Origin of the sequence: Rhizobium sp. 18065 (genome assembly GCF_902706095.1) — a bacterium.
GTDB lineage: Bacteria > Pseudomonadota > Alphaproteobacteria > Rhizobiales > Rhizobiaceae > Allorhizobium.
In genome coordinates this window covers 511,349-618,526 of sequence record NZ_CACSJP010000002.1, presented here as the reverse complement: position 1 = coordinate 618,526, position 107,178 = coordinate 511,349, and the positions used below count along the sequence as shown (strand labels likewise).

The window sequence follows — 107,178 nt, the reverse complement described above, 5'->3', positions numbered from 1 at the left end:
GCAGTTCCGAGCCGGGCTCCATCGCGATGGTGAGGTTCAGGCGTTCCTTTGCGATCTGAACCATTTGTCCGTAATCCTGCGGGCTCGGATAGGCCTCGATCAGGGCAATCACCGCCGATATGTCACGGGTGACGGCGGACGAGAGACGTTCGGTCACCAATTGCCAGTGACGCTCCATGAAGACGAAGGCAACGACCGTCTGGAGGATCAGCATCGGCAGAATGATGATCAGCAGCGAGCGGGCATACAGGCCCGTCGGCAGTCGGTGGCGCAGCCAACGAGCCAGATACCGCAAGCCCGTTGCCGGACTGCGATCCTGATCCCGGCGGATCTGCTCGAAAAGCGTCATCGTCTTCGCTTCCTTGCCGGCACGCGGCCGTTTGCCGTCGGCTGACCGACTAGTCCATGCTCAGGCGATAGCCGATGCCACGAACGGTTTGCAGCCACAAAGGATTGGCCGGATCATCCTCGATCTTGCGGCGCAGGCGATTGATCTGGACGTCGATCGTGCGTTCGCCGACTTCTGCGTCATTGCCGACCAGTTCATGACGGGCGATCGTCTCACCCGCGCGCGTGGCAAAGAGGAACATGATTTCCTGTTCGCGGTCGGTCAGGCGAATGGTTTCGGCACCCTTGCGCAGTTCCTTGCGCAGAACGGAGAAGGTATAGGGGCCGAACATGACCTGCTCGATCTTCGGGGCGTCCGGATTGAGGTTGCGCTTGAGGATGTTGTTGATGCGCAGCACCAGCTCGCGCGGATCGAAGGGTTTGGCCAGATAGTCGTCAGCGCCGGCTTCCAGGCCGGCAATACGCGAATCCGCTTCCGAGCGGGCGGTCAGCAGGATCACCGGGCACTTTTTCGCGTCCGACAGGCTCTGGGTCAGCGACAGGCCGGATTCCCCCGGCATCATTACGTCCAGCACCAGGAGGTCGAAGTTGAGGCCTTCGAGCTTGCGGCGCGCTTCTGCGGCGTCTGCGGCCACGGTCACCCGGAAACCCTTTTCTGTCAGGAAGCGGTGGAGCAGGGCGCGGATACGCGTATCGTCATCGACAACGAGAAGATGCGGCGCATCGTCTGAAAGCAGGATCTTCTTGGCCACGTCAGTCGGCTCCGTCGATATCCGGGTTCACTGCAACTGTCTGTTTCTGCATGCCGTCGAGGAAACGGCGGACCGCCTCGCGCTCGGCGATGGACAGTCCCTGCATGGCATTGGCAATACGCTGCGATTGCGGTTGCGACAACGCAAGCGCCAGTTCGCGGCCAGCGAGCGTCGGATAGAGGCGCCGTTGGCGGCGATCGGCGGGACCGGCCATCTGGCGGATATAGCCGCTGTCGATCAGTTCCTTCAACACGCGGGCAAGGCTCTGCTTGGTGATCTGCAGGATCGCCAGCAGGTCGGCCACCGTCATGCCGGGACGCCGGCTGACGAAGTAGACGACCCGGTGATGGGCCCGGCCGTAGCCGAACTTCGACAGGATCGCATCGGGATCGGAAACGAAATCGCGATAGGCGAAAAACAGCCTTTCGATCGTTTCGAAATCGATTGCCTTGTCGTCGACCACAGGCAATTCGGGAAGATCCTTCTTGGCAGCCTTTACAGCAGACTGTCGTACCACGCTGTCATTCCTTTCCTTCCGGCCTTTCCTGGCAGAGGCGCTGCGCTCCGCAAGGCATTGGCCGGCTTGCTGTCCGGGATCGCCACGGCACAATCGTCCGCTTTGGCTCTCCCGCTCGTTCCTGGCCGTTCGTTCCGGGCCGATCGCTCAATGCGCATTCACGGCACCGGAAACGGCACTGTATGCGATTGGCGGCAAACTAAGCGGAAGTGCGGCAAAACTCCAATGATTTTACACGGATCGCACAGCTTGCGTAATAGGCGGAAACCTCTTGCCGACTTAGCCGTTATGACCCTCGAGAAGGGTCGGACAGGTCCACGTAAGGACATTCGGCTAAGGATGCCAGGAATGAGGAAGGGACGGGCTCTCATGCTCCACAATGAAATCGAGGAAAGCACATCGGCACGGTCTTTGAAGCCGGTTGTGATTGTCGTCGTCGCGGCCAAGTTGATGGTGGCCAGCTTGCTGGTGGCGCAGGCAACGATGTTGCCGGGATCGCCCGTTTCGAGCGCCTACGGGCTTAACCGCTGATTTCCGTCGCCGAACAGTCGTGATATGCGCTTCCTGTCCATAGCGTCAAAGGAAGCAGTCCCGATGGGTCAAGTTCAGGCAGGTATTATCCCGGTTACTCCATTCCAGCAGAATTGCACCATTCTGTTCGACGACGAAACGCGCGAAGGCGTGATTGTCGATCCGGGTGGCGATGTCGATGTCATCATCCAGACGATCGAAGAGAACAAGATCAGCTTGAAGGCGATCTGGCTCACGCACGGCCATCTCGATCATGCCGGTGGTGCAGCCGAACTCAAGGAGCGTCTCGGCCTCAAGATCATCGGTCCGCATAAGGACGATCTGCCGCTGCTGGAGCGGATCGAGACACAGGCAAAGACCTACAACATCACCGGCCTGCGCAATGTGTTGCCTGATCAGTGGCTCGAGGACGGTGACCGGGTTTCCTTCGGCGATCACGAGTTCGAGGTTTATCATTGCCCTGGTCATGCTCCCGGGCATGTAATCTATTTTGACCGGAACCAGAACTTTGCCCATCTTGGCGATGTGCTGTTCAGTGGTTCGATCGGCCGAACCGATCTGCCGGGAGGCGATCATCAGACCTTGCTGAATTCGATCCGCGACAAGGTCTTTCCGCTGGGCGATGATGTCGGTTTTATTTGTGGCCACGGACCGGGCGGGCGCATTGGCGAAGAGCGCCGGAACAATCCATTCCTGCGCGGGCTCTGATCCCAAGGCGCATGCATCAAAAAAAAGCGCCGCGGAAGCGGCGCTTTGCAATTCAGGCTAACTGTCGTTTTGGTCAGCCCGCGGTGCAGAAATGCGACATGCCATCATAACCGACATAGGTGCCGCTGCGCGAATTGAAGCTGCGGTAGCGGTTCGAGCAGTAGTCGTACCATTCCGGCGTCCATGGCTCGACGCCATAGCTGACGCGGCGCTCCTGGTAGACGCTGCGGCGCGGCGGGGGCGGCGGCGGATAATCGTCGACGTAATATTCCGGCTCGTCATAGACCGGTGCCGGCTCGACATAGACGCGCCGCTGCGGCTGGCTGGCGATAGCCGAACCGACGATCACGCCGGTTGCAAGGCCGAGAACACCGAGGGCAACGGCATCATTGTCCCTGTGGTGACGATAGCGATCCCGGGCCTCGGCCTGGCTCGATGCCATGATCGGGGTCAAGGTGACGACCGTCGCGAGAAGGGCGTATTTTGCGATTTTCATCATAAGGTCAGTTCCTCATGCCAAAGCGGCTTTGCTCTTGGATACCGAGCGATGAGGAGACACTAGTCTCGGATGGCTGAACGGAAGCTGAACGAAAAAACCCGGCAAACCTGCCGGGCCGCGAATGCGAAGCAGGGACCGGATGAGATCAGCCGGAGACCTGCAGGTTTACGGCCTTCGGGCCCTTGCCACGGCGATCCGGTTCCGTGTCGAAGCTTACCTTCTGGTTTTCGGTCAGGCCCGAAAGCCCAGATGCCTGCACTGCGGAGATGTGAACGAAGATGTCCGCGCCACCATTGTCCGGCTTGATGAAGCCAAAGCCCTTGTCGGTATTAAAGAATTTTACAGTGCCAGTTTCGGCCATGCGTCAGGTCCTTTTCTCTCTGCCCATATTCGGCGGGGCAGCATTGCAATGTTTTCCCGCGAACGGGTGAGCGACAGGCATTTGTCGATATGTGAGGAAAGGGGCCCTGTTACCGCATACAACCCCGAAACACTGAACTCAGCGGCTCAAGATCATCTGCCCGGGGTTGTTATAGCGTCCCCGGCGCGCATCTGTTTATTAGGTCTTCCCATGCTCGCAAATTTGCCCGAACACGAAAAGAGTGCTTGGTTTATCAGGAATTGGCAAGCAAAAGTTTTCCGAAGGTTAACGGCGATACCCCTTGGATATCAAGGGATATGCCGGTCTCGGGAGGAGGATTTTGGCCGGAATTGGCGTTTCGGCGAAAATTTGCATCGTGTGCGATGGAGATTTGCAGAATTCGAAGTCCGAACACGGTGTTTTTCAGTTGAAATTTTCTGTGTTCGCCTTTTTCGCCTTTAGGATGCATCCGCGCGAGACAGGCGTATCAATTGGCCATCTTCTTCATCCGTGACCAGCAGAATGGAGCCGTCCGGCGCCACCTTGACATCGCGGATGCGGCCATAGTCTCCGGTCAGAAGTCTTTCTTCCGTGCCGATGGAGCCGTCTTCGGCCCGATCGATGCGGGCGAGCAGCTGATATTTCAGGGCGGCAACCAGGAAGTCGCCATTCCATTCGGGGAACATCGCGCCGCGATAGACGGCAATTGCGCCGGGGGCGATCGACGGATCCCAGTAGTGCAGCGGCTGTTCGTAGCCATCGGCGGCTTGGCCGACGCCGATTTCGGCGCCGGAATAATGTTTGCCATAGGAAATCATCGGCCAGCCGTAGTTGCTGCCGGCATTCGGGCTGTTGATCTCGTCGCCGCCACGCGCGCCATGTTCAACCGTGTAGAGCCGGTTGTCGCTCGGATCGATGGTGATGCCTTGCGGATTGCGGTGGCCGACCGACCAGATTTCCGCCGCACCCTTGCCGTTGACGACAAACGGGTTGCCGTCGCCGGGCGTGCCGTCGGGCTTGATGTGGAGAATGGAACCGGCGTGATCGTCCGGATCCTGGGCGCGATCCATCTCGCCACGGTCGCCGATGCCGAAATACAGGCTGCCGTCGGCGGCAATCGCGATGCGCGAGCCGAAATGCTGGCCGGTTCCGGTCAGCTTGTTCATCACGAAGATCTGCTGGACGTTTTCGAGACCGCTTTCATCCTTTGAAAGCCGGGCGGAAAAGACGGCTGTTCCGTGTCCGCCTTCGCCGGCGACGGCGGCGGCGGTGAAATAGAGCGTGCGGGTCTCGGCGAAGTCAGGCGCCAGGGCGATATCGAGCAATCCGCCCTGGCCGGCAACGCGGATTTCCGGCAGGCCCGTCAAGGCCTCGCTGGTCTTGCCGTCGCGGATGATGCGGATACGGCCCGGCTTTTCCGTGACGATGTATGCTCCATCGGGCAGGACTTCTACAGACCAGGGGTTTTCAAGGTTGCCGGCGATTGGCTGAACGTTGATCGCGACGTCACCGGCCTGAATCTTCTCCTGCGCCAGAACGGGCTGTGCTGCCGGAAGCCCTGCCGCAGCAATGATGGCGGCGAGGGAAAGGCGCATTTTCAGGCTGTATGTCGCGGTCATGGATCCTCCACACGGTCTTTGTCTTCCAGGCGCAATGAGTGGATTTCAGGCAATCCGGTCTCTGATGCTATTTGGTGGACTGGCGAGGCCAGACAAGGGCTGTGACAGGTGCCAGGTGCAAAACCGCCGTCTGTTGACCTCATTGTGAACGGCAGCGTTTCCAGCGCGGCAGTGTCAATGTCAGTTCAGGGCCGGTCGACACCAATCCGGGTTTGGATCAGATCCCTGAAGCTGCGGCGCCATAGCCCGTAACCGCCTATTACCATGACTGCGAAACAGAGAAACAGCAGGCCGATCAGAACGCGCCTTTCCTCGCCGATGAGGGAACTGTTTCCCCCGCCGATGCTTCCGGTTTTTTCGCCGTCAGTCTTGTCTGACGGGCTGACCAGCTGGTTACTTACAGAGGGGCTGGCGGAGGGATCGCCGTGTGGTGCCGCCATGACGGCTGCTTGATGTTGCGTGGTCGGGAGCCTCGGCGCGAGTGGTGTTTCGGCGCTTGCCCCGAAGGTCAGAGCCGCCACCAGGCCTGTGACCGCCAATGTTGTGATGCCGGCGGCTTTGATGGCGGGCCGTCGGGACCGTCGAGGGGAGGTTGTGCAGTCGAGCTCAACGGGCTTCTTCGTGCGGGTATTCATGGTGGGCCTTCCACGCTGTTGCCGGGCAGGCGCAGACAACCGGCATTCCGCGACGGCAGCGGGACGGAATTATGGCGGTGCTGGGTTCATGTCGCGGCTTTCACATGACGGGGCGGGCGCCGCACAGGGCGGATTGGCTCGGTGACGCGATAATCGCCCGGCGCACGCGCTTTCCGCTTGAAAGCTAGGACCATTTTCGCCATAGAGCTTGAACCTGAAGCCTTGGCTCCGTCGAGGGTTCCAATTGATCAATCAGCTTCAGGATCTCACACAATGGCATTTCTCGCCGACGCCCTTTCCCGTGTTAAGCCGTCCGCCACCATCGCCGTCTCGCAGAAAGCGCGCGAGCTGAAAGCGAAAGGCCGGGACGTGATCGGCCTTGGCGCCGGCGAGCCGGATTTCGATACGCCAGACAATATCAAGCAGGCTGCCATCGACGCGATCCAGCGCGGCGAGACCAAGTACACGCCGGTTTCGGGCATTCCGGAACTGCGCAAGGCAATTTCCGCCAAGTTCAAGCGCGAGAACGGTCTCGACTACACGGCCGAGCAGACGATCGTCGGTACCGGTGGAAAGCAGATTCTTTTCAACGCGTTCATGGCGACGGTCAATCCGGGTGATGAAGTCGTTATCCCAACGCCTTACTGGGTTTCCTATCCCGAAATGGTGTCGCTTTGCGGCGGGACACCGGTCTTCGTCGCGACCACCCAGGAAAACAATTTCAAGCTGACCGCTGCCGATCTCGAGAAGGCGATCACGCCGAAGACCAAGTGGTTCCTGTTCAATTCGCCGTCGAACCCGTCGGGTGCAGCCTACAGCCACGACGAGTTGAAGGCGCTGACCGACGTTCTGGTCAAGCATCCGCATGTCTGGGTGCTGACCGACGACATGTACGAGCACCTGACCTTCGGCGATTTCAAGTTCGTCACTCCGGTCGAAGTCGAGCCGTCGCTCTATGACCGCACGCTGACGATGAACGGCGTGTCGAAGTCCTATGCGATGACCGGCTGGCGCATCGGCTATGCAGCCGGTCCGCTTGCGCTGATCAAGGCGATGGACATGATCCAGGGCCAGCAGACGTCGGGCGCTTGCTCGATTGCCCAGTGGGCCGCTGTCGAGGCGCTGAACGGTCCGCAGGATTTCATTCCGGCGAACAAGAAGATCTTCGAAGGTCGCCGCGATCTCGTCGTGTCGATGCTGAACCAGGCGACCGGCATCGTATGCCCGAAGCCGGAAGGCGCCTTCTACGTCTACCCGTCCTGCGCTGGCCTGATCGGCAAGACCGCACCGTCGGGCAAGGTTATCGAGACGGACGAGGATTTCGTCACGGAGCTTCTGGAAACGGAAGGCGTGGCTGTGGTTCATGGCTCGGCCTTCGGTCTCGGCCCGAACTTCCGCATCTCCTACGCGACCTCGGAAGAGCTTCTCGAAGAGGCCTGCAACCGCATCCAGCGCTTCTGCGCTTCGTGCAAGTAAGCTGCGCTTCTTGTAAGTAGGCAACACGATCTGAAATGCGAAAAGGCGGGACCTCGCGGTCCCGCCTTTTTTGTTGAGTCGAACCGGGTGTTTAGGCCGTGTTCTTTACCCATGGGCCGAGGAAGGCGCTGTCGCCGAACAGCCGTTCGCGGTCGCGCCACAGGGCGGGCAGGGTGAGGAGTGCCAGTGCGACGGCAGTGATCATCGTCTTGGTCAGTTGCGACAGTTCCGGCGTGCGGCCATCGAGATAGTAGACCAGATAGACGATCAGCACATGCCAGACATAGATCTGCAGCGAGTGGCGTCCGAGCAGTTGCAGGATGTTCAGCGAGAACAGGCTGGTCAGGCCGTTGGCGATCTTGCGAATGGTGCCGTTCTCACTGCGCGGACCGGCAATCAACAGCCAGGCGAGGCCATAGGCCACAGCCGCGAAATTGAGCAGATAGACGGGACCAAAATCGGCGCGGACTTCCATCAGGCCGAATTTTTCCAGCACAACGCCCGGCATCAGACCATGAGCGGTCATGATGCGCAACGGCACGAAGAAGAGGCAGACGGCAAGGGCGGTCCAAGCGAGCGTGGTGCTGCGCGGATTGAAGACCTTCTGCCATTCGATCTGCTTCATCGAGGTCAGGCTGCCGGCAATGATGCCGGCGAAGAAAACGATCTGCCAGCCGAGCAGGTTGAAGCTGACCCGCAGGCCCTCCTTTTCGGGCGCTCCAGCCAGCCACTCGTTGAGCGGATAGGTGAGGGCGCGCTGCAGGCCGAGCTGGGCTGCCATCCAGATCAACAGCGAGCCGATGGCGACACCGAGCCACTGACCGCGCAGGCATAGCCAGATGACGATCGGCGCAAACAGCATGTAGACGATATATTGCGGCAGGATGTCCATGAAGGTCGGCTGGAACAGGAAGGAGATCACCGGCAGGAGGCTGCTCGGGTCGAAGAGCTTGGTCGGACCCAGCCAGTTTTGCCAAATTGCACCGGCGCCGGGCAGGATCAGTTGCAGTGCCAGGACAACCAGCATGATGGCCATGGCGTAGCGATAGAGTTCCAACGCACGCGACCAGATCCGGTCGCGCCCAACGGCATAGCCGTCTTTCATCATCTTGCGGGCATAGACCATGCCGGTCAGAAGACCGGACAGGAAGACGAAGCCCTGCGCATCCTCGACGAAGGCGAGATTGCGATGGTTGATTTCGACGAGCCAAAGGCCGCCTGTGAATACCAGATGGTTGACCAGCATAAAGACGAGGAAATAGCCCCGCATGCCGTCGATCACGTCCAATCTTTTCACGTTCGACTCCCGAGTTGGCCCCCCGGTAACCTGTGGGAGCGATGTGCATCCGCATCGTGTTGACAATGCGGCGGGTGGCCCAAAGCGGGCTGACCATCGCGGGAGGAACGGCAGTTTTGCACAAAGGTTCCGAAGGAATTTCGGTTTTCGTGTGCATTGCACAAAGGCTGGGGGAGCTCAGAGGCCGATGAAGGACAGCATGATGAAGGTCGTGAACAGGATGAAATGCGTCATGCCTTCAATGGCATTGGTCTCGCCGTCGTTGAGGTTGATGGCCGCTGCAATCAGGGTTATCGCCACCATCGTGGTCTGGACAGGGGTCATCGCCATCACGAAGGGTTGACCGGTGTAAAGAGCGATGCCCTCCATCACCGGGACCGTGAGGATGACCGTCGAAAGCGAGGCACCCATGGCAATGTTGACGGTGGCCTGCATGCGGTTGTTGAGGGCGGCGCGAAGAGCGGTGAGGATTTCGGGCGCGGCGGAAATTGCCGCGACGAGAATGGCGGTGAGGGCAACCGGCGCGCCGGTTCCTTCCAGTCCGGCATCTGCCAGAACCGACATGACTTCGGCCAGGCCGCCGATCAGAACGACGCCGAAGAGAATGACGGCAATGGAGACGGCGGTGGATTGTGGATGCGTTTGTGCATGGGATAGCCCGGGGGATGGCGCTTGGGAGGTTCCCTGGGAGGGGATGTCGCCTGCTGCGGACGTGCTTTTGTCGGCAGGCGGCTGCCGGGTCGGATAGCTATAGGAGAAGAAGTAGCTGTGGGTGCCAACCTGCATGCGCAGGAACAGTCCATACAGCGCGATCATCGCAAAGATCGTATAGAGGGAATAATACTGCCATTTGTCGCGCGGAATGAATTCGGGCACGATCATGGAAATTCCCATGGCAGTCAGGATCATCACGCCATAGGTCTTGCCTGAATCGTCGTTGTAGGGTTGCTCGCCGTGCTTGAGTCCGCCGATCAGGGCGGCAAGGCCGAGAATGCCGTTGATGTCGAGCATGACGGCCGAATAGATCGTGTCGCGCACAAGGGTCGGTGAGGCCTCGTTGTTCATCATGATCGCCAGGATGATCACCTCCACCGCGACTGCCGAGAGGGTCAGGATCATCGTGCCATAGGGGTCGCCAACCTTGTGGGCGAGGATTTCGGCGTGATGGGCCACGCGCATCGAGGCGATGACGATCGCGCCGATCAGGAGGGCGGCGCCAATAAGCGATGCTGCCTGGCCTGCCTCGAGGATCGCGTGTTCGACAAGATATGCGAGGACCGCCATGACAATCGGAATGAACAGGGATCGTTCCTGGCGGATCAGCGACATACTTGCATTCCTCATGGTTGTATTGCGGAACGGCGAAAGCATTCAGAGGTTCCCGCTCAAGCGGCTGTGACCGCATGACATTTGCGAAGCATCGTCTTTGATGGAATAATCGTCAAACCGTGAGAGGAGAAGGCCATGGTGAAGATTGTCTACGAGATCGTGCCGCATGATGGCGGCTGGGCCTATCGGCTGGGTACCGTCTATTCCGAATCGTTCGCGACACATGACCAGGCGCTGGAGGCCGTCCGGATCGTGGTGGCCGAGCAGCAGGTCGGCGACGAACCGGTGACGATCAGCTTTCAGGACGAAAGCGGTCGCTGGCTGGAGGAATACAGTGACGGTGGCGATCGCCCTGAAATCGAGGTCGTCGATGCCTATGTCCCCGAGGCACCTTCACAGCTGTGATGCCGATGGCGGCAGTCGTTTCGTGAATCCGATCAACCGGCTAGCGGGCCTTCTTCACGCTTGGGCCGTGTGTTGATGTTTGGAGCAAGAGGCGGTTCTTCACGTTCAGGATCAAGTCTTGACGTTGCTATCGCGAGACGGTGGATGCGAGGCCCTCGACCAGAGCGTCATAGGTCGCGCGGTAACGGGGCGTGGTCTTCAGGCTTTGATGCATGACGACGAAGGTTTCCAGGCCGATGCCCAATGCGCCGGGCAGAATTTCGACCAGATCCGGGTCCCGGGCTGCGATGGCCGTCTGGCACACGCCGATGCCCAGACCCGCGCGGATTGCTGCGAGTTGTACCAGATTGCTGTCGGCACGGACATTGAAGTGGATGTCGGCAATGTCAGGCCGCGCCTTGAGCAGGTCGCGGATATAAGCCAGCTGCTTGTCGAAGCCGATCAAGCGATGCGCAGCGAGTTCAGCGGTGTTCTGTGGCGTGCCATGGCGTTCCAGATAGTTGCGATGGGCATGAAAGCCAAGCGTGACGACACCGATGCGCCGGCTGACCAGTGCAGCTTGGACCGGACGTATCATGCGGATGGCGATATCTGCTTCCTGCTGTAGCAGATCCTCGACGGTATCGGATGCGGAGAGTTCAATGTCCAGATCCGGATGCCTTTCCAGAAGTTCGGACAGAATTCTCGGCAGCGTTTCAACGGTGATCACCTCTGCGGCGCTGATGCGCACTGTGCCACGAACATCAGCCATGTCACCCGAGGCGATGCGCGACAAGGACGATGACATGGCAGCCATTGTCTCGGCATGTCCGCGCATCGACAATGCCTTGTCGGTCGGCAGCAGGCCTTGCGGACCACGCAGGAAGAGCGCTGCGCCAAAGGCGTCCTCCAGCGCCTCGATATGCCGCCCAGCCGTCGGCTGGGTCAGGCCGAGACTGCGCGCGGCAGCCGACAAGGAGCCGGTCTGCAGCACGGCGAGGAAGGTGCGGTAATAGTCCCAACTGACGCGATCGGTTGTCATACATAAAAGTATAGCTGATCCACGAAAATAGACAATTATGAATGTCTGTTGTCGGTGTCATTGTTTGCTCAGTTCATTGAAGGAGCAAACATGACCTATTCCCCTCGTTTTCTAGAGCAACCGCTTGCACTGGTCCTCGGTGCCACTGGCGGCGTTGGCGGCGCGCTGGCTGAAGCCTTGGTGAGGCGGGGCTACCGTGTCCGCGCGATGCATCGGCGGCCGGAGGAACTTGCCAAGACCCATCCGGCCTATGAGTGGGTCAAGGGGGATGCGATGAATGCGGCGGATGTGCTGGTCGCCGCTCAGGGGGCGAGCGTCATCGTGCATGGCGTCAATCCGCCCGGGTACCGGAACTGGGGAGAACTGGTGCTGCCGATGATCGACAATACCATTGCCGCGGCGCGGGCGGTCGGCGCGCGGATATTGATGCCGGGTACGATCTATAATTTCGGTCCGGACAGCTTCCCGCTTTTGCGGGAAGACAGCCGTCAGGCTCCGGTGACCTCCAAGGGCAGGATCCGCGTCGAACTTGAGCGTAGGTTGGAAGCCGCGGCGAGCAAAGGCACGCAGGTCATTCTTGTTCGGGCGGGGGATTTCTTCGGGCCGAATGCGGGCAACAACTGGTTTGCGCAGGGACTGATCAAGCCAGGAAAACCGGTCCGCTTCGTGATCAACCCCGGGCGCCGGGGTGCCGGACATGCCTGGGCCTATCTGCCGGATGTGGCGGAGACCTTCATGCAGTTTCTGGAGCGAGCAGACAGCTTGCCGGCTTTCGCGCGCTACCACATGGATGGTTTCTTCGATGCGGATGGCATGCAGATGGCCGGAACGATCGGTCGTGTCGTCGGGTTGCGCAATATGCGTGTCTGGTCGTTTCCATGGGCTTTGGCCGGTTTGGCGCGGCCTTTCGTGCCCTTGCTCCGCGAGTTGCACGAGATGCGCTATCTTTGGCGCGAGACGATCCGTCTCGACAACACTCGGCTGAGGGCCATTCTGGGCGAAGAACCGCATACGCCGATCGATCTTGCCGTCATGGCGACCCTGACGAGCCTCGGCTGTCTTGGGGAGCCTTCGTCCCCGAGAGATTCGCGCTTCGACCTGCAGGCATCGGAGGCAGGAAGATGACAGCATCGGCAACGGTTGAAACGGGTCATTGGCGCACTGGTTTTGCGGCTTTGGCAATCCTGACCATCGTCGGCATCGGCGGGCAGTTCTATCTGGCTGGCATGGTAGTCTTCGGAGCCGGCGACGGCTGGGGTCTGCATGCCATGATGGGCGGGGTGCTGTCCCTGCCGATCTTGCTGATGCTGGGTCTGGCTTTTCTTGTCCCCGGTCTCGCGAACCTGCGGGGATCGGCGTGCGTGCTGGCGGGGCTCTATCTGGTGCAGGTCACTCTGGCTGCGCTTGGCTCGGGTATACCGTATATAGGCGCTCTGCATCCACTGAACGGCCTGGCGATGGACGGTGTCGCAATCGCTCTGGCAAAGGCAAGCCTCGGGAAGGCATGAAAAGCAGGGAGAAAACACAAAAGCCCCGGCGCGCGCCAGGGCTTCTGTCTTATGAGCTATATCAGGCGAGCGCCGGGTAGGTGGTGTAACCCTGCTCACCGCCGCCGTAGAATGTCGAGCTATCGACCTCGTTGAGCGGTGCTTCTTCCTTCAGGCGACGAACCAGATCGGGGTTTGCGATGAATGGCTTGCCGAAGGCGACGACGTCGGCATAGCCGCTTTCAACGGCTTCGATCGCCGTTTCGCGGTCATAGCCGTTGTTGACCATCCAGGCACCCTTGCCACCCTTTGCGCGGTAGGCTGCCTTGAGGGCTGCCCAGTCGAAGGGCAGGACGTCACGGGGACCTCCGGTCGCGCCTTCGACGACATGGATGAAGGCGAGGTCATGGGCGGCCAGCTTCTCGACCAGGGCCGTGTAGACAGCCGTCGGATCGGGATCGGATACGTCATTGGCCGGTGTGGTCGGCGAAATGCGGATGCCGGTGCGACCGCCGCCGATTTCCTGGGCTACGGCTTCAGCCACTTCCACAGTCAGGCGGATACGGTAGTCAATCGGGCCGCCATAGGCATCCGTGCGCTGGTTGCTGCTGGAGCGCATGAACTGCTCCAGCAGATAGCCGTTGGCAGCGTGGATCTCGACGCCGTCGAAGCCGGCATCGATCGCGGCACGGGCGGCCTTGCGATAGTCTTCGAGCAGGCCGGGAATCTCGTTCAGTTCCAGTGCGCGCGGTTCTGACGTTTCGGCAAAAGCGCCGGTGCCATCGGGGTTGAGGATGTAGGTCTTGGACTTCGCCTGGATCGCAGACGGAGCGACTGGCTTGCCACCATCCGGCTGAAGCGAGGTGTGGGAAATGCGGCCGACATGCCAGATCTGGGTGACGATCTTGCCACCGGCTTCATGCACCGCGCTGGTGACGCGTTTCCAGCCTTCGATGGCTTCCGGCAGATAGAGCCCCGGCACATCCGCGTAACCCTGACCCTGGTGGGTGATGGCCGTGCCTTCGGTGATGATCAGGCCGGCGCCGGCGCGCTGGCGATAGTATTCGACATTGAGATCGTTGGGAACGGCGCCCGGGGAACGGTTACGGGTCAGCGGTGCCATGGCAACGCGGTTCGCTAAGGCGATATCGCCCACGGTGGTCGATTGAAAAAGCTTGGACATGAAACCTCTCGGGAGTTTTCCAATGATGGGGAGGAAGGCGCATTGGAATTTCCCATTTGGGGTGTCAAAGCTTGCTGTTCAAGTCCTGGATAAATTCTGAAATGCTCTGCTCATTGCGCCGGTACAGGACGCGCTGTCCGACTCGTTTCGAGGCAATCAGGCCGGCTCGCTGGAGTGTCGCGAGGTGCGCGGAAACCGCTGATTGCGACAGGCCCGAGCGTTCGAATTGTCCTGCGCTGATGCCTTCCGAGGCTTCCTCTCGTGCGACGCCGAAATATTCGAGCGGATCCTTCAGCCAGATGAGCATTTCCAGTCGCGCCGGATGGGCCAGCGCTTTCATGACGTCTTCCAAAGAGATTTCTCCACCGTGTATGTTACGAAAGTCAAATAGGGGATTATTGACTATCGTCAAGTTTGTAGATTGCCAAAGGCGGGAGGTTGAACGCAAGCGGCAATGCCGCCAGACAGATCACTTAAAATTTTGGCAAAAAAAGAGGGCCACTGGAAAAATCCAGGGCCCTTTAAAGTGTGAAGGTCAAAAACCTCCAGAGGGGAACAGCTGCTGCGGTGGAACTGGGAGGAAAAAGCCACCATATGCATCAGCTGTGTGCGATATGGTGGTTTTTTGTGCAGTGAACAATGCTTTTTTATGCATGTCAGTCATGCGCCACGCGCAGGCCTTAACTTTTCAGCGTGAAAACGGCTGCATTGCTCGCTGATCAGAAGTTCCAGTTGCGCGCCTTGGCGACGATGAAGTCACGGAAAGCCTTGAGTTTTGCCGCGTTCTTGATTTCGTCCGGGTAGCAGAAATAGGTGTCGAAGGACGGAATGTCGGCGGGAATGGCCAACTGGACCAAACCCGGATCGCGGCCGACAATGTAGTCTGGCAGCATGGCGATACCGATGCCGAGAAGGCAGGCGCGCTTGATCGATGTCTGGCTGTTGATCTGAAGATGCGGCATGCGGGCATTGTCCGACGAGCGGCCGGCCGTTTCGAGCCAGTTGACATCGAGCAGGTAATTGGGCGCCGGCTCGCCGAAGGAAATGATCTTGTGGCTGTCCAGGTCCTCGATCGACTGCGGTTCGCCGTAGCGGTTTATATAGGATGGCGCTGCATAGACGTGCATGTGCACGGTGAAGAGCTTGCGCTGGATCAAGTCCGACTGCTGCGGCTGGCGCAGGCGAATGGCGCAGTCGGCATGGCGCATGTTGACGTCCAGTTCCTCGTTGTCGAGGATCAACTGGATCGACATTTCCGGATAGAGCTGCAGGAATTCCTGGACCTTGTCGGTCAGCCATCCCTGACCGAGACCGACGGTGGTGGTCACGCGCAGCTTGCCGCTCGGCTTTTCCGTCGTCTCCGTCAGTTGCATCTTGACGGTCTGCAGCTTGAGCAGAACGTCATGGGCGGTGCGATACAGCAATTCGCCCTGTTCGGTCAGGATGAGGCCACGGGCGTGGCGATGGAACAGCTTGACGCCGATATCCTGCTCCAGCGCCGAGACCTGGCGGCTGATCGCGGACTGCGACAGATGAAGCTTGTCGGCTGCGTGGGTGAATGACCCGGCTTCAGCAGCCGAGTGAAAAATGCGCAGCTTGTCCCAGTCCAGCGGCATGCCGCCCCCTCTCATCGCTTATTCCGCCGCTTGCTGGGCGAGAACAGGGACGGCGGAGAGGAAGCGCTCGGCCTCCAGTGCCGCCATGCAGCCCATGCCGGCGGCCGTGATCGCCTGCCGATAGATGTCGTCGGTCACATCGCCAGCGGCAAACACACCGGGGACATCGGTTGCAGTCGAATCCGGGGCGGTCCACAGATAGCCGTTCGACTTCAGCTTCAGCTTGTCCTTGAACAGTTCGACGGCCGGTGCGTGACCGATCGCGACAAAGACGCCGTCGATAGGCATTTCGGTGATCGCATCGGTCAGCGTGTCGCGCAGCTTGACGCCAGAGACCGATGGCGGCATTGGCGGCTTGGCAGGCGCGCCAGTGATTTCATCGACGGCGGTGTTCCACAGCACGCGGATATTATCCTTGGCGAAGAGCCTTTCCTGCAGGATCTTTTCGGAGCGGAACGAGTCGCGGCGATGCACGACCGTGACCGATTTGCAGATATGCGACAGATAAAGTGCTTCCTCGACGGCCGAATTGCCGCCGCCGACAACGATGACATCCTTGTTGCGGTAGAAGAAGCCGTCGCAGGTCGCGCAGGCGGACACGCCAAAACCCTGGAAATGCTGCTCGCTCTCGATGCCGAGCCATTTTGCCTTGGCACCGGTGCATATGATCAGGCTGTCGGCAGTCCAGACCTGGCCGCTGTCGGTCTTGATGGTGAACGGGCGGTGGCTGGTGTCGACTTCAGTGACCAGGTCGCTGACGATCTCGGTGCCGACATGGATCGCCTGGTTGAGCATCTGCTCCATCAGCCACGGACCCTGGATCGGATCGGCAAAGCCCGGATAGTTCTCCACATCCGTGGTGATCATCAGCTGACCGCCCTGTTCCATGCCGGCAATCAAAACCGGCTTCAGCATTGCACGGGCGGCATAGATCGCAGCGGTATAACCGGCGGGGCCGGAGCCGATGATCAGCACCTTGGTGTGGCGGGCAGACATGATGGATCCTTTCAAAACGACCAATAGAGAGCGGTGTCCGAGACGTGGAGTGCGCTCCCGCTTGTCGCTTCATTTATGAACGCTCCCCATGTTTATTCAAGGGGAGCTTTGCATTAGCAACAGGGCTTTCAGAGGGCGTGTAATATTTGTGCGCATTCCGGACAGATTATTGCGTATTCTGGCGTTTCCGCTAGATAACTGAGGCTGATTTGGGAAAGGCCCCGACTGTGTTGAAAGTGGAACTCGACGCCATCGATCTTCGAATCCTTCGGGAATTGCAGCGCGACGGCCGCATGACCAATGTCGAATTGTCCGAGCGGGTCGGCATCTCCGCGCCGCCATGCCTGCGCCGCGTGCGCAAGCTGGAAGAAGCAGGCGTGATCGAGGGCTATCATGCGATGGTGAGCGCAACCAAGCTCGGGTACGACCTTGTGGCTTTTTGCATGGTCGGCCTGAAGCACCAGTCCGAAGCCAATCTCAAGGCCTTTTCCGCCGCAACCGACGGCTGGCCGATCGTGCGTCAGGCGTGGATGGTCAATGGCGACAGCGACTTCCTGCTCCATTGTGTCGCCGCCAACCTGACCAAATTCCAGGATTTTGTCATCGAGGTTCTGACGGCGAACGAACATGTCGACACGGTTCGTACCATGCTGACGATCCGGCAGGTGAAGAAGCTCGGGCTGGTGGAAGTCTGAGGGGCTGAGGCTCTTTACGGTGGCGATGCGCGTCACGCCAGGATGTGATGGGCTCTAAGCGCCGTACCAGGCCTTGCGCAGCCAGTTGACGTCGCCGATGCGACGGTACCATTTCTGCCCTCCGCCATTCAGCGCCTCGCCCATTTTCGGGTTGCCGGCGAAGACGACGATCCGCGCGTCTTCAGGCAGCGACGGATTGCGCAGGAAGCTTGCGAAGTTCTGCGGCACGCAGTCATTCTTAAAGCTGACGCACCACTGGTGCGGCCAGTAGCGCAGCTTGCCGGCACGAAACATATGGTCGCTGAGGAACTGCTGTTCGTGTTCGTAATCGACTGCGGCCCGCGCCGGATCCGCCAGGTAATCTTCAAGCACGTCGGTGTGGGCACCGAATTCATAGCGGAAGACGGAACTGTTGCCGACCATCGCCAGGAATGCATCGCGCTTGCGGTTGAGCCAGCGGAAGGGCTTTGTGCGGAAAAGGTCGTCATCGCGGATGACCAGGAATTCGCCTGGTGCATCGAACAGGGCATCGAGGCTGCCGACGACGACGAGGTCAAGGTCGAGAAACAGCGTTGTCCCCGACAGGCCGGCAAGGTCCCTGGCGAATACCGACAGTTTTCTCCAGCGTGTGTCGGCTTCTCCATCGCGCATTTTCAAGGCGGGAAGGGGGGCTGTCTCGACGTCAGCATCCAATCCCGTCGTGTCATCGGTAAAACAGACAAACCGATGTGGGCGTTTCAGGTGCAGTTGCACGCCGCGGCATAGATTGTTGACGTATTCGGGGCCGTAAAGCGTGCCCCATTTCATGCAGATGACGTTTACCGGAGAGGCAGCGGGCACCGGAGAGGTGGCGGGAGCGGCGGAGCTGGGCGAATTCATGGGCGTGTCTTGTCGCTCTCAATTAGTGGCGTCTCTGACGGTCCGGCGGCGATTGCCGGCTCAGCCGTGCGCGCGTGAAAGTCTGTCGTAAATGCGCTGCAGGCCCTGCGCTTCGCCTTCGATGGAGAAGGTTGCATGGGCTCTTTCGATTGCGCGCCGACCGGCGGCGTGTCTGCGTTCTTCATCATCCATCAGGAGGCTGGTGGCCTTTGCCATCGCCGTCGTGCTGATGTCTGCCAGCACCAGGCCGGTTTCGGTTTCACCAACCGCGATCAGTTCGCGGAACGCGCCGACATCGGTCGCTATCACCGGGACTCCGGAGGCCATGGCCTCAAGAGGTGTCAGGCCGAATCCTTCCCAGCGCTGCGGCGCGATGAAGAGATCAAGGGCGCGGTACCAGTCGTTGATATTGGTATGTTCGCCGACAAACAGAATACGGTCCTGAAGGCCGGCCGTCCGGACCTTGTCTTTCAGGTCGCGCTCGAAATCCATATGCTTGGTGGTCGCACGGCCAGCGATCACCGCGACCCAGTCCGGCCGGGTTGGCAGAAGTTCGATCATCGAGTCGACGAAAAGGTCGGTGCCTTTCTGATGGCGCACCCGGCCGAAGCAGCCGACATGCTTTTGCTGCGGGCCAAGGCCAAGGGCCTGCTTGACTGCAGCCTTGTCGTCAGCCGGGCGGAAACGCTGCTCGTCAATGCCATGCATGACGACCGTGTTGGGGACGCTGAGGTAGCTCGCCGTCTTGGCACTTGTTGCCACGACGGCGTCCATGCGCGAGACGAGGAACTTGGTCCAACGGGAATGCTTACGCTGCGAGGCGGAGGTGAAGACGAGCTTTAGCGGCATCCGGAGAATGTCCCTGAGCACGAGGCCCGGCAGCATCTCGATGTTGCGGCGGGCATGCCAGACGCGGACTCTGCCGTCTTTCGGCTTCCGCCAGAGCTTCCACAGATCGGCAAATCGGAAATGTGGCAAATGCGCCGGCAAGCCAGGGCCGATCACCGCAACGCGGTGACCGAGCCTGTTTTGAACCGGTATAAGTTGGATGATCGTCGATGTGACGCCCGAAAGACGCTGCTTGAAGTTTGGCGCAATCACGTGGATCTCGGATGGATCCACGTAGGTTGTCGGTTCGGATGCCACATGCCTCTCCTGGGTGCTCAGCCCCACTGAACGGCGAGAATTTCGTAAGCCTTGGAGCCGCCAGGCGCCACGACTTCGATATTGTCGCCGACTTCCTTGCCGATCAGCGCACGGGCAATCGGCGAAGAGATCGATATGCGGCCGGCCTTCACGTCGGCTTCCTGGTCGCCGACGATCTGGTAGGTCTTTTCTTCCTCGGTATCCTCATCGATCAGCTTGACGGTGGCGCCGAACTTGATCTTGGAGCCGGACATCTTCGACAGGTCGATGACCTCGGCGCGGGCGACCAGGTCTTCCAGCTCGCCGACTCGACCTTCGTTGTGGCTCTGGGCTTCCTTGGCCGCGTGATATTCCGCGTTCTCGGAGAGATCGCCATGGGCGCGCGCTTCCGCGATTGCCTCGATGATGCGAGGACGCTCCTCCTGCTGGCGCCAGCGAAGCTCTTCGTTCAGCTTGACGAAGCCGTTCTGCGTCATCGGTACTTTATCTACCATTACCTCTTCCTTTGGTCTTTTTATCCGCGAACGCGGGCACAAAAGAAAACAGGTTCCGAAGCAAAGCTACGGAACCGTGTCACAAATCAAATTTGAACCAACTATAGCAGATTGCCTGACGCAAATTCCAGACATTTCGACAGGTGGGGTCCGGAGGGTGCGTTTCCGAAGATATGTCGCCCGCTAAGTCTATGCGATCAAAGTGTATATTCTGGTTTACTGGAATAATGATCGCGAGTTTTTGCTCTGTTGAAAACACAAATATTTCGGTTGAATGGATCTTGAAGCCTCAATTTAAAGCGGTGAAATTTGGCCGTTGTCGATGCCTTTCGTCGCTGATGACGCACCGGTCTCGACCCGCTCCGTCATAGAGGTGAGTTGACGCGCCGGTTGAGAACATATAGTGAACATACTTATGAAGAAATCTCTGAAAGAGCGTCTCGCGATTTTGTCGGATGCGGCGAAATACGATGCCTCATGCGCTTCCAGCGGCACGACGCGTCGCGATTCGTCGGTGAGCGGAGGGCTGGGATCAACGGAAGGTTCGGGTATCTGTCACGCCTATGCGCCGGACGGTCGGTGCATTTCGCTCTTGAAGATCCTGCTGACCAATTTCTGCATCTATGATTGCGCCTATTGCATCAACAGGTCATCGAGCAATGTCGAAAGGGCGCGTTTCACACCGGACGAAGTTGTCTGGCTGACGATCGAATTCTATCGCCGCAACTACATCGAAGGGCTGTTCCTGTCGTCCGGCATTATCCGGTCTTCGGACGACACGATGGCCGAGATGGTGCAGATTGCCCGCGACTTGCGCATCAAGCATGGCTTTCGCGGTTACATCCATCTGAAGACGATCCCGGAGGCTTCGGCGCGACTGGTCGAGGAGGCCGGGCTCTATGCCGACCGCTTGTCGATCAATGTCGAACTGCCGACAGATCAAGGCATGCAACACTATGCGCCGGAAAAGCGCCCGGCCGGGATTCGTCGCTCGATGGGTGACCTTCGTCTGAAGATCGAGGCTGCAGGCGAGGCGACCCATACCGGCCGGCGCAAACGGTTCGTACCGGCTGGCCAGAGCACGCAAATGATCGTCGGTGCCGACGGGGCAAACGATGCGACGATCCTGGGTTCCAGCGCCAGGCTCTACAGCAGTTATTCGCTCAAGCGGGTCTATTACTCGGCTTTCAGTCCAATCCCGGACAGTTCCCGTAATCTTCCCTTGATCAAGCCGCCACTGGTGCGTGAGCACCGCCTGTATCAGGCCGACTGGCTTTACCGGTTCTACGGCTTTTCGGTCGATGAGATCACATCGGCACGGGCCGACGGCATGCTCGACCTGGAGCTTGATCCGAAGCTCGCCTGGGCGCTCGCCAATCGCCAGGATTTCCCGGTCGACGTGAATACGGCCGATCGGGAGAGCCTGTTGCGCGTGCCGGGGTTTGGCACCAAGACGGTGAAAGCTTTGCTGGCGGCCCGCCGGCATCGCACGGTTCGGCTGGAGGATCTGGCGCGTCTTGGCGTCATCATCAAGAAGGTGCGGCCATTTATCATTGCCGAGGGATGGTCGCCGCACAGGACCCTGGAGCGTTCCGACCTGCGAGCGGTCTTCGCACCGGAGCCAGAGCAGTTGTCGTTGCTCTGATGCCGGTTGTGTCTCTGGACGGGCGTGGCGATCTCGAGGAATGGCGCGAAGCGGCACGATCTCTTCTGAGCGCGCATGTGCATCCGGATGACGTGCGGTGGATCATCTCAGGCGGGGCAGATGATCTGTTCGGCGGTGATGCCTGCGCCAACAATCAAGGCCAGTATGGTGAGAAGGCTCAGGCGCTCAGCGTGCCGCGCGCATTTATGGAGGCGGCGGATGCTGCGCTTTGTCATTGTGCGCCGGACCGTTTCGCCTTGCTTTACCGGATTTTGTGGCGGCTGCAGAGCGATCGGTGGCTGTTGGGGGATGCCGCCGATAGGGACATCGTGCATTTGAAGGCTTTGATCAAGAACGTACGCCGTGATGCACACAAGATGACGGCATTCGTACGGTTTCGCGAGGTTCCGGACCGGCGGGTGGAGGAACGCCGGTGCTTTGTCGCGTGGTTCGAGCCGGAGCATTTCATCGTGGCCCGGACCGCGCCGTTCTTTCAGAGGCGGTTCACCGACATGGACTGGGTGATCGCCACGCCTAAGGGCTCTGCGATCTGGGATGGCCGCAGCCTGGAGATCTCGGCGGAGCCTGCGGAAAGGCCGCAGGCCGAGGACGCAACCGATGACCTGTGGCGGACCTATTTCGCTAATATCTTCAATCCGGCGCGGCTGAAGGTCAAAGCCATGCAGGCTGAGATGCCGAAGAAATACTGGAAAAACATGCCGGAGGCCGATCTGATCCCCGGCCTGATTGCCGGTGCGGAGCAAAGGGTGGCGAAGATGGCGGCACGCGAAGCCAGCCAGCCACCGGCCTTCCATGACAGGCTGCAGGCGGCCTGGCAGGAGAGGACGGAGGACGAGGATGGCGAGCCGCAAGATGCACTTGCCGGCCTGAAGCGTGAAGCCGCATCGTGCGATCGCTGCCCGCTGCATTGTCATGCCACCCAGACGGTGTTCGGTGAGGGGCCGATCGGTGCTGCGCTGATGTTCGTCGGCGAGCAGCCTGGCGATCAGGAGGATCTGGCCGGCCGTGTCTTTGTCGGTCCTGCCGGCAAGGTGTTCGACCATGCGCTCATGTCAGCCGGCATCGTGCGCGAGCAGGCCTATGTGACCAATGCGGTCAAGCATTTCAAATACGAGATGCGCGGCAAGCGCCGTATCCATCAGCGGCCAAATGTCGGAGAAATCGAGCATTGCCGCTGGTGGCTGGCGGGTGAACTGGACATCGTCAAGCCGAAGCTGGTGGTCGCGATGGGCGGTAGCGCCTATTTTGCTCTGACTGGCGAACGCAAGGCGCTTGAGGATGTGCGCGGCCATCCTCTTGCGCTCGCCAATGAGCAGATCCTGTTCGTCACCGTGCATCCTTCCTACCTGCTGCGCATCCCTGAGGAGACGCGCAGGCAGCAAGAGATTGCGCGTTTTCAGTCCGACATGCTGGCGATACGAAAGGTGTTGCAGGCATGCTGATGCATCACGCTTTCCGTCAGTGTGCCTGAAGGGCCTTTTCGTCGAGATGGGCGGTGTCATAGACGCGCCTGGCGATCCCGGCGAGCACCAGAAGGGTGACGGCTGCGGCGGCGCAACAGATGGCAAAGCCGAGTGCGTAGCTTGCCCGTGCCTGAATGAGCCATTCGGGGTCGGGGCCACCGAGCGTTTGTGCTATCTCGACCGTGCTGGCCAACGATGACGAAACCGCAAGTGCGGTCGGGCCGTCAAGGCCGGAGAGATCGACGCCGGACATGGCCATGCGGTAGACGAATGTTCCCAGGCTACCCAGCACCGCAATGCCCAGAGCGCCACCAAACTCGGCACTTGTTTCGGAAATGGCCGAGGCGGAACCGGCGCGTTCGGGCGGCGCCGTGCCGACGATCAGACCGGTGGTCGTCAGGATGACCGGCACGAAGCCGAGGCCGATGATCATGCTGGAGAAAAGCACGCCGACAAGGCTCGAATGATAGGCGGCGATCGCCATGCAGGCACAGCCGAAGGCATTGACCACAAGGCCGAGCAAGACGGTGCGGATCGGTCCCAGACGGTTGGTGACGCGCCAAGCCTGAAAGGACATGACCGTGAAGACGAGGGAGGAGGGGATCGACCAGAGGGCGGCCTCCAGCGGCGTCAGGCCGATGACCAGCTGCAGGAAGAGGTTCTGAAAGAGGAAGATACCCAGGATGAAGAAGACCCCGGAAAGGTTGACCAGCAGAGAGGCCGTGAAGGCCGGGATCTTGAAAAGGGCGAGGTCAATCAGCGGATGGGCGAGGGTCTTCTGCCTGCGGATGAAAAGAAAGCCGACCAGTACGCCGCCGGAAATCGGCGCTAGCTGGTGCAGATCGAAGCCGTCGGCCGCCATTTTCTTGAAGCCATAGATGATCGGCAGCACGGTCAGAAGCGACAGGCCGACGCTGAGTAGATCGATGCCGGACGCCTGCTTGTCGCGATATTCCGGTAACAGGAAGGGTGCTGTGGTCAGGAGCAGGGCCATGATCGGAACGTTGATCAGGAAAACAGAACCCCAGTGGAAATATTCCAGAAGCACGCCGCCAATCAACGGGCCGACAAGGCCGCCCAGGGCGAAGGCGGTGCCCCAGATGCTGATGGCGCGGTTGCGCTCTGCCTCATCCTGGAAAAGGTTGACGACCAGCGACAGGGTCGAGGGTGCGATGGTGGCGCCGGCGATGCCGAGCAGGGCGCGGGCAACGATCAGCATGTCTGCGGTCTTGGCGAAGGCGGCAAAGGCCGAAGCCGCGGCGAAGAAGAAGGCGCCGATCAGCAGGACTTTCCGGCGGCCGATCCGGTCACCCAGCGTTCCCATCGTGACGAGGAAACCGGCGACCATGAAGCCATAGATGTCGTTGATCCAAAGAAGCTGGGTGGGCGAGGGATCGAGATCTGCGACGATCGCCGGCATGGCGAGAAAGAGCACCGACAGATCCATGGAATAGATCAGGCAGGCGATGGAAAGGATCAGAAGGCCGATCCATTCGCGGCGGGTGGCCTGATTTGGTGTCATGCTCCGCTCAACCATGGTTCTCTCCGTCGACTGGCGGAGATTTCCGCGAATTGACTGGATTGGCAAGTGCCAATCGCAGCCGGCTTGGGACGTGGTGGGCTATGCCTGCGTGTGTGATCCGCTCACATAGGCGTCCAGGCGGGCCAAAGTCTGCTTTCCGCCTTCCACGGCACCGAATTTGATCGTGGCATCGCGGGCTTCAGCGGTCGGGAAGGTCATGGTGATGGTGACGCGGGTGCGGTTGCCTTCGGCCTGCAGTGTGATCACGCCTTCGAAATGTGCCGGCTCACCGGTCTCTCCGCCATGCTCATAGGCTATGCGGGTCGGTGGGCTGATGTCCTGGTAACGGATCCAGTTCGGCCAATCCTTGCCGTCCGGTCCGTGCATGGTGTAGCGCCAGACGCCGCCGACGGAGAAATCCATTTCGTGGGTCTCGTTGCGGAAACCATCCGGTCCCCACCACTGGTCGAGATGACCGGCCTCGGTGAACATCTTGAAGACGAGATCGATCGGCGCGCCGACCAGTCGGTCGACCTGCAGCATTTTGGCGGGATCAGGTTGAACGTTCATGTCAGCGGTCTCCGGCGGTCTGCTCGAGTACGGTTTCCAGCCGGTCGAAATTCTGTTCGTTGGCGGCGGCGATGTATGTCTCAAGTGCGAGATTTTCCTCGGTCGCGTCGAACAGCATGCGCCACTGCAGGCGTGTGCCATCGCCTTCCGGCAAGAATGTCATGTCCATCGTGTAGACGTGCATCGGTTCGTGATGCAGGAAAGCGATGCGGCGGGCGGGGACGATCTCCCGGAAGGTTGAATGATTGTCGAAATCCGTGCCGTTGGACGCGGTCATTGTGATGCGCCAATTGCCGCCTTCGCGGAAATCGAATTCGTCGATCCTGTTGGTGAAATCATGCGGTCCCCACCAATGCTTGAGCTTTTCCGGGTCGGCAAAGGCATTGAACAGCGTGGACGGATCGACGCTAAACAGGCGATTGTTGAGGATTTCCATCTTCTCAGTCATTCTTGTCCTCCTGGTGATCGTGGTCTGCCTGAAGCGTGGCGAGATAGTCCTCCAGCCGGTCGAGGCGATGTTCCCAAAGCGTGCGATAATCGCCGAGCCAACCATCGACGGCCTTCAGGGGTTCCGGTTCAAGCCGGCACGGGCGCCACTGGGCGGTGCGCCCGCGTGAAATCAGCCGGGCGCGCTCCAGAACCTTCAGGTGCTTGGAGACTGCCGGCAGGCTGATGTCGAAGGGCGCTGCCAGTTCGTTGACCGTCGCCTCGCCCTTCGAAAGCCGCGCTAGAATCGCGCGACGAGTGGGATCCGCCAGGGCAAAAAGCGTATCTGAGAGGGGATCGTGCGACATTGATTAGCCAATCGGTTAATTAACTGAATGGATAAATAATCAACATTGTGACTTGTGTCAATGCTGCTGGATCGGGTCTTGTGATGGGGAAATATAGGCGGCGGCCTAAGCCGCATCCGCCAGCGCTGCTGCAGGCAGATTGGCGCGGGCATTGAGGATTTCCATCCCGACGATGCGTCCGTCGCGATCGTAGTCCAGTATTATGCCTTCGGAAACCTCTTCGGTTTCGAGCACAGGTTCGCTGGAAAAGCGGATGTAGGCAGCATCGGCTGCGGCATCATATTCGAGCTTTGGCTTCATTGCGGCATCCGTGCTTTTCGATCGAGGAACGCCGTGATGATACGGATTTCTTCTTCCGTTTCCAAGCAGATTACCCGCAATATCCTGTCTCCGCATTCCGGGATGCTGCGATATCTTCTTTCGGTCGGAAGACCTGAAGGGTCTGTTTCCTGCCAATCGGGGTCACGGACCGTCCGTTCTATCCATTGCCTGTCGAGTTGCCGCTCCGAGATCACCGTCTGCGCATGGCTGGTGAAATGGAGCGGTTTCGACATGGGCGCTCGCTCAGAAATAGCTCTGCAGCGGACGTACTTCCAGTTGGCCCTTCTTCAAGGCCCGGATCGCTTCGGCGGCAGCGAGCGCTCCAGCCATTGTCGTGTAGTAGGGCACCTTCTGCATCAGGGCAGCCCGGCGCAACGACTTCGAATCCGAGATCGCCTTGTTGCCATCGGTCGTGTTGATGACCAGCTGGACCTGGCGGTTGCGGATGGCATCCTCGATGTGTGGACGGCCCTCAAGCACCTTGTTGATCTTGATCGCCGGGATGTCGTTTTCGGCGAGGAAGCGCTGGGTGCCGCCGGTGGCCATGACCTTGAAGCCAATCTGGGTGAGGATCATGATGGCGGGCAGAACTCGGGCCTTGTCCTCGTCGCGCACGGACACGAAGACGGTTCCGTCGCGCGGCAGTTCGACGCTGGCGCCGAGCTGGCTCTTGGCGAAGGCGAGCGCGAAATCGGTGTCTAGGCCGATGACTTCGCCGGTCGAGCGCATTTCTGGCCCAAGCAACGTATCAACGCCGGGGAAACGGGCGAAGGGGAAGACAGCTTCCTTGACGGCGATATGCTTGAGGTTGCGCGGATCGGGCTTTTCGCCATAGGCGGCAATCGCCACGTCGAGCTTTTCGCCGGTCATGATGCGGGCGGCGATCTTGGCGATCGGGGCGCCGATGGTTTTCGCCACGAAGGGCACGGTGCGCGAGGCGCGGGGGTTCACTTCGAGCACGTAGATCACGTCGTCCTTGATGGCGTACTGGACGTTCATCAGGCCGCCGACATTGAGCGCCTTGGCCATGGCGGCCGTCTGGCGTTCCAGTTCGTCGAGGGTTTCCTTGGACAACGAGCGCGACGGCAGCGAGCAGGCGCTGTCGCCCGAATGGATGCCGGCTTCCTCGATATGCTCCATGATGCCCGAGACGAAGACGTTCTCGCCGTCGCAGAGCGCATCGACATCGACTTCGATGGCATTGGTCAGGTAGCTGTCGAACAGAAGCGGGTTCTTGCCGAGCAGCGTGTTGATCTGGCCGGTCTTGTCGTTCGGATAACGCTGCTTGATGTCTTCCGGAACGAGGCCCGGAACCGTGTCGAGCAGATAGCTCTGCAGCATGCTCTCATTGTGGATGATCTGCATGGCGCGGCCGCCGAGCACGTAAGATGGGCGCACGACCAGCGGGAAGCCGATCTCGGTTGCGACCAGACGAGCCTGCTCTACCGAATAGGCAATGCCATTGTTCGGCTGATTGAGGTCGAGCTTCATCAAAAGCTTCTGGAAGCGGTCGCGGTCTTCGGCAAGGTCGATCATGTCGGGCGCGGTGCCGAGGATCGGGATGCCGTTCTTTTCCAGCGCTTCGGCGAGCTTCAGCGGGGTCTGGCCGCCGAACTGGACGATGACGCCGACGACTTCGCCCTTTTCCTGCTCGGCGCGCAGGATCTCGATCACGTCTTCGGCCGTCAGCGGCTCGAAATAGAGGCGATCGGAGGTGTCGTAGTCGGTCGATACGGTTTCCGGGTTGCAGTTGATCATGATCGCTTCAAAGCCGGCATCCTTCAGGGCGAAGGCAGCGTGGCAGCAGCAATAGTCGAACTCGATGCCCTGGCCGATACGGTTCGGGCCGCCGCCGAGGATGACGACCTTCTTGCGGTCGGACACTTCCGCTTCCGAGCGCAGTTCGCCGACGAAAGGCGTCTCGTAGGTCGAGTACATATAGGCGGTCGGCGAGGCGAATTCGGCAGCGCAGGTGTCGATGCGCTTGAAGACCGGGCGGACGTTCAACGCGTTGCGCAGTTCGGCGACTTCCTTCGGGCGCTTGGCCGAGAGGCTGGCGAGACGGGCGTCGGAGAAGCCCATCGACTTCAGCGTGCGCAGGTTCTCGGCGTCTGTCGGCAGGCCATGTTCGCGGACGCGGGCTTCCATGTCGACGATCGCCTTGAACTGGGCGATGAACCAGGGATCGATCTTGGACCCGTCATGCACTTCCTTTTCGGTCATGCCGAAACGAAGCGCCTGGGCGACCATGCGCAGGCGGTCCGGCGTCGGCGTGCCGATGGCAGCGCGGATGGCGTTCTTGTCGTCGCCGCTGGTGCCATTGCCTTCGACGCCGGGGATCTCGATCTCGTCGAGACCGGTCAGGCCGGTTTCCATGCCGCGCAGCGCCTTCTGCAGCGATTCCGCGAATGTGCGGCCGATCGCCATGACCTCACCGACCGACTTCATCGCGGTGGTCAGGACCGGCGAGGCGCCCGGGAACTTTTCGAAGGCGAAACGCGGGATCTTGGTGACGACGTAGTCGATCGACGGTTCGAACGAGGCAGGTGTTGCGCCGCCGGTGATGTCGTTATCGAGTTCGTCGAGCGTGTAACCGACGGCGAGCTTAGCCGCGACCTTGGCGATCGGGAAGCCGGTTGCCTTCGATGCCAATGCCGAAGAGCGCGAGACACGCGGGTTCATTTCGATGACGACCAGGCGACCATCGGCCGGGTTGACGGCGAACTGCACGTTCGAGCCGCCGGTCTCAACGCCGATCTCGCGGAGAACCGCGATCGAGGCGTTGCGCATGATCTGGTATTCCTTGTCGGTCAGCGTCAAAGCCGGTGCAACCGTGATCGAGTCGCCGGTGTGCACGCCCATCGGGTCGATGTTTTCGATCGAGCAGATGATGATGCAGTTGTCCGCCTTGTCGCGGACGACTTCCATTTCATATTCCTTCCAGCCGAGAACCGATTCCTCGATCAGGACTTCGGTGGTCGGGGAGGCGTCGAGACCGGAATTGATGATCTCGTAGAATTCAGAGCGGTTGTAGGCAATGCCGCCGCCGGTGCCGCCCATGGTAAACGACGGGCGGATAATGGCGGGCAGGCCGACGACGTCCAGCGCCTGGGCGGCAATCGCCATGGCATGGCTCATGTAGCGCTGCTTGCGGTCTGTCTCGCCGAGATTCCACTGGTTTTCCAGTTCGTCGAGCGCCTTGTCGAGGTCCGCGCCGGAAAGCTTTGCCTTGAGTTCGGCGCGGGCCGCTTCATGGGTCTTGCGATCGGCGTCCTTGATTTCGGTGGCATTGGCCAGCATCGACTTCGGAGTTTCGAGGCCGATGCGGGTCATGGCTTCACGGAAAAGGGCGCGGTCTTCGGCCATGTCGATGGCAGCGGGCTTGGCGCCGATCATCTCGACATTGTAGCGGTCGAGCACGCCCATGCGCTTCAGCGAGAGCGCTGTATTCAGTGCCGTCTGGCCGCCCATGGTCGGCAGCAGCGCGTCAGGCCGCTCCTTGGCGATGATCTTGGCGACGACTTCCGGCGTGATCGGCTCGACATAGGTGGCATCAGCCAGGCCCGGATCGGTCATGATGGTCGCCGGATTGGAGTTGACCAGGATAACCCGGTAACCCTCTTCCTTCAGCGCCTTGACGGCCTGCGTGCCGGAATAGTCGAATTCGCATGCCTGGCCAATGACAATCGGCCCCGCGCCGATGATGAGGATGGACTTGATATCTTGGCGCTTGGGCATGGCTCTATCCGTTCTGTGACCTGCGCGAAAAACCGGCCAAGGTGATCAGGTCACCGGCCGGGCGCAGATAGATGGTCTTTTCAGGCTAGAAGCGGCTTATAGGGAAAGTTTTTGCCGAGCGGAACCCCATAAATGCAGGCTTCGCAGGAAAATTGGGGAGCGCTATTTTCGCCTGCGGTTCGGTCTTACAACGGTGGACTGTCACATAGGTTTCGTGGCCCGGAGATAGGGGAAGTTTCCTTTTCTGTAGGATGTCATCATGTCGATCGAAAAACTTGCTCCGCACCTCCATGCCTTTTCAGAATTTCATACGTCTAGCCCGATCCCGCATCTCGGCACGCGATACAATGCGGCAGGCAGATTTTTGCCAGAGCCTGGCAATACGGTGGTGTGCCATCTTCCTATCGGCTCCGAAACCGAAGCCGCAATTGTTGCCGCCCGCGACCGTTATCTCGGCATGCCGGAAGCCAGGAAACTGGCGTTTACGCCGTCATCGAGCCTGCACATGACGCTCTTCCAGGGCATCATCGAACATCGCCGCAGCCTGCCGTTCTGGCCGGACGATGTGCCGTTGCATACGCCGATCGAGGACATGACCGCGATCTTCCTCGATCGCCTGGTCGGGTTCGAGCCTTGCGGCCCGTTCGAGGTCGAGGTGATCAAGGCGACGCCGATCGGACTGACGCTGGATGGTGTAACGGGCGAAGATAGGCTCGCGTTGAAAGCGTGGCGCAATCGTCTCGCAGGCCTGCTTGGTTATCGCCACCCGGATCACGAGACCTACACGTTTCATATCACCTTTGCCTATCTGATGGAGCGGTTCGACGATCAAGCAATCCTGCGCTGGCAGCCTTTCCTTGAGGACATTGTCCTCGAGATAGCCGATCACGTGCCGGTCCTCGAACTCAATCCGCCGGCTTTCTGCAGTTTCGAGGACATGAACCATTTCGAGGAACTGCTTGTATTTACTCCGAAGACGCCCACGCCTTCCGTCTGACCGCCGCTAACTGCGGACCAATCCCCGGCACAACAAGCACCTTGACCTCGCCCGGTGCCGGCGGATGGGTGACGACGTGGGCGGCCTCTTCGAGCGAGATCTTCCGTGAGATCAGTTTGTCGATCTCGATTGCGCCGGATGCGACCAGATCGGCGGCGCGGCGATGGACGAAGGGATTGATGAAAGAGCCGAGGACGCGCAACTCGCGAAACAGGATGTCGAAGGGCTCTATCTCGACCTTTGCACCCTGCGGCATCACCCCGAGGATAACGACCGTGCCGCCGGACTTGGCCAGTCTGAAGGATTGTTGCACGGTCTGCGCAACGCCAGCGCATTCGATCACCACGTCGACACCGCCGGGCACCAGGCCATCCGGCCCGGCGATCTGGTCGATGATGTCGCCCGCTGTCGGGTCGACGCTTGCCGTGGCGCCTATGTCCTCGGCGAGTGCGCGACGCGACGCCTGACGGGTGGAAAGGATCACCGTGGTTGCGCCGGCGAGTTTCGCCAGTTGCACCGTCAGCAGGCCGATCACGCCGCCGCCGAGCACGACGACGGATGCGCCGGCTTTGATCCCGGCGATGTCGATGCCGTGCAGGCAGCAGGCGAGCGGCTCGCAGAAGGCGCCGTGCAGCGGGTCGAGGCCGGGCGGCAGGAGAAACGCCTGCTTTTGCGGAACCAGAACATAGTCGGCAAAGCCGCCGTCCCGGTGGATGCCGATGGCCTGCAGATTGCGGCAGAGATTGATGCGACCGGCGGTGCATTGTGGGCAGCGGCCGCAGGCGATGTTGGGATCGCCCGTGATGCGATCTCCGACGGAAAATCCGGTCACGGCCGTGCCCATGGCCTCGACGATGCCGCTGAACTCGTGGCCGAGCGTCACGGGCGGGGTGGAGGGAAATTCGCCATGGAAGAGATGCCGATCCGTGCCGCAGACGCCGCAGGCCTCGACACGGACCAGAAGGTCTTCCAGCCCGGGGTCCGGCCTGTCGATCTCGCGCACGAACAATTGGCCGACGGCCTCCAGTCGCATGGCTTTCATAGGTCACTCCTCCCAAAGTGATGCAGTCTGTCGACGCGATAGTGGCATGGGCATGGCTTGCGGGCCAGCCGGCATTGGCGCCGGTTGTCTCTGTGCCGAATTATGCTCGACCTTGTTGCCGTCGGCGCTAGATAGTCAGGCAGATGAAACCGGAAGCCATTGATGATCACCGTTCACTATCTCGACAATTCCCGCGCGCATCGCATTCTCTGGCTGCTAGAGGAACTGGGCCTCGCATATGATGTGAAGACCTACAAGCGCACATCCGACTATCTGGCGCCGGCGAGCCTGAAAGCGGTCCACCCGCTCGGAAAGTCACCGGTAATCGAGGACAATGGCAGAGTGATCGCCGAGAGCGGTGCGATCATGGACTACCTGATCGAGACCTATGACGGGAAGACGCTGGTTCCGCCCGCGGGGACGGAGGAGCGGTTACGCTATCGCTACTGGATGCACTATGCCGAAGGCTCAGCCATGCCGCTTCTGGTGATGAAACTGGTCTTCGCCCGCATTCCGGGCCAGGTCCCATTCTTTATCAGGCCGGTGGCGCGGATGATTTCGGAGGGGGTGCGCCGCAAGCTGATCGATCCGCAGTTTGCCGATCATCTGGCCTTGTGGAGAACAGAGCTTGAACGGGATGGCTGGTTTGCCGGCGACAGGTTTTCAGTGGCCGATATCGCGATGAGCTTTCCGGTCGAAGGAGCAATGTCGGCGATCGGGCGCGATCAGGATACAGCCGTGCTGAGACGATGGATGGAAGCGATCCGGGCCCGGCCGGCCTATCAGCATGCCCTGCAGCGCGGCGGCGAATATCGCTACGCGAAAAGCTAAACCGCAATGGCGTGATGGAACGCTTTATCCTAATGTGACGTTGAGCAGGCGAATTGAAGCCTCGGAGGAGACAGCATGGAATGGAAGGGCCGACGTCAATCGGACAATATCGAGGATCGCCGCGGCAGTTCCTCCGGCGGCGGCATGGGGCGCAACCCGTTCGGCCGCTCCGGAATCCAGATCCCTATGGGCGGCAGGCGCGGAGGCGGTCTGAGCTTCGGCATGATCATCTTCCTCGTGGTGGTCTATTTCATCCTGAAGGCGATGGGCATCGACATGCTGCAGGTTCTGGGCGAGGGCAATGTGTCCGGCTCTGGCTCGGGTTACGAACAACAGGTCGGTGAAGCGCCGTCAGGGCCAGCGAACGACGAAATGACCGCCTTTGTCCGCACCGTTCTTGCAGAAACCGAGACCACCTGGGACGGCATCTTCAAGGCGTCCGGCGAGACCTATCAGAGGCCGACGATGGTGTTGTTCGACGGTGGAACGACTTCGCCCTGCGGTCAGGCATCGTCTGCGACCGGGCCGTTTTATTGCCCCGGCGACAAGAAGGTGTATCTCGACACGGCTTTCTTCCGTCAACTTGAGCAACAGTTTGATGCGGCCGGCGACTTTGCCCAGGCCTATGTGATTGCGCATGAGGTTGGCCATCATGTGCAGAACCTCACCGGGGTGTTGCCGGAGTTCAATCGCCAGCGTCAGGCGATGGGCGAGCGAGAGGCCAACCAGATGTCGGTGCGCGTCGAGTTGCAGGCGGATTGTTATGCCGGGATCTGGGCGAAGAGCGCCGACAAGGAAGGTATCCTGTCGACCGGAGACCTGGAAGAGGCTCTGAATGCCGCCCAGCAGATCGGCGACGACACGCTGCAGAAGCGCAGCCAGGGTTATGTCGTGCCCGATGCCTTCAACCACGGCACATCGGCACAGCGGATGAAGTGGTTCAAGCGGGGATACGACAGCGGCAGCGTCGGCTCCTGCGATACGTTTTCGGGAAACATCTGAGTATTTTTAGTTGAGGATCGGCGTTCAGGCTTGCCTTGCAGGCCTGAACGCCGATTTTTTGCTTCTCAAGAATTTGCGATATGCGGGATCAACCGATCAACAGAGCGGTACCCCAGAGACCGACGGCAAATACCGTGTGCGCCACCAGATTGAGGGCGCGTACCTTGGTGGGATTGGGCGTTTTCGAAGCGGCCCAGCCGATACCGAGACCCGGCTGCAGCAGAAACCAGCCGGCGCCGACCGTGACGATGCCGAGGATCCAGGCGGGCAGGAAGGTGGGATTTGCAAACCAGGCCGGCCCGACCAGAACCGCCAGTAAGATGCCATAGAGGATGCCGACGGCGTAGTGGCTGATCCAGCCCAATGCCAGTTCATGCGCGTAGGGTTCGGCATTGGCAATGCTGTCGTGGAAGACCTTGCCGTTCTTCAGATGCCAGAACCACCGACCGACCGGCGCCCAATTGGCTTTTGGCTGGCCAAATGCGCGCCAAAGGACAATCGCCCAGACGTCCATCAATACCGTTGCGCCCGCACCGATGATCACGCCGCGCCAGATCAGTTCAAACATGAGATGCCGTTCCTAGAAGAGGAAATCATTCCTTACTCTAAACGCTGTCTCCGGGGAAACGGAAGAGGGCGGCAGATTTTCCTCGAGGAAAGGTGCGTCGATCACGGCCGGATCCGGTCTTTGCCGGGCCCGGCCGCAACGTTCTGCCTCGTCGATTACTTCTCGCTGTCGAGATGGGCCATCTGCGCCTCGGCATAACGGCTTCCAGCGGCAGAGCCTTTCGGGACAGCCGCCTCGATGTCGGCCAGGTCCGCGGCCGTGAGCGTGAAGGCCGCAGAGCCGAGCGCCTCTGCGAGGCGGTCGCGGCGGCGGGCGCCGATCAGCGGCATGATGTCATCGCCCTGAGCCATGACCCAGGCAATGGCGGCCTGTGCCGTGGTCATGCCCTTCGCGGCGGCAACCTTGCCCAAGGCTTCCGCCAGAGCCAGGTTGCGGGCTTCGTTATCACCCTGGAAGCGGGGGCCGTGGGAACGGAAGTCTCCAGCGACATTGCCCTGTGCTGGCCGCCAATGGCCGGAAATCAGGCCGCGCGACAGGACTCCATAGGCGGTGATGGCAATGCCCAGTTCGCGGCAGACCGGCAGGATTTTGTCTTCGAGGGTGCGCGAGACGAGCGAATATTCGATCTGCAGGTCGGCGATCGGATGGACCGCTGCCGCGCGCCGGATGGTCTCTGCGCCGACTTCCGAAAGGCCGATATGGCGCACATAGCCGGCCTTAACCATCTCGGCCACCGCGCCGATCGTATCTTCGATCGGCACGTTTGGATCGAGGCGCGCTGGACGGTAGATGTCGATGTAATCGGTGCCGAGGCGTTGGAGCGTGTAGGAGAGGGAAGTCTTTACGGCAGATGGCCGGCCATCGAAGCCGATCCAGTTGCCGCCGGGATCACGCTGTGCGCCGAACTTGACGCTGAGCAGCGCCTTGTCGCGCTTGCCGCCTTTCAGTGCCTCGCCGAGCAGCATCTCGTTGTGGCCCATGCCGTAGAAATCGCCGGTGTCGAGCAGCGTCACGCCGGCTTCGAGTGCTGCGTCGATGGTCGCCAGGCTCTCGCTGCGGTCCGAGGGGCCGTACATGCCGGACATGCCCATGCAACCCAGACCAAAGCGCGAGGCTTCCGGGCCGGTCTTTCCAAGTTTCATCGTCTGCATTCTCATTCTCCCGTCTTCGCCGGCCGCTGCGTTGCGGCTGGTGTTGGGGTTCTTTTATCTCGGCGCCACTTGTGCGATAATCCGTTCATTATCGTACGGGTTGTTTGGATATCAGAACAATGAGTGATCTGCCGCTGGCCGAACTCGATGCCTTCGCCGCGATTGCAAGGCTGCGCAGCTTTCGAGCGGCCGGCAAACAGCGCGGTGTTTCGGCGTCATCGCTGAGCGAAGCGATGCGACGGCTGGAAGCCCGGCTCGGCGTCCGGCTTCTCAATCGCACGACGCGCAGCGTGACCCTGACCGATGCGGGGCAACGTCTTCTTGATCGGCTGGCCCCGATGCTGGGCGAGATCGAGGCGGCGCTCGACGGGCTGAACAGCGTCCGTGACCGGCCGGCGGGTCGGCTGCGGTTGAACGTTCCAGGCATCGTGGCGCGCTGCGTGTTGCCGGACATCGCCTGCCGGTTCCTCAAGCTCTATCCGGAGATCGTACTGGAAGTGACGAGCAACGATGCGCTGGTCGATGTGCTGGCACAGGGATTCGATGCCGGCATCCGCTACGAGGAGTCCTTGCAGCAAGACATGATTGCGCTTCCGATCGGACCACGCCGGCAACGGTATGTCGGTGCCGCGTCGCCTGACTACATCGCGCTTCACGGCGCGCCGCAGCATCCGAGCGAGCTTGTCGATCACCCGGCCATCCTGCACCGCTTTTCCAGCGGACGCATGCAGGCATGGGCCTTCGAACGGGGAGAGGAAGCTGTGTCGGTTGCTCCGGTGGCACGGATGATTGCCGATTCCATCGACATGGAGATCGCCGCGGCCAAGGCGGGGCTGGGGATGATTTTCACGTTCGAGGACTTCTTGCGGGATGCGCTCGCATCGGGTGAACTGGTGCAGGTCCTGCCGGAATGGGAGGAAGCATTTTCCGGACCCTTCCTCTACTACCACAGCCGCAAATACATGCCGGCGCCGCTTCGCGCCTTTGTCGATTTTGTCCGCGCCGAGGGACGATAGGCCGAGGGGCCGAGGGGCCGAGTAGGCCTGACATTTCTCGACGCTGGCAACAAAGCAGCAATGCCGCCGGACCGGACGTCCCGATCCATGCAGAAACCGGTCTTTATTTGCCGGGTGCGCGACGCATCAATCGGATTGATCATCCGGCCAATAATATTTCTTGATCTGTTTTTAGGCTTGCGGTCTAAAATTTCATCAATTAGTCAAGGTCAAGCGCCGCTCGCCAGCCAAAACTGGAAGCGGCTTTTTTCGTCTTGGATATCTGTCATGCAACAATTCGTCCGATCCCTTGCCGCCCACGATGCCGGCGGTAGCTGGAATTCGCATTTCCGTGCGACATTCGCGCTCGGGATTCCCTTGATCGGGTCTCAGCTGGCGCAGTTGGCCATCCACACGACCGATGTGGTGATCGTCGGCCAACTCGGCGCCCAGGCACTGGCGGCCATGGTGCTTGCCGGACAGTTCTTCTTCACCATCTTCGTCTTCGGTTCCGGCTTTTCGATTGCGGTCGTGCCGATGGTCGCGCAGGCTTATGGCCGCGGAGACGTCGTCTCCGTGCGCCGTTCGATCCGCATGGGCATGTGGGTGTCGATCCTCTATACGCTGCTGACGGCGCCACTGTTCTACAATGCGGAAGCCATCCTGCTGGCGCTTGGCCAGAAGCCGGAAGTCGCGGCACTGGCGGCCAATTATGTGCAGATCATCCAGCTCGGACTGTTGCCGGCGCTGCTGTTTGCCGTCTTGCGTGCTCTGGTCAGCGCGACGGGCAGGGCAGGGATCATTCTTTATGTCACGCTGGTGATGCTGGTGATGAACGCGATCCTAGCCTATGCGCTCGTGCTTGGCCATTTCGGCTTGCCTGCGCTCGGCATGACGGGCGCTGCAATCGTTGCCGTGATCGTGCATGTGTCGAGCTTCCTGTTCATGGTCCTCTATATCCAGACCCGGCCCGAAACACGCGCCTATGAGTTGTTCGTCCGCTTCTGGCGGCCGGACTGGCATGCCTTCCGCGAGGTCCTGATGCTTGGCGTGCCAATCAGCGTCACCATTCTTGCCGAAGTCAGCCTTTTCACCGCAGCATCGCTTTTGATGGGGCGTATCGGAACGATCGAACTCGCGGCGCACGGCATTGCCTTGCAGCTGGCTTCGATCGCGTTCATGATCCCGCTCGGCCTGGCGCAGGCGGCGACCGTGCGCGTCGGACTGGCGCATGGACGCGGCAACTATCCGGAGCTGATACGGGCGGCGGTGGCGGTCATGGTGCTTGCCAGCGTCATCTCGCTTGCGGGTGGCGTCCTGTTCATGGCGATCCCGCACCTGCTTGGCGGCGCGTTCATCAACAAGAATACGGCGGATGCTGCGGCGGTTCTAAGCTATGCCGGACCGCTGATCGCGATCGCCGGGATCTTCCAACTGGTCGACGGAGTGCAGGCGGTTGCCAGCGGCCTGCTGCGTGGTCTGAAAGATGCGCGTGTACCGATGATCCTGGCGCTGATCTCCTATTGGCCGATCGGCTTCCTGCTCGCCTGGGTCCTGGCCTTTCCGCTCGGTCTCGGCGGGATCGGCATCTGGATCGGCTTTCTGGTCGGCCTGACGAGTTCGTCCGTGCTGCTATGCGCGCGTTTTCTGCACAGGGTTCGTCACGACATGAAAACGGCCCGGATCTGATCCGGGCCGATTGATGTTCTGCTGGTGAAGCGTCGAGGGTGCTGCGATCAGCGCTCGGCCAATGCCGGCTCGCCCTTGTTCTCGCGCACCATGTTGATGAAGCGGCGGAACAGGTAGTGGCTGTCCTGCGGTCCGGGGGATGCTTCCGGGTGATGCTGGACCGAAAATACCGGCTTGCCCTTGAGGCGCAGACCGCAATTGGTGCCGTCGAACAGGGAAACGTGAGTCTCTTCAACACTCTCCGGCAGCGACTTCGAGTCGACCGCGAAGCCGTGGTTCATCGAAACGATCTCAACCTTGCCGGTGGTGAAGTCCTTGACCGGATGGTTGGCGCCGTGGTGGCCCTGGTGCATCTTCTCGGTGGTGCCGCCAAGCGCCAGGCCAAGCATCTGGTGGCCGAGGCAGATGCCGAACAGAGGCTTTTCGCTCTTGACCAGGTTCTGGATGACCGGGACGGCATATTCGCCGGTGGCAGCGGGGTCGCCCGGGCCGTTCGACAGGAAGATGCCATCCGGATTGAGTGCGAGTATGTCTTCGGCCGAGGTCGATGCCGGCACAACCGTGACCTTGCAATCCAGTCCGGCAAACAGGCGCAGGATGTTGCGCTTCACGCCGAAGTCGACGCAGACGATATGGTATTTGGCATCTGTTTCGCCGAGCGTGGTATGGCCGTTCTCCCAGGACCAGTCCTTTTCGTTCCACACGGACGACTGGCCGGAGGTGGCGACCTTGGCGAGGTCGAGGCCTTCGAGGCCGCTCCAGGCCTTGGCTTCGGCCTTCAGCGCCTCGATGTCGAAGACGCCGTTCGGGTCATGGGCGATGACGGCATTCGGTGCGCCATTTTCGCGGATCCAGGCGGTCAGCGCGCGGGTGTCGACGCCGGAGAGGCCGATGATGCCACGGGCCTTCAGCCAGCCGTCGAGATGGGAGGCGGCGCGATAGTTGGATGGCTCGGTGATGTCAGCCTTGAAGATCGTGCCGACGGCGCCGTGGCGCGCGGCAGGCGTCAGGTCCTCGATGTCTTCCTCGTTGGTGCCGACATTGCCGATATGCGGGAAGGTGAAGGTGACGATCTGGCCGAGATAGGACGGGTCGGTCAGGATTTCCTGATAACCGGTGAGCGCCGTGTTGAAGCAAACCTCGGCCTGGACCTTGCCGGTCGCACCGATGCCGTGACCTTCGATGACCGTCCCGTCAGCAAGAACGAGAAGGGCGGTCGGCTTGCGGGTGGTCCAGGGGGCTGTCGCGGTCATGGTCGTTCCTTGTTCGCCCTCGCGCCAGCCCACTTGTCAGGGCGGCTTCCAAGGGCCATCTATGTTGCAGATCGAGGGCGCGCGAAGTCGCGCGTGTTCGGCCCTGATGACAATTTCGTGCAGGTGCCGAGCAATAGACGGATCGATCCGTCAGGTCAATTCTTGAGTTTGAAGGCTTGCGGATTTCTCCCAAGCCATTTCAAGGGTTTGTGCAATTTGTTTGCACTGCCGAAGATGTCTGGCTATGAAACGGCTCAGAGAACAAGGAAAAGCCACAATTCGACACCGTCCGCACTGGCTTTTCCGCGGAGAAGAAAATGATACGCGATATACTCGCCAATACGATGAAAGAAGCCCTGAAGGCCAAGGATGTTCGCCGCACCTCGACCGTGCGTCTGATCCAGGCGGCGATCAAGGATCGGGATATCGCCAACCGCGGTCTTGGCAAGGATCCGGTCAGCGACGATGAGATCATGCAGATCCTGATGAAGATGATCAAGCAGCGCGACGAATCGGCCAGGATCTATGCCGAAAATGCGCGGCCGGAACTGGCAGCTCAGGAACTGGAAGAAATTGAGATCATCCGATCCTTCATGCCCGAGCAGATCTCGGAAGAGAAGGTGCGGGCGCTGTGTGCCTCGGTGATCAATGAAACCGGCGCGCAAGGCCTGCGCGACATGGGCAAATGCATGAATACGCTGAAAGAGCGCTATCCGGGGCAGATGGACTTTGCCAAGGCTTCGGGCCTGGTCAAGGACCTGCTCAAGTAGATCTGCCTTTCGGCATGGACTTCAGAAACGCCGCCTTCGGGCGGCGTTTCGCATTTCTAGCCCCGCATTTCAGCCCTTGGAGCGCTTCTGCTCGCTGATGAAGTGACGCAGCACCGCGTTGATGCGGGTCTGGTAGCCTTTGCCGGTCTGCTGGAAGAAGTCGATTATGTCTTCGTCGAGGCGGATGGAGATCGCCTTCTTCTTCTGAGGGTGGACCATCACGGCCTTGGACCAGTCGATGTCCATCAGATCGCGCCAGTCCGGATCGTCGCGCATGGCGCGCTCGATATCCTCGTCGGTCAAGGCATTGACGCGGGCCCAGTCGGTCTTGTCTTCGCCCTGGGCCTTCATCTTGCGGATTTCTTCAAAGGTATAGCTGACGATATGCTCTTTGCTCATTGTCGCGTGCAGCCCGGGCTGAAATGATCCGACATCTGGTGCCGCGCATCGTATAGACGACAGCAATCAGTTTCGATGTGTCGGGGCATATTGCCAGCGTCCGAGCTTCTCCGTTTCTGTCTGATTTCAGTTCGAGCCGAGATCCTCCAAGCGCAACGACTGCCCGGAGGAAGTCGATGCCGTGCTTTTCGAGGTTCGAGCGCCGTTTGGCTTCGTCCCAGTCGAAAGCCCAGTCCTCGAACGGCACGTCATCCAGGCTCTGCATGATGACGTCCGCCGATGATCACGATGAAGTCAGAGTGTATATACAGTTGTCATTTTCGTCAACGGCTGTGAATAGCGGGTATGATCGGCAAAAGGCGTGGCATTGCGCCTTCTGCCCGCCTATATGAAACTCAGCCAGCAGGGACAATTATGCGCTTTTCCAACGACTTTCTCGACGAGATCCGTGACCGCGTGCCGATTTCGGCCGTGATCGGCCGTCGTGTGACCTGGGATCGCAAGAAGACCAATGCGCCGAAGGGTGACTATTGGGCCTGCTGCCCGTTTCATGGCGAGAAGAGCCCAAGCTTCCATTGCGAGGATCGCAAGGGGCGCTACCACTGCTTCGGCTGCGGCGTTTCGGGCGACCATTTCCGTTTCATGACCGAGATGGAGGGCTTGAGCTTTCCCGAAGCGGTGCAGCAGATCGCCGACATGGCCGGCATTGCCATGCCGCAACCCGATATGCAGGCGGAACGCCGCGAGAAGGAACGCACGACGCTGCAGGACGTCATGGAACTGGCAACGCAGTTCTTCCAGGACCAGTTGCAGACGGCGAGCGGCGCCCGGGCGCGCGCCTATCTGCGTGAGCGCGGCCTGTCGGGCAAGACGATCGAGACCTTCCGGCTCGGCTACGCGCCGGAGAGCCGGAATGCGCTGAAGGAGTATCTGTCGGGCAAGGGCGTGCCGAAGGAGCAGATCGAGGCCTGCGGCCTTGTCGTGCATGGATCCGACATTCCGGTGTCCTATGACCGCTTCCGCGATCGCATCATGTTTCCGATCCTGTCGTCGCGCGACAAGGTGATCGCCTTTGGCGGCCGTGCGATGTCGCCGGACGCGATGGCGAAATATCTGAACTCGAATGAAACCGAGCTCTTTCACAAGGGCAATGTGCTCTACAATTTCTCGCGCGCACGTCGTTCGATGCAAGGGGCGGGCGGAGCCGAGACGCTGATTGCCGTCGAAGGCTACATGGATGTCATTGCGCTTTATCAGGCTGGTATCGAAAATGCCGTGGCGCCGCTGGGCACGGCTTTGACCGACAACCAGTTGCAGTTGATGTGGAAGACGACGCCAGTGCCGGTCTTGTGTTTCGATGGCGACGGGGCCGGTCAGCGGGCGGCGTTTCGCGCCGTCGATCTGGCGCTGCCGCATATCAAGCCTGGTCAGTCTCTGCGCTTTGCCATGCTGCCCGACGGCAAGGATCCCGATGACCTGGTCAAGCGCGACGGGCGTGCACCTTTCGATCGGGTGATGGCGGAGGCCCGGCCGCTTGCCGAAATGGTCTGGTTGCGCGAAGTCGGCGGTGGCGGTTTCGATACGCCGGAAAAGCGGGCCGAACTCGAGGCGCGGCTGAAGCAGATCGTCACCGTGATCGCCGACGAGAATGTGCGCCGGCATTATCAGCAGGATGTCCGCGACCGGCTTTACAGCTTCTTCCAGTCGACCCAGCCCGGTCGCCAGGATCGTCGCGGCGGCGGCGGTTACGAGCAGGGCAATCGCGGCGGAGGCCGCAATGACCGGGGCGGGCAGGGTGGTCAAGGTGGCGGACGGTTTGGCGGGCGAACACCCGGGCCATCCGCTGGTGGTGGTGGCGCCATTTCAGACCGGCTGGCGCGCTCAGGCCTGGTGCGCGGGCATCAGGAGCAGCCGGCATTGCGCGAGAGTGTTCTGGCCCTGACCGTGGTCAACCACCCGCAACTACTTGAAGACGAATATGACGAGATCGCGGCTGTCGACTACGAAAACCCGGCGCTGCAGAAGCTGTGGTCCTCCCTGCTGACGGCCGTTGCCGAAGGTGGTCCTTCGCTGAGCCGCGAGACGCTGATGGCGCGGCTCGACACCCATGGCCATGGCACGACGCTGCGTAACCTCGACCAGCAGATCCGCAATGCCCGGCTGTGGACGGCGACCGAGATCGCCGCACCTGAAGATGCGCGCGAAGGCTATCGTCAGGCACTGTCGCTCTACAAGCGGGCGCGGGCGCTGAAGCGCCAGCGCATCGAGCTGGAGCGCGAGGTTGCCGATGCGACCGAAGCGGATGACGGCGATCGTATCGATCAGTTGATCAATGCCTTGCACGAAGTCCAGCTTGAAGTCGCCCGGATGGAGAACCAGGAGGCGATCATCGATGGATTCGGGGTCATGTCCGGCCGTGTCAAAGGCCCGGCAACAGGTCACAGCTCGTAGCCTGCGTGGCGGATTCGAGGTTGCGCGCGTTTTGCAAATGCGGGATGGAACATCAGCAGACCTTTATGCACGGAGCGCATCGTGTCGTCAGATGAGCTCGAACTCATAGCCCCCGGAGCGCGAGGCCGTCGGTCACCCTGGCGGCTGCCCGTTGTGCTTTGGTGGATTGCGCGTATCGGCACCACTGGCTATTCGCCGCGCATCCGCCGGCGGCTGGCGGTGACCAATGTGATCTCGGCGATGTATAGCCTGATCACCATACCTTATATTCTGTTCTACATGCTCTATGACGGGTTGGGGCTTTTGCCGGCGATCATCGCGTTTGCACCGCAGGTCGTCTTTTATGCCGTAACGCCGTTCTTTCATCGCTTCGGTTCGACCGCCGGCGCCGTCTATCTGTGCACAATGTGGCTGATCTTCGGGCTTGCCAGCTGCCTGTTCTTCGGTCGCGATTCAGGTCTGCAGTTTTTCTTCCTGCCTGGGGCGGCTGCCTCCATTCTCGTTTTCGGTGCCGAGCGGCTGGCTCTGTCGGGACTTGTCGCGCTGATTGCCCTGTGCGCCTTCCTTGTGGTCGAGATTGTTCTCGTTCAGCCGATTTCCTTCGTCCATGTCGAACCTGTGTTTCTGCAGGTTCTGTACTACATGACGGTGCCGTTCACGTTCCTGCTCATCTTCACCACCTCCTTCTTCGCCTTCAAGGAGGCGGCGCAGGCGGAGACCGCGCTGGAAACCGAGTATCGCTTCTCCGAGCGCCTGCTGCAGAATATCCTGCCGCGCGCGGTCGCCGACCGCCTGAAGGATCATCGAACACAACTGGTTGCCGACCATGTCGATTCGGCAACTATCCTGTTTGCCGATATCGTCAACTTCACCCCGCGCGCTGCGCGCTGGGGGCCGCAGCAGGTGGTGGCATTCCTCAGCCAGATCTTCGGCCGCTTCGATGCAATTGCGATGAAGCATGGTCTGGAGAAGATCAAGACGATCGGGGATGCCTATATGGTGGCAGGTGGTTTGCCGGAGCGCCGCGAAGATCATGAAGAGGCGGTCGCCTTGATGGCGCTGGATCTGCTCGAATGCTGCCGAACAATCTCCGAGGAGATCGGCGAGCCGGTCGAAGTGCGAATCGGCATGGATACCGGACCTGTGGTGGCCGGGGTGATCGGCCCGAACAAGCTGCTCTATGATGTCTGGGGCGATGCGGTGAACACGGCGGCGCGAATGGAATCACTCGGTGTCGCCAGCCGCATCCAGGTGGCGGACTGCCTGAAGAAACGCCTCGAAGATCGATTCGAGTTCGAATTGCGCGGTCCGATCGAGGTGAAGGGGAAGGGGCAGATGCGCGCGTGGTTTCTGGTGGGCTTGAAGACGTGAGCGAGGCAGTTTGCGGCGAATGCTGTTCAATTGCCTGCGCCCCTTGTTTCTTCCGCCCAACAACCTACATTCCCGTCAACAGGTGTATAAGCCACCGCGTGGCGTCTATTTTGTTGTTTTTCTGGGCATTCGATGTGGAAAAGCTTGACGCCAAGAAAAATTGTGGGAATCACCAATTCAGCAACACAAGGGTGAAGTGGGTTCAGACGGATCTCTGGTATGATGACCGGTCATGCGGATATTCAAGAGTTCGGTGCTGCGGCCGCAATGCCTTTAGTTAATCAGGAATTAAGCAACACTCCGTTAGGTCAGTGACAGCTATCCGCCCGGGCGAGTGGTCCGCTCTCCTTTTGCCCGGCGGTGGGCAGCATGATCAGACGTCAGGGAAAGCGACGAGATAAATGGCATCGAAAGTCAAAGAAAACGAAGAAGCCGAAAGCGAACGCGACGGCGCGACAGACGGTCCGCTTCTCGATCTTTCGGATGACGCAGTCAAAAAGATGATCAAGGCCGCCAAGAAGCGCGGCTATGTGACCATGGACGAGTTGAATTCGGTCCTGCCGTCGGAAGAAGTGACGTCCGAGCAAATCGAAGACACGATGGCGATGCTGTCGGACATGGGTATCAACGTCGTGGAAGACGAGGACGCCGAAGAGCAGACGGCGAGCGAAGATACCGACGACGCTGACGACAACGAAAGCGAAAGCAACGAGCTGGCACCGTCTGCCGGAACCGCCGTCGCGACCGCCAAGAAGAAAGAGCCGACCGATCGTACCGACGATCCGGTGCGCATGTATCTGCGTGAAATGGGCTCCGTCGAGCTTCTGTCGCGCGAAGGCGAAATCGCCATCGCCAAGCGCATCGAGGCTGGCCGCGAGACTATGATCTCCGGCCTCTGTGAGAGCCCGCTGACGTTCCAGGCGCTGATTATCTGGCGCGACGAACTCAACGAAGGCACCACGCTGCTGCGCGAGATCATCGATCTCGAAACCACCTATTCCGGTCCGGAAGCCAAGGCTGCGCCGCAGTTCCAGAGCCCGGAAAAGATCGAGGCTGACCGCAAGGCTGCCGAAGAGAAGGAAAAGGAGCGCGCCAAGCGCCGCCCTGTCGCCTCGGGCGACGACGACATCACGTCGATCGGTGGCGAAGGCATGCCGCAGGAGGAAGAGGAAGAGGACGAGGACGAGAGCAATCTGTCTCTTGCCGCCATGGAAGCGGAACTTCGTCCGCAGGTCATGGAGACCCTCGACCTGATTGCCGACACCTACAAGAAGCTGCGCAAGCTGCAGGACCAGCAGGTTGAGGCGCGTCTTGCCTGTGCCGGTACGCTGTCGTCGGGCCAGGAGCGCCGCTACAAGGAACTGAAGGATCAGCTGATCACGGCCGTCAAGTCGCTGTCGCTGAACCAGAACCGCATCGACAGCCTCGTCGAGCAGCTTTACGACATCAACAAGCGCCTCGTTCAGAACGAAGGCCGCCTGCTGCGTCTGGCCGAATCCTATGGCGTCAAGCGCGATTCGTTCCTTGAGCAGTATTCCGGTGCCGAACTCGATCCAAACTGGATGAAGTCGATCGCCAATCTTTCGGCCCGCGGCTGGAAGGATTTTGCCCGCGAGGAAAACCAGACGATCCGCGACATCCGCGGCGAGATCCAGAACCTGGCAACGGAGACCGGTATCTCGGTGACCGAGTTCCGCCGGATCGTGCATATGGTGCAGAAGGGCGAACGCGAAGCGCGCATCGCCAAGAAGGAAATGGTCGAAGCGAACCTTCGCCTCGTCATTTCCATCGCCAAGAAGTATACGAACCGCGGTCTGCAGTTCCTTGACTTGATTCAGGAAGGCAATATCGGCCTGATGAAGGCGGTCGACAAGTTCGAATACCGTCGTGGTTACAAGTTCTCGACCTATGCGACCTGGTGGATCCGTCAGGCGATCACCCGCTCGATCGCCGACCAGGCCCGCACGATCCGTATTCCTGTGCACATGATCGAGACGATCAACAAGATCGTTCGTACCTCGCGCCAGATGCTGCATGAGATCGGCCGCGAGCCGACGCCGGAAGAACTGGCCGAAAAGCTGGCCATGCCGCTCGAAAAGGTCCGCAAGGTCCTGAAGATCGCCAAGGAGCCGATCTCGCTCGAAACCCCGGTGGGTGACGAAGAGGATTCGCATCTCGGCGATTTCATCGAGGACAAGAATGCGCTTCTGCCGATCGATGCGGCCATTCAGGCGAACCTGCGCGAGACGACGACCCGCGTTCTGGCGTCGCTGACGCCGCGCGAAGAACGTGTTCTGCGCATGCGTTTCGGCATCGGCATGAACACCGACCATACGCTGGAAGAGGTCGGCCAGCAGTTCTCGGTCACCCGCGAACGTATCCGCCAGATCGAAGCCAAGGCGCTGCGCAAGCTGAAGCACCCGAGCCGCTCCAGGAAGCTCAGAAGCTTCCTGGATAGCTAGCCCATGGGCAAGCTGCGGTCGTTCCTCGACAGCTAAATGCGGCGAAGATCCTGATTTTCAAAACCCGGCGGCGACGCCGGGTTTTTTGTTGAGTGCTCTCCATCGGAATTGCCTGCATAGCCAACCTTCACCATTGTTTCCGCCCCAATCGTTGCTAAGTATCGCTCGATGGTAGAAGCAAGATCGATGCGGTGGCGACGTTTTGGCGGGGGCTTGGGTATCTCCTTGCTGATCCATGCTGCCGTGGCCGCGGTCTTGTTGTTCAATTTCGCCTGGCCTGAGCCGGATGAGCCGGAACAGCCGCCCGAGGAGCCGGTGGTCGAGGTGACCCTCGTGCCACCGCCAGAAGAACCGGCAGAGGAAGAACCGGCACCGGAAGCGCCGGTGCCGGAAGAAAAGCCGCCGGAGCCGGTAGAGGCGGAAGCGCCACCACCACCGCCACCGCCAGCGCCTGCTGCGGAACCCCCGCCACCGGAAGCGCCGCCTGAGACACCGGAGAAGGCAGCGCCGGATGTCACGGCCCCGCCGATCCTGCCCATGCGGCCTGTGGTCCAGTTCGGCGACAAGGATGCGGGTCCGCGCAAGGCCGATGATGGCAGCGCCGCTCTGGATCCGGCCGAGACGGCTGCGGAAGAGCCAGTCGAGCCGCCGCCTGTGGTGGAACCGGAAGAGCCTGCCGAACCGCTCAAGGAAGAGGCGGCCGCGGCCAAGCCATTGCCGGAGATAGCTTTGCCGGAAGCTGATCTCGAAGGCCAGGTGCCGGATCCTTCAGCCGACGGCGAGGCTCTGAGCGGGGAAGCCATCGCGGCGCTGAACGAAGCCGATGTCAAGGAACCGGAGACACCGGTGGATGAGGCCAATGTCGGTGCCGCGGCGCCGAAACTCGACGAGGCGAAGAAGCTGTTTTCGACCGTGATTTCGAGCGATCCTGCGGCGATGACGGCGATGAACGGTCTGCCGCGGGAAAGACGGGCGGACCAGTTGTGTACGACCGAACTGCGCGAGCAGTTGCGCAATGCCTCGCCGCCGTTCCGGCCGGAGCTTCTGCCCTCTTTCGGATTGAAGAAGGGCAATATTCTGGCGCCGGCGAAGACCGCGTTCCGGGCGTCCGGCCAGTGGTATGACCTGAGTTTCCGCTGCGAGGTCGATGACGGGGCGACCAAGGTCGTCTCGTTCGGCTTTTCCGTTGGTGACGCCATTCCAAGATCGGAATGGCGCGCGCGGCGCTTTCCGGATTTCTGATCAATCCGCTTCAATCAGCCAAGCAAATTGCGGATCACCCGCATGAACACACCTGCGCCGATGGCGATCAAGGCGTCGGGGAAATCGTAGTCGGGATTGTGCAAGGCCGAATGCTTCTCGCCTGAGCCGAGGAAAAACATCGCAGACGGGGCGACGGCGCGCAGGCGGCCGAAATCTTCCGAGCCACGCATCGGCAGATCGCCTTCGTCATGCGGTATCGATTCTTCGTCCAGCGCGCGGGCCAGATGTGCGACCGCTTCGGGCGCATTGTCGCAATGCAGGAAAATGTCGTGATAGCTGGTCGACAGCGCGAGGCCATGGAGGGACGCGGCCTCTGCTGCCAGCGCTTCGGCGCGGGCGCAGAGTTCCGCCATGCGGTCGTCTACCAACGTGCGCAGCGTCACCCATACTTCGCCATCGCCGGGTGCAATGCCGAAGGCTTCCTCGCCGAGCCAGGCATGGGTGACCGTGGCGAGGGTGAAGGCCTCATCTGGTGGAGCACCATGCGACAGGGCCGTCAGCGCCGGCATCAGGCCGGCCATCGCTGCCATCGGCGATAGGCCGGTTTCGGGCTGCGATGCATGGGCGGTCTTGCCGGAAAAGCGGATCTTCATGCCGCGCGAGGCGCAGTTGACCGGACCGGCCTTCAGCGCGACGTGGCCGAGGGGCATGCCCGGCAAGTTGTGCAGCGAAAAGGCGAAGTCAGGCGTGATGTCCGCAAAGCGCGGATCGGCCAGGACCGCTGCGGCGCCGCTGCCGTCTTCCTCCGCCGGCTGAAACAGCAGCACGACCCGGCCGCTCTTCGGTGGCTGGCGGGAGAGACCGAGCGCCAGGGCGGTCAGAATGGTCGAGTGTCCGTCATGGCCGCAAAGATGGCCCTTGCCGGGGATCGTCGAGCGATAGGCGGCGGTGGATTTCTCCACGATCGGCAGGGCGTCCAGTTCCGAGCGGAAGAGCAGGGTCGGGCCTGAGGTTTCTCCTTCGAAAACGGCCGCCACTCCATGGCCGCCCAGACCGGTGATGATCCTTGCAGGCGACAGGGGTTTCAGGACGTCGACGATGCGTCTTGCCGTTTGCTCCTCCTCGCCGGACACTTCCGGATGGCGGTGCAATTCCTGACGGAAGTCGATCAGATCGACGATATCGCGATTGCTGAGAAACATGACGGCTATCCTCCTGCGTGGCCGGGCATCAACCGTTCTAGCCGAGCTGCAGGGTGGCTGCATCCGCAAAGCATTGGTTGTCCGGTTAGCGCACAAGATTGAGCGCGATGGATGCCATGATGACAGCGATTGCACCATCCAGAACGCGCCAGGCGAGCGGCTTGGCAAACAGCGGTTCGAGCAGTCTGGCGCCGAAGCCCAGCGAGAAGAAGAATGTGAAGGATGCGACGATGGCTCCAAAGGCGAAGGCGGTTTGATGGCCAGGATAGCGGGTGGAGATGGAGCCCAGGAGGACGACCGTGTCGAGATAGACATGCGGATTGAGCCAGGTGAAGGCAAGGCAGGTGGCGAGCGCCGGCCACAGCCGCGTCTCCTGGCCCTCGGTCGCCCGCAGAGCGCTTGCGCCGGTGATGCTCTGATGCAGGCTGCGCAGCGCGTAGATGACCAGGAACGCAGCGCCACCATAGCGCATGACCGGCTCCAGCCAGGTCAGGGTCGACAGGATGGTGGCAAAACCGGCAACGCCGAGCGCAATCAGGATCGCATCGGATATGGCGCAAGTCAGCACGATCGGCAGGACATGCCGGCGCAGCAGCCCTTGTCGCAGGACAAAGGCATTCTGGGCGCCGATCGCGACGATCAAGCTGAGACCGAGCAGGAGGCCGGCAATCAGGGCAGTGGACATGGATGCTCCTTCTTCGTGGAGCTTTGACTACCGTCAGTCGTTGGATTAGAAAAATTAAAAATTCTTTGTTCGGATTAGGCTTTCTAATGATGGATTCAGCCCAGTTGACTGCATTGGCCGCCGTCTTGCGCAGCGGCAGTTTCGAGCGGGCGGCCCGCATGCTCGGCGTGACATCCTCGGCCATTTCGCAACGGATCCGCGCACTGGAAGAGCAGGTGGGAAGTCCGCTGATCATCCGCTCGCAGCCGTGCCAGCCGACTGAGGCCGGTCAGAGGCTGTTTCGCCATGCGGAGGAATTGACTCTGCTGGAGCAGGGGCTGCGGCGTGACCTGGGCCTTGATCAGAGGGAACGAAATGCGGGTGCTGTCTGGCCGAGCCTGCGGATTGCGGTCAATGCCGACAGTCTCGCCACATGGTTTGTGCCGGCGATGGTGGCCGTGCCGGAAACGCTCTTCGATCTGGTGCTCGACGATCAGGATCACAGTGCCGACTGGCTGCGTCGTGGCGAGGTGCGGGCGGCAATCAGCGGTTCGTCGCAGCCGGTGCAGGGATGTGACTGCCGGCCGCTTGGCGCCTTGCGCTACATCGCGACGGCGAGCCCCGACTTCCATCGAGACTGGTTCGGCGACGACGGCGTTACGGCGGTGACACTTGCGCGGGCACCTGTGCTTACTTTCAACGTCAAGGATCAGTTGCAGTCGCGCTGGGCCGAGGGAGCGACCGGATGTGCCGAGATCGGGCCTTCCCACTGGTTGCCATCCAGCCAGGCCTTTGTCGATGCCGCCATTGCCGGGCTTGGCTGGGGCATGAATCCGCAGGTTCTGGTGGCGGGGCATATCGCCGAAGGCCGGCTGTTGCCGTTGATCGATGCGCGTCCCTTGGATGTACAGCTCTATTGGCATGTCAGCCGGTCGATCAAGGCGCAGTTGGCGCCGCTGACTGCGGCGGTGGTTGAGGCTGCGGGAGCGGTCTTGCGCCCGATCAAACGGCTGGTCGAAGACCAATGACCTTGCCTCTGGCGATGACGGGCCTATCTAATCCGACAGGAAAAGGAGCGTTGCCTATGTCCCTGAAGGATCAGACCCTTGCCGTGATCGACGCACTCAACCGGCGTGATTTCGATCGCCTGATCGCAGCCTTCGAGGAAGACGCGGTGCTTGATCTGCCCGATGGTATCAGGGTGATCGGTCATGCCTCGTTTCGCGATACGCTGTCTGCCTATGTGCTGCGGCATGACGTGTCGCTGGCCGACATGCTGGTAATGATCGATGACGCGGAAATGCGCGTTGCCGTAGAATGTACGCTGAAGGGCAGCGACCACCGCGGCGTCGATGCCGAAAACGGCAACGACGCAGGACCCTATTCGCTTCCGGCGGTGGTGGTGTTGGCGCGCGAAAGCGATGTCTTCAACCGGCTGAGCCTGTTTGCCGCGATCCGGCCGTGAATGCCCTCATGCCAGATAATCCTCAAGGACCTTGACGATCATGTCATGATCCTCCTGCGATTTCAGGCCCGACACGGTGATGGCAGCGACAACCAGGCTGCCGAGACGGACCGGGAAACTGCCGCCATGGTCAGCATAGTCGAGCGGATCGAGGCCGAGATCAGGCGTGACGCCGCGATCCTTGCTGCGGTTCAGTTCACCGATCCGCATCGAAGCCTTGTGGAAACGCAGCGCAACATTGCTCTTGCGGCGCGCCCAGTGGTCATTGTCGGGCGAGGAGCCGGGCAGGGCGACATGAAAGAGTGTGCGGTCGGGGGTGCGGATGTCGATGACCACCGGCGCCTTTTCCGCCAGGGCTTGCTTGACCAGCGCCTGCCCCACCTCGAGTGCTGTGATTTCATCAAAGGTCTTGAAGACCAGCTGTTTTTCCTGTTTTTCCAGCGTGTCGAGCAGGCTCATCATTCATCCTCCTGAGTTTGCCAGAGACTAACCACAGGGAATGGCCGCGCCAAGCGGCAGGCGGGTTTGTCCCGCCACAAATGCGACGAGTATGCGGATCGGGAGACTGGAATGGCCATCGGACTGATCGACATTCATACGCGCGGGCAGGGGCTCTATGAGTTTACCGAAAAAGCGGCTGCCTTCCTTGGCGAACATGAAGCCGAGGAAGGCCTGCTGACCGTATTCGTGCGGCATACATCCTGTTCGCTACTGATCCAGGAGAATGCTGATCCGTCGGTGCAGGTCGATCTAAAGGCATTTTTCGGTCGGCTTGTGCCGCCAACCACCGACCCCGCGATGCACTACATCATCCATCGCGACGAAGGACCGGATGACATGCCGGCCCATATCAAGGCAGCGTTGCTGCCGGTGTCATTGGGCATTCCGTTTGCCAGCGGGCGGCTGCTGCTGGGTACCTGGCAAGGCATCTATCTCTTCGAGCATCGCGATCATCCGCATCGACGCCAGATCGTTCTGCATCTGTGAAGCCTGCCTGTGATTTGCATGAATGCCGGCTGAATGCCGGCTTCGGGCTGCGTTCAGCCGGACGCAACTATTCTCTCCTCAATCGCTCGCAACGGCGGGATGGACAAAGGGCCAGGCGCCCGGAAATCGAAGAGGAGAGAGAAATGATCGACATGATTCGCAAACTGGGTATGGCCGCTCTGGTATCCGTCATGGCCGTGACCGGCCTTGCCGCCACGACATCCACGGCTTCGGCCGACAGCTGGGGCGTTTACATCGGCGGCCCGGGCTATGGCGTCGATTACCGCGATGGTCCGCGCCACTGGGACCGCGGCCCGGTCATCGATGAACGCGATCGGCGTGGAGAACGCGGTCGCCGCCATGAGCGCGCCGAGCGCCACGGCCGTGGCGACTGCCGTCCGAACCAGGCTGTCGAAAAGGCGCATTGGAGCGGCCTGCGCCGGGCACAGATCATGGACATCACGCCGCGCCGTGTTGTCGTTGGCGGTGTGCGCCGCGGCGATTTCGACCGGATGGTCTTTGCCAATGTGCGCGGTTGCCCGGTGATTCGTTACTGAGGTCAGCCACTGCAGCCGAGGAATGGCGGCGTCGGCTGATCGGCCAGTCCGTCCTCTTGATCGCCCGCCGCCCGGGCCATGCATCAATGGGCCCCACAAGACCCGAGATGCATGGCCCGCTTTTCGTTTCATTGCGGCCATACGCCTTGAAGCCGCCCGAATCGCTTCCCATTTACAGGTCAACCCGCTGGTCCGGGCCCCTCTGGTGAGAGCTGTCCGGCGCTCTTGCGATGTCGGACCTTTTTTCGACACGCTTGCCGGCCAGAGGATGAGACCTTGCGACACCCGTATTCCGCCCCGATCGGCCTTGGCCGTTTTTCTCAGTCCATGGGCTGCGATCCGCGCCCCGGACAGCCGGGGCCACGTGTGGCATCGGCCGCACGACTGTCCGGCTTTGAACAGCGCTTCAAGGGGACGATCCGATGATTTCCGAATTCATCGCCTCGCTTTTTGCCGCTTTTGTCGTTGAGCCGGTACAGGCCGATATTCTGGCGCGACTCGATCAAGCCGGTGCCTCGGTTGAAGTGGTCAGCCAGTCGCGCGATTGCCTCGCCACCACCGCGCCAATCCTGATCAGCCGTGCCGGTGACGATGTCTGGTGGGCGGGAAGCACAGTCATTGCTGTTGCAACCGGTTGGCAGAGCCCGGCCGAGTTGCTGGATGCTGGCAATCCAGCCTGTGGACCGCTCGCGGTGTTCCTCGTCGGCACCGAGGCTTCGAGCTGATGACGACCGATCAAAAGGAGGAGACCATGACGATTGTGACTGGTGATATCAAGAATACGGGCGACCGTTCGCATTCCGAGCAGCGGGCCGAGAATCATGCCGAGAATCGGGCCGGGCATCAGGAAGGCGAGGGGCTGGATGGTATCCGTGCCCGCCGCAACCTGCTCGCTGGCTACTGGGCCGGCTCGCTGATCGGCTTTGTCGGCGATGATCTGGGTCGCTATGCCCGCGACCTGCATGAGGTCGATCATGCCGTCGCCGGCGATAGTGACGTGGTTGCGCGGCTCTCGCGCGATCTGTCGCTTGCCGGGCACACATTCAGCAAAGCGGATATCGAGGCGGCGCTCAGGCGGTTTCATGTTCAGGCGCTGAAGGATACTGGTTGCACCGAATAGGGGCTCGCGGCCGATCCCTTGTGTCCGGGCCAGCCGTTAATTTGCAAGCTCAGTGGCTTTGCCGCATTGCCGTCGCCGGCAATGTCTGCGGCGGGGTTCACCCGGTCTAGGCCGTCTCGAACTGTGACGGGGTCGCGCTTGAATCGCGCTGTTTGCCGGATGACGAAAGCCCTGACCTCTCGTGCGACGCATTGAGGCGTCGTGCGACGATGTCATGGTTGAGCCACTGGACGGGGCCTGCCGGTGCGGATGAAGCACCGAATATCAACTTTCCGGTTGCCTCCACCACCAGCGCGCTCAGGTGGTCGCTGATCAGCGCCTTGCCATCACGGTGCATCTGGCTGATTTCATGAGAGGTGCCGATCGTCAGGTCGGCCTGGGCCTGGCTGTTGGGCAGGGGCCATGCCGAAAAGTCGTAGAAGGGGACCATCACGTCGCTGGCCTGCAGTTCCGATATCTTGGCGATGACGTCTTCCACGGAGAACCCGACCGCCATCAGCGCCTGACAGGCCTGCCACTGCTGTTGCGCCCATTCGCCGCCGCCCTCTTTCCGCAATGCCAGGAGCAGAGGGATCAGCGGCAATTCGATGCCGGTGAACACGTCCGAGGAATTGGTCCGGATCTCGGGGCAGTTGTAGACGGTCGCCTTGATGCCTGCGGCCCATGCCTTTTCGGCAATGCCTTCCAGCCGCATCTTCGCATAACCCTGGGTGTAGTTGGTATAGGTCTGCCAGCGGTATGCGCCATCGATCAAGATGCCGGTCCCGTGGTATCCATAGGCCGTATATCTGACCTGGCCACCGGATGCTTCGATGCGCTCGCGGACCGCCGAACTGAAGTCGATCAGGTGGGCAAAGGTGTTGGCTGATACCTCGTCGAAATTCTGGAGAATCAGCTTGCCCAGGTCGCTGTCGATAAGGGTTTGCGACGACATGTGCCGGCTTGCCGTTCCCTTGTAGATGCGATTGGCAAGAACCAGGAAGACCTTTGCCTTCGGAATGCCGCCGGCCATCGTATGGGCGAAGAAAACGTTGCGGCCAGCCGGTATCATGTCGTCAAGAACGGCCATGACCTGCGACAGGGCATCGGTGAACCGCTTTGTTGCGATCTCCCGGCATTGTTCGATATAGGCCCAGTCCAGTTTGTCGCTTTCCCAGCTCGCAAGCGTCATTCCTGCAAGCAGATCGGTCGGGGTGGGGCCATCGGCAGGCGCGTCGAGATCGAAGCCTGCCATCACGGGGATATTGATGATCTTGCCGCCCAGCCGTGTTTCAGCGTCGGCAAGCTCTTCTGCATTCAATGGGCGCAACGCGTTGTGCTCGTCGCGTCGACCGACAGTGATCCCGACGATCTGCATGCCGGCCTTTCGGGCCTCGTCGAGCAGTCCAGTTGCGTAGCCGCGTCCGAAGAGTTCGCCGAAGAGCACAAATACATCGCCCTTTCGAAACAGGCTGTTCTCGGAAATCTCTTGCAAAGCGATCGGGGTTTTCATGCAGCATGTTCTTCTAGATGAGCGCCGACAACGGGCGCAGACAATCATTGGATCCTCTCATGACCGGTCCCGGATGGAAAAGGAACTCATTTTGCGTGACAGAGCATCGCATTACGTGAACCGTCACTTTCGGTGGGGGCTTTTGAAGACATCAGCCGGGCACTCAATCGCCTCGGAGGGGCAAGTCTGAAAGCGTGAAGCGGTGGCATCTTTGGTGCGGTCCGGAATGGCCACTACTGCGGCCTCGAACCTGTTTGATGGCTGCCATGCCGTTAAGTCGAATAGCCTCGAGGGTGTCTGTGAAACTCGAGGGATTCAATCCAGCCCGACGTGCGGATCTCTTCCGCCTTGTGTCTTTTCGCTGCCATTTCAATGTCCTTCATCGGCTCATAAGCCATACTTCAAGAGGGATCACTTTTCAGGGGAGCAGACCAGTCAAGGCCGGGCAGCAGCCGATCGTCGTGGAGCGGGTTTAGCTTCGGTTCGACCGGAGAGAAAAACCGGTCGAGCGTGAAGCCCTGCCAGGGCAGGGAGTCCATCCGATAACCGCGTTCCTCCCGGCCAAACGCTTTCCTTCGAGGGGAAATCGTGCTTATGTTGAATGAACGTTCAGCAAATACGAGGGCGCCATGAACGAGCTTGTCCGTGATATCGCCGTGCCGAAGAACTGGGATCGAAGGGGACTTCCCGGCTGGTGTTACCATTCGGATGCGCTGCTGGAGCTCGAGAAGGAGCATGTCTTCCGCAGCCACTGGCAGATCGCCTGCCATGTCTCGGACGTGCCGGAGCCCGGCAGCTACATTACACTCGACATGGTGGGCGAGCGGGTACTCGTGCTGCGCGACAAGGCGGGCAAGGTCCGCGCCTTCAACAATGTCTGCCGCCATCGCGGCTCCCGTCTGGTGACGGCGGAGGCCGGGCATTGTCGGGGTGCGCTGGTCTGTCCGTTTCATGGCTGGGTCTACAATCTGGACGGCACGTTGCGCGGCCCGTCGCGACCGGACAGTTTTCCGCCCCTCGACAAGGATGAATTCTCCCTTGCCGGCATCGAGACGGAGGTCTGGCTCGGCTTCGTCTTCATCCGCCTCAAGCCGGGCCCACAGCCCTCTGTCGCGGAACTCATGAAACCGTTCGAGGCGGAGCTCTCGCATTACCGGACCCGTGACATGATCCCGACCACCGGCTTCTGGGGACATGAATCGCCGGTCAACTGGAAATCGGTGCGTGATGTCGACAACGAAGGGTATCATGTCGCCATGGCGCATCCGTCGCTGCAGGACCTCTATGGCTCCAGCTATTATGACGAGCCATTCGTCGGTGGAATCTGCCGTTCGTTTGCCACTTATAATCCGCATGCGGGCCGGCGATGGAGTGTACGCCAGTACCGCGCCGTCGCGCCGGAGGCCACGCATATACCGCCGGAATTGCGGAAGGCCTGGATCTATTACGGCCTGTTTCCGAACAACGTGATCGCAGTGACGCCGGAAAGCCTGCAGTTCTACCAGGAGTTTCCCATTACACGAGGCAAAACCCAGCTTCGCGGCGCGATCTATCGCTACCACGACGAGGGGCGGGCGCAGCGTCTCGCGCGGTATCTGGCGGCCCGCATCGACAGGGACACGATGGCCGAGGACGTGCAACTCACCGTCTGGTCGAACGAGGCGATGACCTCACGGGCTTTTGCCGGTTTCTACCTCTCCGATCTGGAATATGGTGTGCGGACCCATCACGACCATCTGCGTGCGGTGCTGCCGGTGATGACCCTCGACGAGGCGCCCGAGGAGGGGCGCATGGCCGAGGTGAATGCACGGATGTCGAACAGGATCTAGCGCTGGGTACTGCACGAGCGCGACGGAAAAGCCGGCGGCAAAGACTTGTCGCCGGCTTTGGATATTTTGGATCTGCGTTCAGTCCTTCCAGAGACCTTCGCGGACCAGTTCGTCCTGTGTGAGTTCAATGCCACGGCGCAGGATGGAAACGAGGTCGTCGATCTGTGGTCGGGTGATGGTGAGCGGTGGCGACATCACGCACATGTGGATGAGCGGCCGCACGAGCAGGCCGAGATGCTGGCAATGGGCATCGATCCGCTTGCCGACCTCGAGGTCGAGCGCCAAGGGGTTGTTGCTCTCCCGATCGGCGACACATTCGACGCAGGCCATCAGCCCGAGCCCGCGAACCTCGCCGACGAGCGGCAGATCCTCGAGCGTCTTCAACTGTGCCTGGAAATAGGGGGTGATGTCCCGGGCATGGGCCAGCAGGCCACCTTCCAGCAGGTCGAGATTGGTTTCTGCCACGGCGCAGCCGATCGGATGGCTGCTATAGGTCAGGCCATGCGCGAACATCGCGTCTGAATGATTGGAATGACGCAGCCTCTCCAGAAGAGCGGCCGAGATCATTGCGCCGCCGAGCGGGAAGTAGCCGGAGGTGACACCCTTGGCAAACGTGATGATGTCAGGCTCGATGCCGAAGACCTCCTTCGAGGCAAAGACATGGCCGAGACGTCCGAAGGCGGTGACGACCTCGTCGGCAATGAACAGGATGTCGCCGTCGCGGCACAAGTCGCGCATGCGGGTGAGGTAGCCAGGTGGCGGTACGATCACCCCGCCGGAGGCCATGATCGGCTCCGCGACGAATGCCCCGATGGTATCGGCTCCCAGTGTCTCGATCGTCGTGCGGAACTCGTCGACGAGCATGTCGCAGAAGGCCTCGACCGATAGGCCTGCCGGGCGGCGGAACGGGTTGGGGCAGGAAAGTTTGACCACGAGTTCGCCGGCGCTGTCCATCCAGTCATGATCCCGCGGGCGGCCGTTCAGCGAGGCGGAGAGATAGGTGGAGCCGTGATAGCCACCCTGGCGGGCGACAATCCTCTTCTTGGCCGGGCGGCCGAACACATTGTTGGCGAACTGCATGAAACGCAGCGCCGTCTCCACCGCCGACGACCCGCCGGTGGTGTAGAAGACATGGTCGAGATCACCGTGCGCATGGGCGGCAAGCCGCCCTGACAGGCGAACCGAGGGTTCGCTCGCCGTGTACCAAGGGGAATTGTAGGAGAGAGTCATCGCCTGTTCATAGAGAGTTCGGGCGATGGGCTCGCAGGCATGGCCGGCATTGGTGCACCACATGCCGGCGGGGCCGTCGATGAGCCTGCGCCCCTCGATGTCGGTGACATAAATGCCGTCGCCTGCGATGATGCCGCCCCGGGCCTCCGCGCCGATCTCGCCGGCAACTGGCCAGGGCTGGATCAGGTGCCTTTTGGCCATATCGGCGAAGTCCAGGCGTTCGGTTGCAGACATGGTTTCGACATTGCGGATAGCTGCCATTGCGAGCCTCTTTTTGTATCACTTCAAGCGTCTGAATTTGATTGGAGAATAGCATCATATTGAATGGACGTTCAATCAGATTCGAACGATGGGTGCTTGCATTCCGTCAACAATTGCGCTCATCATGGGAAACGGAACGGAAGAGGCGGAAAGCCGGAGAGCTGCCATGCGTCGCTTGCTGCAATACGCCCGTTGTCGCGCCGAACCCGGGGAGGGGCGCTGATGGCGATGACTGTTGATCGATCAGCCCGCGCGGCGATCAGTGACCCGCCTGCAAGGCCGTCATGGCTGCGCGGCGAAGAAGCGGCCGGGCTTGCTCTCATTTCACCGACGGCCCTTTACGCCCTGTTCCTGCTGGGCATTCCGATCCTCACGGTCTTTGCCTACAGTTTCTGGACGCAGAACTACCTGGAGATCGATCGCAGCTTCACCTTCGAGAACTACCGCGTCGCCCTGACGGAGCCAATCTACCGCGATCTGCTGCTGCGCTCGCTGGCCATCTCTCTTGTCGTATCCGTCGTGACGGTCGTCGTTTCCTATCCGGTCGCCTGGTTCATCTCCTTTCACGGAGGGCGTCACAAGAACCTGCTGCTCTTCCTGATCACGGTGCCCTGCTGGACGAGTTACCTGCTCAGGGTCATGTCCTGGAAGATGATCCTCGGTTATCAGGGGGTCCTGAACACAGGGCTGATGTCGCTCGGCATCACCAACGAGCCGATCGCTTCGCTTCTCTACAATTCCAATGCCGTGGCGATCACGCTGGTCCATAGCTGGGCCGCTTTCGCGATCCTGCCGATTTACGTGTCGCTCGAAAAGATCGACCGTTCCCTGGTCGAAGCGGGGCGGGACCTCGGTGACGGGCCAGTGCGCAGCTTCCTGCGTGTCGTCCTGCCGCTCTCCATGCCGGGGGTCGTGTCTGCTCTGCTCATCGTCATGATCCCGACCGTCGGCGACTATGTCACGCCACGCCTCGTCGGCGGCAAGGACGGGGTAATGATTGCCACCGCTATTCAGGCACAGTTTGGCAAGGCGGCCAACTGGCCGCTGGGGGCCGCCTTGTCGGTCACCACGATGGTGATCGTCACGTTTATGGCTGGCGCCTGCGCGCTGTTGCTGAAACTTGCGGCGAGGCGGATCCGATGAGCCTGCTCAAACCTTCCCGCTGGCGCGTGCTGCCGGTCTATATGGCGCTCTATCTCGGGTTCCTCTACCTGCCGATCCTGCTGCTTCCGGTCTTCTCCTTCAACAATGCCGCAGCCCCGCGCTTCCCGCTCGCCGGCTTTACGACGAAGTGGTACGCCTCGCTCTGGGGCAACCGGGAAATGCTGGATGCGGCCTTCAACAGTCTCGTCGTCGGTATCTGCGTGTCGGTCCTGTCGACCGGGCTGGCGATCTGCGCGGCCCGGGCGGTGACGCGCTACCGCTTTCGAGGGCGCAGCGCGGCCCATGGCCTGATCATGGCGCCGTTGTTCCTGCCCGAGATCATCGTTGCCGTTTCACTGCTGATGATTGTGCTTCAGGTCGGTGCGGAGCTCTCGCTCTTGACCGTCATCCTCGGCCAGGTGGTCTTCTGCCTGCCCTATTCCATGGCTGTCCTGATGGCCGGTTTTGACGGCTTCGACCGGTCGCTGGAGGAGGCCTCGCTCGATCTCGGTGAAACCGCTTTCGGCACGTTCAGAAGGGTTACCCTGCCGGTGGTGGCGCCGGCCATCCTGTCCAGCCTTCTGGTCTCCTTCACCATCTCGCTCGACGAATTCCTGCTTGCCTTTTTCCTGTCGGGCACCGAGCCGACGCTGCCCGTCTACATCTGGGGGCAATTGCGTTTCGCCGCCAAGCTTCCGGGCGTTCTGGCGCTCGGCAGCATCATGCTTGCCTTGTCCATCTGTCTGCTCGCCGCAGCCGAGCTCTTGCGGCGGCGCACCGAGCGGCAGCTTTCTGCAGGAGCTGCAACCCATGTCTGATACGCCGATGATCGAGATTTCAGGAGTAAACAAGTTCTACGGGATCTATAAGGCGTTGACCGAAGTCTCGCTCGATATCCCCGCCGGCGAGTTCTTCTCGCTGCTCGGCCCGTCCGGCTGCGGCAAGACGACGCTCCTGCGCTCGATCGCGGGTTTCGAGACACCGAGTTCCGGCGACATCAGGATCGACGGCCAGTCGGTGATCGGGGTCCCGCCAAACCGTCGACCGACCAATATGGTCTTCCAGAACTACGCCATCTTCCCGCATCTCAATGTCGAGGAGAATGTGTCCTACGGCCTGAAGCGCCTGAAACTCGGCACGACAGAAGAGCGTCGTCGCGTACGCGATGCGCTCGACCAGGTGCGCCTCGGCCATCTCGGAAAACGACGCGGTCATGAACTGTCCGGTGGCCAGCGGCAGCGCGTCGCCCTCGCCCGGGCACTGGTGCTGCGTCCCAAGGTGCTGCTGCTCGACGAGCCGCTCTCGGCGCTCGACAAGAAACTGCGCGAGGAGATGCAATCCGAATTGCGCGCCCTGCAGAAGGCCGTGGGCATCACCTTTGTCCTGGTGACCCACGACCAGTATGAGGCGCTGGCGCTGTCCGATCGGATCGCCGTCATGTTCGGAGGGCGTATCGCCCAGGTAGCGACGCCGAAGGAATTGTACCAGCATCCTCTGACGCGGCTGACGGCTGATTTCCTGGGCGGCATGAACTTCCTGTCGGGCAAGGTTGTCGAGAATGCAGGGGCCATCCTGTCCGTGGAGACAGAACGTTTTGGCCGGCTGCGCATAGTTGCTGCGGCCTCGGGCGGTCGACCGGGTGACAGGATAACGCTTGGTATCCGGCCTGAACGGCTGCGTCTTTTGTGGGATGGCGAGCGCGCCGACCACGAATTGCAGGGCAGGGTCACGAACCGGGCCTATTTCGGCGAGACGACGCACCTGTCTGTCCGCGTTGATGGGCTGGAGCAGCCGCTTTCCATGGTCGAGACGAATACCTACGGCGCCGACGACCTTCCGATCGGCGAACCGATCCGGCTCGCCTATGACCCGGACGCTTTCGTCGCACTCGCAGATGATGAGACTGAGGATCGGATTCGCAAGGTCGACTGATCGCAGGGGCCAGATCCGCTCAGCCGCCGTAGCGCCCCAGCTTTTCGAGCCAGTTTGCGCCGATGCGATAGCGCCGCAACACGTCTGCAGGGTCTTCTGAATCGAGACGGGCGAGATAGCGGTAGACTTCCAGTGTTTGGGCGTCCATCTCGCCGCGACCATAGAAATACATCGCCGCACCGTAGCGGGCGCGTCCGGACCAGTCGATGCCCGGCGGGAGCGTGATGATCTCCCATTGCACGAGAGCCTCGCTGTCCGGTTCCTTTTCCATGGCCCTGGCCTCAGAACCGGCCCGGCGGCGTGGCCGTTCGCCGGTCCAGCCTGATGAAGGGGCGCGGCACGATCTTGGCGCGCTTCATCATCTTTTGATACTGCAGTTCCCGCAGCGCATAGATTTCCACCCAGAGATCGTCGAGAATGCGTTCGCCATAGGGGCGGGCGAGCGTGGCGATCGCAATGTTGCGCTTGGCGAGCGGCGACCAGATGCCAGCGGTGACGATACCGGCTTCGCGGGTCCTGCGATGGTAAATGAGGGCATGCTCGGCGGCGACGTTTCCCTCGATTTCGAGCCCCACAAGAATGTGCTTCAGCGATTTCCTCTTCCTCGCCTCGAGGATGGCGTCGCGGCCGTTGAAGAAGGGCTTTTCTGGATCCACCAGCCAGTCGAGGCCGATTTCGTCGGGCAGCCGCTCCCGGTCGGGACGCAAGGCGGTCTCCGCGGTGGTGAAATCGGCATTGGCGACGATGAAGCCGGCTTCGATGCGGGCGCGATTGAGCGCGCCGTATCCGATTGCCTGAAGGCCGAACTGCTGGCCGGCATTCCAGATCCGGTCCCACAGCGACAGCGCAATATCCGCGGGCGCGAAAAGTTCGTAGCCGAGGTCGCCGGTGAAGCCGGTCCGGGAGATGACGATCTCGCGACCGTTGTGATCGAAGCCCGCCAGTTGAAATGGCCGAAGGCTCCCGACGCTTGAAAATCCTGCGGCGTCGAGCACCGAAAAGCTGGTCGGCCCCTGGAGGGCGACCGCGGCCAGTGTTTCGGTTTCCTCTTCTATCGTCACGTCGAAGCCATTGGCGCTGTCGGTGAGCCAGGGCAGGTGGCGCTCCTGGCAGCAGAGGCGGAAGTCCGTCTCTGCCAGTCGGAAGAGGGTGCCGTCGTCCAGCACGTGACCGTGATCGTCGCACCATGCGGTATACTGAACCCGGCCCGACCGCAGCTTGCGCACGTCGCGCAGCGTCACGCGGTTGAGGAAGCGTTCGGAACCGGCACCACGGATGCGGTATTTGACCATCGGCGAGATGTCGAACAGGGCGGCCGTGGAGCGGATCGCGAAATATTCGAGTTCGTCGTCGAAGACCGAGTGCGGTGCCTTGTAGCCCGCCCAGGAATACCAGTCGTTGGTGGTCGACAGTGCCTGGATGCGGGGATGGAACGGCGTTTCGAGACGCGGCGCTGTGATGTGTAGATGTTCGGCGCGGCGCTTGGCGGGATCGAGGTTCATCGTTTGTCTCCGGCAAGAATGTGGCGCGCTGACAGGAGGCCGGGCAGGCCGGAAATGCCGCCGCCGGGATGCGCCCCGGCACTGGCAAGGAACAGCCCCTGGAGTGGCGTGCTGTAGCGCGAGGCGGCGTGCACGGGTCGGTTCACCAGAAGCTGGTCTGCCTGCAATTCGCCATGGTGCCAGTGCCCGCCGGGCATGTGGTAGGTGGTTTCGATATCCTGTGGCGCCATCACGCGCGCGGCGCGAACAGTACGGCCAATGCCCGGCGCATGGCGTTCCAGGACGGCAAGGGCCGAGGCCTCAAGTCGGCTTCGCCCACGCTCCCACCCCTCCTTAAGCGCATAGGGCGCGAAGGGGATGAGGGCCGACAGCGTCGCGGCACCCGACGGGGCGAGCGAGGGCTGCGCCAAGCTCGGCAGCATCACCTCCATCACCGGATCTGCCGGCAGCTCGCCGTATTTGGAGGGATTGAAGGCGGTTTCTACATGCTTCAATGACCGGCCGATCACCAGTCGGCCGGTGAGTGCGTCCTCCGGCACTCCGGTGAAAGACGGCGGCGCATCGAGGGCGATGTCGAGCCGGGCGACATTGCCCAGTGATCGGATATTGCCGATGGCGCGGCGGAACCCGGTGCCGATCTCGGCGGCGTCGACGAGGGTGAGGAAGGTTGTTTTTGGATGAATGGCGGCGACGATGATCGGTGCCGTTAACGTCTCGCCGCTTTCCAGCACGACGCCGCTGACGACACCCCGGTCGGCCAGGATGCTGGCGACGGGAGCACCGGTTCTGATAGTCACCCCCGCCTTCACCGCACCGCCGACAAAGGCTTCGCCTAGTGCGGCTAAGCCGCCCTCGGGCACGAATTGACCGCCCACGCGACCGTTCGCCTCGCCCGTCAGGCGGTAGTAGAGGCCGAGCAGGGAGGTCGGAGAGCGCGGACCAAGCTGGACGCCGAGTGTGGCGTCGAAGGCGATTAGCGCCTTCATGCGATCGTCGGTCAGGTATTCGTCGCCGATATCGGCGACATTCATCAACAGCATGCGCAGGAAGTCCCGGCCTTCCTCGCGCCCCCTGAAAAGGAGAGCGAGACCTGCCGACCCCAGCGCGGCAAGATCTGCAATCCCGACATTCTTGAGCGGCGGAGGCGTACGCTTGAGGAAGCGTCGCAGGATCCCGGCCTGTGAAACCAACGTGTCGCGCAGGAGCCTGAACCGGTCTGCCTCGTCCCCTGAGACGCCTTTGATCCGTTCGCCATAGGCACCCTCCAGAATGGCGGGCTCTACCCGTTCAGACAGCACCACGGTCGGAACGTCCCGCCCGCCCGCCAAGTTCTCGGCCAGGGCCAGAAGCTTCGCTACATCCGGATCCAACTGGTTGACGATCTGTGCGGGACCGTTCGCCTGGAAGCCGGGATGGAAGGTATCACCGCGCAGGGCACCGCCGGCCTTCTGATGCGCCTCCAGAACCACCACCTTACGTCCGCTGCGGGACAGCGCTGCTGCCGCTGTCAGCCCGTTGTGACCGCCACCGATCACGATCGCATCAAATGACGTCATGGGCCCTACTCACATGTTGTCGGCCAAGCTTGAGGTCGCGCAGGATTTCCACGGCGGCGTTGCGTCCCGGAGCGCCCATGACGCCGCCACCGGGGTGTGTCGACGACCCACAGATATACAGGCCCTTTACCGGGCTGCGATATTGGGCATAGCCCGGCACAGGCCGGTTGAAGAGGAGCTGATCGAAGGTCAGTTCGCCCTGGAAGATATTGCCTTCCGTCAATCCGACCTCCGCCTCGATTTCGCGCGGGGTGCGCACTTCCATGTGAAGAATGCGGTCCCGGAAACCCGGCGAATAGGTGGCAATCTGACTGACGACCGTTTCGGCGAAGGCATCGCGGTCAGCATCCGTCCAGTCCCGCCCCTCGACCTTCGGCGGGCAATATTGCACGAAGCAGCTCATGAAATGCTTGCCGGGCGGAGCCATGGTCGGATCCACCGTGGTCGGGATCATCATGTCCACGAAGGGATCGGCCGACCAGCGCCCGTCCTTCCAGTCGTCATAGCCGCGCTCCATACGCTCTACGCTGTCGGTGAAGTGCATGTCGCCGCGAATGCAGGTGGAGCCTTGCGGCAGGGCCGGAAACTCAGGCAGGCTGTCGAGGGCAATATTGAGCTTGCCCGACGAGCCGCGCATCTTGAAATGGCGGACGCGGTGCACGAAGCGCTCCGGCAGGTCCTTTTCCTCGACGAGCTTGAGAAACGTACGTTTCACATCGGCATTGGAGACGATCGTGCGGCCGCGCACCTCCTCGCCGTCGGCCAGCACGACGCCGGTCGCTTCTCCGCCGCGCGTCAGGACCTTTTCGACATCGGCGCCGGTGCGGATCGTGCCGCCGGACGCCTGGAAAGAGCTCGCAAGCGCCCGGCTGATCGCGCCCATGCCGCCACGGGCATAGCCCCAGGCGCCGACCGATCCGTCGACTTCGCCCATATAGTGGTGCAGCAGGACGTAAGCCGTGCCCGGCGACATCGGCCCGAGCGCTGTGCCGATGATGCCGGAAAGGGCCAGATAGGCCTTCACCACATCAGTCTCGAAATACTCATCGAGGAAGTCCGATATGGACATGGTCCAGAAGCGCAGGGTCGCGGCCATTTCGGCTGCGGAAAAATTTCCGAAGCGCTTGGCAAGGAAGAGAAGTTCACCGATGTCACGCGGCTTGAAAGAAAAAGGATCTGGCGCCGTGCGCATCAAAAGCGGCTGGATGAAGCGGCACTGGCGGGTGACGTCGCGGGCATAACGCTCGTAGGCTTCCGCGTCATGCCTCGACCAGCGGGCGAATTCACGCCGGTGGCTGTCATGATCCCGGTAGGAGGCCAGATAGTCGCCATCACGGGTGAAGACCGCACCGCCCTCGTAGGAAATGATCTGCAGTCCATGTTTCGACAGCTCGAGATCGCGCATGATCTCGGGCCTGAACAGCGAGCAGACATAGGAACAGTTGGAATAGACAAACCCGGGCGTCAGTTCGCGGCTGGTGGCCGCTCCGCCCACCCAATCGTTCTTTTCCAGCACGACGACATCGAGCCCGGCCTTTTGCAGATAGCAGGCTGCGACGAGGCCGTTGTGCCCACCGCCGATCATCACCACGTCATGGGTCTTCATGCTGCCCCCAATCATGCGTTTCTCCAAAAGTGAATGAAAAACGAATGCTTGTCCATCCATGTTGAATGAACATTCAGCAAGTTTGTTGTAAAACTCAAAGAAGATGCTACGGTGTTATGGATAAAAGGACGGTCAGGATGGCTGAGTTTGTGGTGGGGCATTTATGGAAAAAGGGCAGGGCGGACGATCGCGTGTTCCAGTCTCATTTTACTCGCATCATTTCCAAGAAGGTTCTTGACAGTGATGGCTGTCGTCACGCTCATCTCAAGTCTGATGAACCGGGTGCGCGGCGATGATGTCTGAGCACGCGGACGGCTACGTTCGGAACTGGACCCAGAGCATGAAGTTGATAGACGCCCTCCCGGATGCGGGAGTTCCCGGAGACAGGAAGGGCCGCAAGGCCTCCAAGGAAACCCGCCAGCAACAGCTCATCGAGGCGACGATCGATTCGCTGGCAAAGCGTGGCTATGCGGAAACGACGCTTGCCAACGTGGCCGATGGGGCCGGTCTGTCGCGCGGCATCGTCAACTTCCACTTCGAAAGCAAGGAGCGGCTTCTGATTGCCACGCTGCAGTTCATGGCGGACGAGTATGCCGGCCACTGGATGGGGGCGTATGAGAAAGCCGACCCATCGGCCGCGGCCAAGCTCTGGGCACTCGTTGCCGCTGATTTCGATCGCAAGCTCACCACGCGGCGAAAGCTTGCGGCTTGGTGCGCCTTCTGGGGCGAGGCGAAGTCGCGGCCGACCTACCAGGCGCTCTGCGGTGCGCGGGATGCCAGATATCAGCAGCTGTTCGAGGATCTCATCACGGCATTGAAGGCGGAAGGTGGCTATTCCTTCGAACCTCAGGCGACGACGCTTGCTTTATGCGCCACGCTCGAGGGCTTGTGGTGGCGCCTGATGATGAATGACGGCCTGACGCGCGAAGCGGCGCATGCGGCGGCCGTCGAGATCCTGGTCGGACTTTTCCCGCGGCACATGACCCGCGAGGGTCCCGACCCGACATAACAACCCAGACCCAGGAGACCGGCATGAAGCCCAAAACTGCATTACGACTGTCCGTCCTGCTTTCCGGTCTCCTGGCAAGCGTCGCACCTCCCACGGCAGCGGCGGCCGACACGATCGTCGTGTTCGACTGGGCCGGTTACGAGGATCCCGCTTTCCACCCCACCTATACGGCGAAGTTCGGCAGTGAGCCCGATTTCTCCTTCTTCGGTGACGAGGAGGAAGCTTTCCAGAAACTGCGCTCCGGTTTCACGGCAGACCTCGCCCATCCCTGTTCACAAAGCGTTGCGAAATGGCGAGACGCAGGCCTGCTGGAGCCGCTCGACACGTCCAAGCTTGCCAATTGGAACGACGTCCTGCCCGGCATCAAGGCGATGAAGGGGCTGATGACCGCCGATGACGGTGCGGCCTATTTTCTGCCCTTCGAATGGGGGAATACGGTGCTGACCTATCGCACAGATACGGTGAAGCCGGAGGATGTCGCCTCGCTCAAGGCCTTTGCCGATCCGAAGTTCAAGGATCGCGTGTCGATCGGCGACAATGTCGATGATGCCTATGCGCTGGCGAGCCTGGCGATCGGGGTGAAAGACTGGACCACGCTGACGGACGAGCAGTTCAAGCAGGCGTCCGACTTCCTGCGCGCAGTGCACCAGAATGTTCGCCTCTACTGGACGGACAATACCGACCTGAGCCAGGCCATGGCCGGCGGCGAGGTCGATCTCGCCTGGGCCTGGAACGAGACGGCGACGACACTTGCCGCAGACGGCGTACCCGTCGCCATGAACAAGGACACGACGGAAGGCATTTCCACCTGGGTCTGCGGCTATGTCCGTCTCAAGGGCGGCGCAGGCAGCGAGGATCAGCAATATGGCTTCCTCAACGCCATCACCGATCCTGCCATCAGCAGCTACATGGTTGAAAACTGGGGCTACGGGCATTCGAACGCCAAAGGCATGGCCGCAGTCGATGCGAAGATCCTGGCCGACAAGGGATTTGCCGACATCGACAAATTCACAGACAGCACCCTGTTCCAGTCGCCAATGCCCACCGAGCTGCGTCAGCGCATGATCGCCGAGTTCGAGAAGATCAAGTCGGGCTATTGATCGTCGCGCCGGTGCGCGTGAAATTGCACCGAAATGGGGCTTTGATGCAATTTTGGTGGTCAGGGGGCTATCCGGCGCCGATGACGCGGGCCTGAAGGAGGTCGATTTTTCCTCGCCCGTACATCTGGCGTTTTACAAGCTTCAGCTTAGTGATCTGCCCCTCCGTCTGTCCATTTTACCACCGCGAATTGATCGCGGCACTCACGGCTGCCCGGTCTTTGGCGACACCATTGGCGAAGGCCGCGACCAAGCTTGATCGGGCGCGTTCCAACCACGGTTCGAGATCGGCGAGAGATTTCTTGCGGATCATGGCTTGGAAAGCGGCGACGACTTCCCGCGCTTCGACGAGTTGCGGCACACCGCCTTCAATCGCGGCAACCGTAGCGGTCTGAGACTTGGAGAGATCGTCGCGACCGATGGTCATGAGGCGTGCGACTGTTCGTGCCGACGGCGTCCGGCTCAAGGGCTCGCAGTCCATCTTTTCCGCCTTTCGTCGACGCGTCGCCCATTCGGTTACGACGCGAAGGCAGCCATGGAATCCCTGGCGCGTAAGCTCTCGCCACAACTGTATGCCATTGCGGTGACCGGCACTCCACTGGGCGTCGAGCCATGGCAGATAAACTTCAAGCGAGTTCTCCCGCACGCGGAACACGTCGGAGCGCTGACCGCGTAACACCCGCCTGACGAGGCCGCGACTGTGCCCGGTGCGACGAACGATATCTTTGATTGCAACACCGGACTTGGCCAAGTCCAGAATAGCTGCGTTCGTGTCTTCTCGATGAAGATATCCCTGATATTGGTTCCGCTCAGCGGCCGTCAGCAGGTCCGGATTGATCGTTGCGGACCCGATCGCTGTTCTGATCTGTCGCATGGATTTGCGGACGGCGTCGAGGAACGCCCGACTGGCGTTTTCCATCAAGTGCCATCGATCGGCCACCTGGGTTGCTTTCGGCAGTGCCTTGGCTGCAGCAAGGGCGTAGGCGCCACCGCGGTCGCGGGCAACAATACTGATCTGTTACTGATCCGAAAGCCAGGCCTGAGCGATTGCCGGCTCTCGGTCCGGCAGAAGTGCAATGGTTTTGCGCCGTTCGAGATCGCAGATGATCGTCCCGTAGCGCTGGTTGCGCTGCCAAGCCCAGTCGTCGATGCCGATCACCGTCGACGGAACGAAACGCGGGGTGCCGCGCCGTCGGACGACACGCAGCAAGATATCGTTGCTGATCGGCACCATCAGTCTGCGGGCGATAGTCGCCGCCGGTCGCCCACCCAAAGTGGTCTGCCAGACATGGTTGGGGTATTCCGGCCGAAGCCGGATGCACGAGCTGTCGTTCAGCCAGAGCCGACCGCGCTTGGTTTGCTTGCCGGGAACTTTCAGCCCCTCACGCCGCCATATCCGCTCGACCCGTTTGACGTTCACGATCCAACCCGCCTGGTGCAGCATCGCCGCGATGCGACGATACGGGTGCTGAAGCCGATGGATGCAGTTGCACCGCTAGGGGCAGCTTCGGTGACAAACACTAGGATGGACCGTAGGACCACCCAGATTTCTACTTCACGCCAGCTTCAAATGGGTGTTGAGAGGGCTTTGACAGCCCATCCGGAAAACCGAAAATTCCGGTTTCGCGTGTCAAAATTCCGATTTCGCGCGGCAAGCTACAGCGCGGCAAGCTACATCGAGGAAAAAACGATGAAAAAACAACGTCAAAAGACAGAAATGGTAGGCCCGGAGGGACTCGAACCCCCAACCAAGCGGTTATGAGCCGCCGGCTCTAACCATTGAGCTACAGGCCCAGCCCGGCACTGGGTGCCGTCGGGCGGGCAATGGTCATCCCGCTCCGTGGCGAAGGCTCTAACGCAAATTCTACGGAGCGACAAGCCTTTGCCGCAATGGCTTCACAATCACGCGTCATCAATGACTTGGACGGGCATTCAACCGGGCCGTGAAGAGCAATATCGGCCGCACGGTACGGATCCGAGGGAAAAAGGAAACATTCCACATGCTGAGACATACACGCGCTCTTGCCCTGGCTGCAGCGCTTTCGAGCACAGCTTTCATGCTCACTTCTGTCGTGCCGGCCTTTGCGGCGGAGGCAGAGAGGCGCGAGGCGACGATCATGGTGTCGGGCGAAGGCGAAGCCGCGATCGCGCCGGACATGGCGCTGGTTTCGCTGAGCGTCGTGCGCGACGCGGCGACCGCAGGCGAGGCCCTGAGCGCCAACAGCGCGGCCATGGCCGAGGTGCTTGCCAGCCTCACGGGACAGGGCATCGCCGAGAAGGATCTGCAGACGACGGATTTCTCCATCCAGCCGAAATATCGCCAGCAACCAACCGATGGCACTGGCTTCGAGGCGCCGGAAATCGTCGGCTACAGCGTATCGAACGGGCTGACCGTTCGTGTGCGTGATCTTGCCAAGCTCGGCGGGTTGATCGACCAGGCGGTGAAGCTCGGCGTCAACCAGGGCGGCAATATCGTCTTTTCCAATGACGATCCGGCTGCTGCGATCGAGTTGGCGCGCAAGGCGGCTGTCGCTGAAGCGGCGGCCAAGGCGAAGACATTGTCGGAGGCGGCCGGCGTCAAGGTCGGTCGCGTCATCGACATTTCGGAGAACTTTTCCCGGCCGATGCCGATGATGATGTCGGCCGCAGCGCCGATGGCCAAGCGCATGGACGAGGCCGTGCCGGTGGCTGCCGGCGAGAATCGCTACACGGTTACGGTCAACATCACGTATGGGATCGAGCAGTAAGTCCTGCCAAAGTCATAAGATCGGAAAGGCCGGAGGGAAACCTCCGGCCTTTTGCGTTTGTCGACCTTTCGCGAGGCTCAAACCGCGAGAGGGTATTCCCGGATGACCTTGGTGAGGCTGCCCTCGGCCGGAAACAGCGGGATGAGGCAGGCCTGCAAGGCGTGGTAGATGTCGCCCTTGCCGGGGAAGAGATTGTTTGCCGGCATGCCGTCCTCGGTCAGTTCCTCATGCCAGCCGCCGAATTGCCGGTCGAGGCTGTTGTTGGCAATATAGTTCCAGATGCGGCGGTAGCTTTCCTCGTGAAACTCGCTTTCCTGGTGCTGGTTGAGGAAATGGGCGGCGCCTGCGCCCTCGCAGAGCGGCCACCAGAGCTTGCCGGTCTTTTCCGGCACATTGGCCCAGTCGAGCGTGTAGAAGAAGCCGCCCTTGTCCTTGTCCCAGCCGAGCGCCATGGACTGGAAGAAAAGGCCACGGGCTGCCTCCGGCATCCAGTCATGGCGCTTGCCGTCGAGGGTCCACAGTTGCATCAGCAGCCTTGCCCATTCCAGCCAGTGGCCTGGCGTGGTGCCGGCGGGACGGAACATCTCGTTTGGGTGATAGTAGTCGCGGTCGACCACCCATTGCTCGTCAAAATGCTCGGCAACGCGGAAGGCTTCCTCGCGGGCGCGGCGGTTGATCACGAGGTCCGCAATGCTTGTCGCCTTGTCGAGATAATGGCGCTCGCCGGTCGCTTCGAAGGCGGCCATCAGGGATTCGGTCAGGTGCATGTTGGAGTTCTGGCCGCGGTAGCCGGCCACGGGCTGCCAGTCGGCAGAGAATTCCTCGGCGATGGCGCCATGATCCGCTTCCCAGAAGCGGGTTTCGATGACTTCGGTGATATCGGCCAGCATGCGGTCGGCCAGCGGATGACCGATGGTCTTTGCCGACGAGGCCGCGAGCAGGACGAAGGCGTGGCCATAGCCCTGCTTGGAGGCATCGGCGGCACCATTGTCGTCGGCCTGCCAGAAATAACCGCCATGGGTTTCGTCGCGATGCCTGTCCCAGAGATAGCGCATGCCGTGATCGACGACATCGGCTGAACCCGGGCGACCGAGCAGGTCGCCGATGGCAAAACAATGGACCATGCGGGCGCTGGCATGGATACCGCGGGCGGGGTTGTCGATCGACAGCGGCTTGCCGTCGCGGGACAGGTCATAGAAGCCGCCCTTCGGGTTGATGGCGGCGGTCTGGAAGAAATCGAACAGGCCGTTGGCCTGGCTCAGCAGCCAGTTGCGGTGATAGGGCCGGTCCGACCAGAGGGCTGCGAGCGGCTGGGTTGCGCTGATGTCCGACATGATATCCTCCCGAGACTTAAATCGTTTCAGGTCTATAGCCGATCCGGCCGGGCTTTGTCATGACAGGAAGTCAACTGCCAACAGGGCATTCGAATGTTGACATAAAGATATCTTTATGTGATCTGACGGCTGTCGCATTTGAAGTAAAGGAATTCGCTTATGCTCGATTCACTGTTCGGCCAGTACGGCGCCAATCGGGACGGAGACGAAATCCTGAAAGCCCTGCAACAGGCGGCGCGTGAGCGTATTCTGGTGCTCGACGGTGCCATGGGCACCGAGATCCAGGGTCTGGGGCTGAACGAGGATGATTTCCGCGGCGAGCGCTTCATCGGCTGCGCCTGCCATCAGCAGGGCAATAACGACCTTCTCATCCTGTCGCAGCCGCAGGCGATCGAAGACATCCATTTCCGCTATGCGATGGCGGGCGCGGATATCATCGAGACCAATACGTTTTCCTCGACCAGCATCGCCCAGGCCGATTATCAGATGGAAGGCGCCGTCTACGACCTGAACAAGCAGGGCGCCCATGCGGTGCGCCGGGCGGTCCTGCGCGCCGAACGCGAGGACGGCAAGCGCCGCTTTGTTGCCGGTGCCATCGGGCCGACCAACCGCACGGCGTCGATTTCGCCGGACGTCAACAATCCCGGTTATCGCGCCGTCTCGTTCGACGATCTCAGGCTTGCCTATGGCGAGCAGATCGACGGATTGATCGACGGTGGTGCCGACCTGATCCTGATCGAGACGATCTTCGATACGCTGAACGCCAAGGCCGCGATCTTCGCCTGCCACGAGCGCTTTGCCGCCAAGGGCATCCATCTGCCGGTGATGATTTCCGGCACGATCACCGACCTGTCGGGCCGCACGCTGTCGGGCCAGACGCCGTCGGCCTTCTGGAACTCGATCTCGCATGCAAAGCCGTTTGCCGTCGGTCTGAACTGCGCGCTGGGCGCCGACGCGATGCGTCCGCATCTGCAGGAACTGTCGGGCATTGCCGACACATTCATCTCTGCCTATCCGAATGCCGGCCTGCCGAACGAGTTCGGCAAATACGACCAGGATCCCGAGGAAATGGCAACTCTGGTGGCGGGCTTTGCCGACGAAGGCATCGTCAATGTCGTCGGCGGCTGCTGCGGCTCGACGCCGGAGCATATCCGTGCGATCTCGGAAGCGCTGGCCGGCAAGACGCCGCGCCGGCCGGCCGAACACCGGCCGTTCATGTCGCTGTCGGGGCTCGAGCCCTTCGTGCTGACCAAGGACATTCCCTTCGTCAATGTCGGCGAACGCACCAATGTCACCGGTTCTGCCAAGTTCCGCAAGCTGATCACCGCCGGCGATTATTCTGCCGCCTTGGTGGTCGCCCGCGAGCAGGTGGAAAACGGCGCGCAGATCATCGACATCAACATGGATGAAGGTCTGATCGATTCGGAAAAGGCGATGGTCGAGTTCCTCAACCTGATCGCTGCCGAGCCGGATATCGCCCGCGTTCCCGTGATGATCGACTCGTCGAAATTCCAGATCATCGAGAGCGGCCTGAAATGCGTTCAGGGCAAGTCGGTGGTCAACTCGATCTCGCTGAAGGAAGGCGAGGAGAATTTCATTGCGCAGGGCCGGCTGATCCGCAGTTACGGTGCTGCTGTCGTGGTCATGGCCTTCGATGAGACCGGCCAGGCAGACACATATGAGCGCAAGGTCGAGATCTGTTCGCGCGCCTACAAGATCCTGACCGAAGAAGCCGGTTTCCCGCCGGAAGACATCATCTTCGACCCGAACATCTTTGCTGTCGCGACCGGGATCGAGGAACACAACAATTACGGCGTCGATTTCATCGAGGCGACACGCACGATCCGCGAACGCATGCCGCTGGTGCATATTTCCGGCGGCGTATCGAACCTGTCATTCTCGTTCCGCGGCAATGAACCGGTGCGCGAGGCGATGCATGCGGTGTTCCTCTACCACGCCATTCAGGCGGGCATGGATATGGGCATCGTCAATGCCGGTCAGCTGGCGGTCTATGAGAGCATCGATGCCGACCTGCGCGAAGCCTGCGAGGACGTGGTGCTCAATCGCCGCGCCGATGGCACCGAGCGGCTGCTGGAGATTGCCGAACGCTATCGCGGCACGGGCGAGAAGCAGGCGCGTGTGCAGGACATGTCCTGGCGTGAGCAGCCGGTGGAAAAGCGGCTTGAGCATGCGCTGGTCAATGGTATCACCGAATTCATCGATGCTGACACCGAAGAAGCGCGGCTGCGCGCCGCCCGGCCGCTGCATGTCATCGAAGGGCCGCTGATGGCCGGCATGAATGTCGTTGGTGACCTGTTCGGTGCCGGCAAGATGTTCCTGCCGCAGGTGGTCAAGTCGGCCCGTGTGATGAAGCAGGCGGTTGCCGTTCTCTTGCCTTACATGGAAGAGGAAAAGCGCGCCAATGGCGGCACCGGCGAGCGCCAGGCGGCAGGCAAGATCCTGATGGCGACGGTGAAGGGCGATGTGCACGACATCGGCAAGAATATCGTCGGCGTGGTTCTCGCCTGCAACAATTACGAGATCATCGATCTCGGCGTCATGGTGCCGGCGACCAAGATCCTCCAGACCGCAATCGAGGAGAATGTCGACATCATCGGCCTGTCCGGCCTGATCACGCCTTCGCTCGACGAAATGGTGCATGTGGCGGCAGAAATGCAGCGCCAGGGCTTCCATGTGCCGCTGCTGATCGGCGGCGCGACCACCAGCCGCGTGCACACGGCGGTCAAGATCCATCCGCAGTATCAGGCGGGGCAGGCGGTCTATGTCACCGATGCCAGCCGCGCAGTCGGCGTGGTATCCTCGCTCCTGTCCAATGAGACACGCGACAGCACGATTGAGACCCTGCGTGGCGAATATGCCAAGGTGGCGGATGCGCATGCGCGTGCCGAAGCCGAAAAGCAGCGTCTGCCGCTGGCGCGTGCGCGGGCCAATGCCGTCAAGGTCGACTGGTCGCAGTACAAGCCGGTCAAGCCGAGCTTTACCGGCACCAAGATCTTCCAGGACTATGATCTTGCCGAACTGGCAAAATACATCGACTGGACGCCGTTCTTCCAGACCTGGGAGTTGAAGGGCCGCTATCCGGCCATTCTCGAAGACGAAAAGCAGGGCGAGGCGGCGCGTGCGTTGTTTGCCGATGCGCAGGCTATGCTTGCGAAGATCATTGATGAAAACTGGTTCCGCCCGCGTGCGGTCGTCGGCTTCTGGCCGGCCAATGCGGTGGGCGACGACATTCGGCTGTTTGCCGATGACGGCAGGACAGAGGAGCGGGCGACGTTCTTCACGCTGCGCCAGCAATTGTCGAAGCGTGATGGTCGGCCGAATGTCGCGCTGTCGGATTTCGTCGCGCCGGCTGACAGCGGCGTCGAGGATTATATCGGCGGTTTCGTCGTGACCGCGGGTATCGAGGAAGTGGCGATCGCCGAACGCTTCGAAAGGGCCAATGACGACTATTCCTCCATCATGGTCAAGGCGCTGGCCGACCGTTTTGCCGAAGCCTTTGCCGAGCGCATGCATGAGCGGGTGCGTCGTGAATTCTGGGGCTATGCAGCGGATGAGGCGTATTCTCCGGATCAGTTGGTGGCCGAGGAATATGCCGGCATTCGTCCGGCGCCCGGCTATCCTGCCCAGCCGGATCATACGGAGAAGGCGACGCTGTTTTCGCTGCTGGATGCGACGCAAGCAACCGGCGTGACGCTGACGGAAAGCTACGCCATGTGGCCGGGTTCATCGGTTTCGGGCATCTATGTCGGCCACCCGGACAGCTATTATTTCGGCGTTGCCAAGGTCGAGCGTGACCAGGTGGAAGACTATGCCGGCCGCAAGGGCATGGATGTGCGCGAGGTCGAACGCTGGCTTGGGCCGGTGCTGAACTATGTGCCGAAGGCGGATGCCTGAGGATTGAGTTGCCCCTCGTCCATTCCCTCTCCCCGCAGGCGGGGAGAGGTGCCGGCAGGCGGATGAGGGGTATCGCCATTCTGGACGGATGGCGGCTGCGCGGGGCGATGCTGCCTCACGCTTTGAACAAGGGCGCTCTGGAATTGATTCAGGTCGCGCCAGCATCTATTTGATAAATCAGAAAAAATCTATCAGGCGGTCAGTCTTAGCAGGATGGCCGTGGTGTCGTCCGACTGCTTGAAGCGGGGATATTGCAGGCCATCGGGATCTACATCGCGCTCGTAGTGGCGCAATTCGGCGACCAGTGAGCGCAGGCCGGTCGTTGCGGCGCGGCGGATCAGCGAGCCTGGATCATAGGCCTTGTAGAGGGCGACGAGGTCGGCGAGGCCGTCGGAGCAGAGGATGGCGGTCGCGCCGCCGCCATGCACCGGAACGTCACAGGTGAACAGATGTTCGGCTGCCTCCGGCACCACGCCGAAGGTCCAGGTCATGCCATTCGGCGTGTTCTGCAGTGCGCGGCCGCGGCGCAGATCCTCGAGCGTCGTCGGATCGGTGTTGGCGCTGCCGGAAGCGCCGATGCCGCCAAGTCGGGCGATGTGTTCAGCCGCCCGCTGCTGTTCCCATTCATAGGCGCCGGGGATCGGGATGACAAAGTCGCTTTGACCATCGTCATGCAGGATGTAGAGGGCGCTGTCCCCCAGGCCGAAATATTGGAAACCGGTCGGTGTGGCGCGCAGGCCCGTCAGGCTGCAGAGTGGCCAGGCATAGCGAGGTTGATCACCGGCAACGGCTTCGAAGGCCCGGCGTGCATCTTCGGAGATGGCGCGCAGGACGGATTTCGGATCGACCGTCGCATCCAGCCGTTGTTCCAGTTGCATGGCACCGAATTCGGCGATCCAGGCGGCATCGGAGCCGTAATGCTGCATGAATTGCCTATCGCCCAGACCGGTCGCACCATCAAAGATGAAGGCCGCATGGCGGTTATAGCCGAGGCGGTCTTCATTTGGCCGACCGTCCTTGCCGGGGTCGGAAATGCTGTCGATGATCGAGATTGTGGGCTGAAGGCTCATAGGGGCAGGTCCTGAAATACATGGCGGCAACGCAACGGTCAGAGTGGCAGATTCGCAATCGCTTGTTGCTGAAAAGGCGGACAAAATCCGATTTTTATCATGCGGCCTTGAAACGGGCCATGACGGCGGCGCGGTTCGGATCGGTGAGCACAATCGCTACTGCATATTCCAGCGCACTCAAGCTCGCTTCTTCCGGATAGATGACCTTGTTGGAGACAATTTCCTCCGGCAAGAGCTTGAAAACCCGGCTGTCTGTCGTCGCGCCACCATTGACGAGAAGATCAGCGGCCGCGATTTTCGGATCCATCAGGTGGTTGAGGAGGGCATAGGCCGCCGGTCTGTTCTGGGCCCCGGCCGGGATCGCATAGTAGTCAGTCCAGATCTCGCCGCCGTCCGATCCAAGACTGTAGCGGATCTCTTCCATGTCGCGGACCAGTTGTGCGGCGTCGTTGCTCCAGCACATGCTCAGCCAGGCGTCGCCGGCGCGCATGGCGGACTGGTAGTCGCTGTCGATCGCCAGCAGATGCGGCTTGACCTGCATCAACAGCTCTTCGGCCTTGGAAAGCGCGTCCGGATCGATCGAATTGAAGGGATAGCCGAGGGCGACAAGCGCGCCGCCGATCGTGGTCAACTGGTAGTCCTGAACGATTGTCCGGCCCGAAGCATCGCCCATGGCGGTGTCGAAGAAGCCGCGCCAACTGGTCACTTCATCAAGCTTGCGCCGGTTGTAGGCGATACCGGTTGTGCCGGTATTCTTGGGCACTGCGTGGAGCCTGGTGCGAAACATGGCCGGCGCGAGGTAGCGTTCGGGATTGGCGGCCGGATCAAAATTCGGCAGCGCGGCCAGATCGAGCGGTTCGATCAAGCCTAGGCCTGCATAGGGGGCGAGGGCATATTGTGTCGGTACGATGAGGTCCCAGGCCGCAGTCTGCGTCTGCATGCGCTGCATCATCACCTCGTTGGAGCCGATGATCTCGACCTTGACCGCGACGTCGTGCTGTTGCGAGAACTGCTCGAATGTTGCCGGATCGTGATAGTTCGGCCACGTTGCAATGCTGACGCTTTTGCCGAGGGAGCCTGCATTGGCTGGCGCCACGGCGGTTCGGTCGCCGCCGATAAGAAGACATGCAAAGCCTAGACCTGTGGCCTTCAGGAAGTGGCGCCGCGAAACGGATCCGCGCTTCAACCGCATCAATTGATTGATGAACCCGTCCGGATCGATTGGGGTGCCCTGCCTCGGCATGCTCATAGCGTTTGTGATCTCCGTCATGGCCGCACTGATGATCGTTCAAACTTTGTTCCGTTGCGTCAATTCATCATAAAAGAATTAACGGGGTTCGAAACGTCGGAAGGCATTTACTGTATCGCCGCCTGCTGTCGCCGAGCCGCACGACCGGGCGGGGAGGCGCGTGGCCGATTAAACGAAACGGTCGATAATGCTTATGCCGCTGTCCTTGAAACTATCCATTTCTGTCAGTGCCAGTGCTGCCTCATCGAGGCTGATACGCCGGCCGATCAGCTTTTCCGGCGCGAGTTTGCCGGACAGGATCATTTCCAGCATGGCATCGTAGCGCCAGGCCTGCATGCCGTGGCTGCCGTAGATTTCGAGCTCATGGCCGATGACACGCGCCATTGGAATCGCGGGCGTTGCATGTTCTCCCAGCATCAGGCCGACCTGGACGTGGCGTCCGCGCCGTCTCAGGTTGCTGATCGAATGGAAACAGGTCTGGGGATGGCCGAGCGCATCCACCGAAACATGGACGCCGCCGCCGGTTGCCTCGCGCACGGCCTCTACCAGATCTGGCACTTCGCGGCTGTTGATCGCAACCGTGGCGCCGAGTTGGCGGGCGATTGCCAGCTTGTCCTCGGCAATGTCGATGGCGACGACATTGGCACCGAGCGCATGACCGATCATGATCGCCGAAAGGCCGACGCCGCCGCAGCCATGCACGGCTAGCCATTCGCCGCCCTTTAGGCGCCCCTGATCGACGACGGCACGGAAAGAGGTGGCGAAGCGGCAGCCGAGACTGGCCGCCGTCTCATAGGTCATGCTGTCGGGCAGATACACGAGGTTCTGGTCGGCATAGTCGATGGCGACATATTCTGCGAACGAACCCCAGTGGGTGAAGCCCGGCTGAAACTGCTCCTCGCAGACCTGCTGGTTGCCGGAGCGGCATTCATGGCAGTGGCCACAGCCGGAAACGAAGGGAACGGTAACCCGGTCGCCGATCTTGAAGCGTCTTACATCGCGGCCGATCGCGGCAATGGTTCCTGCCAGTTCGTGGCCGGGTACATGCGGCAGGCGGATATCGGCATCGTGGCCCATCCAGCCATGCCAGTCACTGCGGCAAAGGCCGGTCGCCTTGACGGCGACGACGACACCGGATGGAGAGGGGGTCGGGTCGGGCAATGTGCTGACCTTCGGTGTTTCGCCGAAACGTTCGTAGAAAAGGGCGCGCATCGGTGTTTCCTCTCTGCCTGAATTTCCTCGGCGCGCATTGTGAATGCGCGCCGAAAAGTCCTTATCACCCGAAATGTCGGGTGTTCTAGTCCGCGAGCACGATCAGGCCGGACGGGTCGATCTTGACGCCGACCAGATCGCCGATCACCGGCGGCTTGGTGCCGGGATCGTTGAATGTGTCAAAGGAGATCGACTTTCCGGCCACTTCGACACGGGTGCGGATGACCGAGCCCAGGAACTGGCTGGATGTGACCTTGCCCCTGACGGTTGCTTCGCCATTGCCGGCAAGCGCGCCGGCTTCCGGGCGCATGGCGAGTTGCACGGTCGATCCGTTGACGGCGGGGATCGCGTCCTTGATCGCAAGGGTGGCGTCACCGATCGTCACAAGGCCGGCGGCCTGGTCGGTTACGATGGCTTCGAGGACGTTCAGTGTGCCGACGAAGGAGGCGACGAAACGGGTGGTCGGACGGTTGTAGATCTCGAAGGGCGTGCCGATCTGGTCCGCCTTGCCGGCGTTCATGACGACGATGCGGTCGGAGATCGACAGTGCTTCTTCCTGGTCGTGGGTGACGAAGACGGTGGTGATGCCGAGCTGCTGCTGGATATGGCGGATTTCCTCGCGCAGCGAGACGCGGATCTTGGCGTCGAGTGCTGAGAGCGGTTCGTCGAGCAGAAGCACCTGCGGCTTTGGAGCCAGCGCGCGGGCAAGCGCCACGCGCTGCTGTTGGCCGCCGGACAACTGGTAGGGATAACGCTCAGCCAGATGATCAAGATGAATCAGGGCCAGCATCTCCTTGACGCGTGCCTCGATGGCAGCCTTTGGCATGCCGGCGATCTTCAGGCCGAAGGCGACATTGTCGAAGACGTTCATGTTGGGAAACAGCGCATAGGCCTGGAACACCATGCCGATATTGCGCTGGTTCGGCTTCAGGTTTGTCTGGTCCTTGTTAGCGATTTCGATCGTGCCGCCGCTTGGCATTTCGAAGCCGGCGATCATGCGCAGGATCGTGGTCTTGCCGCAGCCCGACGGTCCAAGGAAGGAGATGAACTCGCCCTTGTCGATCGCCATGTTGAAGTCGTGAACGACCTTGGTCGGCCCGAAGGATTTCTGCAGTTTGGTGAGTGTGAGAAAGCTCATGAAGGTTCAGTCCTCAGGCCTGGCGAGGCGCGGTTTTCTGGAAACGGGAAACAAGCTGGATCAGTCCAAGGCAACCCCAGGTGATGCCGAAGGCGATGACCGCCAGGGCCGCAGGTTCATAGGCGCGGTTGGCGCCGAGCAACTGCATGTAAGGGCCGAAGGCCGGCTTGTTGAGAAGGGCGGCCATGGTGAACTCGCCGATGACGATGGCGAAGGTCAGGAAGGCGCCCGAGAGGACGGCGACAAGTACATTGGGCAGGATGATCTTGGAAATGATGGTGAACCAGCTGGCGCCAAGGCTTTGGGCTGCCTCGGTCAGGGTTCCGACATCAATGGTGCGCAAGCCCGTGTCGACGGCGCGGTACATATAGGGCAAGGACAAGGTGGCATAGCCGAACATCAGCAGGACATCGGTGCCGAGGGAGGAACCGGTGAGCGGCAGCCAGCTCGATGTGTTGTAGAGGCGGATATAGCCAAAGACGATGACGATGGCCGGAATGACCAGCGGCAGCAGCGTGACGAATTCGATGTAGGGACGCAGACCCGGCAGTTTGAGACGAACCCAATAGGCGGTGGGCACGATCAGGAAAATGCCGAACAGGATGGTGACCAGCGCCATGGTGACGGAATAGGTGAATGTCTCCTGGAAGCGCGGATCGCTCAGCACCTTGACATAGGCGTCGAACGAATATTCTCCGCGCCGCATCTTCAGCGAGAAGTTGGTCATGCCGATCAGCGGCAGGAAGAAATAGAGGAGGCCGAAAGTGAGGGCTCCCCAAGCCCAGAGACGTTTCATTTCAGCCACCTTTCACTGCGGGCGCGGAGCCAGATATAAAGTGCGTTCGCCACGCCGGTGACAACGATCATGCCGAAGGCCAGCGCATAGCCGAGATGCGGATCGCCAAGGACGTCGCCGCGGATCTGGGCAAACAGCAGGATCGGCACGATATTCAGCGAAGAGCCGGTCAGTGCGATCGCGGTTGCGACAGCGCCGAACGCATTTGCGAACAGAAGCGCCATGGTGCCCAGGAAAGAGGGCAGCAGGATCGGAAAGGCGACGAGGCGCCAGTATTGCGCATTGGTCGCGCCGAGGATCGAGGCTGCTTCGCGCCATTCCTTCTTCAATCCGTCCAGGGCCGGCGTGATGATCAGGATCATCAGCGGGATCTGGAAGAAGAGGTAGGTCAGCGTCAGGCCCCAGAACGACAGGAGGTTGAAGCCAAGCATGCGCAGGTCAACGCCGAGCTGGGTCTTCAGAAACACAGTGACCAGTCCAACCGGGCCAAGCGTTGCCAGAAAGGCGAAGGCGAGCGGTACGCCGGCGAAATTGGAGGCGACACCGGAGAAGGTCAGAAGAGGTCCGCGAATCCACTGCGGCAACCCGCCAAGCACGACGGCTGCGGCGACGGCAAAGCCGATCGCACAGCCGAGAATGGCGGAGGCGAGGCTGATCCGGATGGAGATCAGATAGGCCGACATGATCGACGGCGTGTACAAGCCGCGGATGTTGTCCAGCGTGAAGGCACCGTCCGGGGTCTGGAAGGCGCCGATGACGATTTTCATCGTCGGCATGATCAGGAAGAGCACGGTAAAGGCTGCAAAGGGCAGAACGCCCAGCCAATGGAGGGGAAGGCGGAAGCGTGGCCCAGGGGGCGCAGCTGAACTGACCTGTTGCGATGACATTGCTGGTGCCCCTTCGTCCGCGTGGTTCGCGGTTTCTATAAAATGCAAATGCCGCCCCGGTCGCAAGATCGGGGCGGCTTCTATACGCTATGTCTTACTGGACGTTCGCGCCAACGACGCTGTCCCAGGCGCCGGTGACGGCAGCCTTGTTGGCATCGACTTCCTCGAGTGTCGGGAAGTAGGCCTTGGCATAGGATTCAGCCGGCGGCAGCTTTGCCAGCAGGTCGGCAGGGATCTTGCCGGCGGCCGACATCGCGTTGAAGCGGGCCGGGTGGCAATAGCCTGCGAGCCATGCGGTCTGGCCTTCGTCGGAATAGAGGTATTCCATCCAGAGCTTGGCTGCGTTCGGGTGCGGTGCAAAGGCCGAGATGCCCTGGACGTAGACGCCGGCGAGGACGCCCGATGCCGGAACGACGACTTCAACCGGCGGGTTGCCGGCCAGCGTGTCCTTCGCGGCGAGTGCGTTGTAGTCCCACATGACGACGATCGGGGTTGCGCCCTGTGCGAGCGTACCGGACTTGCCGATGACCGGGACGAAGTTGCCAGCCTTGTTCAGTTCGCCGAAATACTTCAAGCCAGCTTCGCCAGCGTCCTTGCCAGCCTTGGCGCCCGATGCGAGGCCAGCGGCCAGAACACCGAGGATGGCCTGGTTGGAAGCGCGCGGGTCACCGGCAAGGGCGACCTGACCGGCATATTCCGGCTTCAAAAGGTCCGACCAGTCCTTCGGGGTGTTGGCCACGAGGTCCTTGTTCACCAGCAGCGACATGACGCCGTAGTAGTCGCCGTACCAGAAGCCGTCGGCGTCCTTAACTTCAGCCGGGATTTCGTCCCAGGTGGAGACCTTGTAAGGCTGCAGCAGGCCTTCGGCCTTCATCTGCGGGCCGAAAGCGAGGCCGACGTCAACAACGTCCGGCGCCTGCGGGCCCTTGTTGTCCTTGTTGGCCTTGATGGCTTCGACTTCGTCGGCCGAACCGGCATCCGGGTTCAGTTCATTGACGGTGATCTCCGGATACTTCTTCTTGAAGCCATCGATGACGGCGCCGTAACCGCACCAGTCGTGCGGCAGCGCGATGGTGGTCAGCATGCCTTCCTTCTTGGCAGCTTCGATGATTTCGGCGCTTGGCTCGGCAAAGGCAACGGCCGAGCTGGCCATGACGAGAGCCGTCGTAAGGGACAGGGCTTTGCGGAAATTGGTAATCACTGGAATTCTCCTCTGAGTTGGCAGCGATGCGGTTCACTTAGGTGCGCATTATTATCGTTGTATGACGGTTGGCGGTGGCAGACTGAATTTTCCCTTTCGTCCCCGTGCCTTGGCAGTGTTCCTCCATGCTCGCGTTTGCCTATCGGGGCTTTCGAAACAGGCGTGCCTGTTCGAACAGCCCTTCCAGGGTATTCATGCGTTCGCGCGTCTCGTCCCAGGACGAGCTCTGCACGGCTTCGATCAGCGCCTCCACGACAAACAGCGTCACCACGGACGAATCCCAGGCGGATGGCGCTTCTATGTGGAGCTTGAAACAGTTGCGGGCGTGCTGGGCGACGGGCGACATCCACTGGTCGGTAAAGACGATGATCTCGACACCATTGGCTCTCGCAACCTCGGCAAGGGTGGTCATGTCGGCTTCGTAGCGGCGGATGTCGAAGATGATCAGCACGTCGCCGGCCTGCATGTTGAGAACATGCTGCGGCCAGGAGCTGGCATTCGACGACATCAGTGTCGTCTTCGGCCGGATGACCTGCATATGGGTGAAGAAATACTCGGCCAGCGCGCCGGTGATACGGCCACCGACAAAATACAGACTGCGATTGCGGTCACCCAGCAGGCGCGCCGCCTCATCGAATGTCGAGGTTCTGAGTTCGCCCAGCGAGGTGCGCAGATTGTTGATCACCGCTTCGGCGAACCGATTGAGGATGTGACGGTTCGGCGCGTTGGCTGCCCAGCGGTCGTGCTTGCTGATCGGATTGGAGATCGTCGCTTCAAGTTCCTGATGCAGATGCGCCTGAAACTCCGGATAACCCTTGTAGCCGAGCTTCTGGACCATGCGGGCAACGGTCGGCGTCGATACGCCAGCGTTCTCGGCGACAGTGGTGATGCTGCCGAGGCCGGAGACGGGGTAATTTTCCAGCAGGCTTTCGGCCAGCTGTCGTTCGGCGCGCGTCAGCCCATCGAAATGGGCATGGATCACGTCCGACACTGTCTTGGACGCATTTAGCAAGGACCGATGGTCTCCCCTCAAGCCGATCTTTTGCCGGCTTTCGGAGAATTAAGCCTTTATGGCCGGAATGTGTCAATTGCTATTTTGAAGAGATTTCTTCAGATCCCATTGACAGCGGCCAAATCGTGAAGAATTCTCTTCGCAATAAATGCAGCCGAACGGCGCAGGGGAAATCAGCATGCTCTCAAGGTCAGACATCCTGACGTCGGCAGACGGCGAAGCTGTTGCAGTGGAAAATTCCGCTGCTTCAGGCGCCGTGGTGCTGGTCTGCGAACATGCAAGCCGCGCCTTGCCTGTACGGGCAGGGGACCTTGGGCTTCCGGCCGAAGCATTGGAAAGCCACATCGCCTGGGATCCGGGTGCCCTGGCCGTCTCGCGGCTGTTGTCGGAAAAGCTTGATGCCGTGCTGATCCATCAGCGGTTCTCGCGTCTGCTCTACGACTGCAATCGTCCGCCGGAATCGCCTGCCGCCATGCCGGATCGAAGCGAGGTCTACGACATTCCGGGGAACCGGGATCTTGGTGTTGCCGAACGCTATGCGAGAACTGCGGCACTCTACGTGCCGTTTCACGACCGCATCAGTGCGACGCTTGCTGCCCGCCAGGCGGCAGGCCGCGAGAATGTGGTGGTCACCGTTCACAGTTTCACGCCGGTATATTTCGGCAAGCCGCGGGCCGTCGAGATCGGCATCCTGCACGATACCGACAGCCGGTTGGCGGATCGCATGCTGAGGGCAGCCGAAGGCGGCCCGTTCCGTGTTGAGCGCAACGCGCCTTATGGTCCGGACGACGGCGTCACACATAGCCTGAAATTGCATGCCCTGCCGCAGGGGCATCTCAACGTCATGATCGAAGTCCGCAATGACCTGATCAAAGAGAGTAACGGCCAAGGGGTTGTGGCCGATTATCTGGCAGTTCTGATCCAACGCGCGATCACCGACTGCCTGAAACAATAACAAGACCCCGAGGGGAGCGGCTCTGCTGCAACCTCCGCCCGTCAGTGGTGGAACTGAAAGACAGTCAATTGTCCGCAATTCCGCGGATAATCGTCAATTGGGGGACGTCATGTCAGACTATTCTGATTCAGATAAAAAGCAGGATCTTCATATCCTGCATTCCATGGGCTATGCCCAGGAACTCGAACGACGGATGAGTTCATTTTCGAACTTCGCCATTTCCTTTTCAATCATTTGCATCCTGTCGGGTGGTATCAACTCTCTCGGTCAGGCAACCTCCGGCGCCGGTGGCGCTGCGATCGGCATCGGCTGGCCGCTCGGTTGCCTGATCTCGGGTTTGTTCGCCCTTGGTCTGGCGCAGATCAGTTCAGCCTATCCGACTGCCGGCGGTCTCTATCACTGGGGTTCGATCCTCGGTAACCGCTTCACCGGCTGGCTGGCCGCATGGCTTAACCTGCTCGGGCTTGTCACCGTTCTGGGTGCCATCAATGTCGGCACCTTCTACTTCTTCTTCGGTTCGTTCGGTGCCTATTTCGGCATCGAAGACACGTTGACGCATCGCGTCCTCTTCGTGGCGCTGATCACCGGTCTGCAGGCTGGCATCAACCATTTCGGTATCGGCCTGACGGCAAAGCTTACCGATTTCTCGGGCTATTTGATCTTTGTCACCGCGATCCTGCTGACAGTGGTTTGCTTGTTTTCCGCACCGAGTTTCGAGTTTGGCCGCCTCTTCACCTTCGCCAACTATACCGGCACCGAGGGCGCGTCGCTTGTCTGGCCATTTGCCGTTTCCGGCAGCATGGCATTTCTTCTCGGCCTGTTGCTACCGATCTACACGATCACCGGATATGACGCTTCGGCACATACGTCGGAAGAAACGGTCAAGGCCGCCGAGTCCGTGCCGCGCGGCATGATCTCGTCGGTGTTCTGGTCGGCTCTGTTCGGCTACATCATGCTGTGCTCGTTCGTGCTGATGCTGCCGAACATGGATGATGCGGCAAAGCAGGGCTGGAACGTGTTCTTCTGGGCGATGGACGCGCAGGTCAATCCGACGTTGAAGGAGATCCTCTACTTCCTGATCTTCATTTCCCAGTTCCTGTGCGGTCTTGCCACGGTCACTTCGCTGTCGCGGATGATCTTTGCCTTCTCGCGTGACAAGGGCCTGCCGGGTTCTGCAGCGCTTGCCAAGGTCAGTGCGAAATACCGCTCGCCGGTGGCAGCGATCTGGACGGGTTCGATCCTCTCGGTGCTGTTCGTCTGGTTCACGTCGGCCATCACCATTGCCGGCACGCCTGCCTATTCCATCGTCGTGTCGTGCACGGTCATCTTCCTGTTCCTGTCCTTCGCGCTTCCGATTGCGCTCGGCTTCGTTGCCATCGGCACCGCGAAATGGCCGGCGATGGGCCCGTGGAACATGGGTACCGGCCTGTTCCGCCTCGTCGCGGTTCTGGTGGTTCTGGCCATGGCGCTGATCTTCTACATCGGCATCCAGCCACCGAACGATTGGGCACTTCCGATCACGATCGGCTTCTTCGTCATCACTGCGGTCGTCTGGTTCGTCTTTGAAAACAAGCGTTTCAAGGGACCGCCGATCGGCGATGAAGTTGCCAAGCGTCAGGCCGAGATTGCAGCAGCCGAAAAGGCTGTCGGAGAAGGCGCCTGACCTTTTAACAAAACAGCAAGCCGGTGGCGTTCTGCTTCCGGCTTGCCGCCTCCTTCGAATAACCAGTGCCTCCGGCGCGGTTTCATGTTCCTTTTCATCTACCCATTCGGATGGCACCCATGAGCACCACCTACACATTTGAAGACTTGAAGAAGGATGTCGCCGAAGGCCGCATCGATACCGTTCTGGCGTGTCAGGTGGACATGCAGGGCCGACTGATGGGCAAGCGCTTCCAGGCAGAGTTCTTCGTCGAGAGCGCCTACAAGGAAACCCATAGCTGCAACTATCTGCTTGCCACCGACATGGAGATGGAAACCGTCTCCGGCTACAAGGCGACAAGCTGGGAAAAGGGCTATGGCGACTACACCATGAAGCCCGATCTTTCGACGCTGCGCCGCACGCCCTGGCTGGAAGGCACGGCACTGGTTCTCTGCGATATGCTCGATCACCATACGCATGAGGAGGTGCCGCATTCGCCGCGCGCCATCCTGAAGAAGCAAGTCAAGCGGTTGGAAGCGATGGGCATGAAGCCGTTCATGGCGACCGAACTCGAATTCTTCCTGTTCGACCAGAGCTATGAAACCGCCCAGGCAAGCGGTTACCGCAACCTGAAGCTGGCTTCGGGCTATAACGAAGACTACCATATCTTCCAGACGACGAAGGAAGAGGGTGTCATGCGGGCGATCCGCAAGGGTCTGCAGGGCGCGGGCATTCCCGTTGAGAATTCCAAGGGCGAGGCGTCCGCGGGGCAGGAAGAAATCAACGTTCGCTACGCCGATGCGCTGACCATGGCCGACCGTCATGTGATCATCAAGAACGGCTGCAAGGAAATCGCCTGGGCGCAGGGCAAGGCGATCACCTTCCTCGCCAAGTGGCACTATACCGCTGCCGGTTCGTCATCGCATATCCATCAGTCGCTCTGGTCGCTGGATGGCAAGCCTCTGTTCTTCGACGACAAGGGCGAATACGGCATGTCGGAATTGATGAAACATTACATGGCCGGCCTGCTCAGCCATGCCAGTGAGATCACCTATTTCCTCGCGCCCTATATCAATTCCTACAAGCGCTTCATGGCCGGCACATTCGCGCCGACCAAGGCGATCTGGTCGAAGGACAATCGTACGGCCGGATACCGGTTGTGCGGCGAGGACACCAAGGCGATCCGCGTCGAGTGCCGCGTCGGCGGCTCGGACCTCAATCCGTATCTCGCCATGGCAGCCCTGATCGCTGCCGGTATCGACGGTATCGAAAAGAAGATGGCGCTTGAATCCGCCTTCACCGGCGACGCATATGGCGCAACCGATGTTCGGGAAATTCCGCGCACGCTGCGCTCAGCGACAGAGGAGCTGACGAAGTCGGCCATGCTGCGCGAGGCGTTTGGCGACGATGTCATCGATCACTACGTCCGTGCTGCGGAGTGGGAGCAGGAGGAATACGACCGGCGGATTACCGATTGGGAGGTGGCGCGCGGCTTCGAGCGGGCGTGACATCTGGCGGCCTTGAGGCTGCCACCTTCGCCGTCGTAGGGTGACAACAAGGACAGCGGCGATGGCCGCTGTCATCTTCTTTATGCAACAACAGGAAAAAGATCATGACGATGATCCAATGCATTTCGCCGATCGATGGATCGGTTTACGCCGAGCGACCGGCTATGTCGCTGGAGGCGGCGACGGAAGCCGTCGGTCGTGCCCGCAAGGCGCAGAAGGCCTGGGCTAGGCGGCCGTTGGAAGAGCGCGTGCAGCTGGTGCTGAAGGGCGTGGCGCGGCTCAACGAGATGTCCGATGAAGTCGTGCCGGAACTGGCGCACATGATGGGCCGTCCGGTGCGCTACGGTGGCGAATACAAGGGCTTCAACGAGCGCTCCAATTATGTCGCAGCCGTTGCTGCTGACGCATTGGCGCCGCTGGTGGTGGAAAATAGCGCGACCTTCGAGCGCCGGATCGAGCGCGAGGCACATGGCGTCGTCTTCGTCATCGCGCCGTGGAACTATCCCTATATGACCGCGATCAACACGATCGCGCCGGCGCTGATGGCGGGCAATACGGTCGTTATCAAACATGCGACCCAGACGCTTCTCGTCGGCGAGCGCATGGTGCGGGCCTTTGTCGAGGCTGGCGTTCCCGATGATGTGTTCATCAACCTGTTCCTCGATCATGCGACGACGTCGGCACTGATTGCGGCCGGCAATTTCAACTTCATCAACTTCACCGGTTCGGTCGAAGGCGGTCGTTCGATCGAGCGGGCTGCCGCCGGAACCTTTGCCGGCCTTGGCCTCGAGCTTGGCGGCAAGGATCCGGGCTATGTCATGGACGACGCCGATCTCGACGCTGCCGTCGATACGCTGATGGACGGTGCTACCTATAATTCCGGCCAGTGCTGCTGCGGCATCGAGCGCATCTATGTGCACGAAAGCCTCTACGACGCGTTCGTCGAGAAGTCGGTCGCTTGGGTATCGAACTACAAGCTCGGCAGCCCGCTCGATCCGGACACGACGCTCGGGCCGATGGCCAACAAGCGTTTCGCCAAGGTTGTTCGCGAGCAGATCGCCGATGCCGTCGCCAAGGGTGCGAAGGCGCTGGTCGATCCGAAGCTTTTCCCGGCAGACGACGGCGGCGCCTATATCATGCCGCAGGTTCTGGTGAACGTGGACCATTCCATGGCGTTCATGAAGGACGAGACCTTTGGTCCGGCCGTCGGTATCATGAAGGTGAAGAGCGATGCGGAAGCATTGTCGCTGATGAATGACAGCCCTTATGGCCTGACCGCGTCGCTGTGGACGCAAGACCCCGAGCGGGCTGCCCGGATCGGTCGCGATGTCGAGACCGGCACCGTGTTCATGAACCGCGCCGACTATCTCGACCCGGCGCTCTGCTGGACCGGTGTCAAGGAAACCGGCAAGGGCGGCTCGCTCTCCGTGCTCGGCTTCCAGAACCTGACCCGCCCGAAATCCTACCATCTGAAGAAAGTCACGAAATGAATATCGTCGCCAACTGGAGCTATCCGACCGCCATCAAGATGGGCCGTGGCCGGATCAAGGAATTGGCCGATGCCTGCAAGTCGCTGGGCATGAAGAAGCCGCTTCTGATCACCGACCGCGGTCTGGCGCCGATGCAGATCACCCAGGCAGCGCTCGAGGTTCTCGAAGAGGCTGGTCTCGGCCGGGCAATCTTTGCCGACGTCGATCCCAACCCGAACGAGAAAAACCTTGAAGCCGGTATCAAGGCCTACAAGGACGGTGGTCACGACGGCGTGGTTGCCTTCGGCGGCGGTTCCGGCCTTGACCTTGGCAAATGCGTCGCCTTCATGGCCGGCCAGACGCGGCCGGTCTGGGATTTCGAGGATATCGGCGACTGGTGGACGCGTGCCAATTCCGACGGCATCGCGCCGATCGTCGCCGTGCCGACGACCGCCGGCACCGGCTCGGAAGTGGGCCGCGCTTCGGTCATCACCAATTCCGTCACCCATGTGAAGAAGATCATCTTCCATCCGAAGTTCCTGCCGGGTGTTGTGATCTGCGATCCGGAACTGACCGTCGGCATGCCGAAGATCATCACCGCCGGCACCGGCATGGACGCGTTTGCCCATTGCCTTGAGGCCTATTCCTCGCCCTTCTATCATCCGATGTCTGCCGGCATCGCGCTGGAAGGCATGCGGCTGGTCAAGGAGTTCCTGCCGCGCGCCTACAAGGACGGAACCGATATCGAAGCCCGCAGCAACATGATGTCGGCGGCTGCCATGGGGGCCACGGCGTTCCAGAAGGGGCTTGGTGCCATTCATGCTCTGTCGCATCCGATCGGCGCGGTCTACAATACCCACCACGGCATGACCAATGCGGTGGTGATGCCGCCGGTGTTGCGCTTCAATCGCGAAGCGATCGAGGATAAGATCGAACGGGCGGCGGCGTATCTCGGCATCGCCGGCGGCTTTGACGGGTTCTATGATTATGTCCTGTCGTTGCGTGCCGAACTTCACGTTCCGGAAAACCTGACGGCCATGGGCATTGCCAATGACCGGATCGACGAACTGTCGGCCATGGCAATCGAAGATCCGAGCGCCGGTGGCAATCCGGTCAAGCTGACGCTGGAAAACACCAAGCAATTGTTTGCCGACTGCTTCTAAGGCCTTGCTTATTCACTATATTAGCCCGGTATCTGACGATGCCGGGCTTTTTTGTGCGATGTGTCTCGAATAGAGTTGCCGAGTCGGCTTGCTACAATGGCAGGTGGTATTAAGGGAAGTCCATGATCAGGCATCGTTTCTATTTGTCCACCCTGCTCGCATCGTTTTGCCTGCTTGCCGCAGGCACAGCCTCGGCCGAGAGTTATAAGGGCCTTCTGAAGAAGGGTTATGCTGTCGGCGCAATGAGCCAGGCTAAATCGGGTTCCATGGGTTGGGTGCTCAGCGGCAAGGACGGGAAGCATTTCTGCAAGGCCAAGTTTGGTATGGCCGTCATCGATTCCAAGACACTGGTCAGCTTTCTTCCGAGCGGCAAGATGATCAAGCTCGACCGGGCGGTTTTCGAGGATAGCATCGGCGGTCCGGATCCGTCGCTGCCGAATCTCGCGGATCTGAAGGCCGGACGGGTTGAACCGCGTCATGTCGGTTCCTGCACGCCGTTGCGGGGCTGATCTTCACTTCTGCCACAATTGCAGGCGTTCTTGCCTTTTGAAATCATTGAACTTTGCTGATCGCCCTCCCTCTTTTAGGGGAGGGCGTTTCTGCTTCGCATTTTCTGTTTGTTAACCATAATTAGAAAGAATGCAGGTAGCGGGCGCCAATGATCAGGGCTGCTCCAGAGCGATGAAACGCTCGGACAAGACCCTTGAGGACAGAGAATGCCAGTTATCTCATTTGCCAATGCCAAAGGTGGGGCCGGCAAGACCACTGCGGCGCTTCTGCTTGCTACCGAACTGGCGCATCAGGGTTATCGGGTCGCGATCCTGGATGCCGATCCGCAGCGTTGGATTACCCAGTGGTTTGATGCCTCCGGTCCGCAGCACAATATCGAGGTCGTTTCGGAAGTGTCCGTGGCCTCCGTGCAGGGCCATATTCGTGAACTCTCGCGCACCAATGATTACATCGTCATGGATCTCGCTGGCGCGCGCGATGCCATGGTGACAACGGCTGTCGGCCTGTCTGATCATGTGATGATCCCGATCCAGGGCTGCGCCATGGATGCCAAGGGCGGCGCCCAGATCCTCGATCTGATCAAGATGATGGAAGAAGCCGGACGCATGGTCATTCCGCATTCTGTCGTTCTGACGCGTGTAACCTCAATGGTCACCACCCGTGCGCTGCTGACGATCAAGGGGCTGCTGGCGGCCCGTGGCGTCAATGTGATGAATACGCCGATCGTCGAGCGCAGCGCCTACCGCGAGATCTTCGACTGTGGCGGCACGCTGTATTCGATGGATGCAGCGAAGATCAGCAATCTCGACAAGGCGCGGGAAAATGCCCAGGCATTCGCCGGCGAGGTGATGCGTCTGCTGCCGGTCAAGGTGATCCGCACGTCGCAGCCGCGCCGATTGTTCCGCCTGGTCCGCAACGCGGCCTGAGCCAATCTCAATTTGGAGAATTTGAAGCCGTCTGACCATCCTGGTCAGGCGGCTTTATCGTTTCCGCGTGGTGGTCGGCAGATATGGAAAGACCTCCGGATCAGATCCGGAGGCCGCTTATCTTCTGGCGGAATTTGGTGGACTACTCGACGAACTCGACCGTCACGCCGGCGCTGACCATCTTGGCCAGTTCGGTTGCGTCCCAATTGGTCATGCGAATGCAGCCATGGCTCTGGGTACGACCGATCTTGGATGGCTCCGGCGTGCCGTGAATGCCGTAGGTCGGCTTGGACAGGGCAAGCCAGACCGTGCCGACGGGGCCATTGGGGCCGGGCGGAATGGCGAGAACCTTGTTGTTTTCGCCCTGCTGGAAGTTGATCTTCGGATTGTAGGTATAACCCGGATTGAGTGCGATACGTTCGATTGTCACCGTACCCGAGGGCGAGGGTGTGTCGGATGAACCGATGCTTGCGGGATAGGCGGCGACAAGGCCACCGTCCTCGCCATAGGCAAAGACCTGCTTCAATCCCTTGTTGGCGACGATGCGCGCAACCTTGCCGGCCTTCACCGGACCCGGATCGACCACCTTGATGATCGTACCGGGAATGGTGAAGTCTACACCGGGATTGATCGCCTTCAGATAGGCCTCATCCATATGGAATTTTTCGGCCAGCATTTCGGTGGTCGAGGTGAAGGACAGTGCAGGAAGCATCGCTTTGTGGCTGTAGTCTTCCGGGATCGAGGCGACATAGGGGCCGGCGGCGTCACCCGGAGTAATGGTGTAGCTGGTGATCGCAAGGCCGCCAGACAGACGCAGGCGCTCAAGCACATCCTCGGCATTGTTGGGGTCGATGGTCTCGCCGGTCATCTGCTGCCAGGCGACCAGCGCCTTGTTGACGTTCTGGCCCATCTTGCCGTCGATTACGCCGGGGGACACACCTTCGCGATCAAGGAAGACCTGCAGGGCGGTCATTTCCAGTTGCGACAAGTTGCTCTTCACCGGGATGTCGGGCGTGACGATGCGTGGCGTCGAAGTTTCGGTCGGTGGTGGCTGGTCGGGACCGCCATAGGGCATGTCCTCCGGCAGGGCGTCCAGCGCCTGACGGTCGATCGGGCCATCCTGCGGAACCGAACCGGTGACAACATTGTCGTCCCAGGCAGGGGCCTCGGCTTGCCTGTTGCCATAGGGGTCGTAGACGCCCGGCAGGTTGGGATTGGAGGCGTTCTGGCGCGGCGGGAAATAGCTCTCTGCCGGAATTTCGGTTGCCACGACGTTGCCATATCGGTCGATCAGCACTGTGCGCCCCATCTGGTCGCGGCTGATGACCACTTCACCGGTTTCCGGCACGTAGTCGAGGATCTCGCCGTCCGGCGAGACGAGCAATGTCTGCGGCTGGCGGTAGCCATAGGTCGACTGCGCCGTGGATGGTCCGGCGGCGAATAGTGGTGCGGCGGTGAGTGCTGCCAGAAGCAGGCCTGATTTCTTGATGTCGAACACGATGCAGAATCCTCGTCTATGCAGCCGACAAACGCGTGAAATTTGACACTAATGTGGAAAAGGTGAATTCATAGTGAATTAATGGTTAACTATCTGCGGTGGCATGGAAGATTTGTCGTCTATCTTTCCGTTGAGTTGACTTGGGTCCATCGTGGGGGGAGCGATGCAAGACAGTTTCAGTATGGAGTCTTTTCTTCCATATCGATTGATCAGGGCGACCGAGCGATTGGACATGGTGTTTATGCGATTCTGCGGGCCAGAGGATGAACTTTCCTGGTCGGAATGGCAGGTTCTGTGGTCGCTGGGAGAGGCGACCACCACAACAGCCAAGGCGATCTGCGGCCAGTCGGGCCTGTCGAAGACCAAGATCAGCCGCGCGGTCAAGGTATTGGAGGAGCGCAGTTACCTTGAGCGCAAGCGCGATGTCCATGATCGACGCTTCGAACTTCTGTCGCTTTCGCCGACCGGCCGGGCGCGTTTTTCCGTATTTAAGCAGAGGGCCATCGAGTTTCAGCATCGGCTTGAGACAATCATCGATTTGCCCTATCTGTCGGCACTCGATACCGGCCTTGGCGGTCTTGAAGACCTGATGGCGGCTGGACATTTTCGGCAAATACCCGCGATTGCGGAGGGAAGTCTCGCATGATTGCATTTCACGGCCCAAAGGGACCGCAACTCTCGCTTGATGAGAGTTCGGTTTTCGATATTGGCGCCTGCGTTGTCGATGGGGTCGATATTGCGCCCGGCCGGGCTATTCCCGATGACGGCGATCCCCGCATCGACCATTCGCTCGAAGGCTTTCTGTTTACCTGTGGTCCCGACCATATCCGCCATCCGCAGCCAATGCCTGGTGGCGAGGGATTGTTCCCGCTGCACGGATCGTTTTCATCCCATCCGGCCGAATCGGTTCAGTTTTCGACGGAGGGTGAAGATCTCGTCGCGCGCGCGAGCGTGCCAGTGGTGCTAGCCGATGGGGGGCGGGCGCGTCTTGACCGGGTCTGGCGGCTGAAAGCCGACAGTGGTGAAGTGCAACTGAGCGACGTCGTCACCAACGTCGGCGACAGCCCGTTTCCGGCGTTCCTGATGTACCACATGAACCTCGGCGCCAAGCACTTCGACGATGGGGTGCGGCTGGAAGGCGCAATGCTCGACGACGGCGGCTTTCCATGGACTTTCGGTGAGAAGGATGGTGGCATTTTCTGCGTGCCGGCCGGCAAGGGCGGCTGGGCCGAGCTTCGCCTCGGGCCGATCGCCGCGATCGGCGGAAAAATGCTGAAAGTGCGCTTCCGCACGGACACTTTGCCTTATCTGCAGGTCTGGCGAAACCAGAAGACACCTGCGCATGTGCTCGGCATAGAACCGGTGTCGCATCGCTGGGAGAGCCGGGACGAGTTGGAGGCGCGTGGCGAGTTCGTCATGCTGGCGCCGGGCGAGAGCCGCGAATACGGTCTGGCATTTTCCTTCGTTTGATACAGCGTACCGAAGGGTGGCTGTCTGTGATTGACGCCCCGGTAAGCCCGTCGTAGATGTTTCGGCCAAAGTTTGAGAGAGGTGCGCCGATGAATATCAGGCAGATCAACGAGGAATATTCCGTCAGCGGTCAGATCACGGTCGAGGACGTCGATACGGTCAAGGAACTGGGTTTCAATTCGATCGTCTGCCATCGTCCGGACGGCGAGGAATTCGGCCAGCCGGAGTTTGCCGCCGTTGCCGCGCGGGCCGAAGAGCTCGGCATCAAGATCAGTCATGTGCCGGTCGGCCCGATGGGCGTGACGCCGGAAGCAGTGGCTGGCATGGTCGATGCACTGGAAGACTTCGATCGCCCGATGCTTGGCTATTGCCGTTCAGGCGCCCGTTCCACGGCGACCTATGAGCATGCGCTGCGCCAACGCGGCTGAAGCATTTTCACTTTATCCCTGACGACGCCGGGCCAAAGCACGGCTGCGTCTTTCTGTTTCAACATCCGATAGGAGAATTCCCATGACCATCAAGCGTATCGAACCGGGCAAGCGCATGAGCGGCGCCGTCGTTCACGGCAACACCGTCTACCTCGCCGGCCAGGTTGGCGAAGGCACGACTGTCACCGAACAGTCGAAGTCTGCTCTGGCTGAAGTCGATCGTCTGCTGGCGCTTGCCGGTACGGACAAGTCGAAGATCCTGCAGACGATCATCTACCTCTCCGACATGTCGACTTTCGGCGAAATGAACGCAGTCTGGGAAGGCTGGGTCGACCCGGCAAACACCCCGGCACGCGCCACCAGCGGTGCACCGCTGGCGACACCGGATTACCTCGTGGAGTTTATCGTGACAGCTGCTCTCTGAGTTCTGCTGTTTGATCCGATCAGAAAGGCCGGGAGCGATCCCGGCCTTTTCTTTTTTATTGCAATGGCTTGTCAGGATTTGTCTCGAATCTGAGTCAAGGTGCGGGTCGGTGTGATCGCTTCCGGATCCAGCTTGATCTCGATGATCGCCGGCTTGCCGGAGGCGCGCGCCCGTTCGAAGGCCGGGGCAAACTCTTCCGTGGTCTCGACCGTCTCGCCATGGCCGCCATAGGCGCGGGCGAGGGCTGCAAAATCGGGATTGGTCAGATCGGTGGCGCTGACGCGGCCCGGATATTCGCGCTCCTGATGCATGCGGATCGTGCCATAGATGCCGTTGTTGATGACCAGCGTGATGATCGGCAGATTGTAGCGGATCGCGGTGGCGAACTCCTGGCCATGCATCATGAAGCAACCGTCGCCGGCAAAGCAGATGACTTCACGCTCGGGAAACAGGTGCTTGGCAGCGACGGCCGCCGGCAGGCCGTAGCCCATCGAACCGGATGTCGGTGCCGATTGCGTGTTGAATGCCTGGAAACGATGGAAGCGATGCAGCCAGGTGGCGTAGTTGCCGGCACCGTTGGTGAAGATGGCGGTCTTTGGCGTGTTCTCTTCGATCCAGTCCATGATGGCGCCCATCTGGACCGGGCCTGGGCTGGTCTTCGGCGGTGTCGACCAGGACATATAGGCGGCATGCATGGCTTCGGTGCGGGCGGACCAGACGGGGGCTGTCGGTGCTTCGAGAGCGTCGAGCGCGGCCACGAATTCATCCGGTGCGGCGCAGATCGCCAGATCGGACCGGTAGATGCGCCCAAGCTCGGACGGGTCAGCATGGATGTGCACGAGTTTCTGGGTCGGGTAGGGGATGTCCATCAAGGTATAGGATGAGGACGGCATTTCGGAGAAGCGGCCGCCGAGCAGGACCAGAAGGTCGGCTTCCTTGACCTCCCTGGCGAGCGCCGGATTGACGCCGATACCGACATCGCCGGCATAGGACGGGTGGGTGTGGTCGAACAGCATCTGGCGGCGGAAGGAGCAGCCGACCGGCAGTTTGAACTTTTCCGCAAAGGCACGGATGCCGGCAACCGAGGTCTCGCTCCAGCGCGTGCCGCCGAGGACCACCAGCGGTCGCTTGGCAGCCGCCAGCATTTCGCCGAGTGCGGCAATCTGGCTTGGGCCGGGATGGGCTTCGACCGGCGTATAGGGCTTGGCGAGTGGTGCCTCGACCTCGTCGATCAGCATGTCTTCCGGCAGCGACAGCACGACCGGGCCGGGGCGGCCGGAGGTGGCTATGGCAAAGGCGCGGGTGACAAATTCGGGAATGCGGCGCGCATCGTCGATCTCGCCAACCCATTTTGCGAATTCGGTGAAGGCGCGGCGATATTCGACTTCCTGGAAGGCTTCGCGTTCGCGCATGTCGCGGGCGACCTGTCCGATGAACAGGATCATCGGGATCGAATCCTGACGGGCAATGTGCAGGCCGGCCGATGCGTTGGTGGCGCCGGGGCCGCGGGTGACCATGCAGATGCCGGGCTTGCCGGTGAGGCGGCCCCAGCTGTCGGCCATCATCGCTGCGCCGCCTTCCTGGCGGCAGACAAGCGTTTCGATGCCGCTGTCCTTCAGGGCGTCGAGGACGGCGAGATAGCTTTCGCCGGGAACACAGGAGACACGCTCGACGCCGTTGGCCTTCAGCGCCTCGACGATCAGTTCACCACCGGTTCTCTTCATTGGGCTGTCTTTCCTTCGATCTCGGCCAGTTCGGCCAGAATGTCCTGACTGTGTTCTCCGATCCGCGGGCTTGGGCGCTCGTAGCGCAGCGGTGTTTCGGAGAGGATGATGGGGCTGCGGACGCTCGAGATAACCGTGCCCTTGTCGTCTTCCAGTTCGATCTTCAGGCCGCGGGCCTTGATCTGCGGGTCGGCGAACATTTCCTCGATCGAATTGATCGGGCCGGCCGGCACGGCATTGGTTTCGCAGGCGCTGAGTAGATCACGCTTGGTCCATTTTGCCGTCTCGGTGGTGACAATTCGGCGGACCTCGACCTTGTTGGCGACGCGGGCCTTGTTGGTGGCGAAGCGTTCGTTTTCCGCGACCGGAGCTATGCCGAGTATAGCGCAGAGGCGCTTGAACTGGCCGTCATTGCCGACGGCGAGGATCAGGTGCCCGTCGGCGGTGGGCACGACTTCATAGGGGCTGATATTCGGATGGGCATTGCCGAGCCGCGTCGGCGCCTTGCCGGAGACCAGATAATTCATGTTCTGGTTGGCCAGCACGGCCGACATGACGTCAAGCAGGGCCATGTCGACAAACTGGCCCTGGCCGGTCTTCATCACATGAATGAGGGCTGCCTGGATCGCGGTGACCGCATAGATGCCGGTGAAGATGTCGGCGATGGCGACGCCGGCCTTCATCGGCTCGCCACCCTTTTCGCCGGTGATCGACATGAAACCGGACATGCCCTGGACGATATAGTCATAGCCGGCGAATTCGGCATAGGGACCGTTCTGGCCGAAACCGGTGATCGAGCAATAGATCAGCTTCGGGTTGGCCGCTTTCAGGCTGTCGTAGTCGAGGCCGTATTTCGCCAGGCCGCCGAGTTTGAAGTTTTCGATCACCACGTCGGCCGTGGCGCAGAGGCGGCGGACGGTGTCCTGGCCTTCTTCGGATTTCAGGTCGACGGCGATCGAGCGCTTGTTGCGATTGGTCGAATGGTAATAGGCGGCCGACAGGTTTTCGCCATCGGCGCCTTCGACGAAGGGCGGACCCCAGGCGCGCGTGTCATCGCCGCCTTCCGGGTTCTCGACCTTGATGACGTCGGCTCCGAGATCGGCCAACATCTGGCCGGCCCAGGGGCCGGCGAGCACGCGGGCAAGTTCGATGACGCGGATGCCGGCAAGCGGTGGTCCTGCGGTCGGACTATCGGTGGCGCTGGCATGCGGTCTGGTGGTCATGGCGCTTCCTGTGCTGATCGGCATGTCGGCTCAAAACTGTCTTGATCCGCAGCCTGTCATGAGAATTTCTGCTGACTGACCTCCTATAACCCCGGTTTAATCCCCCGACACCTGATTTTCTCTCATGGGATCATTCCGTTTCGGCAAGCCGGCGGTTGCGGGCACGGGGGTGGATAAGGGGTCGGATATAGGGGCGGGCATGCGCGCGGTTGCGCGGTTGAGATCGGCGAACACTTGGTCACACCAGGCCAGGTAATCGGCAACCGCTGCTTCTCGACCAATTTCGTTCAGTGTCTCATGGCGCATCGTGTCATAGATGCGTGTCGTAACGTTGCGCATGCCGGAACCGGACAAGCGTGTAGCCAGCCAGCGGATTTCCCGTCCCTTGTTGGTGGCGGGGTCTTCTCCTCCGCCAACCAGATAGACTGGTGTCGACTTGTGCAGGCGCGCCAATTGACGATCGCTGGTGCCGCGAAAGGTGAGCGTGAACAGGTCCTGCCAGAGCGAGACGCTGGCATCGAAGCCGCAGAGGGGGTCGGCAATATAGGCGTCGACCTCGGCTGGGTCATGGGACAACCAGTCGAAGGCTGTCCGGTGGTTCGGGATCGCCTTGCCCCAGGCGCCGAAGGTCGCCAGCGGCAGAATGAGGCTCGGGACGTCGGAGCCCTTGTAGATCCGCTCCAGCTTCAACACCAACTTGGCAATGCGTCCAGCAATGCCAGGGTTGAAGTTGGAGTTCCAGACCGACACCGCCTGGAAGGCATCCGGATGATCCGTTGCCGCGTTGAGGGCAATCAGGCCGCCCATCGAATGGCCGAACAGGATGACCGGCAGGCCGGGGTAACGGGTGACGGCGAGATCGCGCATGGCGCGGACATCGGCCACGACCTTGGCGACACCCTCGCTTGCCGCATACCGGCCGATCGGCGCGTCCGGCGCGGTTGTCTCACCGTGGCCACGGTGGTCATGGGCGTAGACATGCAGACCGGCCGTCGAAAGCGCTGATGCAAAGGCGCCGTAGCGGCGCGAATGTTCGGCAAGGCCGTGGCAGAGTACGATGATGGCGCGCGGCGTGCCTTCTGCCGCCAGGTGATGGTAGGCGAGGCGGGCGCCGCTTGGGGCGTCGTGAAAATTCAAGTCTGCGAACATGCGGTTCTCCATTGCGGCGATAGAATGGCATTTTACGTGCACGTGCAATGGAGATCGCCAGCTTATCCTCAGGGCTGCCCTATCGTCGAGATGTGTGCATGCATCGCTAACCCGATCTTAAAGCGGCGGCAGCCAGAGTGCTGTGGCTCGTAGTTCAGATGAACGGGGAAAAGTCGCGGATGCAAGAGGTTCAGGAATATGCTGCGGTGCCTTGCGGTCATCCCCGTAGGGCCAGTGGTTTCTCATTTTCTCTTCTGGTTGCCGCGTTCTCGACAGCAATCTTCTTTCTGGCGTTCGATATGCTGGCCGATCGGCACTACTACAGCGATATCGACGATGTCCTGCGCGGCGTCCAGATCCGACAGCTTCTTGCACATGGCGAGTGGTTCAATTTGGTCATTGAGGGCATCGACATGCCCGGCACCTATCAGTCGCCGTGGTCGCGTCTTGTCGATCTTCCCTATGTTCTGCTGGTACTTGGGTTGAGAGGTATCACCACTGAGGAGTCTGCAATCTGGTGGGCCTTCCGGATTTGGCAGCCCCTTCTATTGCTCGCCTACTGCTGTTTGTGGTGCGCGACGGCCGTGCGGCTGGTCGATAAGGAAAACCACGTACAGCCGGTGCATGTGGTGGCAGCGTTCGCATTGATGCCCCTGACTCTCTGGGAGTTCAGTCCGGGACGCATCGATCATCACAATCTGCAGATTGTCATGCTGATGGTGGCGCTGTTCGGGATTTCGCGCTGGTCGGCGGCTGGCGGATTCCTTGTCGGCATGGTCTGCGGCCTGTCTTTCATGATCGGGCTTGAGTTGGCGCCGGTGCTGCTGATCTTGCTGCTCGGGCCTGGGCTGGCATGGGTTTTCGGAGTCGAGGGGAGCCACCGTGTCCAGGCCTTCCTCGCCGCCGGTCTGGCGCTAACAACAATGCTCGCCGGTATTTCGTTCGGCGGATCGGCTCTAATGGTGGCCACCGAATGCGATGCCTTCTCTGCGCCCTTTGTCTCAGCGTTCCTGGGTTATGCGGCGATTACGTCCGTTGTTCTTTGGTCGGTTCGATCCGAAAGACCAGTCGTCCGCCTGGGTGCGCTCGCGGTTCCAGCGGTCGGCCTTGCCGTGGCTCTTGCCCTGGCTTTTCCCGACTGCCTTCAAGGGCCGTATCATGCGATCGATCCCCTTGTGCGTCACTTTTGGCTCGATCGTGTGCAGCAGGAGAAATCATTTCTGGAGATTTACCGAATGGGGGATACGATCAAGATCCTCTGCCTCGGTTTCCTGGTTATCGTTCTATTTGGCGCGTTTCCTGGTTTCATGCGGCACTTGAGAGCCCGCAATGCTGCCTTTGTGATCATCTTTTGCATCGCAGTCACCCTTTTGATACTGGCTTTCGTGCAGACGAGGTTTATCCGTTTTCCGGCCGCTGGCGCGCTGCTTTTTCTGCCTATGATTTGGAGCGAGCTACGGTATGGCATTCGCTCGACGGCAAGAGCAGTTCTGTTCGGTGCGCTAGCGACACTGGCCACGGGGACGTTTTTTTTGATGTTGGTCCCCAAGCATTCGCTGCGACCGGAACTGCTCGACTATCTTGCCTTCGATCTTTGTATGGACGTCGATACGTCGCCGCTGCATACTCTTCCGGCCGGCCGGATCGTTGCACCCAGTTCGCTAGGCCTCTTCATGCTGGATCGCCTGCCGCCCGGCATGACGGTCAATGCCATCTCCTTTCACCGGGCGGCGGCGGGCATGCGGCGGATGTATGATGTCTTCGTCTCGACCGACAGTGAAACCCGCAGAGTGGCGGCCGAACCTTTTGATTATCTGGCCGTATGCCGTTATCCGATGGTGCCTGAGATCCCCAACGACACGCTGTTTGCCGTGCTGACACGGGGTGGGGATTGGCCTGGTCTCGTGCCGGTTTCCGATTCCGCGACTTCGGCTCTTCGGCTGTTCAAGATCGACCACGCCCGCCTGCAATAGCGGCGAAAAGCCTCGATAGCGGGATATCTTCATCATTGCGCCGTTGCTCCAGCGGCGCAATTCGCCTACATAGCGGCAACTTCCCATTCTGCCCGGAGCAATTTCACGATGGCACGCCAGTTCATCTATCACATGTCGGGACTGAACAAGTCCTACGGCGCCAAGAAGATCCTCGAGAACGTCAACCTGTCGTTCTACCCGGATGCCAAGATCGGTATCCTCGGCCCGAACGGCGCCGGTAAGTCGACCGTGCTGCGCATCATCGCCGGCCAGGACAAGGAATTCACCGGTGAAGCCTGGCTCGCCGAGGGTGCGACTGTCGGTTATCTCGAGCAGGAACCGCATCTGGATCCGTCCAAGACCGCGTTTGAAAACGTCATGGTCGGCGTTGCCGACAAGACCGCCGTGCTCGAGCGTTACAACGAGCTGATGATGAACTATTCCGACGAGACCGCCGACGAAGGCGCCAAGCTCCAGGACATCATCGACAGCCAGAACCTCTGGGACCTCGAACAGCAGGTCGAGATGGCGATGGAAGCGCTGCGCTGCCCGCCGAAGGATTCCGATGTCACGCTGCTGTCTGGTGGTGAACGTCGACGTATCGCGCTGTGCCGTCTGCTGCTGTCGCAGCCGGACCTGCTGCTGCTCGACGAGCCGACCAACCACCTTGACGCCGAGACGATCGCCTGGCTCGAAAAGCATCTGCGTGCCTATCCCGGCGCCGTGATGATGATCACCCACGATCGCTACTTCCTCGACAACGTCACCGGCTGGATCCTCGAGCTCGACCGCGGCCGCGGCATTCCTTACGAAGGCAACTACTCGGCCTACCTGCAGGCGAAGGCCAAGCGCATGCTGCAGGAAAACCGCGAAGAAGCCGGCCGCCAGAAGGCGATTTCGCGCGAACAGGAATGGATCGCATCCAGCCCGAAGGCGCGTCAGTCCAAGTCGAAGGCCCGTATCAAGTCCTACCAGCAGCTGGTGGATGCCGCCGAAGGCATCCGTCCCGGCGATGCACAGATCATCATTCCGGTGTCCGAACGTCTCGGCAATGTCGTCATCGAGATGGAAGGCATCACCAAGGGCTTTGAAGGCCGCACGCTGATCAACGACCTGTCGATCAAGCTGCCGCCGGGCGGTATCGTCGGCATCATCGGCCCGAACGGTGCAGGTAAAACCACGCTTTTCAAGATGATTACCGGCCAGGAAAAGCCCGATGCCGGAACGGTTCGCATCGGCGAGACCGTGCATCTCGGTTATGTCGACCAGAGCCGCGACGCGCTGGCTGCAGACAAGACCGTCTGGGAAGAAATTTCCGGTGGTGCGGAAGTCATCAAGCTCGGCAAGTTCGACATGAACTCCAGAGCCTATTGCGGCGCCTTCAACTTCAAGGGTGGCGACCAGCAGCAGAAGGTCGGCAATCTTTCGGGTGGTCAGCGTAACCGCGTGCACCTTGCCAAGATGCTGAAGGCCGGCGGCAACGTGCTCCTGCTCGACGAACCGACCAACGACCTGGACACCGAAACGCTCGGCGCGCTCGAAACCGCACTCGAAAACTTCGCCGGTTGCGCCATCATCATCAGCCACGATCGCATGTTCCTCGACCGTCTGGCGACGCATATCCTCGCTTTCGAAGGCGACGGCCATGTCGAATGGTTCGAAGGCAACTTCGAAGACTACGAGCAGGACAAGGTGCGTCGACTGGGTGCCGATGCGCTCAACCCCGGCAGCCAAACCTACAAGCGCCTGACGCGCTGATCGGACCGCGATTGCGTCAGCTGACGCCGCCGCCTGTTTCAATGAAAGCTCCGGTATCACCGGAGCTTTTTTTGTTCGGTTTTTCGACGTCCGCTGTTTGACGGAGCGGGCGCAGTCGCATTGCTTGCATTACCACCGGGACAAGAGCGGCGACCATAGCCAAGGTTTTTTGTTTTGTTCTCGTGTTGCGGATGAATGTATGTGAAACGAATTGTTGTCTGTGAAAATTGATAGAGGTCAGTCGGTGAGGGCAAAAATGTCATTGAATTGGCATTTTTCAGTTTCTCGACACCGCAAATCTGCGTGTGTCTCCTGTTGTCCCGATACGGATTGGTTTGTGCGGCGCAACATTAACCTCGGCTTATTCAATTTATCATCAAATACTCCGATATCGGCCAATTTTCGGGGCATTCTATGATTTTCTCTATTCGAAATGTACTCTTCAGCATTTTCGCACTCCTCAGTCTGATGCTGAGTGTACTGGTCGGAAATTCGATGCTGTCTTCCTACCGGCAATATCAGGTCTATGCCGAGGTTTCGGAACTCACCGGCTTTGACAAGGCCTTGTTCAAGGCATTGCTGGCGTTTCGCAGCGAGCGCGGCGATAGCGCTTCGGCGCTGTCGCTGGCATCGGATGCGGCTGCCGGTTCGGTCGCCTCGGTGGTGAAGAACCGTGCAATCGTCGATGCTGGCATGGCAGATGCCGAGGCGATTGCCGCCGGGATCAATGCCGCGGAACTTTCGGCACCGATCTCGGCCGTGATGGCCACCTATGACCAGGTTGCGGCCTATCGCAAGACAATCGATGCCGAGCTCGCAAAGCCGCTCGAAGGTCGTGATGGCGCAGTTACCAAGGCATCGATGGATCTGGGTGCGACTTTCCTGGCTGACCTCGAAAAGGCATCCGAATCGGCGGAAGGCCGCATGCGTAGCCTTGATGCGGCAATGATGCCGATGATTCAGACGCGGGCTTATGCCTGGTCGACCCGTGCGCTTGGCGGCGGCGGTGCTTTGATCCTCAACAGTGCGGTCACCTCCGGCGAACCGTTGTCCGTCGAAACGCAGGCGAAGCTCGCCATTGCGGATGCGAATGTCGCTTATGCCTGGAAGGCCGTGCGTGTGCTGGTGGATCATCCGCAAACACCGCAGAACATCAAGGACGGCTTCACTGCCGCCGATGCTGCCTATTTTACCGGTGACTATGCCAAACTGCGGGCTGACGTGATTGCCAAGCTCAGTTCGGGGGAGAAGGCGCCGCTGACGATCGATCAGTGGAGAGGACCGACTACGTCCGCGCTGGCCACCATTGCCGCTATCGCGTCGCTGGCCATGGATACGTTGCATGAGCAAGCCATGAAGTCGAAAGCCGATGCGCTTGCGCAAGCGTTGACCTTTCTGACGCTTTTTGCCCTTGTGATTGGCCTTGCCGTCGTCGGGATGACTGTGATCGTGCGTAAGGTCATCGGACCGATCGGTGCATTGACCCGCTGCATGGGTTCGCTTGCCGATGGCGATCTGGCTGTCGTGGTTCCGGGTGCCAAGCGCAAGGACGAGATGGGGGCGATGGCACGTTCGGTCGAAGTGTTCCAGATCGCGGCTATCCGGAACAAGGAGCTTGAAGCCAGTGCGGAAGAGAATCGCCTCGCCGCCGAGCGTGACCGTATTGAAACGCAGCGTCGCGCCGAGGCGGATGCCGATGAGCGTCTGACGCGCGCGACTGGTGCGCTGGCCGGTGGTCTGCAGCGGCTCGCGTCGGGCGATCTGCTTTGCGAGATCGAAGATCAGTTTGCGCCACAGTTCGAAGCCCTACGACATGACTTCAATACATCTGTGAGCCAGTTGCGCGCGACATTGCTTGCGGTTGGTGGTTCCGCGTCGGTGGTCTCTGGCGGC

The 107,178-nt window shown here is 60.7% G+C and carries 100 protein-coding genes, 1 tRNA gene and 3 pseudogenes (1 of these 104 running past the window's edge); 48 read left to right on the top strand and 56 right to left on the bottom strand.

Translation table 11 applies throughout. From position 1 onward, the window contains the following. From GVK95_RS08740 to GVK95_RS08730, 3 genes and pseudogenes are all read right to left on the bottom strand, one after another. Positions 1–349 (bottom strand): annotated as a pseudogene (locus tag GVK95_RS08740) (two-component sensor histidine kinase); the annotation flags it as partial. 49 nt (positions 350–398) lie between these two features. Continuing rightward, a complete protein-coding gene (locus tag GVK95_RS08735; RefSeq protein WP_200844239.1) occupies positions 399–1,100 on the bottom strand; it encodes a response regulator in 702 nt (233 codons plus the stop codon). A 1-nt stretch (position 1,101) separates the two neighbouring features. Continuing rightward, a complete protein-coding gene (locus tag GVK95_RS08730) occupies positions 1,102–1,617 on the bottom strand; it encodes a MarR family transcriptional regulator (protein WP_159948578.1) in 516 nt (171 codons plus the stop codon). 369 nt (positions 1,618–1,986) lie between these two features. Between GVK95_RS08730 and GVK95_RS08725 the strand changes: the two genes are divergently transcribed. Continuing rightward, positions 1,987–2,148, top strand: coding sequence for a hypothetical protein (locus GVK95_RS08725; protein ID WP_007608418.1), 162 nt, complete (start codon positions 1,987–1,989; stop codon positions 2,146–2,148). Between the two features lie 63 nt (positions 2,149–2,211). Then, positions 2,212–2,856: an MBL fold metallo-hydrolase gene (locus GVK95_RS08720; RefSeq protein WP_159948577.1), complete on the top strand. Its 645-nt coding sequence runs from the start codon at positions 2,212–2,214 to the stop codon at positions 2,854–2,856. Positions 2,857–2,929: 73 nt separating this feature from the next. Here GVK95_RS08720 and GVK95_RS08715 read toward each other — a convergent pair whose 3' ends face one another. From GVK95_RS08715 to GVK95_RS08700, 4 genes are all read right to left on the bottom strand, one after another. After that, complete coding sequence (locus GVK95_RS08715) at positions 2,930–3,355, bottom strand: BA14K family protein (RefSeq protein WP_159948575.1); 426 nt, start codon at positions 3,353–3,355, stop codon at positions 2,930–2,932. Between the two features lie 145 nt (positions 3,356–3,500). Next, positions 3,501–3,716, bottom strand: a complete 216-nt coding sequence (locus GVK95_RS08710) for a cold-shock protein (protein WP_007608423.1) — start codon at positions 3,714–3,716, stop codon at positions 3,501–3,503. 458 nt (positions 3,717–4,174) lie between these two features. After that, positions 4,175–5,335 (bottom strand): PQQ-dependent sugar dehydrogenase, encoded by a 1,161-nt coding sequence (locus GVK95_RS08705; RefSeq protein WP_159948573.1) that lies wholly within the window; start codon positions 5,333–5,335, stop codon positions 4,175–4,177. Between the two features lie 185 nt (positions 5,336–5,520). After that, the gene (locus GVK95_RS08700; RefSeq protein ID WP_159948571.1) at positions 5,521–5,970 is read right to left on the bottom strand and encodes a hypothetical protein; all 450 of its coding nucleotides are present in this window, start codon (positions 5,968–5,970) and stop codon (positions 5,521–5,523) included. 273 nt (positions 5,971–6,243) lie between these two features. Here GVK95_RS08700 and GVK95_RS08695 point away from each other — a divergent pair, with 273 nt between their 5' ends. Then, the gene (locus GVK95_RS08695; RefSeq protein WP_159948569.1) at positions 6,244–7,446 is read left to right on the top strand and encodes a pyridoxal phosphate-dependent aminotransferase; all 1,203 of its coding nucleotides are present in this window, start codon (positions 6,244–6,246) and stop codon (positions 7,444–7,446) included. Between the two features lie 91 nt (positions 7,447–7,537). On the opposite strand, the gene opgC is transcribed toward GVK95_RS08695, so the two are convergent. Next, complete coding sequence (opgC, locus tag GVK95_RS08690) at positions 7,538–8,743, bottom strand: OpgC domain-containing protein (RefSeq protein WP_159948567.1); 1,206 nt, start codon at positions 8,741–8,743, stop codon at positions 7,538–7,540. 177 nt (positions 8,744–8,920) lie between these two features. Further along, entirely contained in the window at positions 8,921–10,072 is a 1,152-nt protein-coding gene (locus GVK95_RS08685) for a calcium:proton antiporter (RefSeq protein WP_159948565.1), read from the bottom strand. 135 nt (positions 10,073–10,207) lie between these two features. Between GVK95_RS08685 and GVK95_RS08680 the strand changes: the two genes are divergently transcribed. Beyond that, complete coding sequence (locus GVK95_RS08680; protein ID WP_007608432.1) at positions 10,208–10,477, top strand: DUF2188 domain-containing protein; 270 nt, start codon at positions 10,208–10,210, stop codon at positions 10,475–10,477. 127 nt (positions 10,478–10,604) lie between these two features. Here GVK95_RS08680 and GVK95_RS08675 read toward each other — a convergent pair whose 3' ends face one another. Further along, positions 10,605–11,498, bottom strand: coding sequence for a LysR family transcriptional regulator (locus GVK95_RS08675; RefSeq protein WP_159948563.1), 894 nt, complete (start codon positions 11,496–11,498; stop codon positions 10,605–10,607). A 90-nt stretch (positions 11,499–11,588) separates the two neighbouring features. Here GVK95_RS08675 and GVK95_RS08670 point away from each other — a divergent pair, with 90 nt between their 5' ends. Both GVK95_RS08670 and GVK95_RS08665 read left to right on the top strand, forming a co-directional pair. Then, entirely contained in the window at positions 11,589–12,623 is a 1,035-nt protein-coding gene (locus GVK95_RS08670; protein ID WP_159948561.1) for an NAD(P)H-binding protein, read from the top strand. Continuing rightward, positions 12,620–13,006 carry a DUF6220 domain-containing protein gene (locus tag GVK95_RS08665; protein WP_159948559.1) on the top strand — a complete coding sequence of 129 codons (387 nt, stop codon included), beginning with the start codon at positions 12,620–12,622 and terminating at the stop codon, positions 13,004–13,006. The genes GVK95_RS08670 and GVK95_RS08665 overlap by 4 nt, the downstream gene beginning before the upstream one ends. 61 nt (positions 13,007–13,067) lie before the next feature. On the opposite strand, the gene GVK95_RS08660 is transcribed toward GVK95_RS08665, so the two are convergent. The 4 genes from GVK95_RS08660 to trxB all read right to left on the bottom strand — a co-directional run bounded on the left by GVK95_RS08660 (position 13,068) and on the right by trxB (position 16,780). Continuing rightward, positions 13,068–14,168: an alkene reductase gene (locus GVK95_RS08660; protein ID WP_159948557.1), complete on the bottom strand. Its 1,101-nt coding sequence runs from the start codon at positions 14,166–14,168 to the stop codon at positions 13,068–13,070. 64 nt (positions 14,169–14,232) lie between these two features. Next, positions 14,233–14,526 carry an ArsR family transcriptional regulator gene (locus GVK95_RS08655; protein ID WP_141649998.1) on the bottom strand — a complete coding sequence of 98 codons (294 nt, stop codon included), beginning with the start codon at positions 14,524–14,526 and terminating at the stop codon, positions 14,233–14,235. Between the two features lie 361 nt (positions 14,527–14,887). Further along, complete coding sequence (locus tag GVK95_RS08650; protein ID WP_159948555.1) at positions 14,888–15,784, bottom strand: LysR family transcriptional regulator VtlR; 897 nt, start codon at positions 15,782–15,784, stop codon at positions 14,888–14,890. An 18-nt stretch (positions 15,785–15,802) separates the two neighbouring features. Continuing rightward, positions 15,803–16,780 carry a thioredoxin-disulfide reductase gene (trxB, locus tag GVK95_RS08645; RefSeq protein WP_159948553.1) on the bottom strand — a complete coding sequence of 326 codons (978 nt, stop codon included), beginning with the start codon at positions 16,778–16,780 and terminating at the stop codon, positions 15,803–15,805. A 227-nt stretch (positions 16,781–17,007) separates the two neighbouring features. Between trxB and GVK95_RS08640 the strand changes: the two genes are divergently transcribed. Beyond that, positions 17,008–17,475 carry an Lrp/AsnC family transcriptional regulator gene (locus GVK95_RS08640; protein ID WP_159948551.1) on the top strand — a complete coding sequence of 156 codons (468 nt, stop codon included), beginning with the start codon at positions 17,008–17,010 and terminating at the stop codon, positions 17,473–17,475. 54 nt (positions 17,476–17,529) lie between these two features. Here GVK95_RS08640 and GVK95_RS08635 read toward each other — a convergent pair whose 3' ends face one another. Genes GVK95_RS08635 through greA form a run of 3 tightly spaced genes read right to left on the bottom strand, consistent with a single transcriptional unit; the run spans position 17,530 to position 19,994 of the window. Further along, positions 17,530–18,354, bottom strand: coding sequence for a hypothetical protein (locus GVK95_RS08635; RefSeq protein ID WP_159948549.1), 825 nt, complete (start codon positions 18,352–18,354; stop codon positions 17,530–17,532). A 60-nt stretch (positions 18,355–18,414) separates the two neighbouring features. After that, a complete protein-coding gene (locus tag GVK95_RS08630) occupies positions 18,415–19,500 on the bottom strand; it encodes a glycosyltransferase family 4 protein (RefSeq protein ID WP_159948547.1) in 1,086 nt (361 codons plus the stop codon). Positions 19,501–19,517: 17 nt separating this feature from the next. Then, positions 19,518–19,994, bottom strand: coding sequence for a transcription elongation factor GreA (gene greA, locus GVK95_RS08625; protein WP_113141826.1), 477 nt, complete (start codon positions 19,992–19,994; stop codon positions 19,518–19,520). 415 nt (positions 19,995–20,409) lie between these two features. Here greA and GVK95_RS08620 point away from each other — a divergent pair, with 415 nt between their 5' ends. Together GVK95_RS08620 and GVK95_RS08615 are read left to right on the top strand one after the other, a co-directional pair. Continuing rightward, entirely contained in the window at positions 20,410–21,639 is a 1,230-nt protein-coding gene (locus GVK95_RS08620; protein WP_159948545.1) for a putative DNA modification/repair radical SAM protein, read from the top strand. Beyond that, entirely contained in the window at positions 21,639–23,102 is a 1,464-nt protein-coding gene (locus GVK95_RS08615) for a UdgX family uracil-DNA binding protein (protein ID WP_159948543.1), read from the top strand. Before GVK95_RS08620 ends, GVK95_RS08615 begins: the two co-directional genes overlap by 1 nt. Positions 23,103–23,118: 16 nt before the next feature. Here the strand turns inward: GVK95_RS08615 and GVK95_RS08610 are convergent, their stop codons facing one another. The 7 genes from GVK95_RS08610 to carB form a co-directional block, all read right to left on the bottom strand. Further along, positions 23,119–24,645 (bottom strand): MFS transporter, encoded by a 1,527-nt coding sequence (locus tag GVK95_RS08610; protein ID WP_244618696.1) that lies wholly within the window; start codon positions 24,643–24,645, stop codon positions 23,119–23,121. 99 nt (positions 24,646–24,744) lie between these two features. Next, positions 24,745–25,215: an SRPBCC family protein gene (locus tag GVK95_RS08605; protein WP_159948539.1), complete on the bottom strand. Its 471-nt coding sequence runs from the start codon at positions 25,213–25,215 to the stop codon at positions 24,745–24,747. Between the two features lies 1 nt (position 25,216). Next, on the bottom strand, positions 25,217–25,663 hold the full coding sequence (locus tag GVK95_RS08600; protein ID WP_159948537.1) for an SRPBCC domain-containing protein: 447 nt from the start codon (positions 25,661–25,663) through the stop codon (positions 25,217–25,219). After that, positions 25,656–26,009: a metalloregulator ArsR/SmtB family transcription factor gene (locus tag GVK95_RS08595; protein WP_159948535.1), complete on the bottom strand. Its 354-nt coding sequence runs from the start codon at positions 26,007–26,009 to the stop codon at positions 25,656–25,658. The genes GVK95_RS08600 and GVK95_RS08595 overlap by 8 nt, the downstream gene beginning before the upstream one ends. A gap of 105 nt (positions 26,010–26,114) precedes the next feature. Beyond that, entirely contained in the window at positions 26,115–26,309 is a 195-nt protein-coding gene (locus tag GVK95_RS08590; RefSeq protein ID WP_159948533.1) for a DUF2283 domain-containing protein, read from the bottom strand. Then, positions 26,306–26,563, bottom strand: a complete 258-nt coding sequence (locus tag GVK95_RS08585) for a DUF4258 domain-containing protein (RefSeq protein ID WP_159948531.1) — start codon at positions 26,561–26,563, stop codon at positions 26,306–26,308. The genes GVK95_RS08590 and GVK95_RS08585 overlap by 4 nt, the downstream gene beginning before the upstream one ends. Positions 26,564–26,573: 10 nt before the next feature. Continuing rightward, positions 26,574–30,068, bottom strand: a complete 3,495-nt coding sequence (carB, locus tag GVK95_RS08580) for a carbamoyl-phosphate synthase large subunit (RefSeq protein WP_159948529.1) — start codon at positions 30,066–30,068, stop codon at positions 26,574–26,576. Between the two features lie 259 nt (positions 30,069–30,327). Between carB and GVK95_RS08575 the strand changes: the two genes are divergently transcribed. Next, positions 30,328–31,065 (top strand): DUF1868 domain-containing protein, encoded by a 738-nt coding sequence (locus GVK95_RS08575; RefSeq protein WP_159948527.1) that lies wholly within the window; start codon positions 30,328–30,330, stop codon positions 31,063–31,065. Here GVK95_RS08575 and GVK95_RS08570 read toward each other — a convergent pair. Next, positions 31,034–32,107 (bottom strand): zinc-dependent alcohol dehydrogenase family protein, encoded by a 1,074-nt coding sequence (locus GVK95_RS08570; RefSeq protein WP_159948526.1) that lies wholly within the window; start codon positions 32,105–32,107, stop codon positions 31,034–31,036. The genes GVK95_RS08575 and GVK95_RS08570 overlap by 32 nt on opposite strands. Before the next feature lie 162 nt (positions 32,108–32,269). Here GVK95_RS08570 and GVK95_RS08565 point away from each other — a divergent pair, with 162 nt between their 5' ends. Both GVK95_RS08565 and GVK95_RS08560 read left to right on the top strand, forming a co-directional pair. Next, positions 32,270–32,938, top strand: a complete 669-nt coding sequence (locus tag GVK95_RS08565) for a glutathione S-transferase (RefSeq protein ID WP_159948525.1) — start codon at positions 32,270–32,272, stop codon at positions 32,936–32,938. 75 nt (positions 32,939–33,013) lie between these two features. Then, on the top strand, positions 33,014–33,940 hold the full coding sequence (locus tag GVK95_RS08560) for a neutral zinc metallopeptidase (RefSeq protein WP_159948524.1): 927 nt from the start codon (positions 33,014–33,016) through the stop codon (positions 33,938–33,940). Between the two features lie 88 nt (positions 33,941–34,028). Here GVK95_RS08560 and GVK95_RS08555 read toward each other — a convergent pair whose 3' ends face one another. Both GVK95_RS08555 and GVK95_RS08550 read right to left on the bottom strand, forming a co-directional pair. Next, a complete protein-coding gene (locus tag GVK95_RS08555; protein ID WP_159948522.1) occupies positions 34,029–34,508 on the bottom strand; it encodes a DUF2938 domain-containing protein in 480 nt (159 codons plus the stop codon). A 155-nt stretch (positions 34,509–34,663) separates the two neighbouring features. Next, positions 34,664–35,659, bottom strand: coding sequence for an aldo/keto reductase (locus tag GVK95_RS08550; RefSeq protein WP_159948520.1), 996 nt, complete (start codon positions 35,657–35,659; stop codon positions 34,664–34,666). A gap of 119 nt (positions 35,660–35,778) precedes the next feature. Between GVK95_RS08550 and GVK95_RS08545 the strand changes: the two genes are divergently transcribed. Beyond that, on the top strand, positions 35,779–36,675 hold the full coding sequence (locus GVK95_RS08545) for a LysR family transcriptional regulator (RefSeq protein ID WP_159948518.1): 897 nt from the start codon (positions 35,779–35,781) through the stop codon (positions 36,673–36,675). Positions 36,676–36,942: 267 nt separating this feature from the next. After that, positions 36,943–38,343: an MATE family efflux transporter gene (locus GVK95_RS08540; RefSeq protein WP_159948516.1), complete on the top strand. Its 1,401-nt coding sequence runs from the start codon at positions 36,943–36,945 to the stop codon at positions 38,341–38,343. A gap of 47 nt (positions 38,344–38,390) precedes the next feature. Here the strand turns inward: GVK95_RS08540 and carA are convergent, their stop codons facing one another. Further along, a complete protein-coding gene (carA, locus tag GVK95_RS08535; RefSeq protein ID WP_159948514.1) occupies positions 38,391–39,596 on the bottom strand; it encodes a glutamine-hydrolyzing carbamoyl-phosphate synthase small subunit in 1,206 nt (401 codons plus the stop codon). A gap of 317 nt (positions 39,597–39,913) precedes the next feature. Here carA and GVK95_RS08530 point away from each other — a divergent pair, with 317 nt between their 5' ends. After that, positions 39,914–40,366 carry a GatB/YqeY domain-containing protein gene (locus GVK95_RS08530; RefSeq protein WP_159948504.1) on the top strand — a complete coding sequence of 151 codons (453 nt, stop codon included), beginning with the start codon at positions 39,914–39,916 and terminating at the stop codon, positions 40,364–40,366. Between the two features lie 69 nt (positions 40,367–40,435). On the opposite strand, the gene GVK95_RS08525 is transcribed toward GVK95_RS08530, so the two are convergent. Both GVK95_RS08525 and GVK95_RS08520 read right to left on the bottom strand, forming a co-directional pair. Then, complete coding sequence (locus tag GVK95_RS08525) at positions 40,436–40,765, bottom strand: BrnA antitoxin family protein (RefSeq protein WP_159948502.1); 330 nt, start codon at positions 40,763–40,765, stop codon at positions 40,436–40,438. Continuing rightward, positions 40,731–41,030, bottom strand: a complete 300-nt coding sequence (locus GVK95_RS08520) for a BrnT family toxin (RefSeq protein ID WP_159948500.1) — start codon at positions 41,028–41,030, stop codon at positions 40,731–40,733. The genes GVK95_RS08525 and GVK95_RS08520 overlap by 35 nt, the downstream gene beginning before the upstream one ends. Positions 41,031–41,179: 149 nt before the next feature. Between GVK95_RS08520 and dnaG the strand changes: the two genes are divergently transcribed. The 3 genes from dnaG (at position 41,180) to rpoD (ending at position 47,049) form a co-directional block, all read left to right on the top strand. Then, positions 41,180–43,216 carry a DNA primase gene (gene dnaG / locus GVK95_RS08515; RefSeq protein ID WP_159948498.1) on the top strand — a complete coding sequence of 679 codons (2,037 nt, stop codon included), beginning with the start codon at positions 41,180–41,182 and terminating at the stop codon, positions 43,214–43,216. A gap of 81 nt (positions 43,217–43,297) precedes the next feature. Beyond that, entirely contained in the window at positions 43,298–44,587 is a 1,290-nt protein-coding gene (locus GVK95_RS08510) for an adenylate/guanylate cyclase domain-containing protein (RefSeq protein ID WP_159948496.1), read from the top strand. Positions 44,588–44,988: 401 nt separating this feature from the next. After that, entirely contained in the window at positions 44,989–47,049 is a 2,061-nt protein-coding gene (rpoD, locus tag GVK95_RS08505; RefSeq protein ID WP_159948494.1) for an RNA polymerase sigma factor RpoD, read from the top strand. A 32-nt stretch (positions 47,050–47,081) separates the two neighbouring features. On the opposite strand, the gene GVK95_RS25025 is transcribed toward rpoD, so the two are convergent. Then, a complete protein-coding gene (locus GVK95_RS25025; RefSeq protein WP_200844249.1) occupies positions 47,082–47,315 on the bottom strand; it encodes a hypothetical protein in 234 nt (77 codons plus the stop codon). On the opposite strand from GVK95_RS25025, the gene GVK95_RS08500 reads away from it, so the two are divergent. Next, positions 47,305–48,291, top strand: coding sequence for a DUF930 domain-containing protein (locus GVK95_RS08500; RefSeq protein WP_244618695.1), 987 nt, complete (start codon positions 47,305–47,307; stop codon positions 48,289–48,291). The genes GVK95_RS25025 and GVK95_RS08500 overlap by 11 nt on opposite strands. Before the next feature lie 14 nt (positions 48,292–48,305). Here the strand turns inward: GVK95_RS08500 and GVK95_RS08495 are convergent, their stop codons facing one another. Continuing rightward, positions 48,306–49,454, bottom strand: coding sequence for an amidohydrolase (locus GVK95_RS08495; protein WP_159948490.1), 1,149 nt, complete (start codon positions 49,452–49,454; stop codon positions 48,306–48,308). 85 nt (positions 49,455–49,539) lie between these two features. After that, positions 49,540–50,139: a LysE/ArgO family amino acid transporter gene (locus GVK95_RS08490; RefSeq protein WP_159948488.1), complete on the bottom strand. Its 600-nt coding sequence runs from the start codon at positions 50,137–50,139 to the stop codon at positions 49,540–49,542. Between the two features lie 86 nt (positions 50,140–50,225). Here GVK95_RS08490 and GVK95_RS08485 point away from each other — a divergent pair, with 86 nt between their 5' ends. Both GVK95_RS08485 and GVK95_RS08480 read left to right on the top strand, forming a co-directional pair. After that, complete coding sequence (locus GVK95_RS08485) at positions 50,226–51,146, top strand: LysR family transcriptional regulator ArgP (protein WP_159948486.1); 921 nt, start codon at positions 50,226–50,228, stop codon at positions 51,144–51,146. Positions 51,147–51,202: 56 nt separating this feature from the next. After that, positions 51,203–51,583, top strand: a complete 381-nt coding sequence (locus tag GVK95_RS08480; protein ID WP_159948484.1) for a nuclear transport factor 2 family protein — start codon at positions 51,203–51,205, stop codon at positions 51,581–51,583. Positions 51,584–51,589: 6 nt separating this feature from the next. On the opposite strand, the gene GVK95_RS08475 is transcribed toward GVK95_RS08480, so the two are convergent. Beyond that, positions 51,590–52,045, bottom strand: a complete 456-nt coding sequence (locus GVK95_RS08475) for a heme-degrading domain-containing protein (RefSeq protein ID WP_244618694.1) — start codon at positions 52,043–52,045, stop codon at positions 51,590–51,592. A 108-nt stretch (positions 52,046–52,153) separates the two neighbouring features. On the opposite strand from GVK95_RS08475, the gene GVK95_RS08470 reads away from it, so the two are divergent. The 4 genes from GVK95_RS08470 (at position 52,154) to GVK95_RS08455 (ending at position 54,247) form a co-directional block, all read left to right on the top strand. After that, positions 52,154–52,570 (top strand): secondary thiamine-phosphate synthase enzyme YjbQ, encoded by a 417-nt coding sequence (locus GVK95_RS08470; protein WP_159948480.1) that lies wholly within the window; start codon positions 52,154–52,156, stop codon positions 52,568–52,570. Between the two features lie 152 nt (positions 52,571–52,722). Further along, positions 52,723–53,127: a hypothetical protein gene (locus tag GVK95_RS08465; RefSeq protein ID WP_200844248.1), complete on the top strand. Its 405-nt coding sequence runs from the start codon at positions 52,723–52,725 to the stop codon at positions 53,125–53,127. 422 nt (positions 53,128–53,549) lie between these two features. After that, positions 53,550–53,852, top strand: a complete 303-nt coding sequence (locus GVK95_RS08460; protein ID WP_159948476.1) for a hypothetical protein — start codon at positions 53,550–53,552, stop codon at positions 53,850–53,852. Between the two features lie 26 nt (positions 53,853–53,878). After that, a complete protein-coding gene (locus GVK95_RS08455; protein WP_244618693.1) occupies positions 53,879–54,247 on the top strand; it encodes an ATPase inhibitor subunit zeta in 369 nt (122 codons plus the stop codon). Between the two features lie 106 nt (positions 54,248–54,353). On the opposite strand, the gene GVK95_RS08450 is transcribed toward GVK95_RS08455, so the two are convergent. Beyond that, complete coding sequence (locus GVK95_RS08450) at positions 54,354–55,739, bottom strand: hypothetical protein (RefSeq protein ID WP_244618692.1); 1,386 nt, start codon at positions 55,737–55,739, stop codon at positions 54,354–54,356. A 629-nt stretch (positions 55,740–56,368) separates the two neighbouring features. Here GVK95_RS08450 and GVK95_RS08445 point away from each other — a divergent pair. Continuing rightward, positions 56,369–57,568 (top strand): aromatic ring-hydroxylating dioxygenase subunit alpha, encoded by a 1,200-nt coding sequence (locus GVK95_RS08445; RefSeq protein ID WP_159948472.1) that lies wholly within the window; start codon positions 56,369–56,371, stop codon positions 57,566–57,568. 78 nt (positions 57,569–57,646) lie between these two features. Here GVK95_RS08445 and GVK95_RS08440 read toward each other — a convergent pair whose 3' ends face one another. Further along, positions 57,647–59,059, bottom strand: a complete 1,413-nt coding sequence (locus tag GVK95_RS08440) for an aminotransferase (RefSeq protein WP_159948470.1) — start codon at positions 59,057–59,059, stop codon at positions 57,647–57,649. Between the two features lie 222 nt (positions 59,060–59,281). Here GVK95_RS08440 and GVK95_RS08435 point away from each other — a divergent pair, with 222 nt between their 5' ends. Genes GVK95_RS08435 through GVK95_RS08425 form a run of 3 tightly spaced genes read left to right on the top strand, consistent with a single transcriptional unit; the run spans position 59,282 to position 62,134 of the window. Continuing rightward, positions 59,282–60,202, top strand: a complete 921-nt coding sequence (locus GVK95_RS08435) for an ABC transporter permease (RefSeq protein ID WP_200844238.1) — start codon at positions 59,282–59,284, stop codon at positions 60,200–60,202. Then, a complete protein-coding gene (locus tag GVK95_RS08430; RefSeq protein ID WP_159948468.1) occupies positions 60,199–61,020 on the top strand; it encodes an ABC transporter permease in 822 nt (273 codons plus the stop codon). The genes GVK95_RS08435 and GVK95_RS08430 overlap by 4 nt, the downstream gene beginning before the upstream one ends. A gap of 7 nt (positions 61,021–61,027) precedes the next feature. Continuing rightward, the gene (locus tag GVK95_RS08425) at positions 61,028–62,134 is read left to right on the top strand and encodes an ABC transporter ATP-binding protein (RefSeq protein ID WP_159948628.1); all 1,107 of its coding nucleotides are present in this window, start codon (positions 61,028–61,030) and stop codon (positions 62,132–62,134) included. A gap of 19 nt (positions 62,135–62,153) precedes the next feature. On the opposite strand, the gene GVK95_RS08420 is transcribed toward GVK95_RS08425, so the two are convergent. Genes GVK95_RS08420 through GVK95_RS08405 form a run of 4 tightly spaced genes read right to left on the bottom strand, consistent with a single transcriptional unit; the run spans position 62,154 to position 66,798 of the window. Beyond that, on the bottom strand, positions 62,154–62,405 hold the full coding sequence (locus GVK95_RS08420) for a hypothetical protein (RefSeq protein WP_159948466.1): 252 nt from the start codon (positions 62,403–62,405) through the stop codon (positions 62,154–62,156). Positions 62,406–62,415: 10 nt separating this feature from the next. Further along, a complete protein-coding gene (locus tag GVK95_RS08415) occupies positions 62,416–63,636 on the bottom strand; it encodes an aminomethyltransferase family protein (RefSeq protein WP_159948464.1) in 1,221 nt (406 codons plus the stop codon). Then, entirely contained in the window at positions 63,633–65,192 is a 1,560-nt protein-coding gene (locus GVK95_RS08410) for an NAD(P)/FAD-dependent oxidoreductase (protein WP_159948462.1), read from the bottom strand. Before GVK95_RS08410 ends, GVK95_RS08415 begins: the two co-directional genes overlap by 4 nt. Then, a complete protein-coding gene (locus GVK95_RS08405; RefSeq protein ID WP_159948626.1) occupies positions 65,179–66,798 on the bottom strand; it encodes an NAD(P)/FAD-dependent oxidoreductase in 1,620 nt (539 codons plus the stop codon). The genes GVK95_RS08410 and GVK95_RS08405 overlap by 14 nt, the downstream gene beginning before the upstream one ends. Positions 66,799–66,935: 137 nt before the next feature. On the opposite strand from GVK95_RS08405, the gene GVK95_RS08400 reads away from it, so the two are divergent. From GVK95_RS08400 to GVK95_RS08390, 3 genes are read left to right on the top strand one after another with little or no spacing between them, the layout of a single operon-like run. Further along, a complete protein-coding gene (locus GVK95_RS08400) occupies positions 66,936–67,094 on the top strand; it encodes a hypothetical protein (RefSeq protein WP_159948460.1) in 159 nt (52 codons plus the stop codon). A gap of 44 nt (positions 67,095–67,138) precedes the next feature. After that, positions 67,139–67,807, top strand: coding sequence for a TetR family transcriptional regulator C-terminal domain-containing protein (locus GVK95_RS08395; protein ID WP_159948458.1), 669 nt, complete (start codon positions 67,139–67,141; stop codon positions 67,805–67,807). A gap of 23 nt (positions 67,808–67,830) precedes the next feature. Then, the gene (locus GVK95_RS08390) at positions 67,831–68,907 is read left to right on the top strand and encodes an ABC transporter substrate-binding protein (RefSeq protein ID WP_159948456.1); all 1,077 of its coding nucleotides are present in this window, start codon (positions 67,831–67,833) and stop codon (positions 68,905–68,907) included. Positions 68,908–68,974: 67 nt separating this feature from the next. On the opposite strand, the pseudogene GVK95_RS08385 reads toward GVK95_RS08390, so the two are convergent. From GVK95_RS08385 to GVK95_RS08375, 3 genes and pseudogenes are all read right to left on the bottom strand, one after another. Next, a pseudogene (locus GVK95_RS08385) lies at positions 68,975–70,177 on the bottom strand (ISL3 family transposase); the annotation flags it as partial. A gap of 9 nt (positions 70,178–70,186) precedes the next feature. Next, positions 70,187–70,375: pseudogene (locus GVK95_RS08380) on the bottom strand (IS3 family transposase); the annotation flags it as partial. A 247-nt stretch (positions 70,376–70,622) separates the two neighbouring features. After that, positions 70,623–70,698 (bottom strand) — tRNA-Ile (locus tag GVK95_RS08375). Positions 70,699–70,904: 206 nt separating this feature from the next. Between GVK95_RS08375 and GVK95_RS08370 the strand changes: the two genes are divergently transcribed. Continuing rightward, positions 70,905–71,651, top strand: a complete 747-nt coding sequence (locus GVK95_RS08370; RefSeq protein ID WP_159948454.1) for an SIMPL domain-containing protein — start codon at positions 70,905–70,907, stop codon at positions 71,649–71,651. 77 nt (positions 71,652–71,728) lie between these two features. Here the strand turns inward: GVK95_RS08370 and GVK95_RS08365 are convergent, their stop codons facing one another. Beyond that, on the bottom strand, positions 71,729–72,985 hold the full coding sequence (locus GVK95_RS08365; RefSeq protein ID WP_159948452.1) for an AGE family epimerase/isomerase: 1,257 nt from the start codon (positions 72,983–72,985) through the stop codon (positions 71,729–71,731). 159 nt (positions 72,986–73,144) lie between these two features. On the opposite strand from GVK95_RS08365, the gene metH reads away from it, so the two are divergent. Beyond that, positions 73,145–76,900 (top strand): methionine synthase, encoded by a 3,756-nt coding sequence (gene metH / locus GVK95_RS08360; RefSeq protein ID WP_159948450.1) that lies wholly within the window; start codon positions 73,145–73,147, stop codon positions 76,898–76,900. Positions 76,901–77,091: 191 nt separating this feature from the next. Here metH and GVK95_RS08355 read toward each other — a convergent pair whose 3' ends face one another. From GVK95_RS08355 to GVK95_RS08320, 8 genes are all read right to left on the bottom strand, one after another. Beyond that, positions 77,092–77,970, bottom strand: a complete 879-nt coding sequence (locus tag GVK95_RS08355) for a hypothetical protein (RefSeq protein ID WP_159948448.1) — start codon at positions 77,968–77,970, stop codon at positions 77,092–77,094. 97 nt (positions 77,971–78,067) lie between these two features. Beyond that, positions 78,068–79,219: a spermidine/putrescine ABC transporter substrate-binding protein gene (locus GVK95_RS08350; protein WP_244618690.1), complete on the bottom strand. Its 1,152-nt coding sequence runs from the start codon at positions 79,217–79,219 to the stop codon at positions 78,068–78,070. Positions 79,220–79,387: 168 nt separating this feature from the next. After that, positions 79,388–80,431, bottom strand: coding sequence for a zinc-dependent alcohol dehydrogenase family protein (locus tag GVK95_RS08345; RefSeq protein WP_159948446.1), 1,044 nt, complete (start codon positions 80,429–80,431; stop codon positions 79,388–79,390). A gap of 85 nt (positions 80,432–80,516) precedes the next feature. Then, positions 80,517–81,569, bottom strand: coding sequence for an ABC transporter ATP-binding protein (locus tag GVK95_RS08340; RefSeq protein ID WP_159948444.1), 1,053 nt, complete (start codon positions 81,567–81,569; stop codon positions 80,517–80,519). 13 nt (positions 81,570–81,582) lie between these two features. Beyond that, a complete protein-coding gene (locus GVK95_RS08335; RefSeq protein WP_159948442.1) occupies positions 81,583–82,365 on the bottom strand; it encodes an ABC transporter permease in 783 nt (260 codons plus the stop codon). Beyond that, the gene (locus GVK95_RS08330; protein WP_159948440.1) at positions 82,362–83,252 is read right to left on the bottom strand and encodes an ABC transporter permease subunit; all 891 of its coding nucleotides are present in this window, start codon (positions 83,250–83,252) and stop codon (positions 82,362–82,364) included. Before GVK95_RS08330 ends, GVK95_RS08335 begins: the two co-directional genes overlap by 4 nt. 94 nt (positions 83,253–83,346) lie before the next feature. Beyond that, entirely contained in the window at positions 83,347–84,453 is a 1,107-nt protein-coding gene (locus GVK95_RS08325; RefSeq protein WP_159948438.1) for an ABC transporter substrate-binding protein, read from the bottom strand. A gap of 139 nt (positions 84,454–84,592) precedes the next feature. Next, entirely contained in the window at positions 84,593–85,465 is an 873-nt protein-coding gene (locus GVK95_RS08320) for a MurR/RpiR family transcriptional regulator (protein WP_159948436.1), read from the bottom strand. Positions 85,466–85,643: 178 nt separating this feature from the next. Between GVK95_RS08320 and GVK95_RS08315 the strand changes: the two genes are divergently transcribed. From GVK95_RS08315 to GVK95_RS08285, 7 genes are all read left to right on the top strand, one after another. After that, entirely contained in the window at positions 85,644–86,420 is a 777-nt protein-coding gene (locus GVK95_RS08315) for an N-formylglutamate amidohydrolase (protein ID WP_159948434.1), read from the top strand. Positions 86,421–86,529: 109 nt separating this feature from the next. After that, complete coding sequence (locus GVK95_RS08310) at positions 86,530–88,083, top strand: amino acid permease (RefSeq protein WP_159948432.1); 1,554 nt, start codon at positions 86,530–86,532, stop codon at positions 88,081–88,083. Positions 88,084–88,202: 119 nt separating this feature from the next. Continuing rightward, a complete protein-coding gene (locus tag GVK95_RS08305; protein WP_159948430.1) occupies positions 88,203–89,570 on the top strand; it encodes a glutamine synthetase family protein in 1,368 nt (455 codons plus the stop codon). Positions 89,571–89,674: 104 nt separating this feature from the next. Continuing rightward, positions 89,675–91,060 (top strand): aldehyde dehydrogenase family protein, encoded by a 1,386-nt coding sequence (locus GVK95_RS08300; RefSeq protein WP_159948428.1) that lies wholly within the window; start codon positions 89,675–89,677, stop codon positions 91,058–91,060. Beyond that, the gene (locus GVK95_RS08295; RefSeq protein ID WP_159948426.1) at positions 91,057–92,202 is read left to right on the top strand and encodes an iron-containing alcohol dehydrogenase; all 1,146 of its coding nucleotides are present in this window, start codon (positions 91,057–91,059) and stop codon (positions 92,200–92,202) included. The genes GVK95_RS08300 and GVK95_RS08295 overlap by 4 nt, the downstream gene beginning before the upstream one ends. A gap of 122 nt (positions 92,203–92,324) precedes the next feature. Beyond that, positions 92,325–92,711, top strand: a complete 387-nt coding sequence (locus GVK95_RS08290; RefSeq protein WP_159948424.1) for a hypothetical protein — start codon at positions 92,325–92,327, stop codon at positions 92,709–92,711. 207 nt (positions 92,712–92,918) lie between these two features. Continuing rightward, complete coding sequence (locus tag GVK95_RS08285; protein ID WP_159948422.1) at positions 92,919–93,638, top strand: ParA family protein; 720 nt, start codon at positions 92,919–92,921, stop codon at positions 93,636–93,638. 142 nt (positions 93,639–93,780) lie between these two features. Here GVK95_RS08285 and GVK95_RS08280 read toward each other — a convergent pair whose 3' ends face one another. After that, a complete protein-coding gene (locus tag GVK95_RS08280; RefSeq protein WP_159948420.1) occupies positions 93,781–95,136 on the bottom strand; it encodes a L,D-transpeptidase in 1,356 nt (451 codons plus the stop codon). 232 nt (positions 95,137–95,368) lie between these two features. Between GVK95_RS08280 and GVK95_RS08275 the strand changes: the two genes are divergently transcribed. The 4 genes from GVK95_RS08275 (at position 95,369) to GVK95_RS08260 (ending at position 97,458) form a co-directional block, all read left to right on the top strand. Beyond that, positions 95,369–95,782, top strand: coding sequence for a MarR family winged helix-turn-helix transcriptional regulator (locus GVK95_RS08275; RefSeq protein ID WP_244618689.1), 414 nt, complete (start codon positions 95,369–95,371; stop codon positions 95,780–95,782). Then, on the top strand, positions 95,779–96,606 hold the full coding sequence (locus GVK95_RS08270; protein ID WP_159948416.1) for an aldose 1-epimerase family protein: 828 nt from the start codon (positions 95,779–95,781) through the stop codon (positions 96,604–96,606). Before GVK95_RS08275 ends, GVK95_RS08270 begins: the two co-directional genes overlap by 4 nt. 89 nt (positions 96,607–96,695) lie before the next feature. Continuing rightward, positions 96,696–97,034, top strand: coding sequence for a TIGR01244 family sulfur transferase (locus GVK95_RS08265; protein ID WP_159948414.1), 339 nt, complete (start codon positions 96,696–96,698; stop codon positions 97,032–97,034). An 82-nt stretch (positions 97,035–97,116) separates the two neighbouring features. After that, positions 97,117–97,458 (top strand): RidA family protein, encoded by a 342-nt coding sequence (locus tag GVK95_RS08260; protein ID WP_159948412.1) that lies wholly within the window; start codon positions 97,117–97,119, stop codon positions 97,456–97,458. Positions 97,459–97,529: 71 nt separating this feature from the next. Here GVK95_RS08260 and GVK95_RS08255 read toward each other — a convergent pair whose 3' ends face one another. From GVK95_RS08255 to GVK95_RS08245, 3 genes are all read right to left on the bottom strand, one after another. Further along, the gene (locus tag GVK95_RS08255; protein WP_159948410.1) at positions 97,530–99,182 is read right to left on the bottom strand and encodes a thiamine pyrophosphate-binding protein; all 1,653 of its coding nucleotides are present in this window, start codon (positions 99,180–99,182) and stop codon (positions 97,530–97,532) included. After that, on the bottom strand, positions 99,179–100,405 hold the full coding sequence (locus GVK95_RS08250; protein WP_159948408.1) for a CaiB/BaiF CoA-transferase family protein: 1,227 nt from the start codon (positions 100,403–100,405) through the stop codon (positions 99,179–99,181). Before GVK95_RS08250 ends, GVK95_RS08255 begins: the two co-directional genes overlap by 4 nt. Positions 100,406–100,501: 96 nt before the next feature. Beyond that, complete coding sequence (locus GVK95_RS08245) at positions 100,502–101,554, bottom strand: alpha/beta hydrolase (protein WP_244618688.1); 1,053 nt, start codon at positions 101,552–101,554, stop codon at positions 100,502–100,504. A gap of 179 nt (positions 101,555–101,733) precedes the next feature. On the opposite strand from GVK95_RS08245, the gene GVK95_RS08240 reads away from it, so the two are divergent. From GVK95_RS08240 to GVK95_RS08230, 3 genes are all read left to right on the top strand, one after another. After that, positions 101,734–103,527 (top strand): hypothetical protein, encoded by a 1,794-nt coding sequence (locus tag GVK95_RS08240; protein WP_159948406.1) that lies wholly within the window; start codon positions 101,734–101,736, stop codon positions 103,525–103,527. 108 nt (positions 103,528–103,635) lie between these two features. Next, a complete protein-coding gene (gene ettA, locus GVK95_RS08235; protein ID WP_159948404.1) occupies positions 103,636–105,285 on the top strand; it encodes an energy-dependent translational throttle protein EttA in 1,650 nt (549 codons plus the stop codon). Between the two features lie 414 nt (positions 105,286–105,699). Next, a protein-coding gene (locus GVK95_RS08230) for a HAMP domain-containing methyl-accepting chemotaxis protein (RefSeq protein WP_159948402.1) crosses the window boundary here: on the top strand, positions 105,700–107,178 show its 5' portion. It continues 879 nt past the right edge of the window; 1,479 of the gene's 2,358 nt are visible here — the first part of the coding sequence; it begins with the start codon at positions 105,700–105,702; its stop codon lies off the right edge, out of view.

Excerpts from the sequence above, each read along its gene's own strand:
- GVK95_RS08725 (WP_007608418.1), top strand. The coding sequence starts at position 1,987 with ATGCTCCACAATGAAATCGAGGAAAGCACATCGGCACGGTCTTTGAAG.
- GVK95_RS08720 (WP_159948577.1), top strand. The coding sequence starts at position 2,212 with ATGGGTCAAGTTCAGGCAGGTATTATCCCGGTTACTCCATTCCAGCAG.
- GVK95_RS08715 (WP_159948575.1), bottom strand. The coding sequence starts at position 3,355 with ATGATGAAAATCGCAAAATACGCCCTTCTCGCGACGGTCGTCACCTTG.
- GVK95_RS08710 (WP_007608423.1), bottom strand. The coding sequence starts at position 3,716 with ATGGCCGAAACTGGCACTGTAAAATTCTTTAATACCGACAAGGGCTTT.
- GVK95_RS08705 (WP_159948573.1), bottom strand. The coding sequence starts at position 5,335 with ATGACCGCGACATACAGCCTGAAAATGCGCCTTTCCCTCGCCGCCATC.
- GVK95_RS08700 (WP_159948571.1), bottom strand. The coding sequence starts at position 5,970 with ATGAATACCCGCACGAAGAAGCCCGTTGAGCTCGACTGCACAACCTCC.
- GVK95_RS08695 (WP_159948569.1), top strand. The coding sequence starts at position 6,244 with ATGGCATTTCTCGCCGACGCCCTTTCCCGTGTTAAGCCGTCCGCCACC.
- GVK95_RS08685 (WP_159948565.1), bottom strand. The coding sequence starts at position 10,072 with ATGTCGCTGATCCGCCAGGAACGATCCCTGTTCATTCCGATTGTCATG.
- GVK95_RS08680 (WP_007608432.1), top strand. The coding sequence starts at position 10,208 with ATGGTGAAGATTGTCTACGAGATCGTGCCGCATGATGGCGGCTGGGCC.
- GVK95_RS08675 (WP_159948563.1), bottom strand. The coding sequence starts at position 11,498 with ATGACAACCGATCGCGTCAGTTGGGACTATTACCGCACCTTCCTCGCC.
- GVK95_RS08670 (WP_159948561.1), top strand. The coding sequence starts at position 11,589 with ATGACCTATTCCCCTCGTTTTCTAGAGCAACCGCTTGCACTGGTCCTC.
- GVK95_RS08665 (WP_159948559.1), top strand. The coding sequence starts at position 12,620 with ATGACAGCATCGGCAACGGTTGAAACGGGTCATTGGCGCACTGGTTTT.
- GVK95_RS08660 (WP_159948557.1), bottom strand. The coding sequence starts at position 14,168 with ATGTCCAAGCTTTTTCAATCGACCACCGTGGGCGATATCGCCTTAGCG.
- GVK95_RS08650 (WP_159948555.1), bottom strand. The coding sequence starts at position 15,784 with ATGCCGCTGGACTGGGACAAGCTGCGCATTTTTCACTCGGCTGCTGAA.
- trxB (WP_159948553.1), bottom strand. The coding sequence starts at position 16,780 with ATGTCTGCCCGCCACACCAAGGTGCTGATCATCGGCTCCGGCCCCGCC.
- GVK95_RS08635 (WP_159948549.1), bottom strand. The coding sequence starts at position 18,354 with ATGAATTCGCCCAGCTCCGCCGCTCCCGCCACCTCTCCGGTGCCCGCT.
- greA (WP_113141826.1), bottom strand. The coding sequence starts at position 19,994 with ATGGTAGATAAAGTACCGATGACGCAGAACGGCTTCGTCAAGCTGAAC.
- GVK95_RS08620 (WP_159948545.1), top strand. The coding sequence starts at position 20,410 with ATGAAGAAATCTCTGAAAGAGCGTCTCGCGATTTTGTCGGATGCGGCG.
- GVK95_RS08615 (WP_159948543.1), top strand. The coding sequence starts at position 21,639 with ATGCCGGTTGTGTCTCTGGACGGGCGTGGCGATCTCGAGGAATGGCGC.
- GVK95_RS08610 (WP_244618696.1), bottom strand. The coding sequence starts at position 24,645 with ATGACACCAAATCAGGCCACCCGCCGCGAATGGATCGGCCTTCTGATC.
- GVK95_RS08605 (WP_159948539.1), bottom strand. The coding sequence starts at position 25,215 with ATGAACGTTCAACCTGATCCCGCCAAAATGCTGCAGGTCGACCGACTG.
- GVK95_RS08600 (WP_159948537.1), bottom strand. The coding sequence starts at position 25,663 with ATGACTGAGAAGATGGAAATCCTCAACAATCGCCTGTTTAGCGTCGAT.
- GVK95_RS08595 (WP_159948535.1), bottom strand. The coding sequence starts at position 26,009 with ATGTCGCACGATCCCCTCTCAGATACGCTTTTTGCCCTGGCGGATCCC.
- GVK95_RS08590 (WP_159948533.1), bottom strand. The coding sequence starts at position 26,309 with ATGAAGCCAAAGCTCGAATATGATGCCGCAGCCGATGCTGCCTACATC.
- GVK95_RS08585 (WP_159948531.1), bottom strand. The coding sequence starts at position 26,563 with ATGTCGAAACCGCTCCATTTCACCAGCCATGCGCAGACGGTGATCTCG.
- carB (WP_159948529.1), bottom strand. The coding sequence starts at position 30,068 with ATGCCCAAGCGCCAAGATATCAAGTCCATCCTCATCATCGGCGCGGGG.
- GVK95_RS08575 (WP_159948527.1), top strand. The coding sequence starts at position 30,328 with ATGTCGATCGAAAAACTTGCTCCGCACCTCCATGCCTTTTCAGAATTT.
- GVK95_RS08570 (WP_159948526.1), bottom strand. The coding sequence starts at position 32,107 with ATGAAAGCCATGCGACTGGAGGCCGTCGGCCAATTGTTCGTGCGCGAG.
- GVK95_RS08565 (WP_159948525.1), top strand. The coding sequence starts at position 32,270 with ATGATCACCGTTCACTATCTCGACAATTCCCGCGCGCATCGCATTCTC.
- GVK95_RS08560 (WP_159948524.1), top strand. The coding sequence starts at position 33,014 with ATGGAATGGAAGGGCCGACGTCAATCGGACAATATCGAGGATCGCCGC.
- GVK95_RS08555 (WP_159948522.1), bottom strand. The coding sequence starts at position 34,508 with ATGTTTGAACTGATCTGGCGCGGCGTGATCATCGGTGCGGGCGCAACG.
- GVK95_RS08550 (WP_159948520.1), bottom strand. The coding sequence starts at position 35,659 with ATGCAGACGATGAAACTTGGAAAGACCGGCCCGGAAGCCTCGCGCTTT.
- GVK95_RS08545 (WP_159948518.1), top strand. The coding sequence starts at position 35,779 with ATGAGTGATCTGCCGCTGGCCGAACTCGATGCCTTCGCCGCGATTGCA.
- GVK95_RS08540 (WP_159948516.1), top strand. The coding sequence starts at position 36,943 with ATGCAACAATTCGTCCGATCCCTTGCCGCCCACGATGCCGGCGGTAGC.
- carA (WP_159948514.1), bottom strand. The coding sequence starts at position 39,596 with ATGACCGCGACAGCCCCCTGGACCACCCGCAAGCCGACCGCCCTTCTC.
- GVK95_RS08530 (WP_159948504.1), top strand. The coding sequence starts at position 39,914 with ATGATACGCGATATACTCGCCAATACGATGAAAGAAGCCCTGAAGGCC.
- GVK95_RS08525 (WP_159948502.1), bottom strand. The coding sequence starts at position 40,765 with ATGAGCAAAGAGCATATCGTCAGCTATACCTTTGAAGAAATCCGCAAG.
- GVK95_RS08520 (WP_159948500.1), bottom strand. The coding sequence starts at position 41,030 with ATGCAGAGCCTGGATGACGTGCCGTTCGAGGACTGGGCTTTCGACTGG.
- dnaG (WP_159948498.1), top strand. The coding sequence starts at position 41,180 with ATGCGCTTTTCCAACGACTTTCTCGACGAGATCCGTGACCGCGTGCCG.
- rpoD (WP_159948494.1), top strand. The coding sequence starts at position 44,989 with ATGGCATCGAAAGTCAAAGAAAACGAAGAAGCCGAAAGCGAACGCGAC.
- GVK95_RS08495 (WP_159948490.1), bottom strand. The coding sequence starts at position 49,454 with ATGTTTCTCAGCAATCGCGATATCGTCGATCTGATCGACTTCCGTCAG.
- GVK95_RS08490 (WP_159948488.1), bottom strand. The coding sequence starts at position 50,139 with ATGTCCACTGCCCTGATTGCCGGCCTCCTGCTCGGTCTCAGCTTGATC.
- GVK95_RS08485 (WP_159948486.1), top strand. The coding sequence starts at position 50,226 with ATGATGGATTCAGCCCAGTTGACTGCATTGGCCGCCGTCTTGCGCAGC.
- GVK95_RS08480 (WP_159948484.1), top strand. The coding sequence starts at position 51,203 with ATGTCCCTGAAGGATCAGACCCTTGCCGTGATCGACGCACTCAACCGG.
- GVK95_RS08475 (WP_244618694.1), bottom strand. The coding sequence starts at position 52,045 with ATGATGAGCCTGCTCGACACGCTGGAAAAACAGGAAAAACAGCTGGTC.
- GVK95_RS08470 (WP_159948480.1), top strand. The coding sequence starts at position 52,154 with ATGGCCATCGGACTGATCGACATTCATACGCGCGGGCAGGGGCTCTAT.
- GVK95_RS08465 (WP_200844248.1), top strand. The coding sequence starts at position 52,723 with ATGATTCGCAAACTGGGTATGGCCGCTCTGGTATCCGTCATGGCCGTG.
- GVK95_RS08460 (WP_159948476.1), top strand. The coding sequence starts at position 53,550 with ATGATTTCCGAATTCATCGCCTCGCTTTTTGCCGCTTTTGTCGTTGAG.
- GVK95_RS08455 (WP_244618693.1), top strand. The coding sequence starts at position 53,879 with ATGACGATTGTGACTGGTGATATCAAGAATACGGGCGACCGTTCGCAT.
- GVK95_RS08450 (WP_244618692.1), bottom strand. The coding sequence starts at position 55,739 with ATGAAAACCCCGATCGCTTTGCAAGAGATTTCCGAGAACAGCCTGTTT.
- GVK95_RS08445 (WP_159948472.1), top strand. The coding sequence starts at position 56,369 with ATGAACGAGCTTGTCCGTGATATCGCCGTGCCGAAGAACTGGGATCGA.
- GVK95_RS08440 (WP_159948470.1), bottom strand. The coding sequence starts at position 59,059 with ATGGCAGCTATCCGCAATGTCGAAACCATGTCTGCAACCGAACGCCTG.
- GVK95_RS08435 (WP_200844238.1), top strand. The coding sequence starts at position 59,282 with ATGGCGATGACTGTTGATCGATCAGCCCGCGCGGCGATCAGTGACCCG.
- GVK95_RS08430 (WP_159948468.1), top strand. The coding sequence starts at position 60,199 with ATGAGCCTGCTCAAACCTTCCCGCTGGCGCGTGCTGCCGGTCTATATG.
- GVK95_RS08425 (WP_159948628.1), top strand. The coding sequence starts at position 61,028 with ATGATCGAGATTTCAGGAGTAAACAAGTTCTACGGGATCTATAAGGCG.
- GVK95_RS08420 (WP_159948466.1), bottom strand. The coding sequence starts at position 62,405 with ATGGAAAAGGAACCGGACAGCGAGGCTCTCGTGCAATGGGAGATCATC.
- GVK95_RS08415 (WP_159948464.1), bottom strand. The coding sequence starts at position 63,636 with ATGAACCTCGATCCCGCCAAGCGCCGCGCCGAACATCTACACATCACA.
- GVK95_RS08410 (WP_159948462.1), bottom strand. The coding sequence starts at position 65,192 with ATGACGTCATTTGATGCGATCGTGATCGGTGGCGGTCACAACGGGCTG.
- GVK95_RS08405 (WP_159948626.1), bottom strand. The coding sequence starts at position 66,798 with ATGAAGACCCATGACGTGGTGATGATCGGCGGTGGGCACAACGGCCTC.
- GVK95_RS08400 (WP_159948460.1), top strand. The coding sequence starts at position 66,936 with ATGGCTGAGTTTGTGGTGGGGCATTTATGGAAAAAGGGCAGGGCGGAC.
- GVK95_RS08395 (WP_159948458.1), top strand. The coding sequence starts at position 67,139 with ATGAAGTTGATAGACGCCCTCCCGGATGCGGGAGTTCCCGGAGACAGG.
- GVK95_RS08390 (WP_159948456.1), top strand. The coding sequence starts at position 67,831 with ATGAAGCCCAAAACTGCATTACGACTGTCCGTCCTGCTTTCCGGTCTC.
- GVK95_RS08370 (WP_159948454.1), top strand. The coding sequence starts at position 70,905 with ATGCTGAGACATACACGCGCTCTTGCCCTGGCTGCAGCGCTTTCGAGC.
- GVK95_RS08365 (WP_159948452.1), bottom strand. The coding sequence starts at position 72,985 with ATGTCGGACATCAGCGCAACCCAGCCGCTCGCAGCCCTCTGGTCGGAC.
- metH (WP_159948450.1), top strand. The coding sequence starts at position 73,145 with ATGCTCGATTCACTGTTCGGCCAGTACGGCGCCAATCGGGACGGAGAC.
- GVK95_RS08355 (WP_159948448.1), bottom strand. The coding sequence starts at position 77,970 with ATGAGCCTTCAGCCCACAATCTCGATCATCGACAGCATTTCCGACCCC.
- GVK95_RS08350 (WP_244618690.1), bottom strand. The coding sequence starts at position 79,219 with ATGAGCATGCCGAGGCAGGGCACCCCAATCGATCCGGACGGGTTCATC.
- GVK95_RS08345 (WP_159948446.1), bottom strand. The coding sequence starts at position 80,431 with ATGCGCGCCCTTTTCTACGAACGTTTCGGCGAAACACCGAAGGTCAGC.
- GVK95_RS08340 (WP_159948444.1), bottom strand. The coding sequence starts at position 81,569 with ATGAGCTTTCTCACACTCACCAAACTGCAGAAATCCTTCGGGCCGACC.
- GVK95_RS08335 (WP_159948442.1), bottom strand. The coding sequence starts at position 82,365 with ATGAAACGTCTCTGGGCTTGGGGAGCCCTCACTTTCGGCCTCCTCTAT.
- GVK95_RS08330 (WP_159948440.1), bottom strand. The coding sequence starts at position 83,252 with ATGTCATCGCAACAGGTCAGTTCAGCTGCGCCCCCTGGGCCACGCTTC.
- GVK95_RS08315 (WP_159948434.1), top strand. The coding sequence starts at position 85,644 with ATGCTCTCAAGGTCAGACATCCTGACGTCGGCAGACGGCGAAGCTGTT.
- GVK95_RS08310 (WP_159948432.1), top strand. The coding sequence starts at position 86,530 with ATGTCAGACTATTCTGATTCAGATAAAAAGCAGGATCTTCATATCCTG.
- GVK95_RS08305 (WP_159948430.1), top strand. The coding sequence starts at position 88,203 with ATGAGCACCACCTACACATTTGAAGACTTGAAGAAGGATGTCGCCGAA.
- GVK95_RS08300 (WP_159948428.1), top strand. The coding sequence starts at position 89,675 with ATGACGATGATCCAATGCATTTCGCCGATCGATGGATCGGTTTACGCC.
- GVK95_RS08295 (WP_159948426.1), top strand. The coding sequence starts at position 91,057 with ATGAATATCGTCGCCAACTGGAGCTATCCGACCGCCATCAAGATGGGC.
- GVK95_RS08290 (WP_159948424.1), top strand. The coding sequence starts at position 92,325 with ATGATCAGGCATCGTTTCTATTTGTCCACCCTGCTCGCATCGTTTTGC.
- GVK95_RS08285 (WP_159948422.1), top strand. The coding sequence starts at position 92,919 with ATGCCAGTTATCTCATTTGCCAATGCCAAAGGTGGGGCCGGCAAGACC.
- GVK95_RS08275 (WP_244618689.1), top strand. The coding sequence starts at position 95,369 with ATGGTGTTTATGCGATTCTGCGGGCCAGAGGATGAACTTTCCTGGTCG.
- GVK95_RS08270 (WP_159948416.1), top strand. The coding sequence starts at position 95,779 with ATGATTGCATTTCACGGCCCAAAGGGACCGCAACTCTCGCTTGATGAG.
- GVK95_RS08265 (WP_159948414.1), top strand. The coding sequence starts at position 96,696 with ATGAATATCAGGCAGATCAACGAGGAATATTCCGTCAGCGGTCAGATC.
- GVK95_RS08260 (WP_159948412.1), top strand. The coding sequence starts at position 97,117 with ATGACCATCAAGCGTATCGAACCGGGCAAGCGCATGAGCGGCGCCGTC.
- GVK95_RS08255 (WP_159948410.1), bottom strand. The coding sequence starts at position 99,182 with ATGAAGAGAACCGGTGGTGAACTGATCGTCGAGGCGCTGAAGGCCAAC.
- GVK95_RS08250 (WP_159948408.1), bottom strand. The coding sequence starts at position 100,405 with ATGACCACCAGACCGCATGCCAGCGCCACCGATAGTCCGACCGCAGGA.
- GVK95_RS08245 (WP_244618688.1), bottom strand. The coding sequence starts at position 101,554 with ATGTTCGCAGACTTGAATTTTCACGACGCCCCAAGCGGCGCCCGCCTC.
- GVK95_RS08240 (WP_159948406.1), top strand. The coding sequence starts at position 101,734 with ATGCAAGAGGTTCAGGAATATGCTGCGGTGCCTTGCGGTCATCCCCGT.
- ettA (WP_159948404.1), top strand. The coding sequence starts at position 103,636 with ATGGCACGCCAGTTCATCTATCACATGTCGGGACTGAACAAGTCCTAC.